The organism is Chryseobacterium arachidis, from assembly GCF_900129245.1.
Taxonomy (GTDB): Bacteria; Bacteroidota; Bacteroidia; order Flavobacteriales; family Weeksellaceae; genus Chryseobacterium; species Chryseobacterium arachidis.
Genome location: NZ_FQUT01000017.1, coordinates 1 through 98,851, shown reverse-complemented (window position 1 = coordinate 98,851; position 98,851 = coordinate 1). Strand labels below are relative to the sequence as shown.

Genomic DNA, 98,851 nt, shown 5'->3' with positions numbered 1-98,851 from the left:
CACAGAAGTTAAGCCCACCAGCGCCGATGGTACTGCTAACGCGGGAGAGTAGGTCGCCGCCAGTTTTTATTAAAAGTCTCATAGATTATTCTGTGGGACTTTTTTTTTGTTTGAAACTCAAAGAAATCCAGGCTTAAAACTCAAAGAGTTAGCTTTGCCTATTGCCTATTGCCTATTGCCTATTGCCTATTGCCTATTCAAAAGGAAGCTCCGTAGGGGCGGCCTGTGTAATAACTTTGCATATAGATAGCTATTTTTTTAAAGGATAGGACTTCACCTATCCTTTAAAAAATCGCCACTTCGTGGCTCTCAATTTATTTGGATATATCTTAGTTTGAGTTTGGAGAAGTCTTTTTAATGATTATTAAAAAACATAAATTAAGGATAATCTTTCTAAAGTCAAAAAAAATCCCGATTTTTGCCCTCTTCAATAATTCCGAAAATTCATGAAACTTTGTATTGCCGAAAAACCCAGTGTTGCCAGAGATATCGCCAAAGTATTAGGTGCTACTACGCCTAAACAAGGCTATATGGAAGGAAACGGCTATTGCGTTACCTGGACTTTCGGACATCTTTGTACCCTCAAAGAACCTCATGATTATGGTCCGCAGTACAAATCATGGAATTTATTTTTGCTGCCAATTATACCCAACAGTTTCGGAATCAAGTTAATCCCCAACAAAGGAGTTGAAAATCAATTTAAAGTGATTGAAAGATTAGTTGAAGAATGTGAAGAAGTCATCAACTGTGGGGATGCTGGTCAGGAGGGAGAACTGATTCAAAGATGGGTTCTACAAAAAGCAAAATGCAATAAACCGATTCAGCGTTTGTGGATTTCTTCTCTTACCGAAGAGGCAATCAAAGAAGGGTTTGCAAGTTTAAAACCTGCCGAAGATTACAGAAACCTTTATTTGGCTGGAAATGCGAGAGCGATTGGTGACTGGTTGCTGGGAATCAATGCAACCCGGTTATTTACCAAGAAATTTGGTGGAAATAAAGCCGTTCTTTCCATAGGAAGGGTTCAGACTCCGACGCTAGCAATGCTGGTTCAGCGTCAGAAAGAAATTGATGCTTTTACCACCGAAGAATATTGGGAACTGAAAACCAAATATCGTGACGTTATTTTCAACGCTGCGATTGACCGTTTAAAAACGTTGGAACGTGCCGAAAAAGGATTAGAATATTTAAAGGTAAATCCTTTTGAAATCGTTTCCTTTGAAATTAAAGAAGGGAAAGAAAAAAATCCAAGACTCTTCGATTTAACGGGACTTCAGGTGGAAGCCAATAAAAAGTACGGCTATTCTGCAGAAAATACGTTGAATTATGTACAAAGTCTGTACGAGAAAAAGCACGTAACCTATCCGCGTGTGGATACTACATATCTATCAGAAAGCTTATATCCGAAAATAGAAGGGATCCTCAGAAAAATGTATTTTTATCAGGAGTTGGTTTCCCCGTTATTAGAGGCACCAATTCCGAAATCAAAAGCGGTTTTTGATGATGCTAAAGTAACCGACCACCACGCGATTATTCCGACAGAGGTTCCACCTTCTCAAAATCTGACCAGGGAAGAGAAGCTGATTTATGACTTAGTTGCCAAACGCTTCATCGCTGTTTTTTACCCTGAATGTAAAATTTCGAATACTTTGGTGGAAGGAAAAGTAGGAACGATCCCTTTTAAAACCAGTGGACGGCAAATTCTTGAACCGGGTTGGAGAGCCGTGTACGCAAAAGAACCAAAAGAAGAAAATACAGATAAGGATAAGGAAAAAGAAAAAGAGGAAGAACAGACTATTCCAGAATTTATAGTTGGTGAAACGGGACCTCATGATCCAATGATCCACCAGGGGAAAACTTCGCCACCCAAACCTTATACGGAAGCAACGCTTCTCCGTGCGATGGAAACTGCCGGAAAACAGGTAGAAGACGAAGAACTTAGGGAAATGTTGAAAAATAATGGCATTGGAAGACCTTCAACCCGTGCGAATATTATCGAAACACTTTTCAAAAGAAAATACATTGAGAAGAAAAGAAAGAATCTGATTGCTACCCAAACAGGAATTCAATTGATTGACACAATCGAAGATGAATTGCTGAAAAGTCCCGAATTGACGGGAGAGTGGGAATCTAAACTCCGTAAAATTGAAAAAGGGGAATATGAAGCCAATCAGTTTAAGGAAGAATTGATCCAAATGGTGACGGAACTGACCAAAAAAGTTGTGGACGGCAAAGGGAAAGTAATCACTTTGATCGAGGAAAAAGAAGAAATCAAAGAAAAGAAAAAACGGGAACCTGCCGTAAAAAAAGAACTTCAGGCGTGGGAGGAAACCAAATGTCCTAAGTGTAAAGAACATCATTTGATGAAAGGAAAAGCCGCTGTTGGCTGTTCCGATTTTAAAAATTGTGGCTTTAAAATTTCTTTTGAAATCTTTGGAAAGAAATTATCAGATAAACAATTAATGGATTTAGTATTAAAAGCAAAAACTTCCAAGTTGAAAGGCTTTACCACACATCCCGAAAGTTTGACAGAAGGGGTTTTATCTTTTGATGATCATTTCAGTGTAATTATTGCTTGATTATAAATTTGTCACGATAAATAAAAACAGGATGAAAATTTAAACCAGTCCTGTTTTTATTTAATTATTCATGAGTCTGATTGAAAAAGTTGAGCATATTTTCAAGAGCATTTTCAGCATGCATCAGTTCACCATTGTCAAGAGATTCTTTTGCAACAATTGCAGCTCTTTTTCGCATCTGGATTTCATACCCGGAAATGGCTTCTTGCAAGGTGTTATATTGATCGGAGGCTAAACATTCACTCAACTCCAAAGCATCCAACATTGCCATATTAACGCCTTCTCCGGCAAACGGAGGCATTACGTGGGCAGCGTCTCCAATCATTGTTACATTAGATTGCGTTTCCCAGGTCTGATCAAAAGGAATACAATAGATAGGGCGTGGAATAAATGGTATTTCTGCATTTTCAAACAATTCAAGCCAGATGCTGTTCCATTTCGGATAAGTATTTTTATACCAATCTAATATTTGGAATTTGTCAGAATAATCTAAACCACTGTTTGCTGACCAATTTTCATCAGTTCTAAAACTTGCGTAAAAACCGATATCACCGTTACCCTTTTGCCCCATTAAAAGGTTTTTATTGTTTCCGAACGCCATTATTTTTCCGCCTTTCAACAAAGTGCTGACTTTTGGAGCAGTTTCTTCTGCCTGCAGAATATTTCCTTCAAGCATTGTGATACCAGTGTAAAAAGCCTTACTGTCCGTAATATAAGGACGGATTTTTGAATTGGCACCATCACAGGCAATCACAATATCTGCATAAACACTAGTTTTATTTTTAAAGTGCAAAAGCCATCCTTCATGCTGCTTTTCCATCGAAATAAAATGACTGTCCCAAATTACAGTTTCAGGCTGTAAAGATTCGAGTAAAATCTTTCGTAATGTGCCACGGTCTATTTCCGGACGGAAATGGTGATGTCCGAAATTTTCCTCAGATTTTGCTTCGTGATCGCTGAAAAATATTTCTGCATTTTCGTTCATGATAAGCTCTCTGTCTGCCCCGACAAGATAATTTTGTTTGAATTCTTCAAGCAAATCTGCCTTACGAATTGCCGCTAATCCGGAATCATCATGAAGGTCGAGAGGAGCTCCCTGAACACGGGCATTTTTATTAAGGTCTCTTTCAAATACCTTTACATCAGCACCATTTAATTGTAATAATCTTGCGAGGGTTAATCCACCCGGACCACCGCCTACGATGGCAATTGATTTATTGTTGATCAACATAATTTTAAATTTTATCCTGCAAAATTATAAGGTATGATAAACCAAAAATTGTAAAAATCGGTCGTTTTGATTCTTAAACAATTCTTTTGGGGAAACTCCGGAAAGTTTTTTGATTTCTTTAATGAAATGAGACTGATCGGTAAAATTAAGTTGTGGAAAAAGGTTTCCATCTTTTATATGATGGAGGGATGCCTGAAAACGTAATATTTTGCAATAATACTTTAATGAAATTCCCAATTGCCTATTGAAATAACAGTTAATCTGTCGTTCATTCCAAAAGATTTGTTCCGAAAGATCTTTAACACTAATCTCTCCATGAGCTGCAAAAATAAGTTCAAACAATTTTCTTTTTCTTTCATCAATTTCAGAGGGAAGTAAGGATTTAATTTTTTCTGAAGCTTTCTCACAGAATTGATCAAAATTGTCCAGGTCATTAATATTGAAATCCCAAAAGGTATTGGGCAATTCTTTTCCGCTGTTCACAAACTCGGCAATAGACTGATGAAGAGTATATTCCAGCGCAAGCGGATTAAAGCTAATGGCGAAAAAAGTGGAAAAACTTGTTTGGGGCATCGGTTTGGGCTGGGTTTCCAATCCCATCAAAACAATTTGAAACTGATTATTGATGGTTTTGCAGAAAAGCAAATCAATTTTTCCGTTGGGGATGATTACGCCTTCCTTAAATGTCTCCAGATTCTGTAACGAAGAATAACCATACACAAAATCGGTAAGTGATTTTTCCGGCCTGGTAAATTGGTATATCAAATCGTTGCTCATGATATGTTTTTAGCTTATTTCAGGTAAACGAATTACAGTTTACTATTTTTATCCATTAAAAGTAAGTGAAAATTTTCACGTTTTTTAGCGTTATATTACATTTGTTTCAAATTAAAAATAATGACTCCGGAAAAAAAACAATTGATAACGGACAGCTTCACTCGCTCCGAAACTTTAAAATTCTACAGAGCCGAACTTTTGGAAGTCGAAACAGATTTCATTTCCATAAAAATCCCAAAAATGGATTTAATGACCAGAAAAGCAGGAATGTTCAATGGTGCCATGATTGCTTCTTTGGTTGATGTTTCTTCGGGATACGCAGCGGTAAGTCATTATAAAGAAGACTGCTACGTAGTGACGGTTGAACTGAAAGTCAATTATTTAAGACCTGCGATTGGAGACGCATTGGTTTCAAAATCTTATGTTGTTAAAGGAGGGGCAAAAATCTCTGTCATCAGAACTGAAATTTATGCCGTTGACGAAAAAGGAACATCGGAGAGTCATGTGGCAACATCTTTGGTGACGATGATGAAAATCAAATAATAATTCCTATTAACAAATGGAACACCTTTTGCACACCAACACGCATAAACATTAAAAAAATTAATAGTATGAACTTAATTATCCGGCTTCTTATAACTGCAGTAGTTGCATATCTTTTGACATGGATTCTACCGGGAGTACATTTTACAGGATTTGGAGGGGCAATCATTTTTGCTATCGTTTTGGGAATCCTGAACTTAATTGTAAAACCTATTCTTAATCTTTTTGGATTGCCTTTAACAATCATTACCTTAGGATTATTTACCTTGGTCATCAATGCCATAATCATTCTTATGGCAGATTACTTTATAGACAGCATGGCGGTAGACGGCTTTTTATGGGCCTTTGTTTTCAGTATTTTGCTGTCGATTGTCACTTCTCTCGCCAATTCTATGTTTTCGGATAATGATTAATATTTGAAAGTTAGATTCATATATAAAAATCGCCGGTCATTAGTTTGATCGGCGATTTTGTTTTAAGAATGTAAGGTGAATTACTGTTAGAGATGAATAATATCAGCCTTAAATTTTCTTTAAGAAAATGCTTTTTCATTAACTGAATGTAAACACATTTACATAACTTTGGCATTCTTTGAATTAATGAAGACTTTTAGAATTTTATAGTTCTGAAGGTTGTAAAAATGAATATCACATATGAAACTTAAGTACAGTCTGCTGGCTTTGGCAGCTCCGCTTTTAATGAATGCACAACAAGTAATGACGCCTGAAATTCTATGGACTTTGAAAAAAGTGGGAGTGCAGGCAGTTTCTCCGGATCAGTCTTCACTTATCTATAAAGTAGGACAAACTGATCTTAAAACAGAAAAAACAAAAAGTGAGAACTATTTTTTTAACGTTCTTAATAACCAGTCTACCAAAATAGATTTTGGCAAAAAATCTCTTATTCAGTGGGATAAAAATGGGATTTATGCTCAGGAAGGAGACAAAATTTTCATTTCCAAAGATAGTGGAAAAACCTGGGCAGAATTTTATACGATTGGTGAAGCAGATAACGTTGTTATTTCTCCGGATGGTAAAAAAATAGCTTTCAGCAAGCAGGTTTTGGTGGAAAAAGTAATGGGAAAAGACAAATATTCCGATACGCCAAAAACTACGGCACAGGTTTATACAGATCTTAATCACAGGCATTGGGATTATTTTAACGAAGGTAAATACAACCATGTTTTTGTAGTCAATACTTCAGATAAGATAGATGCTGCAAAAGATTTATTGGAAGGGAAAATGTGGGATTCTCCGCAAAGACCTTTCGGTGGAGCAGAAGATTTTATTTTTAGCCCGGATTCTGCACAACTTTTATACGTTACAAAACCAAAAAGCGGTAAGGAATATTCTACGAGCACAAATACGGATATTTTTGCTTACGATTTAGCTTTAGGAACAACAAAAAATTTAACTGAAACTAACAAAGGATATGATGTCAATCCAAAATTTAGTCCTGATGGCAAGTCATTGGTTTGGCAAAGTATGGCGAGGGACGGTTATGAAGCTGATAAAAATGATGTGAAAATCATGGATTGGAAATCTGGAAAAACAACGAACTTAACTCAAGGTTGGGACGAAAGCGTTTCCGGAGACGTTTTCTGGAGCGGAGATTCAAAAACAATTTATTTCACGGCGGCTTTCAGAGGAACGAAGCAATTATTTTCTTTAGATCCTAAAAATGCTAAAGTTCAGCAAATTACTAAAGGTGATTTTGACGTCAATGAAATTTTTGCTGATCAGAAAACTTCACTTCTAGTTGGAAGAACGGACATCAATCATGCCACAGATATTTTCTCTGTCAATATTAAAAACGGAGAAATGAAGCAGGTTACAGAAGCCAATAAAGATACTTACGCAAATTTAGCTCAAGGAAAATCTGAGCTTAAAATGGTAAAAACTTCAGACGGAAAAGAAATGGGAGTGTGGTTCCACTATCCTCCAAATTTTGATCCGAATAAAAAATATCCAACGCTTGTTTATTGTCAGGGAGGTCCGCAATCTGCATTGACACAGTTTTTCAGCGTAAGATGGAACTTCGCTTTAATGACAGCAAACGGATATATCGTAGTGGCACCAAATCGTCGGGGGATGCCGGGTTGGGGAACAAAATGGAACGAAGAGATTTCTAGAGATTGGGGAGGACAGCCGATGAGAGATTATTTGGCGGCGACAGATTTTGCGAAAACTTTGCCTTATGTTGATGGAGATAGAGTAGCTGCAGTTGGAGCAAGTTACGGAGGTTACAGCGTATTTATGTTGGCGGGAATTCACGAAAACAGATTCAAAACGTTCATCGCTCACGACGGATTATTTGATATGAAATCCTGGTATCTAACAACGGAAGAGCTTTGGTTTGCCAACTGGGATTTGGGTTCTCCGTGGGAAAAACCATTGCCAAAAGCTTACACGGAATTCAATCCAAGCAATTTTGTTGATAAATGGAATAAACCGATCATGATCGTTCAAGGAGGAATCGACTTTAGAGTTCCTTATGAGCAGGGTCAGGAAGCTTTCCAGGCTGCAAAATTAAGAGGTTTAAAATCTAAACTGGTTTATTTCCCGAATGAAAACCACTGGGTTTTACATCCGCAAAACGGTTTGGTTTGGCAGAGAGAATTCTTTGATTGGCTGAAGGAAACTTTGTAATTAAGAATTAAAAATGAATAATTAATTTTATTATTCTTAAAAAATATTAATAATAACGGGCTTTTTAGTCCGTTTTTTGTTTTTCAAAAATATGCTCATTTGCTGAGTGAAACGCCGTCATAAACGAAAAATATTTAGTTTTATTTAAAAGAAAATCTTAGCGTTCATTACGTTAAAAAAATAAAAACTTATAAATTTGATTTATGCAAAACAGAATCTTTTCCTTTCCTCCAATCATTGATAACAATTCTAAAATCATAATCTTAGGCTCAATTCCTGGCGTAAAATCTTTGGAGAAACAGCAATATTACGGTCATCCGCAAAACAAATTCTGGAAAATTATTTTTGAATTATTTCATGAAGAATTCACGGAAGATTATGATAAAAGAATTCAGGTTTTAAAGAAAAACCATATTGCACTGTGGGACGTTATTGATTCTTGCGAAAGAAAAGGAAGCCTTGATTCTGAGATTAAAAATGAAGAAGCTAATCAGATAGAAGAACTTTTGGAAAAATATCCGAATATTCAGGCAATCTTTTGCAATGGTGGAAAATCGTATAAAAATTTGCAGAAAATTTTAGGAAAAAATTATAAAATTCCTGTATTTTTATTGCCTTCAACAAGTCCGCTTCACACGGTTTCCTTTGAAAAGAAATTGGAAGAGTGGAAAGTTATTAAAGCACATTTATGAAAAAACTAATACCGCTATTTTTAGTCTTTACTTTTATTAATATTTTTTCTCAGGAATATCATTTTGATTATTCTATAGAAAGTCAGACGAATCAAATTAAACCTAATAAAGAAAAGTCAGTTTCTACAACTTTTTATGATTCTAAAAATAATATCCATTTGCAAATAGATAAGTACAATGATAAATTAAGAGGAGTAATTTATGATAAGGATAAGAATTTAAGACATTCTTTTAAAGTTACCGAATCGAAAGGCTTTGTAACTTTTGAATATATTCATACCAATGATTTTAATAAGGAGAAACATAAAGATGTTGCGAACGGTGATATTTTAGAAGTAAATAAAATAGATTCTTTACAATATCAGATTATTGGTTATAAAAATGAAAAAAGGACTAAAAAGAGGTTTTCAGCATTAATAACTTTGGAAAAATCAAAATTTAATTATCTTGTGATAGGCATTGATCATGGAAAAAGCGACGAAATGCGAGAAAAAGTAAAAGAATTCTTAGATCCAAATTCTATCTATGCTGTAAAAAGAATTCACATAGATTATTATTCAACAGGTTATTCTTACGATAGTTCATTAAAAATAACAAATGTTGATTTTTCATTAAAGCTTCCAGAAAAATTAACCATCAAAGATTTTGATTTTCTCGGGGAATTTCAAGATTAATCCATCCCCCAAGAAAACATTTATCATTATTTCTCAATTCTATAAACTTCCTCATAAGGCTGAATCAACACCCAACCATTTCCTGAAAACTTCATCTGAAACTCTTCACCGCTTCCCCTTCCGATCAGGCTTTTAAAAGAAACATTGGTTTTCAATTCAGGAGAAAGATTTCCGGACCATGCTACTGTTGCATTTGGATCTGTGAAAACCGGTGCATCGGGAGTTACCATTAATGTCAATGGTTCACCGTGAGTTGTGATCGCAATATGTCCAGTTCCGGAAAGTTTCACTTGGAAAAGACCGCCGGACATTACACCTGCAATACTTTTTAACATGGTGATGTCGCTTTTTATACTTTGTTCATGAGCCAAAACATCGTTTCCGTTCACACAAACCGATTCGTTATTTAAGTAAAGGATACGAACTTTTTTCCCTTCATCCGCAACATACAATTTTCCGGTTCCTTCAGCTTTCATCAGTCTTGCGCCTTCGCCGCTAATGGCTTTTTTCAAAAGATTCCCGATTCCTCCGGAAAGCATTCCCTGTCTTTCAAATTTAATATTTCCAACATAGCCTACCATACTTCCTGTTTTTGTCCAAACGGATTGATTGTTGAGATTGATTTCCAAGAGTGCTGGTTTTTCCAATTCGAAATAATCTCTTTCCATTGGGTTCTCTTTTGTTTCGTTTACAAAAGCTTCAATTGAATATTTGCTCATAGTGTAAATTTTAATGTTCCCAAAAATAGTTTTTTTAACCTTTAAAAATTACCGTAATATCACTGTTTTTTATTTCATTTAAAATTAATTTAACACTAATGTAAATAATACTTGACAAAGGGGTGTCGGATGTCGTATATTTGCACCTCGAAAATTACACCTTGTAATTTCAATAATTTTTAAACCGTAATTTAAAAAATGAAAACATCAGATTTTAATTTTGATCTTCCTGCAGAATTATTGGCAGAACATCCATCAGAGCACAGAGACGAAGCCAGATTAATGGTACTTGATAGAAAAACTCAGACTATCGAGCACAAATTATTCAAGGATGTTGTGGATTATTTCGAGGAAGACGATTTATTCATCTTCAATAATACTAAAGTTTTTCCTGCACGTCTTTACGGAAACAAAGAAAAAACCGGAGCGAAAATTGAAGTTTTCTTGTTGAGAGAGCTTGATAAGGAAACTCGTGTTTGGGACGTTTTGGTAGATCCGGCAAGAAAAATCAGAATTGGTAATAAATTATTCTTCACAGAAGATGAGTCTTTGGTAGCGGAAGTTATCGACAACACGACTTCAAGAGGTAGAACATTGAGATTCTTATTCGATGGTTCTTACGAAGAATTCAGAGCTAAATTAAAAGAATTAGGAGAAACTCCACTTCCAAAATATATCAAAAGAGACGTTGAGCCGGAAGATGCTGAAAGATATCAGACAATCTACGCAAAAGTGGAAGGTGCGGTTGCTGCTCCTACTGCTGGTCTTCACTTCTCAAAACATTTGATGAAAAGATTGGAGATCAAAGGAATCAACTTCGCGGAAGTTACGCTTCATGTTGGTTTGGGAACTTTTAACCCAATTGAGGTTGAAGATCTTTCTAAACATAAAATGGAATCTGAGGAGATTTTTATTGATGAAAAAAATGCTCAGATCATCAATAACGCTGTTGATGCTCACAGAAGAGTTTGTGCTGTAGGAACAACGACGATGAGAACGCTTGAGACTTCTGTTTCTTCAAACAAAAAAATCTCTGCATTCCACGGTTGGACGAATAAATTCATTTATCCTCCACACGATTTCGGAGTAGCCAACTGTATGATTACGAATTTCCACACGCCAAAATCTACATTAATTATGATGATTGCAGCGTTTGCAGGAAGAGATTTCGTAATGCACGCTTATGAAGAAGCTGTAAAAGAGAAGTATAAATTCTACTCTTACGGAGATGCAATGTTAATTCTTTAATAAGATATAAGGTAAAAGGTTGCAGGTAATAGTTACCTGCGACCTGAAACCTAACATCTAAAACCTTACAATGAAAGACATCAGAACTTTATCACTAGACCAGCTTAAAGATTATTTTACATCTTTGGGAGAAAAACCGTTTCGCGCGAAACAGGTTTATGACTGGCTGTGGAGTAAAAATCTTCACTCGATTGATGAAATGACGAATCTTTCAAAGACTCTTCGTGAAAGAATTTCAGAAGAGTATACCATCAATCCTGTTTCTGTGGATTTGCTTCAGAAAAGCACGGACGGAACTATTAAAAACGGTGTGAAATTACACGACGGTTTATTGGTAGAATCTGTTTTAATTCCTACAGAAACGAGAACTACAGCTTGTGTTTCTTCACAGGTTGGATGTTCGTTAAACTGCGAATTCTGCGCAACAGCTCGTCTGAAAAGAATGAGAAATCTTGAAGTTGCTGAAATCGTAGATCAGGTTGCTTTAATCGACAGCCAAAGTAAAATGTATTTCGACAGACCGCTTTCCAATATTGTTTTTATGGGAATGGGAGAGCCGATGATGAATTACAAAAATGTGGTGGAAGCGATCAGAAAAATCACTCAGCCGGAAGGTTTGGGAATGTCTCCGAGAAGAATTACTGTTTCTACGTCTGGAATTCCAAAGATGATTAAAATGCTGGCTGATGAGGAACTGAAAGTGAAATTGGCTTTGTCACTTCACTCCGCAATCGAATCGAAGCGTAACGAGATCATGCCTTTCTCCGATAAATTTCCATTAACGGAAATCATGGAATCTCTTCAATACTGGTATAAAAAAACGGGTTCTGTCATTACTTTTGAATATTGTGTATGGAAGGGAATAAATGACGGGGATGAAGACATCAAAGCCTTGATCAAATACTGTAAGCAGGTTCCTTCTAAAGTTAATTTAATCCAGTACAACCCGATCGGTGACGGAAAATATGACCAATGCAACAAACAGGCGGAAGAAAATTATATTCGTCAGTTGGAAAATGCTGGAATTGTTTGCGTTGTCAGAAAAAGCCGTGGCGGAGATATTGATGCTGCCTGCGGACAGCTTGCCAATAAAACTGCTGATTAAAATTTCCTTAAAAAAATCAAAAATTTTTCTTAACGAATCCTTAAAATCATAACTTTGTACCACAAAATTAGTGATGATGGATTACTTTATGGATGAAAATGGGCTGGAAAGTGTTTATTCATGGGCAATTCCTATCCATGCTACCATTATTTTAGCAGAAATGATTTATAGCCACGTTTCGGAGGCTAAACTATATGATAAAAAAGATGTTGCAACAAGTGTCTATTTAGCATTAATGAACTTCGGGCTTGATCTTTTAATGAAAGGATTTGCCATGTTTGTGATGTTTTTCTTTTACAATCACAGGCTTTTTACTTGGGATTTTACCATTTGGTATTGGCTGATTTGCTTTGTGATAACGGATTTTGCATACTACGTTCTACATTATGTCGATCATCACTCGAGGGCATTTTGGGCGGTTCATATTACCCATCATAATTCTGAATATTTTAATTTAACGACAGGTTTCAGAAGTCCGGTTTTACAGCCTTTGTATAGATATTTGTACTTTTCTCCTTTGGCTTTTTTAGGATTTAATCCATGGCATATCATGGTGGTCTATGCGATTGGTCAAGTTTACGGGACTTGGGTTCACACACAAACTGTTAAAAGTATGGGCTTTCTTGAATATATTTTGGTAACACCTTCTCACCATCGTGTTCATCATGCTTGCAACATCAAATATCTGGATAGAAATATGGGAATGTGCCTGATTATTTGGGATAAAATTTTCGGAACTTTTGAGAAAGAAGATCCTAATACTCCTGTAAAATATGGAATTTATCCAAAAATGCCAGATAACAAGCCTGATACCGTTCTTTTGTATGAATGGCGAAAAATCTGGAAAGATATTAAGCAGCCGGGTTTAAAATTTTCAGACAGAATCAACTATATATTCAATTCTCCGGGATGGCGACATGACGGCGCCGGAAAAACAGTCCGACAATATCAAAAAGATTATTGGACTAAAAAGAATAGAAAAAACAAGCAGATTCAGAAGAAAACTGCTTGATTTTTTTGAAACGTAATCTAAATGAGTTCTATAAGACAATGCAATTTTTCTTTTGCTAATCATAAATAGAATTTTTAATAAAATCTATATAATCAATTGGGACGGGCTTGCTCGTCTTTTTTGTTTGTTTAAAATTGAATTCAATTTTTTCTTTGTGATCTTTGTTAAGTGAAACGCATTTGTGAACTTAAAAACACAAAATAGTTCAAAAAAACCTTTTGTGACCTTTGTGTTAAAAAATAGATTCTTCCTTCGTCAGAATGACAAATGAAACGTAATTTTTGCTTTAAAATTTTGAAATTTGTACAAAAATTAGTGCCATTTATGTTTAAATAAATATTTTTACCTAATGAAAAAATTATTTCTAGCATTAAGTATCACAATTTTTACGCTTTCATTTTCACAGCAATCTGACCTTCTGAAAATAAGAAAATATCGAATTGCTTATTTAAACGATAAAGTTCAGGAAACATCCGGTTTGAACTTAATGAACGGAAAACTATACACTTTCAATGACAGCGGAAATTCTCCCGAACTTTTTGAACTGGATAAGATGACGGGACAAATCATCAGCACCATAAAAATCAATGGAAAAAATAAAGATTGGGAAGCTTTAACAAACGACGGAACAAATTTCTATATCGGAGATTTCGGAAATAATGGTGGTACAAGAAAAGACCTTGAAATTTATAAAATCCCTTTTGAAAATAATACATTAAAAAATGATTCCATTAAATTAATTTCCTTTGAATATCCCGAACAACAGGAATTTGTTCCAAAATATACGGAAACGAATTTTGATGCAGAAGCAATGATTTATTTAAACGGAAAAATTCATCTTTTTACTAAAGAATGGGGAGCAAAATCCACAACGCATTATATTATTAATCCTGAAATTTCAGAAAAACAAAAAGCTGAAAAAGTTGAATCGTTTAAAACAAATTATGTAGTGACAGATTCATATTATTTCGATAAAAAGCTTTACTTAGTAGGGTATACAAAAAGAACTGAGGTTTTTTTAAGTGTTTTTAAAGAAACCGAATCAGGAATATTTTTCAAAGAACTCCCCGTTAAATATTATTTAGGAAGTGCTTTATCCATCGGGCAAATCGAAGGGATTGCCGTAGATGAAGCAGGAGTATATATTTCAGGAGAAAAGTTCCATTCTCCATTGGGAGGAGCAAAGCAGAGCCTTTATTTTATCTCAAAAGATAAACTCAAACATTAATTTATCTTAAAATTGCCCGAAAAAAATTATCTTTGTGGGAATTAATAATTTATCCATCATTCGAAGATTGTGGCCAATACTGTTGAAGAAATCAAGCGACCGATCAATGAGGAAATGAAACTTTTCGAGCAGAAGTTTTATGAATCCATGCAGAGCAAAGTACCTTTATTAGATAAAGTAACCCGTTTTATCGTTACTACAAAAGGGAAACAGATGCGTCCGATGTTTGTATTTCTATGTGCTAAACTAATCGGGGAGGTCAACGAAAAAACCTATCGTGGGGCTTCTATGATTGAGCTGATTCATACCGCAACTTTGGTTCATGATGATGTAGTAGATGAAAGTTTTAAACGTCGTAATTTTTTTTCAATCAATGCTTTATGGAAAAATAAAATTGCGGTTTTGGTAGGAGATTATCTTTTGTCGAAATCGGTTTTATTATCAACAGATCACAAAGATTATGATTTATTGGGCGTGATTTCAAGAACCATCCGTGAAATGTCCGAAGGTGAGCTTCTTCAATTGGAAAAAGCAAGAAAGCTAGATATTACTGAAGATGTTTATTACGAAATTATCCGTCAGAAAACCGCTACTTTAATTGCTGCCTGTTGTGAAATCGGAGTTTTATCGAATAATGCTGATGAAGAATTAGCTAAAAAAATGATGAACTTCGGCACGTACACCGGAATGGCTTTCCAGATTAAAGATGACCTTTTTGATTACTTAAGTTCAAACGTGATCGGTAAACCTGTCGGGATCGATATTAAGGAGCAAAAAATGACTTTACCTTTAATTCACACATTAAAAATAGCCAGCGAAAAGGATAAAAAATACTATTTTAATACGATTAAACGTTATAATAATGACCAAAAACGTGTAAAGGAGTTAATAAATTTTGTGAAAAATTCAGGGGGCTTAGAATATGCTATTACAGTAATGAAAGATTTTCAGCAAAAAGCCAAGGATATTCTGAATGAATTTCCTGATTCTGAAGCAAAAAAATCATTATACATTATGCTGGATTATGTAATTGAAAGAAAATTTTAAATTATATAAATTTCATTGTTACAATAATTACAGCTAAAACTATGCAAAATAAAGCGGTTAAAAATAAATAATCCGCAATAGTTTCAAATCTGTTGGAGCGTTTTTCATGCTTGGATCTTATCGCCAGAAAAGAGAAGAAACAGCTGAATGCAAAAAACAGACAAGCAATTCCTGCAAATTCGTCCAAATGAGTGTTCTGACTGATTTTAGAGATCTTTAAAGAGGTGATGATGATCAGTGAAAACCCTAGAAGATTGCTTGATGCATTAAGAATATGCGTTGACTTTTTTTCCATCATTTACAAATTTATTTCAATATAAACACAATTTTTTTTATTATCAAATTTTTAAAAAAGATTAATAAAAATTAAAATTAATTTAAAAAGTGTATATTAGCAAAATACTTCAAAATAAAAATATTTAATATTTGGCTATGCAGACAACCTATATTGAAACACAGCAAATTTCCTTTCAAGATTTTAAAAATCAAATACTTGAAGATTATAAGTTAGGAAGAATTTCTCGTGAAATGTCCTATTTGGGAAGAAGAGAAGTTCTTACAGGAAAAGCTAAGTTTGGTATTTTTGGGGATGGTAAAGAGCTTCCTCAGTTAGCAATGGCGAAGGTTTTCAAAAATGGAGACTTCCGTTCGGGATATTATAGAGATCAGACTTTTTCATTGGCTGTAGATGCATTAACGGTAGAAAGTTTCTTTGCGCAGTTATACGCAGATACAAGTGTTGAAAGAGAGCCTGCATCAGCCGGAAGACAGATGAACGGTCATTTTGCAACAAGAAGCTTAAATGAAGACGGAAGCTGGAAAGATCTGATGGCTCAAAAAAATATTTCTTCTGATATTTCTCCTACTGCAGGGCAAATGCCAAGATTATTAGGATTGGCTCAGGCTTCTAAAATTTATAAATCTGTACAATTTGAAGGTTCTGAAAAGTTTTCAAATAATGGAAATGAGATCGCTTTTGGAACAATCGGTGACGCTTCTACTGCGGAAGGTCATTTCTGGGAAACCTTGAATGCGGCTTGTGCGCTTCAGGTTCCGATGGTGGTTTCGATCTGGGATGACGGTTATGGAATTTCAGTTCCTACAATGAAGCAAAGGGCAAAAGCGGATATTGCTGAAATGTTGAGCGGTTTCCAGAGAAAAGAAGGGGAGAATCAAGGTTGTGAAATTATTCAGGTGAAAGCTTGGGATTATGCAGCTTTATTGGATGCTTACGCAAGAGCAGAGCAGTTTGCAAGAGTTGAAAGTGTGCCGGTTGTCGTTCACGTCATTGAAGTTACGCAGCCTCAGGGTCACTCGACTTCGGGCTCTCACGAAAGATATAAAAATGAGGACCGTTTAGCTTGGGAATCCCAGTTTGATGGATTGGTAAAATTCAAAGAATGGATTTTAAATTATTCCATTGAAATTGACGGTAAAGAAGAAGTTTTGGCGACTGCTGAAGAATTGGATGCCATCGACGAAGAAGCTAAAAAAACAGTAAAGGCCGGACAGAAAAAGGCTTGGGAAAGCTATCAGAAAACAATCACGGATTTAACGAATTCAGTTTTACCTTTAGTTGAAAATCTGAAAGGGCAAAATGCTGAAATTGAAAATTATATCAATCAATTTAATAAATTAGTTTCTAAAGCTAAGAAAGATGTTTTCCATTTGGTAAGAAAATCTTTATTGGCAACAAGAGGAACAAGTTCTGCGGAAAGAAACCAATTGATGCAGAAATACAGCGAAATTTTTGAGGTTGAAAAAGACAATTATTCTTCTCATTTATATTCTCAGTCTCAATGGAAAGCTGAAAATGTAAAAGAAATTAAACCTGTTTTCTCTGAAAATTCGGAAGAAGTGGACGGAAGAGTAGTGGTAAGAAACAATTTCGACAAAATTTTCGAAAAATATCCTGAAACTTTAGTGTTTGGTGAAGATGCCGGAAATATCGGTGACGTAAACCAGGGATTGGAAGGTATGCAGGAAAAATACGGTGAAGTTCGTGTTGCAGATACAGGAATCCGTGAAGCTACAATTCTTGGACAAGGTATTGGGATGGCGATGAGAGGTCTAAGACCCATCGCTGAGATCCAGTATTTAGATTATATTTTATACTGTTTACAGGGAATGAGCGACGATTTGGCGACCGTTCATTACAGAACGAAAGGTGGTCAGAAAGCTCCGGTAATCATCAGAACAAGAGGTCACAGACTGGAAGGAATCTGGCATTCGGGTTCTCCGATGGCGGGAATTTTAAACCTTTCAAAAGGTATTTTAGTATTGGTTCCAAGAAACTTAACGATTGCTGCAGGATTCTACAACACCATGCTTCAGGCAGACGAACCGGCTGTCATTGTTGAATGTTTAAACGGGTACAGATTAAAAGAAAAACAGCCTGACAACTTAGGAGAATTTACTGTCCCTGTTGGAAAAATCGAGGTTACAAAAGAAGGGAAAGATGTTACTTTGGTCACTTATGGTTCAACATGGAGAATTGTTATGGAAGCGGCTAATGAATTGGAAAAATTAGGAATTTCTGCAGAAGTGATTGACGTTCAGTCATTAATTCCTTTCGACTTAACGCACGAAATTGCTGAATCTGTGAAGAAAACAAACAGATTGGTGGTAATCGATGAAGATGTGGAAGGCGGAACTTCGGCATTTATTCTTCAACAGATTTTAGAGAAACAAAAGGCGTTCAGATTCTTAGATTCTGATCCTTTGACAATCGCTGCAAATGATCACAGACCGGCGTATGCAAGTGATGGAGATTATTTCAGTAAACCGTCTGCAGATGATATGGTGGAAAGAATTTATGCAATGTTTAATGAAACAAATCCTCAGAAATATCCTTCGATATTTTAATTGGGATTTTAGATAAATTTTAAAACCGCTTTCTTTTTGGAGGGCGGTTTTTTTGTTATATTGGTCAATCATTATTTATCATGAGATTACTATCAGTTTTAATGTTACTATCGGTTTTAATTTTTTCTAATATTAAATCGCAAAAATATTCCATGGCATATACGGAAAGTGAAATTTTGGAACAATTGGATCAGGCTTTTAAAGGTGAGTCAAGCAAGTATTATCCTAAGGTTCGACCACAAGATATTAAATATAATTTTTTTCTTGATTTAGAGCATGGATATTTTGAAACGGCAGGAAGCAGAATTCATTTGTACGCTGATGAAAATCAGTGGGCAATCGTATTTGAAAAGAGTGGCTATCAAAATAGAGCTACAAGAGCTGAAATTGAACTTAATTATATTGGGAATTGCATTGATTATAATGTAGATAGATATTCTGATAGAAATTATATTTCAAATACTAGTAATATTGTTTTGATTGATGAAGATGAATATGGAAGAATTGAAAATAAAAATTGGAATACTGATTTAGAAGGTTTTGAGCTCATTTCAAATAATATTAAAGAAATAAAAGTTCGGGGGAAACGGGTCCCATTTAATAATAATTATAAAGATTATGAAAAACTTGGAATAAAGCTGAGGGATTATGACAATCCTAAAAAATTGATTGACTTTGGTAGCTTAATAAGGTATTATCATGAAACAAATCCTATATTGATTTCAGCATCAGAAAAAGAAATTAAAAGATATATTCCTCACCATCTTAAGAAATTAATGGTTATTAATGATTTTCATTATACATCTAATACTTTGCCAAGTACACAAGAGTTGTATAAACTTATTTCTAAAATTTTAGTAACAAAAAATATTTCTTATTGGAAACCTATTTTAAAGCCTAACAATAGTTGGAAAAACTGGGAATCAGGTAATTTATGATTCTATAAAGATTAGATTCGAAGAGCATATTGATAAAAAATTGTGCTAATTATTTGAATTGATACTGTCCGAAAAAGAGTTAAAATAAAATAGTCTTTTATCAAGAAATGACTACCCAAAAAAGGCTGTCAAACGACAGCCTTTTTTATTTTCTTCTCTTCCAAAAGCGTCTTACAATCCTTCGCTTTTTCCGGATCATAAACATGATATTTCCTTTCCCATTCTTCTAATTGATACAAAATCGGCAACAGAGCCAATCCTTTTTCTGTTAAAGAATATTCTACTCTTGGAGGGATTTCCTTAAACTCTTCACGGATGATCAATCCATCAGCTTCCATTTCTCTTAGCTGATCTGTCAGTACTTTCCTGGAAATTACATTAATCCGCACAGCAAGCTCTCCAAAACGTAACTTTCGGTCCTTAATGACCAATACAATAATAGGTTTCCATTTGCTTCCTAAAGCAGACATAGCCTTACCCAAAGGACAGCTGTATGCCATTAATTCGTTCTTTTTCATATCAGGACAGAATCTCTGTGTTACTTTAATGTTACTAATGTAAGTTACTGCAAAGTTACTACTTTTTTTCTTTTTGAGATACAAATACAAACTATTATTAGTTACTTTGTGTAACAATTTGAAAATAGTAATTTTAAAATTATTAAAAATGAGTACAGAATCATTATTCAAACCATTTAAATACAAGAATTTAGAACTAAAGAATAGAATCGTAATGGCTCCAATGACCAGAGCACAATCTGACAACGGAGTTCCCACTCAGCAAATCGCCGATTATTACGCGAGAAGAGCAGAGGCTGAAGTAGGATTGATTATTTCTGAAGGAACAGTAATCAACAGGCCTGCATCAAAAAATATTCAGAATGTTCCCGATTTTTATGGAACGGAAGCATTAAACGGATGGAAAAACGTAATCGATGCTGTTCATGAAAATGGCGGAAAAATGGGTCCTCAGATATGGCATGTTGGCGATACAAGAAATTCACCGGAATATCCTTTAGTGGAAATGGAAAAGGCTTCTACGATGACATTGGAGGATATTCAGGATACCATAGCTCAGTTTGCCGCTTCTGCAAAATCTGCGAAAGATCTTGGTTTTGATGTGGTGGAGATTCATGGAGCACATGGCTATTTAATTGATCAGTTTTTCTGGGAAGTTACCAATACCAGAACGGATGAATACGGTGGGAAAACCTTAAAAGAGAGAAGTAAGTTTGCTATTGATGTTGTAAAAGCAATCAGAGCTGCGGTGGGAGAATATTTTACGATTATCATCCGTCTTTCTCAGTGGAAACAGCAGGATTATTCCACCAGATTAGCAAATACTCCGGAAGAAATGGAAGAATGGTTATTGCCGTTAAAAGAAGCGGGAGTAGATATTTTCCACTGTTCACAAAGACGTTTTTGGGAAGCTGAATTCGAAGGTTCTGACTTAAATTTTGCAGGTTGGGCGAAGAAAATTACCGGTCAGCCGACTATCACAGTAGGTTCTGTAGGCCTTGAAGGAGATTTTATGGCTGCTTTTGCAGGACAAGGAACAGAGAAAGCCGATTTATCGGAATTAACGAGAAGATTGGAAAGGGGAGACTTCGACTTAGTCGCAGTAGGAAGAGCGCTTTTACAGGATCCGGAATGGGTGAAAAAAGTAAAAGAAGGGAACACGGAAGAGCTTTTGGATTTCTCAGCAGAAAGCATGACAACACTTTATTAAAAAGACACATTGTGAATTGTAAATGATGCGTTTGTAAGGCAGTCAGTTTTTATTTTACAACTTTTCTAAGCTGGTTTCCGCTATTCACTAGCATACAAATTAAACATTGGCGGTTCACAATATTTATATTAAATTTACCTATCAATTATTTTAAACGGAACTGCGTCAGGATGATGTCTTGAGGCAGTTTTTTTATTATAATTGATTACCAATGCAAAAAACAAAACCACTTTCTAAAAATTCAGAAAGTGGCTTTTTTAACAGATTTAAATATCTAAATGCCTTTAGAGGCAAAAAGTGATTCTTATATACCAATACTTTTAGTTGGTTTCAGCTGCTTTTTTATTGCTTTCGGAAGAGCATCTTTATGAACAAGGATAGCAGTCGATTTATACTCAACATAAGGTCTTGTCACATAAATGTAACCTTCAAAATCATTCGTTACACCCCAAGAGTTCTTCACCATATAATATTCTTTACCAGACTGATCTTTCGCCAGACCTACAATATGCATTCCGTGGTCATCGGTAGTAGAAAGGTTGTTTAATCCTTTCTGACGCATATCTTCTGTAATGGTTTTGTCCTTTTTCGGCTCTGTGAATAAATTACCTTTATTTTCTTTGGTAATTTGATCCAAATCCATATCCGGAACATATGCAACCCCGTTTTTGTAAGAGAAATAAGGTTCAGAAACGTCTGTTGCCCAACCGATAGAATAGCCCTTATTTACAGCATTATCAATAATCGCGGTAAGATCTTTCATAGGAACATTCCAGTCCGTGTCATGGCTCCAGTTATCAGGAATCGGAACTACAAATTTTTGGTAATAAGGATAATCTTTGTAAGAAGAAAGCTCTACATAATCATCAGGATTAATACCTACAACTTCTTTGGCAAAAGTCTGCGGAGTATAATTTTTTCCTTCATACGTAAAGTTTGAAGGAACTTTTCCTAAATATTCATCCAGGATTGCATCTACGGAAGACATCCAGTTGTCACTCAGTTTTCCTTTTGAAGCAGCCTGCACCAAACTATCCAAAACCGGCTTTAGTTTTCCCTGCATTTCACTGAAATTGTTTAACGTTTGTCCGGATTTTAATCCCGTGTAAACATCTTGAGGAACTGCTCCGTATTTTTTATACATATTGATAACATCGTGCAGCTCTCCACCGTCGCCCCAGCTGATGGCTCCATTATTGAGGACATACAGTTTGGCTTTGTCGTGATAAGAATTTCTTGCAGTAAAAATTTCTGCCAGATCGACTGGTTTTTTACCCATTCTCTGCATTTCAGACTCCAGGAAAGAATTCCCGGAATAGCTCCAGCAAGTTCCTGAAGAACCCTGATTTTTTACCGATGTGGCTCCTACATCCTTCAGTGTGGTAAACTGGAAATTAGCATTTTGAGACTGATTGCTTTTTAACTTGTTGATTAAGTCATCCTGCGCAAACATCATACTTCCTGCAGACAAAACAAAAAGTAATGACGCAATTTTGGTATTTTTCATTACTGTAAAAGATTATTTATATGAATAGTCGTTCATATTACAGATATGTTACAAAGGAAAAGGTTAAATCTAATATTGAGTTTTTTATGAAAAGGAAATTATTTTAAGTTGAGAAAATTTTATTTGAAGCTTTTTCCCGCTTTCCGCACTCGCTATTTCTTTTGGTTTCGGCGCGGCAGCGAAGCTGCCGCGCCGAAACCAAAAGAAATGAGCTCAAACAGATGCTGCAATCGGGGCTAGGGTTGCAGGCATTTATTAAAATATGAGTCAATTTTATACAATTTGGCTTTCTTAATTAATGCATTTTCACTTTTCCAATCATTTGCTCCATTCGGCATTTTCAATTATTTTTAAAAAAAGTTTATCATGTTTCCAACCTATTTGAAACTTTCTGCATCTATACCAATATAAAGCCTGATTATGGAACGAGAGTTACTATTAGAATGTCAACGGAACGACCGCAATGCACAGCGGAAGGTCTACGAAAAGATGGCAGGAAAGCTGTATTCGGTGTGTAAGCGTTATCTGAAAAATGATGAAGATATTGAAGAAGTGTTGGCAGACAGTTTTTATAAGATTTTTACTAAAATCAGCCAGCTTCAGAATCCTGATGTTTTTGAAGGGTGGGCAAAAAAGATTGCCGTTAATGAATGTTTACAGAAACTGAGAGCTACTAAAGCGTTGCACATTTCTTTAGAGGAAAATCATGTAGTTTCTTCAGATTCTACACTGGAGAATGTGTCGTTTGAAAAAGATATTTTAAGCCTTCTCAATTTCCTGCCCGAAGGCTGCAGGGCAATTTTCAACCTTTTTGCCATTGAAGGATATCCTCACAAAGAGATTGCAACCATGCTTTCTATCAGTGAGGGAACATCAAAATCTCAGCTCAATTTTGCCAGAAAAAAGCTTCAGGAGCTCTTGGTAAATCAAAACATTTAAACTTTTACAACAATGGAAAACAATAATATAGATAAAACGTTCAACGAGGCTTCTAAGACTTTGGAAGAACCTGCGACTTTTCCTGGGTTTGATAAAGTTTGGGCTAAAGTGGAGGAAAGATTAGACAAAAAACAGGAAAAAAAGAAAATCATTCCGATGTGGTTTCCTTACGGAATTGCTGCAAGCTTACTGATAGGCTCCGGAATTTTCTACTTTACAAATAAAAATGATAGTGGGGCTGTAACAAAATCTGTCATTGCACAAAATGTGGTTTCTCAAAAACATATTGAAATTGCTGTTCCTGAGCATATCCAAAAAATTGACAGTACGGTAAAAGTAAATATTCAGAACGAAATATTACCGCCTTCTCCGGGGATTATAGCCTACGAACCGATAGCTCCGAAAATATATTCGGAAGCGTATATAGCGCCATCTCTGCCTTCTTATGATGTGGCAGCTCCTCAGGCTCATGAAGATGCGGCGCCTCCTGTTGCAGAAGGTAAAATAGATACTTTAAGAAGAAAAAATATTGAAGAAGTAATTGCGATGGGTATCAGAAAGGAAAAAGCTTCCATGGTGAATGCCTTAGCAGCATCCTCTTCATCAAAAAAAACTCTGTCTGAGTTGAATGCCGTTGCAGATACCGCAGAAGTAGCCTATCCTGCCGCCGGATTTGATTGGAAACAGTCGGCAAAAGAACCGGAAATTTTAGCATATAATAAAGGTTTCATGAGTACGGATAAACCAATTGTAGCGAATTCAGGATATGCAAAGAAAATTGGAAGTAAAGAAAATTTTAACAATATTCGCATTCGTGGAGCTGCTTCAGGAATAGATATTAATTCAATTTCAGGAGCTATGGGTTCAGGAAAAGTAGATATCTCGATCAGTTGTAGAGACTACCTAAAATCTGATATGAATCCTTTGATTATGATTGACGGAATAATTTCAAACATGGAACATTTAAGAAAAATTGATCCTAAAAAAATTGAATCGATGCGTATTTTCAAAGATGAAAAAGCAACTTCACTTTTCGGAGCTAAAGCGGCAAACGGAGCCATTGTTGTCGAAACAAAAGATATTTCCAAAAAGGAAAAGAGAAAACTGAAAAAGCTTCTGAAACAGGAATTACCTGAAAAATAATTACAATTTTCAAAACTAATACCATCAATATACAATCTGAAAAAAGAAACTTTCTTCGGAAGTTTCTTTTTCAGTCTTTTTTTAATCATCACAAGACATGAAGAAGATTTATTTGATAATTCCGCTGTTGGCGGCTAACTGCTTTTTTGCCCAGGATTCCCAGCTTTATTACTCCGGAAAATTCTTTGATCGTAAAGGAAAAACTCAGAATTTTTTGAAGATTTTCAATAAAAACAGCGGTGTTTATGAAATGACCGACGAGGAAGGACTTGCCATCATTGCAGCAAAGCCTTACGATACTCTGGTTTGGAATAGCGGCAAAGATCAGTTGGTGACACATTCGTATAATCTGAAGGAGCTGAAAGATATTCTCAGAAATCAGGTGAAAAACGAGCAGGTAAAAAATATTTACAGTAAAGCTTATGATAGCCTGGTCGTTAAGAAAGAAGTTGATCAGTACAGTATTAAAAAATCCAGAGCACTAGGTTATAAAAATACTGTGAATTATATTACCAAGATTAGAAAAATTAAACAAAAGAATGACACGGTTTATAAATTAACACAGCTTGATCAACGAAGCCTATTTATCAATGGTATTTTTACGAGTTCTTTTGATGTTAAATCCAGAAATTCGATTCCTCAGATGCAAAACAGATTTGTACAGGGAAGGTCTGAAAACGGTGCTTTGGTTTGGAAAGGTCCGGAAACGGATGAGATGTTCAGCTTTGGTTCCGAAATTTCTACATTGGGATTCGATCATCAGCCTTATGAGTTTGATCAGAACGGAAGACTTATCCATCTTTCAAACGGAGTTTCTCCGGCGAAAGCTTATGATAATGATCTTTTTAAAACGACAGTCGGGTTTAATAATCAACTGAAAATTAATGCATTTATTAAAAAAGAGTACTTGGAAATGTTCCGCTTGTCATTGGATCTGGGCCAGCAAAAAGATCAGATGTATTTTACCGATCAGTTTAATCTGATCAATTCTTTAAAAACAAAGCTGAATGCCAATTTTAGCGGCTTTGCTTTGGGTTTTGCGTTTAATTATGAAGAAAATAAGGCGACAAATGCCAATAGAATTGGGTTTTTCAACAGAGTATATCAGAATTCTTTATTAACTCCGGTTTCTTTTTCAAATTCACAGAAACTGCTTTTGTCAAATGGGTTACAGAGAAGTTACAGCCGTTTTGCAGATAATCCGCTGTTTCTTTTTGATCAGGAAAATAAATACAATTTTCTCAGCAACAGGAGACAATTCAGTATCAATGCGGCGAAGACTTTTGGCAATTTCAAATTAAATATAAATCAATCATACGAGAGCGACACCTTCCGGAACTTCGATCAGTATAAGCCTTCCACCTACGGGTTCGAGAATGGCTTATGGAACGAAAGAGTGCAGAATAACTCATTATATAATTCTAATATTTCGGGAAACTATGCATTCGGCAACTACGATTTCAGGAATACTTTCGGGCTTAATTTTATTTTAAATGATAAAAGGTCTGAGATTTTTAACAGCTTAAACCAAAGGAAATACATCTACCAGAGAACCTCTCAGGATTATCTTTTTAATTACAACGCAGAAATTCGTGGGAATGATCTGGATATAGGAATAAATCTCGGCAATTCATTCTATATTTCGAATACTTCGGATAAAAATAAATACTGGCTGCCCAAAGCGAATGCTTATATCACGTTTGAGAATGTTTTCAATTGGCGCCGTTTTAATCTGAAAGCGGTGGGAGCATTTACCAAATTAAGTTCGGAGCCCGAAATCACGAGATCTTATGCTTCGTATGCCACAACTTTATTAAAGGCAGAAAATGTACACCAGTATTTTCCGATCCATGAAGTGGAAACATTCAAAGGGCTTTCCAATACAGATATGAGAGAATTGAAATACGGATTTAAGCTGGATGTAGGATATAGGATCAGTCTGGAAGCAGAGTATTTTAACCGGAAGATCCTCAATGATATTTTTCCGATCTATGAAAACAGTCAACTTAAATTAAAGAATCTGGCCGATCATACATACCGTGGTTATGAGGTTAATTTTTCCTATAACAATTTCAGAATCGGGGACAATTTTTTCAGCACGCAAAAATTTTCATTTTTTAAATATAAAGACGTTGTGGATCGGGTTGCAAATGGATTTAATAATTTACCGCTTTCAGGGTTTAATGATATTTATAAAACAATAACACAGGGTGAGGTTTTAGGGGCTGTGATGGGAAGTTATTTTGAAAGAAATGGGAAAGGAGAACTGATTATTGATGAATTCGGCTATCCCAAAAAGGCTGGTGGATTGAAGATTATTGCAGATCCCACTCCTGATTTTGTGATGAAATTTAACCATAATTTCACTTTTAAAAGATTGACTTTAGATATTAATTGGGAATGGAAAAAAGGCGGGCAATTGTGGAACGGAACTGAGGCTGTGCTCGATTATTACGGACGTTCCAAAACTTCGGGAGATGAAAGAAATATTAAAAATTATGTATTTCAGGGAGTTAATTCTAATGGAAATACAAACCAGATTCCTGTTGATTTTTATAATCCCAATCAAAACGTTTCGGAAAACAGATGGACAAGGTACGGATATTTAGGTGTTGCGGAAAATTATGTTCAAAAAGCAGATTATGTAAGGATTAACAGCATTTCTTTATCAGCGAATATTCCGATTAATCAAACTAAGACATCTCTGGCTCTTACTTTTTATGTAAACAATATTCTTCTTTGGCAGGCCAATAAAGGAGCAGATTCTAATCAGAATTTCTATGATCTGGAGGACGGAAGAGGGCTTGATTTTTTTAATCTTCCTAACTACAAAACATATGGATGTATGGTTTCATTTAAATTTTAGCGTATGAATTTCAAAGTATATTTACTATTTATTTTTTTGTTTTCAGGCATATTTCTGAACGCACAGACTGAAGATTTTCAGAAAGAGAAAACCTATATCCAGACAAGTCATGTTTTTTACAAGCCCGGCGAAACAATGGATTTCAAGATTTATGTCATCAATGCCCAGAATAATCTTCCGGCGGAAGAGAGTAAAGTGGTGAATTTTGAACTGATTGATCCAAGCGGAAGTATTGTCAATAAGGCAAAATATGAAGTAAATAATGGTCATGCGGAAGGCTACTTTTATTTTTCCAATGAAATGAAAGGAGGAATTTACAAGATAAAAGCTTATACAAGCTGGATGCAGAATGAAGAAGGAAAAAATGCTTTTGAAAAAGAAATTACATTGCAAAAAATTGTATCACCAAGAATTTTGATGAAGCTGGATTTTCCAAAGAAAGGCTATGGAGCAGGAGATGAAGTGATAGCAGATTTTTCGATGAGAAGCCTCAGCAATTTGCCGATTCCTTTTTATGAAGCCGATTTTACCGTGATACATAATGGGGAAAAGGTTTCGGAAGGAAAGCTGATAACCGATAAAGAAGGAAAAAATCAACTGAAATTCAAGCTTCCGGATATTTTAAAAACTTCTGATGCTTTGCTGAATATTAAAGTGAATTTTGATGGTTTTACAGAATCTATTTCCAGAAATATTCCGATTGTATTGAACAATTTGGACATCAGATTTATGCCTGAAGGCGGAACTTTCATCAACGGAATTGAACAGAATATAGCTTTTAAAATTTTAGATGAATTTGAAAAACCTGTGGATGCCACATTAGAAATTTTCAACCAAAATCATGAGAAAATAAAAGAAGTTTCGGCGTACAATTTCGGAATGGGAAGTTTTCTGTTAATGCCTAAAAATGGGGAAATCTATTATGCTAGAGTGATAAAACCTGAAAATATTTCAAAGATGTATAATCTTCCGGTGGCTAAAAATGAAGGGATTGTTTTTAATGCAGATAAGCAAAATAACCAGATCCGACTCAAACTGATTGCTAAAGAAGAAAAAAGTATTGTCATTAAAGGAGATTTCAGAGGTAAGGAAATTTATAATCAGCAGGTTGTATTGAAAAATGGCGAGAATTTAATAGAGATTCCTGAAAATAAACTGCCGGTCGGAATTTGTAGATTTACCGTATTTGAAAATGAAATTCCGTTGGCTGAGCGTATTGTTTTTACGAATGAAGATCGACAGATGAAAGTGAAAATCAAACCTTCAAAACAGAATTATTTGCCAAGAGAGAAAGTTGCTGTAGAAATTGAAACAACCGATGAAAACGGAAAACCTGTTCCTGCCAATCTTGCTTTAAGCGTGGTTGACGATAAACTCTGGACGTATGCTGATGATAAACAGAACCATATTATTTCCTGGCTTTTAATGGATTCTGAATTGCGTGGAAAAATAGAAAAACCACAGTTTTATTTTGATAAAAAAGAAGCCAAAGCAAAGAAAAGCCTCGATCTGGTAATGCTGACAAACGGATACAGATATTTTGAACTGACACCTGATGTGATGAAAAACAATACCTACAAATACCTGCCGGAAAAAAGAAACCCCATCTACGGAATTGTGGAAGATGAAAATAAGAAGCCGGTAAAGGCTGAGGTTTTTCTCCTGGAAGAAAATTATAACGGGAAAAGCAAAATAATAAAGCTGCTTACAGGTGAAGACGGCCTGTTTTACTTTACAGATCTTGAGTACTATACCACTTATAAGGTTATTGCGAAATCTTTTCGGCCAAAACAGAAAATTGATGTACGGATTTTAGCCTATAAATTACATGTTAATCCTTTAAAACCAAAAGGAAACAATGCGGATGTTGAAGAAGTGATCGGTGAAGGAAAGGAAAAAGTTGATGTACAGAAGGTCACTCAAAAAATCCAGACAGCCAATAAACCGGTTGGCAGGATGTCTGATACGATAAAATCTAAGGATCTTCAGGAAGTCGTGATAACCGGAGCTTTAGGAATGAAAAAAAGAGACGCTCTTACCAGTTCTGTCACATTAGTGAAAACAGAAGAAATATTAAATCCAAATATCAGTGCTTTGGCGGGTAAGGTTGCAGGGATTCAAATCTCGCAGGCAAGTAATCAAATGAATGGGAATGTTATGATCCGTGGATCGCGTTCTATTTCCAATAAAAGTCCGTTATTTGTTGTAGATGGTGTTCCGGTGGAAAACTTCAGTACCCATATCAATCCTCAGGATATCAATTCTATTACCGTTCTGAAAGATGCGGCTGCAGCGGCATTGTATGGAAGCCAGGGAGCAAATGGAGTGATTTTGGTAACTTCTACAAAGCAGGGAAATGCTAATATTAAATTTGATATTACTCCCAAAACCTATTTTGCCGTAAAGGCGATTCCCAGAGACAGCCTTACCTATTATAATTCGGGAAGAGCGTTTTCTTATCCTGCTTATGAATCTACAAATACTTCGCACCGATTCGATTACAGGGAAACAATTTACTGGAATCCGGTGGTAGAAACCGACAAAAACGGAAGGGCAAAAGTGGAGTTTTATAATTCTGATGCGAATACAACGTTCAGGATTCTGACTGAAGGAATTTCAGGAACCGGGCTCTTGGGAAGGGATGAAACGACGTATGCCGCCCAAAGTCTCATTTCGATTGATGCTAAAATTCCGCAATATGTGACGAGAACAGACCAGATGACCATTCCTGTTGTCATTAAAAATAATTCTTCTGAAACCAAAACGATGACGATGAATGTAGTAGTTCCGAACCATGTGAATCTGATGCAGTCTGATAGTTTAATTACCCTGAAACCTTTGGAATCCGGAAGATTATGGGTGAGAATGCGCACGGACGAAATCATCAGTTCCAATATTCAGTTTATCGTGAGATCGGAGAATTTCAGAGAGACAATGATTTTGCCATTTAAAGTTGAAGAAAAAGGGTTTCCGTATAATTTTTCAATCATTAATAACAAAACAGAAAAAATTGAAGTCGATGTTCCTGAATTTATCGACAGAAGTTTGTCCGCTTCCTATTATGTTTTTGAAAATTCTGCATTGCAGCTTTTTGAAGATCTGGAACGTTTAAAACGTGAACCTTACGGCTGTTTTGAACAGTTGTCGTCCACAGTGTATCCTAATGTTTTTATTTTGGACTATTTAAGATCAGTGAAAAAAATCAACAATGAAACGGAAAGTTTAGTCATTAAAAACATGAAAAAAGGTTTCCAGAAAATGCTAAGCTATAAAAATAAAGATGGCGGTTTTGGTTATTTTAACGCTTCCGAATCTGATGCTTCTGTCTCTGCGTTTGCTTTGCTGGAATTCATGGATCTGAAAAAATATGTTGATATCGATCCGAAAATTATTACGGATTTAACGGCTTTTATTCTGTCCAAGAAGAAGTATAACGGGATTTTTGAAGTAAGGAAAAGTTACGAAATCAACAGTCCGTATTCAGAGTTTGCATGGTCGAGAAATATGTATGTGCTGTATGCATTGTCAAAATTAGGTTTTAAAAACGAGCTTGAAGATGCTTATGCCATCAGTTTAAAAAGAGCCTTGGCTACAAAAGACTCTTATCAGTTGGCTTTAATGGCGAATGTTTCAGACAATCTTAATAAAAATAAAGAATATGAAGATATCGTAAGTCTGCTGGACAAGCAGTTTGAAAGTCAAAATATAAATCCGGACATTACTTTCACAGGTTCTCGGGGAGTGTCTGCAAAAGCGGAAACATTATCGCTTTACATGATGGCTTTACAGAAATATACAAAACTTAATGAGGTTAAAATCAGGAATATTGCTGATGTTCTAATCGGTTATAACGGATATTACGGTTTTGGGTCGACACAGGCGACAAGTCTGGCATTGGAAGTATTATCAGAATTCTTTTCGAAAAATGAAAAAATGTACGGAACGGAAAAGCCCAAAATTAAAGTCAATAAAGCCGAGATTTTGCCGGGTTCAAATGTTGCATCAGCTTTTAAAGTTGGGAAAAACGAAATCATGATTGATTATCCTTCTCAGAAGGGGTTGCCTTATAAATTAGAATATCAGTATTACAGTTTAAAAGCACCAAAAAGCAAAGATATTCCTTTAATATTGGAGACAAAACTGAAATCTGAAGTTTCTAAAGTAGGAGAGACCAACCGAATGACGGTGACGGTTAAAAATAAAATAAACAATCCGCTGCCGATGGTGACGGCAAAGATCGGAATTCCTGCCGGACTGACTTTACAAAATGCTTTGCTGAAAGATATGCTGGATAAAAAACAGGTTTCTTATTTTGAGATTTTTAATAATTATCTGGTCTTATATTGGGAACATTTTGATGCCAATGAAACGAAAACCATTAATCTGGATTTGAAGGTGGAATTTGCAGGAGAATATACAGGAAAAGCAAGTAGCATCTATTTATATTATATGCCTGAAGCACAGTTTTGGAATGAAGGAATTAATGCAAAAATTCAACATTGATTTATTTCAGATCAAAAGCTTAAGAGAAATTCAGAATTTAATAAAAAAATAACGAAGATACAGTAGACAGGGTAGAATCTCTAAAAATGATTGGGATTACAAAAAAGACGGCGGGCAATCGTATGAATGCCTGCCGTTCCTGTATATAAAATCCCTTCTTATTGGGGAACTGTTTTCTCTCATCACATGTAAGATCATTTTAAAAGATTATATAAGAAGGGAAGATTTTAAGCAATTTTTGCACTTTTTTATTTTTTTTAGTTGAAAATCATTTAGTTGGCAATTTTATATCCGTATAAAGAACTTACAACTACTTGGTAAACATTACCGCTCGATACTGCAGCAACCCCTGCCATGCTAACGGTTTCTCCGGCATTTAGATAGGTAATGCATGAAACATTTACTCCTACAAGAGATCCTGGATTGGGCTGAAAGGACTGCACCAACACATTATTGGGAGTTGTGCTGAAATTCTTAATAAGATAAAGCACGGTAAAATTAAATGTTGGAGTCCCTGAAACCAAGCTGTTGTCAAATTGGGTGGAACCGTAAAACATATAATAGCCGTTTGTAGGTGCCGTAAAACGACCTGTAGATGTATTTAATGCATTTCCGGTATTGAGTACAGTTCCCTGCGGATAAGTGATTTCTGAACCGATATATGGACCTGTTGTGGCAGGAAGAGTCTGTCTCGTAGTTGTGCTTACCGTAGAAAATGCATAAGTGGATGCGGCAGCGGGAAGATTATCCGAACTTGAAAGTAAAATAAGTTCCCAGGTCGTTCCTGTGGTGGTTCCTTTGCTGATGAAAAATGCGTAGTAACCTGCCGGTACATCTACGGATGAAATACCAGCTCCGCTTTGATTATCGATGAGCTCTGCTCCGCTTGTGATTATTGAAAGTGTTGCTGTACCTGTATTTTTAAAATGATACGTTCTTCCAATAAAATTTCCAGATCCGTTTATAGCTGCGGGTAAGGTTAAAGTTCCATTTGTTCCGCCATTATAAGCTACATAATAATCATTAATTCCAACTGTTTCGCTTGTAGAAACCTGTCTGTATGTGGCCGCAAATGAGCCGTTCACGGTAAGTTTGCTGCCGGGAGATGGATTGTCGATGCCTATATTTCCGGTTTGTGAGTACAATGCGATTCCCGAAAATAATAGGAGTATAAAAATAAAATGTATTTTCATATTATTAATTCAAAAAAATTAGATTTGATTAATTTTGGAATTTTACAAAGTCTAAATAAAATACAGGATTTCCTCCGTTAAAGCCTGTTGGTACTATATAATTGGTTTTATGGGCAACTACAGGATAAGTACCGGGTGCAGGGAAATACAGTACTTTGTTTTGATCCCGGGGAATAAAGTTAACAGGATCCGGACTGGAAGTTCCGCAATAAGATTTCCACACATCTCCAATACCTGGTATATAAAACCAATAATCATTACAGGTTGAAGTAAGAGTAAGTCCTGAACGGAAAAAATACCATCCTTTGGCAGGAATTGTAACGGATATTCCGGTAGGAAGATTATCACCGCCTGAAGCTCCTGTAAATGGGTTCGTTAATGTTCCATTATAAGAAGTCCAGTTATCAGCAAATGCTGTGGTAACTGTAGAAGACCATGTCGCAAGACCATTGGCATCACTTGTAAGGACATAACCTAATTGCTGGGTTCCATCTTTAATTTGTAAAGCTCCGTTTGCAGTACCGTTATCGATCACAATTTTAGCGTTAGAAGCTCCCGTAGGAACTGTATTGGTGCCGAGCAAAACTTTTCCGGTTCCGTTGATGCTCAGGTTATTTCCTGCGTTGTCAATATTTGTTGCCTGTGAAAGAGTTCCACCTAGTCTTACATCAGAGCCCGACATACTGGTCCCGTTACTTGCTGTGATATTATTATTGATGATTGTTGTTCCGCCACTGCCGTTACCGCCTGAAAGCTCCGTAATAGACATAAAACCTATAGATCCATGCAATAATGCTGTTCCTCCACCTGTTTCTATTCTTACTTTTACTGATGTATCTGTGGCGGGTTTGTAAATGGCGTACGCTTCAGGCTGACCGCCTATTGAAGAGGCAGGATAATTATTAAGTGCATCTACAACTCCTAAGGTGGTAGTAGGAAGCGGAGAGTTATTTGAAGCATCTACCCATTGATAGGCAGCATAGCCGTTGGCAATAGAAAACTCCGTAGCATGAAGCTGGCAGCGAAGAATATAAGTTTTGCCCGCTTTCAAATTAAAAACTCCTGTATTGTAAGTGATATTATTTGAAGCAATTAAAGAACCGAATGTTACATCTGATCCCGTAGTGATGGACTGAGAAGCTGCCGGTTTTACAATAATGTAGTCACCGGTGGAGGAAGATCCGGACATAACCAGTTCCCAGGTCGGATTAGCTCCTGTAAGCCCTGTATTTATGAGCTGTACACTTTGATTTGCCGGTACTGAAACCGTTGCGTTTCCATTTATTGTTTCAGAACCTGCAGCGTTGATGGTAATAATGAAATTCGTGTTGTTTTTAATCGTGTACATTCGTCCTTTAAAATTTCCGTTTCCGCTGATTGCTGCCGGAAGATTGAATGTAGCATTTGATGTTCCCTTGTATGATAAATGGAAATCTGTAGCTGACAGATTGTAAACACTCGCAGTTACGGAATTGTATTTGGCTGCCAAAGATCCGTTGACATCCATCGTGGATCCTGGATTTTCAGTATTTATTCCAACATTTCCTGCTTGAGAAAAGGCAATGGAAGAACTGAGCAGAGCGATGGCCTGCCATACTTTTTTGAAATTTTTTGACATGTATTTTATTTTTTAGCTGATTAGGATTTTCAATTCAATTAATAATTAATTTAGAAATGTGAATTTATTTAATTATTAATTTGTATCGTTTTTTAATATTAATTTTTTGGTATATTAACTAATATTAATATTTAATTTTTAATCATAATCCAAAATTATAGATTTTTTTCTTCAAAAAATAAAAGCTTTTGTAGAAAAAAATAAAAGAACATGTAGAAAAATTTTTACAAGTTGTACTCAAACAAACAGATTTCAGGAAATATAGGTTTGATAAAGCCTGATAAGATCTGCTATGTTTTTGGTTTTTAGCTTAATGTGGATTCTTTTTTTATAGGTGCTTATCGTAGGCATTTGGATATTCATGGTATTGGATATTTCCAGATTACCGTTTCCTTTTGCCAGAAGTATGAAAATTTCATACTCCCTCTCCGACAAATTTTTAATTAAATCTAATGACGATTCATTCATGAGTTGATTAACAAGAGCTGAAGGATAATAATATCCGTCAGAAAATATTTTTTTCACAGCTTCCGAAATCTCGTCGGATTTACTTAGTTTACTTACGTATCCGTTCGCCCCTTCTCGGATATATTGAGCTGCAATTTCTTCTTCGTATGCAGAGAAGATCAGGATTTTGATATCAGGATCAATCGCTTTTATCTCTGAAATCATTTTTTTATTCCTGCTTTCCGGCATATTGATGTCCAGAATTACAAGATCATATTTTTTTTGCGAAATTTTTTCTAAAGTTTCCGGATAATCTTCCGCCTGATCTATTTCCGCATCCTGAATTCTTGCTTCCAGAATCATGGTGGTTCCTACCAATACAATATCGTGATCATCGGCTATAAGAATGTTTTTACTCATTTTTTTTATTTGATAAAATCAGTTTGAAAGAAGTTCCCTGAGGTTCGTTTTTTGTGAAGATAATTTTTCCTCCGATCATTTGCAGCAGTTGAAGAACGAGATGTAATCCCATACCATATTTTTGCAATAATAGCTTTTCATTTTCAATATTGTCCTGAAGTCTTGTATAATATTCAATTTTCTTTTCATCCATTCCGATTCCGGCGTCGGTAATTTTCAGAATAATATTTTCTTTTTCAATAGAGTTTTCAATGGTTATTGTTCCGTTTTTTGTGAATTTAACAGAATTATCGATCAAATTATGTACAATGGCCGATAAAATATTTTTACTGATCCACAATTGCAAAGATTCATCAACATTATTTTGAATCAGGGTATTATTTTTTTCTGCAATTTCATCAAAAAGAATTTTTTTCTCATCTATCAGTTGAAACAGTGAATAAAGTTCAGTTTTATCCAAAATATGATGGCTGTAGATATCTGCATATTCTTTTAAAGTCATCGTAAAATTATACAGCTGATCCGAAGATTTGTAAATGGAATTAAGAATTTTCCCGGCCCGTTTTTCATCAAAATTTTCCTGATCCAGAATTTCCTTGGCGGTAAGCGCAATAAACTTCACCGGAGTTGTGATATCATGCGTAATAGTTCCAATTAATTTCTTTTGCTGCTCAATTTCTTTGTGAAGTTTTCCTTTGGTGACCTCAAGCTTTTCTACGGTATCAGACAGAATTTTTGTTCTGGAATTTACAATCTCTTCCAGTTCATGATTTTTCTTTTGAAGAAAGCTTATTCTCCATTTTACCAGAAAGTAAATGAATAGACAGAATAATCCTGTTAGAAATATTTTAAACCAAAATGTTTGATAAAAGTAAGGTGGAATAATGATTTTAATCTTTTTATAGATAAATTTTCCGTCATCCGAGACAAGCATTCTAACCATAAAAGTGTGATGGCCATACCCTAGATTGGAAACAGAAAATTTTCTGTCTTTCCCTATATTTTCCCATTTTGCGTTCGGAAAATCACTCAGTTTGGCTTCTATCACCACATTATCAAGATTTGAATAGTAAGGAACATCAATAAACAAGTCCAAACGATTGGATTCCTGGCTGAGGTATATTTTTTCTTTAAAATTTTTCTCTTTATTGTCGACCAGCGCCCTTTCTATATAGAAATTTTCAGGATAGAAACTTTTGATTTTTAAAGGATCAAAGAAAATAAGACCATTAAGAGAAGGCAGTACAAATTCTCCGTTTTTCAGTTGGTTTCCTGCGATGTTGCTGCCGCCGTTAAATTCATTGGTATTAAAACCTGCATCTTTAGAAAACCTGTAGTAATAAATTCTGTGTTTTTTATTTTGTGCATATTTCAGAAGTTCTGTTTCCAAAACCTTATATAAGCCGTTATTGGTAGAAATCCAGAAAAATCCTTTAACATCTTCCAAAAGGGTGTGCGATGATGAAATATTACCATCCGAATCATAAGGCATCTTTATAATGTGGTCGTTTTTTAATAGATAAAATCCTTGTCCTAAGGTGGTTATCCATATATTTCCATCTTTGGTTTTAATTATATTTCTGACCGATAATTCCTTATTTCCAGTTAGTTTGTAAATTTTATTCGTCTTTAATGATATTTTATATAAACATTTTACAGTACCAACCAATATGTATTCCTGATCCAGTCTGATGAATTTGGTAGGTTCACTTTTAAAAAAAATCTTTTTCTCTACAGCGTTGAAAGTTTGATCTTTATAAATTGCTAAAACGCCATTGAACTCGGGGCCATCAGGGTTTTTTATATCTTTAAAAAGCGCAAAATATTGATGATTACTGATGAAAAAATCTTTTAATAAAAGGTTTTTTGTCTGTACAATTTTTTCAGTACCTGATGTTTTTGAATAAACCGTAATATGATCTTCATGAAGATATATGATGTTTCCATTCTTTTCACGATCTAAAAAATAGGGAGAACTATTTTTAAAATTTTTATTTTCTAAAAGACCATTATGACTATAAACCTCTCCAAATGTTGTGATGACGGAAGAATCGCTGTAAGGTAAAATAGAATAAAAGACAGATTCATGGTTGGGTGAGGGTCGTTTTACAGTAGTGAAATCCTGAAAACTCAGGATTCGTAACCCATCAATGCTGCTTCCCAAATATAGCTTTTTGTATTTCTTGTCAAAATAAATACTCATGAAATTTTCGTCCTTAACATCCTGTAGAGTAATAAGTTTTGATAATTTCAACTGATTATCCTGATATTGACAGATATAAATTGTTCCTCGATTCATCGCAAAAAGCTGATGATTGATCTGGCTCCAAAAAATCCTGGTTTTATGATCCGATAACAGAGAATTTTTAAAAAAACCGATGATTTTCCCGTCTTTTATAGTAATAATATTTTTCGTTATAGGATCTACATGAAACAATAAATCGTTGAGTGCAAAAATTGTGGAAGCATTTTTATAAAGCGGCTTTATATTTAATCTTTGCTCTCTTTTCGATCGAGAATCCGAATAAATCAATACATTATCCAGCAAAAAATATCTTCCGTTTGCAACATTCATGAAAAAACCGATTCCCGTTGAGGCGAAACTGTAATGCGAACAGGAAAGGAGATACTTTTTTTTATTTCTGTAAACAACAGTAGAATGGTTCTTTATAGGAGTGATTTTCGGAAATTTGTCATGCAGCAAAATATTTTTTTCATATTCTCCGGTTGTAAAAATACTGTCATTTTCAACATTTCCATAAAAATGGGTAAATCGCTGACTGTTCAACGGAAAATTTTTATAGATTAAAAAACTGCTGCCGTCATATCGCACAATCCCGTTTTCAGTGGTAAGCCAAATAAATCCATACTTATCTTTTATAATATCTTTTACACTGTTCTGTGGCAATCCGTTGTCTGTATTGTAAACCTGAAGATGTGTTCCCTGACCTTTCATAATAGAATGAAGGAACAAGAAAAGTATAAGAAGCAGACTTTTTCTCAAGGTTTATAATTTTAACAGTGCAAATGTATTTCTATTATGTGACAAATAACAAAAAATTGATTTTATTAAATTTTATTTTCAAAAATTATTGAAAGTTCAAAAATTATAATTACATTTGTATCAGAAATTAAAGTTAAGATAAAATGCAACTTTCAGAAGCTAAAGAAAAATACATCCAGACTTGGGGAACGTTCGCGACCAATTGGGGAATCAATCGTACAATGGCGCAGGTTCATGCTCTGCTTTTGGCAAGCAACAGAGCCCTTTCTACCGATGAGGTGATGGAGCAGCTGGAGATTTCGAGAGGAAATGCGAATATGAATCTTCGAGGATTGATGGATTGGGGAATTGTAAAAAAGGAACTGATAAAAGGTGACAGAAAAGAATATTTTGTAGCGGAAAAAGATGTATGGTATTTATTCAAGCAAATCACTAAGGAGCGCAGAAAAAGAGAAATTGAACCCGTTATTTCTTTCCTGGATGAGCTTAAAAATATTGAGGATAAAGATTCAGAAGAAGCCCAAGAATTTATTAAGCTGATGAACGATTTCAGTTCTGTAACAGGGAAAATCAACAATATTATGGATCTTGCGATTAAAAGTGATGATCATTGGTTAGTAGGTAAGATTACCAATTTATTGAAATAATTAATGAGAAAATATTTGTCCATAATATTTGCATTGATATTTTTGATTGGTTGTCAGAAAAATGTTATCGCAAATTTTGATATTCACATTGAAAATTTAGATAAATATAATACGTCTTACCATGATTTATCTAAGGTAGAAATTTATAAGGACAATAACATTTTTAAAATATTAAAATCTGATTTTCCAATTGGTGGTTTAGAAAGAAACATCAAAATTGACAGTATAAAAGAAGGGAAGTATTCATTTGTTTATGAAAGTATTTTCGGAAAACAAATTAAAACGAATATCACAGTTGATGATTCCAGAACATACAGGATAAGTTTAAATCCCGATCGGCTAAATGAAAAAATTAAAAATTTAGTCTTTGAAAATATTAAAAATGAAGAAGTTCAATTAAAATATAGATCCAGTGGGTGCTTTCATTTGAATGAAGATTCAATAACTATACTGAATAAGGGAAATGAATATTTTGTTAAAAAAGATGATCATTTACGGAAAATTGATAAAAAGACATGGGCATATTTTGTTAACTTAGAAAATAAAATTCGCCACATTCATAAAGATAGAGGATGTACATCTGTTGATAGCTTTATCTTTAAGTACAAAGGAAAATCTGATACGGTTTATGATGGGACTTGTAATTTTGATATCGTGTCAAATATAATTAATTATAGAAAAAAGAATAAAATCTAAAGGACTTCAAAATCCTTTTTTATTTCAAATAAACTTTCAATAAATACTGAAAATATAATAATATTAAAAACTTTGAAACATGAAACTGAATATTTTAAAAACAGAAGTGATATTTCAGACTCTATTAACCTTTGTAAGCCTTGTATGGGTTGTTTTAACTGAAGGGTCAGAATTTTTTATTGCACTTTTCTTTATTGGAGCTTCAAATTTGCTGGGCTTTCTACTGAGAATTTCCCTTGTTGCAAGCAAGTTTCACCGCTATTATTTCTTCGGAGTTATTCTGTTTTTTCTCATTTTATATGGCATAACTTCTTTAACAGTTGATTCCAACATGGAATTTGCAACATATTTTATGGGAATTGGAGGTATGCTTTTTAATATCTATTATTTGATTTATGGTTTTTATCTCATTGAAACGATGAAACAAAATAAGATAGCAGAATAAATTTTTTTGAATCTATGTTTCAAAAATTATTGAAAATATAATATTTATAAAATGTTCAATATTATTTCATACCTACTTTTTCTTTGCATCAGTTCGTATATCACGATCGATGTGGGAAGAAGGTGCTACAACGCCGGGAAGTATTATCTGAATTATCTTATTCACGATGCCAATCTTTGTCTGACAATCAACAGAATACTTTTAGGATGCTATTACCTGATAAATCTCGGCTACATCGCCATTAATCTGGCAAGTTGGGATAAGGTAAATTCTATGGAACAGCTGCTGTCGGTCACAGCCATCAGAATTGGATACATCACTTTGATTCTCTGTTTTTTACACTTCATGAATATTTTTACCCTTTACTTTTTAAGAAAAAAATTAACTATAAAATAATAACACTATGAATGCAACAGTTTTAACCACAGCCACCTACAACTTTTCTGCGTACATGATTTACTTACCGATTGTCATTATGCTCACGATTTTTGTTTCACAGTTTCTTTTTAAGAATTCTAAAACTTTTATGATCGATATTTTTCATCAGAAAGAAGATATCGCAATGGCAACCAATTCACTCTTTAAGATCGGTTTTTACCTTTTAAATATTGGTTTTGCCTTATGTATAATTGAATTTTTTCAGATTGAAACAGTAGAAAGATTAGTCGTTGCCTTAAGCAAAAAGATTGGCGGATTCTCTATTTATCTTGGAATAATGATGCTTCTGAATTTACTACTGTTCTTAAAAGGTCGCAAACACGCCATGAATAAAGACAAAATCATTAAAAATGAAAACACTGATATTTAAAATCTGGATGTATTTCACCTTTAAGATCCGGAACAAAAGAACGAGAGGAGGTTTTTTGAACCTTTAAAAATGAATAACCATGAAAACGCTTTTAAAATACCACGTAAACATTCAGAAAACTCTAATTCTACTTTTTGTAGTGACTTTATTCATCGTAATGGTTACGGGACTAGATTTTATATTGATGGCATTGATTATTGAGTTTTTTCTGATCGCCATTTTTCAGTATTCCCTAAATTTAATAAAATTTAATAGTAAAAAGTACATGAAGACCGATTCAAGGAAAGTGTATATTTTTCTTTCAACGTACGTGGTGATTGGTTTTTTAACGTGGCTTTGCCTAATATCATTGGATATCCGTGATAATAACGGTACGATTAAGGATATTTTTGAACTAATGATGATGTCATGGCTTTTTCTTTCTCCCATCCTGATGATACAGTCACTATTGATAAGCTTTTTTGATTTAAAAAACACTCATTCTAAACATCTTAATCATGAAAACACTTAAAAAGCATACCTTAATCTATGATAACGAATGCCCGATGTGTAACATCTATTCTAAAGGTTTCATTAAATCGGGAATGTTGGATGAAAATGGAAGAGAAGCCTTTACAGATATGAGTTTAAGGAATAAAAACCTGATTGATTTTCATCGTGCAAAAAACGAAATCGCATTAGTCGATCATGAAAAAAATAAAGTGATTTACGGTCTGGATAGTTTGTTGTTAATCATCGGAAACTCATTTCCGATATTAGAAAAGATAGCCAGAATACAGCCTTTGTACTGGTTTTTCAAAAAGCTGTATTCTTTCTTTTCTTACAACAGAAAACAGATTATCCCTTCAAAAAAAGATAATACGGAAGAAGCCTGCATTCCGGATTTTAATTTAAAATACAGATTAGCTTACCTTGCTTTTGTTGTGATTTTCTCAGGATCTACTTTAAGTATATTTTCAACAAAATTAGGATTAGGTTTAACTCAGAATTTCTGGAGAGAATTTGCAATTTGTATCGGACAAATCGTTTGGCAGATTGTATTTTTAAAATTTTATTTAAAAGATAAAACATGGAATTATCTCGGAAATATGATGACTGTTTCTCTCATCGGAACATTACTTTTAATTCCCGCTTTATTTTTAGATCTAAATCCGGTTTCTTCAATAATTTATTTTGGAATCGTTGTATTCATTATGTTTCTGGAACACATTCGAAGATGTAAAATATTAAAATTAAACTTCCTTCCTACATTTTCCTGGATAATTTTCAGAACCACAGTTTCAATTACATTAATCTTATTAAACAAATAAAAACAACAAAGAGTCCCGAAGGGACGACCTTCTAAAGGATAGGATGAAATCCTATCGCCGACAACACAACAACATCGACAACATCAACAACACATCAATAACAAATCACCAACAATAAATCAAGATCAACTAACAACCAAAAACCGTCAACTATAAAACCAACTGATGTCAAAAATAATTTTAAACACAACCATCAAAGCGGATATCCAGGTCGTTTTCGATTTATCAAGAGACATCGATTTGCATCAGAAATCAACTTCTAAAACGAACGAAAAGGCAATCGCAGGAAGAACTTCCGGACTCATTGAAGAAGGAAAATCCGTCACTTGGAGAGCAAAACATCTAGGCGTCTATCAAACATTAACCACGAAAATTATCATTATGAATAAACCTTATCATTTCACCGATGTTATGCAGAAAGGCGTTTTTAAATCGATGAAACATCAGCATATTTTCAGACAGGAAGGTAAAAACACAATCATAACAGATATTCTTGAATTCGAATCACCTTTCGGAATGATCGGAAAAATCTTCAACACAATCTATCTTAAAAATTATATGAAAAAATTCCTCTTAGAACGAAACAAATTAATTAAAGAAACCGCAGAATCAATCATGAGTCCCAAAGGGACGATTTAAACAAGGATAGGATGAAATCCTATTAAAAACAAAACCCATCAACTAACAACAAACAACCAAAACAATGAAATTCCTAAAAGCCGAATGGCGAAAATTAGCCATCATCAATTACGAAATCAATCCTAAAATCTTAGAAAAATACCTTCCAAAAGGTACAGAACTGGACTTCTATCAAGGAAAATGTTATGTAAGTTTAGTCGGATTTATGTTTTTAAATACCAAATTACTCGGACTTTCCATTCCTTTTCACAGAAACTTTGAAGAAGTTAATTTAAGATTTTATGTAAAGAAAAAAGAAGGAGATGAATGGAAAAGAGGGGTAGTTTTCATCAAAGAAATTGTTCCAAAACCGTCTTTAAGTTTTGTTGCCAATTCAGTTTACAAAGAACATTATAAAACCATGCCGATGAAAAATAAAATTCATCAAAAAGGCGAAGAATTGTTAATAAAATATTCTTGGAAAGATAAAACCTGGCATTCTATAGAAATCACTGCGGAAAATGTACCTTTAAAAATGGAAAGCAATTCAGAATTTGAATTCATTACCGAACATTATTACGGTTTCACAAAAAAAGAAAATAAAACTTCAGAATATGAAGTCTGTCATCCAAAATGGGAGTATTATGTAGTCAAAAATCATCAGCTTGAAATAGATTTTCAAACAGTCTACGGAAATGATTTTGAATATTTAAATCATCAAAAACCCATCTCTGTCATGCTCGCAGAAGGTTCTGAAATTGAAGTGAAAATGAAGAAGTATCTCAAGAACCAAATAAAAAGAACCAAGTAAAAAGTTATTCATAGACTTTTAAAACATTTAGCATTCGCAATGTCATGCTGAGCCTGTCGAAGCATCTCATATTTAAATCCATCAGCCATCAACTAAATACCATCAACCAAATGAAAATAATCATTGCAGCCGGAACAGGTTTTTTAGGCAAGAATTTAGAAAAATACTTTACAGAAAAAGGAAATCAGGTTTATATTTTAACCAGAAATCCAAAACGTGAAAATGAAATATACTGGAATGCAAAAACGTTGGGCGAATGGAAAAATGTGCTTGAAAATGCTGATGTTTTAATCAATCTAACAGGAAAATCTGTCGATTGCCGATATACGGAAAAGAACAAAAAAGAAATTTACAATTCAAGAATTGAAAGTACAAAAGTTCTTCAACAGGCAATCGATGAGTGTGTCAATAAGCCTAAAATTTGGTTGAATGCAAGTTCGGCGACTATTTATGTTCATTCAGAAACTCATTTAAACACAGAAGAAAACGGAATTATCGGCGACGATTTTTCTATGAACATCTGCAAAAGCTGGGAAAAAGAATTTTTTAAAGTAAAAACAGAAAATGTGCGGAAAGTTGCTTTAAGAACTTCCATCGTTTTAGGGAATAACGGTGGCGCTTTTCCAAAACTGAAAACCATCACAAGATTAGGGTTAGGCGGAAAACAGGGAAGAGGAAATCAGAATGTTAGCTGGATTCATATTGATGATTTTTGCAGAGCAGTCGAATTTATAATTGACAATGAAAATATTTCAGGAGAAATCAACGTAACGGCTCCAAATCCTTTGTCTAATGAAGATTTTATGCGAAAATTAAGAAAAGAAATGAAAATTCCGTTAGGATTGAATGCTCCTGTCTGGCAACTGGAAATTGCCTCTATATTTTTAAAAAGTGAAACAGAATTATTACTGAAAAGCCGAAATGTTTATCCTGAAAAATTAATGAAAAGTGGCTTTGAATTTACTTATTCAAATATTGAATCTGCATTTAATGATTTGATTTAAAAATAAAAAAATAAACGGAATTAGAAACCCACGCAACAGAAAATCTTTGATTTTCAAAACTAATGTGTTCTTCTATAAAGTGTGATAATAATCTTAAATTCTAATGTGTTTTAATCTTTTGTGTCTTTTTTGGTTAAAATTTTCCGGTGAAATATTAAATTAGCAAAAACTAAACGTTATGCTCATCAAGCCAAAAACGAAAACCTTATTTCTTTCATCATTACTCATATCATCTACTTTTTTTTCACAGGCTCATAATGTTTCGGAAGGCTATCAGAAACCAACAGATCCTTTGGTTGTTAAGAATCTGGAAAACTGGCAGGATTTAAAATTTGGGCTCTTCATGCATTGGGGAACGTACAGCCAGTGGGGAATTGTGGAAAGCTGGAGCCTCTGTCCGGAAGATGAATCGTGGACGCAGAGAAAACCGGAACACGGAAAATCGTACTACGAATATGTGAAAAACTATGAAAATCTTCAGACGACTTTCAATCCGACTCAATTTGATCCTAAGAAATGGGCAGATGCAGTGAAAAAAGCGGGAATGAAATATGTGGTATTCACAACAAAACATCACGATGGTTTTGCCATGTTTGATACCCAACAATCTGATTATAAAGTTACTTCCTCAAAAACACCTTTCTCTAAAAATCCAAAAGCCGATGTAACGAAAGAAATTTTCAATACCTTCCGAAAAGAAGGCTTCAAAATTGGAGCTTATTTCTCAAAACCCGATTGGCATTCCGAAGATTATTGGTGGTCCTATTTTCCTCCAAAAGACCGAAATGTAAACTACGACCCGAAGAAATACCCTGAAAGATGGAACAATTTCAAGAATTTCACCTTTAATCAGCTGAATGAAATTACTTCAAACTATGGTAAAATAGATATTCTTTGGTTAGATGGAGGTTGGGTTCGCCCATTTAACACGATCGATCAGAATGTTGAATGGCAAAGAACCATCAAGGTTGAGCAGGATATCGACATGGATAAAATAGGAACGATGGCTAGAAAAAATCAACCCGGAATTATTATTGTAGACCGAACGGTTCCCGGAAAATGGGAAAATTATGTGACGCCTGAACAGGCCGTTCCGGAAAAACCGCTTTCAATTCCATGGGAAAGCTGCATTACAATGGGTGATTCGTTTTCGTATGTTCCCAATGACAATTATAAATCGTCTCAGAAAATCATTGAAACTTTAGTCAAAATCATTTCAAGAGGAGGAAATTATCTGATGAATATTGCTCCAGGACCCAACGGAGATTATGATGCCATTGTTTATGAAAGACTAAATGAAATTTCAGGTTGGATGGATAAAAACCAGTCTGCGGTTTTTGCGACGAGAAGTGTTGCACCTTACCACGACGGAAATTTTTATTACACCCAAAGCATAGACGGAAAAACAGTGAATATTTTTCATTTAGATGATCAGTCAAATTATCAATCTCCATCAACATTAAGTTTTACAATTCCGGAAAATTTTAAGCCGAAATCATTAAAAGTTCTGGGATTATCCAATAAAATTCAATGGAAAAAGACAGGAAATTCAATTGAAATTAATTTACCAAAAGAAAGAAACCAATTAAAATATTCAACCGTAATTCAAATTACACAATAAATATAAACAGTCTTAAAAATGACCTAGGAAATCGGAGCGTTAAGAAAATTAAAACTTAATCCGTTAAGAAATTCCCATTGTTTGAAGCGCGAGACAAATATTGAAACGAAGAACAAATATTGAATTCGCACAAGTTTTGGGAATTTTAGGATTAAATTTTAATTTTTAGCGTAGAGTTCCAAGTCTTGAACTTTTGGTTCTTTTGTTTCAAGACAAAAGAACGTATAAAAATTAAATTATTTTGCGATGTCTTTAAAACTTCGATTTAAAATTGTAATAATTTCGTTATTGAGCACAACATGTATTACAGCTCAAAAACCATTATATAAAGACCCCAAACAGCCTATTGAAGCCAGAGTCCAGGATTTATTAAGGCGCATGACTCCAGAAGAAAAATTCTGGCAATGCTTCATGACTCCCGGAGATTTGGATAACGTTCCGAAAGGTCAATATTCCCACGGAATTTTCGGATTGCAGGTGAGTGCGGGAAACCAAGGCGGTGGAGTTGCCGGACAATTGTTGAAATATAATGCAAATGAAGACGCGGAAAGGCTGGCAAAAAAAATAAACGCCATTCAGAAATATTTCGTGGAAGAGTCTCGGTTGGGAATCCCGATTATCCCTTTTGATGAGGCTTTACACGGATTAATGCGTGAAGGAGCAACCGCTTTTCCACAAGCAATCGGTTTGTCAGCAACCTTCAATCCTCAATTGATGAAAGAAGTATCGACAGCAATTGCAAAAGAATCGAAGTTGAGAGGAATCCGTCAGATTTTGACTCCGGTTGTGAATTTGGCAAGTGATGTTCGATGGGGAAGAACGGAGGAAACGTATGGCGAAGATCCATTTTTAACTTCTGTGATGGGTGTGAATTTTGTCAGTTCTTTTGAAAATCAGGGAATTATTACGACTCCGAAACATTTTTTGGCAAATGTTGGTGAAGGTGGGAGAGATTCATATCCGATTCATTGGAGTAAAAGATATTTGGAGGAAACCCATTTAATTCCGTTTCAAAAAGCCTTTAATCAAGGGAAAAGTCGTTCGGTGATGACTTCTTATAATTTATTGGATGGAAGACCTTCAACGGCAAATCATTGGTTACTCACCGAAAAATTGAAAAAAGAATGGAATTTCAAAGGTTTTGTGATCAGCGATGCGAGTGCAGTTGGTGGAGCAAACGTTTTGCATTTTACGGCAAAAGATTATGATGATGCTTCTGCACAGGCCATAAATGCGGGACTTGAAGTGATTTTCCAGACCGAATATCAACATTATAAATTGTTTATTCCTCCGTTTTTGGATGGAAGAATTTCAAAAGAGAGAATTGATGATGCAGTAGCGAGAGTTTTAAGAGCAAAATTTGAATTAGGATTGTTTGAAAATCCTTACGTTTCTGATAAAGATATTAAAGAATTAAAGAAAATCAATCATAAGCCTTTAGCGGAAAAAACTGCTGTTGAATCTTTTGTTTTACTTCAGAATAATAATCAGACACTTCCGATTTCAGAAAATTATAAAAGGATTTTGGTGATTGGAACGGATGCAGTTGACGCAAGATTGGGTGGTTATTCAGGGCCGGGAAATAAGAAGGTGAATATTTTAGATGGAATTAAAAATTTCGTTAAAAATAAAAATATTGAAGTCAATTATTCAAAAGGAATTGATTGGAATTTGAAACAATTTGTAACGGTTCCGACCGAGTTTTTATCTTCAGAAAATCAAAAAGGACTGACAGGAAATTATTTTTCCAATACTGATTTAAAAGGAAATCCTGTTTTTGAAAAACAAGACGAACAATTGAATTTCAAATGGACATTATATTCTCCAAATCCCGAAAAACTTCAACCGGACCATTACAGCGTTCGCTGGACAGGAAAACTGGAAGCTCCAGATTCGGGAAAATATCAATTAGGACTCCGTGGAAATGACGGTTTCAGATTATATGTAAACGGTAAATTATTGATTGACAATTGGGAAAAGCTGAGCTATTCAACCAAAACAATCAATATTGATTTCGTTAAAGGTCAAAAATATGACATCATTGTAGAATTCCATGAAAACAGGGGAGAAGCCAACATCGAATTGATTTGGAATTATGGTTTGAATGACTATCAAAAAGATTTTAGTGATGCTTTGAAGCTTGCTCAAAATGCAGATTACATCGTCGTGATAGCAGGAATTCATGAAGGTGAATTTCAGGATCGTTCTTCGCTGAGTTTGCCCGGAAATCAGGAAAAATTTATTCACGAAGTTTCAAAACTAAGTAAGCCGACAACGGTTGTCTTGGTTGGAGGTTCCGCTATAAAAACTACGGATTGGAAAGATAAAATCGGTGCGATTTTAGATGTTTGGTATCCTGGAGAGGAAGGCGGAAATGCTGTGGCGAAAGTACTTTTCGGAGAAGAAAATCCTTCGGGAAAATTGCCGATTACATTCCCGATTGAGGAAGGACAGTTGCCTTTAGCGTACAATCATCATCCGACGGGAAGAGGAAACGATTACTATGATTTAAGCGGAGAACCTTTATATCCTTTCGGTTTTGGATTAAGCTATACAACTTTTGAAATTTCCGATTTACAGTTAAATCAAACGAAATATTCTGAAAATGATACAATCATCGCAAATGTCAATGTAAAAAATACAGGCCCAAAAGCAGGAAGTGAAGTTATTCAGTTATACGTAAAAGATTTGTTGGCTTCAGTTTCAAGGCCGATTATTGAATTGAAAGGTTTCCAAAAAGTAGAATTAAAGTCAGGAGAATCAAAACAAATTTCAATTGAAGTTCCAGTGAAAGAATTGCAGTTTTTAGATGAGAAAATGAACTGGATTGTTGAAAAAGGAGAGTATAGAATTTTTGTGGGAAATTCTTCTAAGAATCTGCCTTTAAAACAGAATATTGAAGTAGAATAAAAATTTCAATACAATTTTAAGAATATATAAAAACCGTTTTCTGTGTAAGGGAACGGTTTTTGTAATTTTTGACGGGAATTATTCTAACACCAAATCTTAAAAATTTATGAAAAATTATCTCTTACCTTCATTGGCAGTGCTGTTTTTTAGCTGCAAGGAAAATAAAAAAGAAAATGTTTCTTCAGGTACGCAGGTTGTTACCGAGACAGATACTTTAAAATTGCCTGCACCGGATGAAAAAAATTCGAAAAATAAGTTCAGCAACGTGATTGGATGGCCGAAAGATAAAGCTCCTATTGCTCCGCAAGGTTTTACGGTTACGCGTTTTGCTGAAAACATTAAGAGCCCGAGAAATATGATTCAGGCTGAAAACGGGGATATTTTCGTAGTACTTTCTAATTCCGAACGTTCGGCTACGGAAAAAATTAAAAATGATATCAGCGGAAAAAGTGATGCTGAAGTGGGTGGTAAATCTGCCAACAGGATTATTCTTTACCGCGATGCCAACAAAGACGGTGTTGCAGAGTCTTCGTCCGTATTTTTGGATCATCTGAACCAGCCTTACGGAATGCTCATCATTAAAGATAAATTTTACGTCGCCAATACCGACGGGCTTTGGGTTTATCCTTATAAATTGGGCGACACAAAAATAACCCAGCCCGGAAAAAAGATTGTCAGCCTTCCGGCAGGAGGTTACAATAATCACTGGACGAGAAATCTCATCGCGAGTAAAGATCAGTCAAAAATCTACATTACGGTAGGTTCGGGAAGCAATGTTGCAGAACATGGAATGGAAAATGAGATCCGAAGAGCCAATATTCTGGAAGTAAATCCTGATGGAAGCGTTGAAATTATCTATGCATCGGGTCTTAGAAACCCTGTTGGGATGAGCTGGAATCCTTCTACCGGAGCACTTTGGACAGTGGTGAATGAAAGAGACGAACTTGGAGACGAGCTTGTTCCCGATTACCTTACGAGTGTAAAAAAAGATGCTTTTTACGGCTGGCCTTATGCTTACTTCGGAAAGCATGAGGATCCCAGAAGAAAAGGTGAAAATCCTGAAATGGTTTCCAGAACAATTGTTCCGGATGTTCCGCTGGGAAGTCATACTGCATCTTTGGGACTTACTTTCTACACGGGAAAACAGTTTCCTGAAAAATATAAAAACGGAGCTTTCATCGGGCAGCATGGTTCCTGGAATCGTTCTTCGCTGGTTGGTTATCAGGTAGCTTTTGTGCCTTTTGCCAACGGAAAAGCTGCAGGACCGTCTCAGCCATTTCTTACTGGATTTATTGCTAATGAGGCTAAAGGAGATGTGTACGGAAGACCGGTCGGTGTTTTACAGATTGCAGATGGATCGCTGTTGGTGGCAGATGATGTAAGCGGTATTGTCTGGAGAGTTGCTTATAAAGGAAAGTAATTTATCTTAAAAAATCATAAGATGAAAATTATGGTATGATATCTGTAATATTGATGACGAACCTGAATGAAATTAATTGAAATTAAATAATCAGTTAAAATCATTCAAAAAAGATAAATGTTATGAAAAAGTTTTTTATATCAACGATTTTATTGATAGGTTTATCAACAAGTGCTTTTGCACAACAGCGGCCGCCAGTACCGCCGCATCCTTCAAAAAGCGAATTAATTGCTACAAAATCGCGTGAACTGGATAAAAGATATAATCAGGAGAAAAAAGCAATTCTGAACCATCCGCTGGCAACGAAGCAAATGAAGAGAGATCAGTTGAAGGCTTTAAATCAGAAATATCAGGATCAGAAAAGATTGCTTAGAAAGATGTAATAACAAAGATTTTTTTAAAATATTAAAATCAGTATAGCTTAATTCTATATTATTTGTTTTACGAAATTTTAAGAAGATATTAATTTTTATGAAAAGAGAATACGAAAAGTGTTCTCTTTTTTTATTTTTATTAAATGAAAATCTTGTTTTATGATGCATTCTCAGATGAATTATCATAAATGCGCTTCATCCAATATTTTTCCTTAAATTCGCATAAAAATTTTAAACTAATGAATTACGATATTATTGTCATCGGAAGTGGTCCTGGTGGATATGTTACTGCAATCAGAGCGGCACAGTTGGGTTTCAAAACTGCAATTATCGAGAAAGAAAATTTAGGAGGAATTTGCCTTAACTGGGGATGTATTCCAACTAAAGCTTTGTTGAAATCGGCTCAGGTTTTTCATTATATTAACCATGCTGAAGATTATGGTTTGAACAAAGTGGAAGGAAGTTTTGAATTTCCGAACGTAATTCAGAGAAGCCGTGGAGTTGCCAACAAAATGAGCAAAGGGATTGAATTCCTGATGAAAAAAAATAAAATCGATGTTATTTTAGGAACGGCTAAAGTACAGAAAGGTAAAAAAGTCTCTGTTACGGATAAAGACGGAAAAGTAACCGAATATACAGGTAATCACATCATTATCGCAACGGGAGCACGTTCCAGAGAATTACCGAACTTGCCACAAGACGGTAAAAAAGTAATCGGATATAGACAGGCATTATCTCTTCCTGAGCAGCCAAAATCTATGATCGTAGTAGGTTCCGGAGCTATCGGAGTAGAATTTGCTGATTTCTATAACACAATGGGCACAAAAGTAACTGTTGTTGAATTTATGCCAAATATCGTTCCTGTAGAGGATGAGGAAATTTCTAAGCACTTAGAGAAATCTCTGAAAAAATCAGGAATCGAAATTATGACGAATGCTTCTGTAGAAAGCGTTGATACAAGCGGAGGAGGTGTAAAAGCTACTGTAAAAACGGCAAAAGGAAACATCGTTCTTGAAGCTGATATTTTACTTTCTGCTGTCGGAATCGCTGCCAACATCGAGAACATCGGTCTTGAAGAAGTGGGAATCCAGACAGATAAAGGTAGAGTTTTGGTCAACGAATGGTATGAAACTTCAGTTCCTGGATATTACGCAATCGGAGATTTGATTCCTACTCAGGCTTTGGCGCACGTTGCTTCTGCTGAAGGGATTACTTGTGTTGAAAAAATCAAAGGAATGCATGTTGAGAAAATAGACTATGGCAATATCCCTGGATGTACGTACTGTCACCCGGAAGTGGCTTCTGTTGGTCTTACAGAAAAACAGGCTAAAGAAAAAGGATACGACATCAAAGTGGGTAAATTCCCTCTTTCCGCAAGTGGAAAAGCTACGGCGAACGGAAATACAGATGGTTTCATCAAAGTTATTTTCGATGCTAAATATGGTGAGTGGTTAGGTTGTCACATGATCGGAGAAGGGGTTACAGATATGGTTGCTGAGGCTGTTGTAGCTAGAAAACTAGAAACTACAGGTCACGAAATCATCAAGTCTATTCACCCGCACCCGACAGTTTCTGAAGCAATTATGGAAGCTGCTGCTGCTGCTTACGGAGAAGTGATTCACATTTAATTTGAGATAATCAATTTTAAATATATTAAAACCACAGATTTTGTCTGTGGTTTTTTCTTTTTGTAAGAGCTTATTTAAAATTTTTATGACGCTATTATTTTAAACGCAAAGTTTTAATTCAATTTTATACATTATTTTTAGGAAGCAAAGGCAAATAAAATTTGTCTCGCGAAGCTTGAAAACACAGCTTCATCAAATCAACTTGTTGATTCTTCTTTGCTCACTTAAATAATTAGTTTTTAAATAAAATCTTTGCGTCAAAAAATGAATGATGATTGTAATATTTATTAAATTTAGAAGGACTCTAAGGTAATTTGATTTTGTCTCACTTATTTTCTTAATTTTACTCACTTAATAAAATACAAATTAAAATAAACCATGTTTAAAAAATTAGCTGCAGAAGCGTTAGGATTAGGAGATATCGGTAAAATTATTCCTTCTCAGGATTATGATAAAGTAGATTCTGATGATTATATTTTATCGGAAGATAATGAAAAGATTTTCTTTTTAATTAAATCTAAAAGAGACGAGTATTGCTTTACCAACAGAGCATTGATTCATATCGACGGTGCAAGTGCTCTGGATAAAAAGAGAGTGTTGAAGAGATACGAATATTATCAGTTTCCCTTCTCGAATATTGCTTTGCAAACTGCGGGAACGATCGATCTGGATGTTGAAATTTCGTTCAATATCGGGAATGTTCCTCTAATGATCAGCGTGGCGAAAGGTCAGATCGATCAGTTGAAAGATTTATATAAAGCTCTTTTGGCCATTCAGCAGGAAGTTCATCACAATCACTCACTATTGAATTTCTCCAATGACAGCATTCAGAAAGCAATCACAAGTGTAGCTTCAGGAAAACAGGAAAATGTTTCGAAAAGCCAGGAATTAAGAGCAATCAATGAGTATATTTTTGCATGGAACACGAATAGTTTTGACAAGTATAATCAGAAAGATTTCTCAAGAATTTTTGAGAAGTATATTAATAACTAAAATATTATTATATTATATTTAAAGCCCGGAATTTTCCGGGTTTTTAATTATTGATTATGAAAAAAACAGCATTTTTATTGTTATTCTTTTGTTTCGGATTTTTATTTTCGCAGCAGAAAGATGATAAAAGATATTTTCCGGCAGAATATATTTTAAAAACGTCCAGCGATACTATCAGGACAAGAATCAGAAATGTAGGAAAATTCTCGAATACAAAGTATTATATTGCTACCATTATGTTTAAGATGAAGATGAGGGACGATAATGGGGTAGAAACCTGGGTAGAGCCAAAAGATGTTGAATATATCAAAATTACAGACGAAAACAACATTAGCCACGAATATTATGCGTCCGCGGGAAGAATGGAGATTGAAGGCGGCCTTATTGAGATTTTGTATGAGGGCAAAAACATGAATTGGTATCGGTTTTATCCTTATGGAACCGGGACTATTACCAAAGCAGATTTTCTTGTCGATGATAAAAACAAAAAGATTATCAATGAATCCGGATTTTTTAATCCTGGACTTAAAAACAGCCTGAAAACAAGATTCGCAGCATATCCCGATCTTATGGCTCTGGTTAATTCATGGAAGACTGATGATGATCTTTTGAAAATACTTCAGCTTTATGATAAAAAATGAATAGAAACGAAGTTTTTCTCTTTGAAATAGAAGAACAGCCAGAATATTCACTGTGATATATCTAAAGCCTGGGAATTACCGGGCTTTTTTGTATCTTACATTCATGAAAAAAATTGGTTTATTGCTTTCAGCGTTTTATTGCAGTTTATTGTTTGCTCAAAAAGAAGAATTGTACAACGAAGTTTATTTTCCCATAAAATATGTATTGAAAAATTCACCGGACACCATAAAGACTAAAGTTCTTAATACTGGGTTTTATACCAACGAAGAATTTTCTCCGGCAACCTATATCAAACGGATGACAATTTTAGATCCTTCGGGAAAAAAAATGAAAGTTTATGAAAATGATATTCAATATATGGAAATTACAGATCTTAAAAAGGTCAAACGAAAATTCATAGATGGAAAAACAGCTCTTTCCAAAGATGTCGGGCTGCTTCAGGTAATGTTTAGCGGAAAGAAAGTAAGCTGGTATAAGAAAAGCATATATTCTGGTCCTATCTATACTTATAAAACAAATGATACTGAATATCTGATGTTTCATAAAGAGAAAAATATTACCGAATTACATCTTAAAATGCCCGGAACTGTAGCTATTTTAAAAGAAAAATTTTACGGATATCCGGATATTCTGTCGCTTCTTGATACCTTGTTTGAAGAAAAAGATTTACTGAAAATACTGCAGCTGTACGATAGAAAATAAGCGATGAGCCACAGATTCTGTCTGTGGTTTTTGGTATCTTTCTAAACAGAGATATAGAGAGGACGGACTGAGGGGTTCCGAACCCCGAATTTGAGGTTCCGAACCCCATCGGATAGGTTCTTTAGGTATCCGGATACGTCCCGGAATGCTCCGGAGAGGTTGTTAACCGCTTCCGATAGGTTGTACAACCCTTCGTGACAGGTTATTTGGGTGTCCATCGGGGTTGTTTACCCTGCCGATGAGGTTATTTAATCATCTATATAGGTTATACGACCTGTTTCGAAGGGTTACTGATACCTCCGGATGTATAAAATACCTGTCCGGATGATGGATGAACATCTCCGAACCTTTGCAGAACGTATCGGAACTTGTAAACAATACATATGTATGACTAAAAGACCCGACGGGAGCAGTAAAATATCCCTCCCGTAAGGTTTTAAAAGGAATCGTTGCCCTTATCAATGTCAAGAATTGGGTCAATCATCTCAATGTACAGGAAATTTTAATCACTTCTCAATACGATGTTTTTCAAAAATATGCTTACAAGGAATCCAGTATGATTTTGTATTAGGCTTTATCCTGAGCTCAGGTTTAATAATAAATTTATTTGTGTTAAAATATTTCTAAAATCACAGAATTTCCAAAATTTAATCAGATTTTTTCGGCTTGTTTTCTTACATTTATTCAATGAACTTTGAAAAAATAGGACTTGTTTTATCTGGTGGCGGAACGAAAGGGATCGCTCATGCGGGGGTATTGAAATTCCTGCATGAAAAAGGGATTACAGTAGATGTTCTGTCATGTTGCAGCGCCGGTTCTATTGTGGGCTGTCTGCATGCGGTCGGGAAAAAGCCTGAAGAAATTTTAGAGTTCTTTAATTCGGTTTATTTTTTCAACTGGAAACATTTTGCTTTTAATCAGCCGGGTTTGGTTTCATCAGTAATTTTTAGAAATTACTTAAATCCTATTTTTGGAGACATGAAACTGGGAGATCTGGATAAAGAGGTAAAGATTGTAGCGACGGAATTAGTCAACGGAACAGAAAAGATTTTTGATAATAATTTTAAAGTTGTGGATGCTATTATCGCTTCATGTTCTATTCCGGGAATCACAACACCTTACATTATTGATGATGAAATGTATTGTGATGGGGGAGTACTGAACAATTTCCCTGCAGACATTATTAGGGACGATTGCGATAAACTAATTGGCGTTTTTGTTTCTCCGCCTCATGATATTCAAATTAATGATTTAAAATCCATTAAAGCGATTGTTTCGCGTTCTTACGATTTACTTTCTTACAGAGTTGAAAAGGTAAAGTTTGAATATTGTGACTGGTTTATCTCTTCACAGGAATTGTCTACTTACGGAACTTTTGAAAGAAGAAAAGACCGTTTGGAACAAATTTTCAATATCGGTTATCATGCAGCAAAAGATAGTTTTAATGAAAGCCAATTTTACGCAGAATTGAATAATGAAAAACGGATTGTTTAAAAACTTGGCCTCAATCTTTAAGTTAAGACTAAGTTTTCGATAGACGTTGGGCTGCTACTTCGATTAGATTTTTGAAAGAAAATCATATCGAGAAGTTCAATTTAATTAAAAGTTCTCCCTACATTTTCTTCATTTTGTTACGAAAAAATACTCGAACTGACGGAGGGTTTAAAGCATCAATCTTTAATTTAAGATTAAGATATGTTGGTCGTCACTTCGAGTAGATTTTTGAAAAAAATCGTATCGAGAAGTTATTGAATTTAGGACTTATTTTTTTATCATTCACTAGTTCTCGATACATTTTTTCTTCACTTTGTTACGGAAAAATACTCGAACTGACGGAGGGTTTAAAGCATCAATCTTTAATTTAAGATTAAGATATGTTGGTCGTCACTTCGAGTAGATTTTTGAAAAAAATCGTATCGAGAAGTTATTGAATTTAGGACTTATTTTTTTATCATTCACTAGTTCTTGATACATTTTTCTTCACTTTGTTACGAAAAAATACTCGAACTGACGAGAGATGTAAGGCATCATTTATTTAATAAAAACCTCTGTAAACTCAAAACTCTTCCCATTAAACAGACCTTTATCACTCAGTTTTAATTCAGGAATGACCAAAAGAGCCATGAAAGATAAACTCATATAAGGCGCTCTTAATTTACTCCCCAATTCTTTTGCACGTCTGTCTAATTTTATATAAGCTTCAGCTACTTCTTCCGCCGGAAGATTGGTCATAATTCCTGCAATGGGCAATTCTAAAATCATTTCTTCGGTTTCGGTTGCCAGAGAAATTCCTCCTTTAGTTTTAATAATAGCATTGACAGCTTTACACATATCTTCATCATTCGTTCCGACTACGACAATATTATGGCAATCATGAGCGACACATGAAGCAATAGCTCCTGTTTTCAAACCGATATTTTTAATAAAAGCGGTAACAACAGGTGCATCGTGATAACGATTGGCAACTGCTATTTTCAGAATGTCTTTTTCAGGATTTGATTCAGCAAAACCGTTTATAATTAGAGATTCTGCATGTATTTCTTTTGTGATTAACTGACCATCTAAAGTTTCTATGACACGAATTGTATCACCTTCATTTTTGATTTTAAAATCAGATGGTTGCTTTAAATTACAGTTGAAATTATTAACAATTGGGGATTCAGCTGATGGAATGAAAGATTGACCATTTTCTGCAACCAATTCTCCCTGAATGTAAGTTTTTAAAATAGTAAAATCTTCAACATTATTAATTTCAATAAAATCTGCATGATCGCCAGCCTGTAATAAACCAATCGGTAAATTGTAATGTTTTATGACATTGTGAGAAGCCGCCCGTAAAACATCATATAAATTATGACCGGCTTTCAGAGCACGTTTTACATGATCGTTGATGTGAGATTCAATGAGGTTATCAGGATGTTTGTCATCACAACAAAACATAATTTGTTCCGGATAATCTTTCAATAATGGAATTAAAGTATCAAAATTTTTGGCAGCACTTCCTTCTCTGATCATGATTTTTACACCATGTTTTAGCTTTTCAAGGGCTTCTGTATAAGCGAAACATTCATGATCAGTAGAGATTCCGGCATCAAAATACATTTTCATTTCTTCACCCTTTAATCCAGGAGCGTGACCGTCGATTGGTTTTCCGTGCTTTTTGGCATAATGAAGCTTCTTTAAAACTTCCTCATCCTTGTAAATCACACCCGGAAAATTCATCATTTCAGCCAGATAAACGATTTCCTTTCTGCTTAAAAGCTGATCAATATCGTCTGCATCAATTACGGCTCCTGCCGTTTCAAATTGTGTTGCAGGAACACAAGACGGAGCCCCGAAATAAAAATGAAAAGGAACTTCTTTTGCGTTATTAATCATATATTCTACACCGGAAATTCCCAAAACATTGGCGATCTCATGAGGATCTGAAATGGTTCCGACTGTACCGTGTTTTACTGCAATTTTGGCAAATTCTGAAGGAACCAACATACTGCTTTCAATATGTACATGAGCATCGATAAAACCGGGTAGAATGTAAGTATCCAAAGTTTCTTCGATTCTTGTTATGGAAGCAATTTTTTTGTCTGAAACTCTAATTTCGGCCGGAAAAGTTTCTCTTGAAATAATATCGATTAAATTTGCTTTAAGTGTAAATTCCATGATGTTTTGCGGTAAATAAAAAATTCCTAATCGTGAAATTAGGAATTATTATTTGATTTTTGTTTAAAATTAATTTTTTACAACGTAGGCATCTTGTCTCACGATGGTATCCCCCTGATTATTGATGACAACTAAAGTGTAAGGTGCTTTTTTCGCAGAATCGGTGAGATAGTTTCTCCAAACCTGATAAAGAGTCCCATTATTATTGAATTCGAAATAATAATTTCCTCCTGTTCCGTCCGGTACCAATTCTCCATTACTGATAATCATCGCTGGTTTTGCTGTAATCTTTGTATTGGCTCCCCAAGATTGATACAGATAATTTCCATTAGGCTGTTTATCTATTCTTACTTTGAATTTTTTTGTTTTAATAATAACCGTTTTAGGTACCTGCTGGACAAATTCTGTTTTATCGCCGGATCTTAAATTAGGACTTTTAGAATTAGCTGCCTGTAAGGAAAATTGTGCTAAACAAAAGATTCCGAATAATAGTCTTTTAATCATATTTTTATTATTTGTGATGTTTTATTTTTATCAAATTTAAAGCCAATTAATGAGCAAAAATGGAGTTTGATTATAATTTCTATTTAGCTCCACTAATAATGCTTTCAATTTCTTCTTTACTGATATTATTTTCTAATAATAGACCACCGTTGTTTATTACTTCTTTTTCAACTTTCCAATTTTTCCAATCAAAAATATAAAGTTTAGTCAATGAGTTGATTATTTTCTTTTTATGATCTTCATACTCAGATGTTAATGTAGCATTTTTCTCTTTTAAAACCTGAATAGGAATACCGTTCTTGAAATAAACAATTATTTTTACGTAATTATCAGGATAAAAACGCCAATGGTAGGTTAGAGCTACTGTTTCAGTTCTTTTATTGTTATTTTCTGCAATATCAGTTGCCAAATATTCACGCTCAATGGTTGAATGTCCTAATTGAAAGAGCTCCGATTCGTGATGCCTCTTGCTATCAATAGAATTTGCTGCCTGAATAATTTCTTGTTTACTTATTTGGGCTCTAAAAATATTTGTTGAAGAAAAGAAGTACAATAATAAAATTAAAGAATATGATTTTAAATTCATATTATAATGATTTTAAAAAATTAATTCTCAGCCTTAATCTTAACCTCAATATTCTGTGTATAATGTGCAAAAGCCTCTTCCAGACTGTCAAATTTCCCTTTAAATTCCTCAATATTACAATCCTGAAGAATATTTCCTTTATGGATAAGAATTACTCTTGTACAAAGTGCTTCCACTTCCTGCATAATGTGTGTGGAAAGTAAAACTGTTTTTTCTTTGCCAATCTCTTTCACCACATTTCTGATTTCAAGAATCTGGTTTGGATCTAGACCGTTTGTTGGTTCATCTAAAATCAATAAATCCGGCTGATGAATAATCGCCTGCGCGAGACCAATTCTTTGCTTATATCCTTTGGAAAGTTGTCCGATTTTCTTAGATTTTTCAGGAGTAATCCCCACCAATTCGATCACTTCATCCACTCTTGAGTCGGAGATTTTGTGGATGTTGGCGACAAACTGCAGATATTCTTTTACAAACATCTCCAGATAAAGCGGATTGTTTTCAGGAAGAAAACCTATTTTCTTTTTGCTTTCGATTTCGTGATCAATAATATTTTTGCCGTTAAAAATAATTTCTCCTTCATCAATTTTTAAGGTTCCGACAATGGATTTCATGAGAGTAGATTTCCCCGCTCCGTTGGGTCCTAAAAGCCCGATAATTTCATTTTTTTCGATAGAAATAGTAATGTTGTTCAGCGCCGTTTGTTCACCAAATTTCTTGGTTAGGTTATTTATTTGAAGAGACATGATTGAATGATCTTTTTGCAAAAATAAAATAAAAAAACTCATCCGGATGAATGAGTTCAGTTTATATTGTAAATAAATTATTTTTTAGGTTTTTTATCCTTGTTATTGTTATGGTTTGTAGCCGCCGGAGCCGCTGTTGATGCGGTGCTCTGGGATTGAGGAGAAGGGTGAATATTGTTCATCGTAGCAGGTTTTTCATACAGAGCTGCTTTCCCGTTTGATTTTCCGAATATTTTATCCACCTGTTTTTTATTAAGAAACTGGGATTTTCCTACATATTTTCTGTTTTTGTTGATGTATTGAATAAACTGTACAGTAGGTTGCCCAAAGTTTTTTTCAAAATGAAGCTCAATAATATCATTAGGAAGTTCCAGCACGATATTGCTTTCCGGAGCATCAATAAATCCGTTGGTAATCAGTTCATAAAGACCTGAAACGTCCTTGTTGAGGTTCTGAAATGCAAAAGACCTGAACGTATTAAGGTTTGCCGTATTCAGATCCTGATAATTAATCGTAAACTTATCGTCTTTTTTATATAAACCTACAGAATTATCTTTACCAATTTCCACTAAAGTCTCGTTTTTCAGCACCTTAATCTGTGCAAAAACCGAAATACCGAACAAACATGTAAATAGTAGAATTATTTTTCTCATGAGGTGATTTTTAATGTTTTATAATTTGGTTATCTAAATTAATAAATAAAAACTTATCAAAACAAATTAAATTATTTAAACAAATGTAACAAAAAAAATTAATTTGGATTTGTTAATGTTTCACTTGTTTATAAAGCCTTTTGCTAAACTTTAAACTTATTACAATACACTTTTGGGTGAATTATATGTATTGAACAATAATCTTTTTTTGTGGTTAAAAAAGATTTTCAAGGCATTACAGAAGAAGAATTTCCAAAAAGCTTTTTCTGGAAATGATTGCTGCTACGTTTGTTAACGGCTTTATAAGATATTGTTAATTATGTTAGTTGTATTTAATTATCTGAAAATCAATAGAATATTGTTGCTTGTAGATGATTGAATTTTAATAAAAATTTAATGTAAAAGCATATATAGCGGCTGTTATTGCAATTTGAGAAATATTTATCATAATTTTAGAAACCCACAACGTTTATATTGATAGTCAGGATAATTTATCGGAGATTTTACTGGCGACGGGGCAGATGATATTCTGATTTGTTTTTATGGATTGGGCTTCATTCCATATAGGCGGAAGTGAAGAAAATCAAGTAATGAAACAGTCAATTAATTGAATATTGCAGATTTCTTTTATGACGAGAAACAGTTGAATGTTTAAAAAATTTTCGGTTAAAGAGTTTTATAATTCCACAAACCAAATCTCAAACCGGCTTCCCTGTTCCAACGGTTTATAATTCAAGTAGCCTTTATGGGCTTCGATAATACTTTTACTGAGCGTTAAACCAATTCCGGAACCATTGCTTCTTGTCGTGAAAAACGGAAGGAAAATCTTATCCTGAATTTCCTTTGAGATTCCGGTTCCATTATCTTCCACGCTTAGAATGATACGTTTGTTGTGAGTTTTGATTTCGGTTTTAATTGTTCTTTCAACATTATCGGAAACAGCGTAAATAGCGTTGAGATAAAGATTAATTAAACATCTTTCAATCATCTTTTCATCAGCAGAAATCAGATGATTTTCCAATGAATTGATAATGGTGATATGTTTTTTTTCAAATTCAGGCTTAAGAAAATTGAGTGAAGATTCTACAATATTAGATATAGAAATTGTTTTAAAAACAGGTTTCGGAAGTTCGGCAACCTGTCGGTAATCATCCACAAAATTCAGTAATTGTTTTGATTTTGAATTGATAATCATCAGACTTTCCTTCATATCCTGCTGGTCTTCCTTTTCGATAATTTCCTGATTGGCAATGTATTCAAGATTCTGAATCAGACTGTTAACAGGCGTTAAAGTATTCAGAAGTTCGTGGGAAATTACTTTCATTAGGTTATTCCAGGCTAATTTTTCTTTTTGTTCAATAATTTTCTGAACCGATTCTAAACTGATGATGCAAAAGCGGTTTTTTACATTCTGAACTTTTTTCGTCCTTAATGAAAAAGATTGTTTTGTATTTTCATTAATCGAAATATCAAAAAATTCCTGAGAGTTTTCGTAATTCGTTTGTTTGATGATTTGGTAGAAATCGGGCGCTTTATTTTCGTAAAGATTCCACGAATTATACTTTGGGATTTCTAAAATTTCAAGAAAAATAGGATTCACATAAAAAACTTCCCAATCATCATTTTTCATTGACAAAATCATCAAACCTATTTCGAGTTGATTCAAAATTTCCTCATACAATAGTTGGTAAGATGATAACGAAAGATGCTCTTCTTTACTTTGATAATACAATTTCACAGCATTATCAACCAGACCGTTTTCCTCAGTTTTTGGAAACAATGAAAAATCCTTTTTCTGAATCGCCAAAAGCAGTTTTTCTGTTTTCTGGATGTAAGACAAAGCCGGGGTCTGCGCCAAAATAATGCAGACCAAACCGACCAATGAAAACAAAACGCAATTGATCCATTTATTTTGAGAATAAAAATCAAAAGCAAAAATCCCGCTGACAATCGAAAGCAGAATAAATATCAGCCAAAAAAACTGTTGTTTTTTCATAGTTTTTTATAAATATACTTTCCTTAAAGTTCTTAATTTCAATAAGCTTGTTTATTCTTATTTAAACATTAAGAAATGAAGAAGTCATTGATTCTAAATTTAAGAATTGATAAATCAATTTGATTAAGAATTTTAAGTTGAAATATTTTACTTAACTTCTAAATATTTTAAAATTAAAGCTCAAATTTTTCCATTCTTCTGTATAACGCTGCTCTCGACAATCCCAAATCTTCCGCCGCCAGAGAAATATTTCCCCGATGCTTTTTCAATGCTTTTTTAATCAGGATTTCTTCCATTTCTTCGATGTTCAGATTCACAATTGTATTTTCTGATTCTTCATCTTGGGGCATCAGCAATTTAAGATTTTTTTCATTGGAAAGAATTACGCTTCGTTCGATGCAATGGTCGAGCTCACGGATGTTTCCAGGCCAGGAGTAATGGATTAATTCAGAAATTAAATTCTCATTTAAAGCCAAATCAGGTTTATGATATTTCTGTTTGTATTTTTCTAAAAAATAATCAGCTAAAGTTGAAATATCTTCAATCCGTTCTCTCAAACTCGGAATATTCAATTCAACCGTATTGATTCTGTAATACAAGTCCTTTCTGAAACGGTTTTCAGCAACGGCTTTTTTGAGGTTTTCATTGGTTGCAAAAATGAATCTCACATCCAACATTCGTTCTTTGCTTTCTCCAATTCTCGACAGTTTTCTGTTTTGAATCAAACTCAACAATTTAGTTTGGAGATGAAGCGGAAGATTTCCGATCTCATCAAGGAAAACGGTTCCGTTTTCGGCATTTTCGATTTTTCCGGCATAATCCTGATGCGCATCCGTAAACGCTCCTTTTTTATAACCGAATAATTCCGATTCGAAAAGATTTTCCGAAAGACTTCCCAAATCGATATGAACAAAAGGCTGATTCTTCCTTTCCGACAATTCGTGAATGTGCTCTGCCAAAACATATTTTCCGGTTCCGTTTTCTCCCAAAAGCAAAACATTGGCATCGGTTGCAGAAACCCGGGCAATCTGATCCATCACTTCCTGCATTGCCGGAGATTGGGTTTCCAATTGATATTGATTGGTTTTGATGCTGATATTTTCCCATTGATTCAGCTTCTTATTTTTTCGGGAAATATCGACAGCCAAATTTACGGAAGCGTACAGTTTTTCGTTATTCCAGGGTTTTAGAATAAAATCGGAAGCACCATTTTTTAAGGCTTCAACGGCTAATTCGACTTCGCCGTAAGCAGTCATCAAAATAATAGGAAGCTGAGGTTCCAGCGTTTTGATTTCCTGCATCCAATACAATCCGTCTTGTCCGTTTTCAAAACCTTTCCGGAAATTCATATCCAGAAGAACCGCATCCACTTGTTGTTCGGATAAAAATTTCAGAATATTCTTGGGCTGACTGAGACAGCTCACTTCCGTAAAAAACTTTTTGAGCCAGACTCTCGCCGAAAACAAAATATCTTCGTCATCATCCACAATTAAAATATGAGCTTCTTTTTTTCGCATTTTTTGATTTAATATTTTTTTACAGCAATTTTTTACGTTCAAAACGTTCTTTTGCTTCGATTAAGGCTAAATGTAATTTCCGCTCAAGTTCTTTCTTAGGTGGTAATTCTGTCCAGTATTCGGCAACCATAATTCCGTCTTTATGCATTTCTAAAAGTTCAACCTGTTCTTTACTGCTTTCAGCACAAAGTATTAGTCCAATCGGGGTTTCTTCGCCTTCTTGCTTTTCGTTTTTGTTGAGCCATTTCAGATATAATTCCATCTGTCCTTTATATTTAGCTTGAAATTTCCCAAGTTTCAGTTCGATGGCAACCAGTCTTTTAAGTGAACGGTGGAAAAATAACAGGTCAAGATAAAAGTCTTCTCCGTCTATAATCATTCTTTTTTGACGCTCCACAAAAGCAAATCCCTTCCCTAATTCTAAAATAAAATTTTCCAATTCGTGGAGAATAGCAGTCTCAATATCTTTTTCTAAATAGTCGTTTTGCAATCCAAGAAAATCCAATAAATAGGGGTCTTTAAAAGTATTGGTAGGGAAGCTTTCGTTTTGAGACGATTGTAAATTGGCAATTTCGGTTCGTTCAAAAGCTTTGTTGGCGATTTGTTTGCGAAGTTCTCTTACGCCAAGGGTTTCATTAATGGCTAATTCTGCATAGAATTTTTTTGCATTATTTGATTTTAATGAGAAGAGTTCTATAAAATGTGACCAACTCAGTTGTCGTGACAGTGGAACGACAATTTCAATATCTGGAAATTGTTCAGAAAACCTGACCATTCTTCGTATATTTTTTTCTGTAAAATTTCTGCCATATAGATTTTCCAATTTTGCCGACACTGTCGGCAAAATTTGTTTTCCGTACTCTGCGCGTTGGTTTTGCAGAACATCATCATTGATACGTTTACCAACCTGCCAAAACAAAATAGTAAGCGTACTGTTAGCTTGCATCGCCACTTGTTGGCGACTTTGCTCTATTAAGTGGGATAAATCCGTTAACAATTTTTCGTTCGAAAATTCTATTTGATTATCGGAAGTTTCTGTGTTTTTTATTTTTTTAGCCATAGTTTGTATTCATCATTTGTAAATTTTGTCGTATGAAATTATCATTTACAATTAATAATTCATCATTTATAATTAATATGTCCGTTTCCGTACAAAAAGTGTCCGATAATGAACAGTTTTAAAATTAATAAAATTATATTTAATCACATTTACAGAGTGTTACAAGATTATAAATTTGTGGCATCTGCATTGTGTAATTATCTGTAAGTAAAATAGTTATCTAAATATGGATACGAAAATAGTAAAAAAGAAATCTAAACTAAAATTTGTCTCAATCATCATCATATCTGCATTAGCGGTTTCGGTTTTCGGATGGTATTTTTTGAATCAGAAAAAAACGTATAATGTAAAATTAGAAGATATCACGATTGATGAAGTGACGAATGGAAAATTCGAAGATATGTTGATGGTAACTGCACAGACGCAATCTCTTAATTCTTCTCTTGTGAATGTTTTGGAAGGTGGCGCAGTAAAAGAAATTTTTGCGGAAGACGGACAAATGCTGACAAAAGGACAACCTATCGCAAGAGTTTACAATCCGAATACGGAATTTAATTACCTGAATCAGGAAACGGGGATTATGCAGCAGATCAGCCAGATGAGAAGTTCGCTTTTGGAGTTAAAGAATCAGGAATTCAGTCAGGATAAAGAATTATTACAGTCTCAGAATGATTATAATACGGCGTTGCAGACTTTTAATCTTCAGAAAAGATTGTACGATGCGGAAATCGGAAAGAAAACCGATTATGATATTGCTTTACAAAATCTGAATTATCAGAAAGACAGAAAACAAATTGTTGAAAAAGGAGCTTCCAATGAGAAGCTTTCGAGAAATGCCCAGTTTGCAGCCATCAATAATTCCATTAATCAGATGGAAAAAAGTTTGAATATTCTTCGTTCCAACAAAAATAATTTCCTGATAATGTCGCCGGCTTCGGGAAGGTTATCGTCATTCAATATTTCTCTCGGACAAAATCTGACAAGTGGTGAAAGCATCGGGAAAATCGATTTGATGGGCGGTTACAAGTTGGTCGCAAAAGTGGATGAATACTATATTAATAAATTAACGAACGGAATCAAAGGAACGCTTGACAACAATGGAAAAGAATATGAAGTGATTATCACGAAGATTCTTCCGGAAGTGAAAGACGGACAGTTTTCTGTGGAACTGAATTTCATCGATGCAAAAATTTCAACCCTGAAAATCGGGATGACTTTCGGCGTGAAACTGAAATTGTCTGCCGATACGCAAAGTATGATGATTCCGAAAGGGAATTTCTACAAAGACACGAATGGAAAATGGATTTTTGTAGTGAAAAATAACAAAGCTGAAAAGCGAAACATCAGTCTGGGAAGAGAAAATCCTCTGTATTATGAAGTGGTTTCCGGACTGAAGCAAGGCGAGTCTGTCATTATTTCGGATTATTCTGAATTGAAAAAATATGAATTATTAGATATTCAAAAATAAATAAATATGATAATGATTAAAAAACTTTTGGGCTTAAGTATGCTGGTGATTTCAATACTGAGTTTCTCACAGGAAAAATTAATGCCCAAAGTAGATGAGAGGATAGAAATTGTAAGTCTTGTTTTCCGGTTGGCGGGCGCGGATGAATACACTCAAGATGATAATAAAAAATATGTAGCGGATATTAATACGTATTTTGATCGTCATAAAAATTCAGAAATTGTCGAGTTTATCCAGAAAAACAGAAACAAGGGTTTGGGTTATGATGCGGTAATATCCATGGCTCTTCATCTGTCATTTGAAAACGGAAAATTCAGTTTAATTAAAGAAAAAGAAAATTCGTTGGATAAAAGATGGGAACAGGTTGATATCAGGCAGTTTGTTTCTTTACTGAATCGGTTTTATAAACAGTCTGGCTTCCAAAAGTTCTTCAAAGATCATTCAGAAGATTATAAAAAGGCAGAAAAAGAATATGAAAACTCTATCCTGTCTGATTTCAATCAGGGTTGGTTTTCTAAATTTTATGGAAAAGATGCAGATGAAGAATACAAGATTATTTTAGGATACGGAAATGGAGATACCAATTATGGAATTAAAACTCATCCTGAAAAACAGAACACAACTGTAAATGCAGTTATAGGGGTATCAAATTTCGATAAAGAAGGAAATGCAAGGTTTGAAAAAAGCAAATATCAACCTTTGCTGATTCATGAGTTCAACCATTCTTTTGTAAATTATATATTGGAACTGAATGGTAATAGATCTAAACTGGAAAATTCGGCTCAAAAACTTTACAGATTAATAGAAAATGAACTGAAAGATCAGGCTTACGGCGACTGGGAAACTATGATTAACGAAAGCATTGTGAGAGCCGTGGTGATTCGTTATATGATTGATAATCATTATTCTCAAAAAGATATTGAGACAGAAGTTTCTGCGCAGGAAAAAAGAAAATTTTTGTGGATTAAAGAATTGGTAAATTTGCTGGCAACCTACGAAAGCAACAGAAAACAATATCCTACATTGGAAAGTTTCTATCCCGAAATCATTGCTTTCTATAATGAGATTGCTCCTAAAATGCAGATGTTTATCCCAAAAGTTTTGTCAGTTTTCCCTGAAATTAGAGATAAAAACGACGTTGATTCTTCAATAAAAGAAATCACCATTAATTTTGATCAGGAAATGACAGGAAATGGTTCTTCTTTCTCAATGGGAAGCCTGGGTAAAGAACATTTTCCATTGAAAAAATTTGATGGGTATATCAATGAAAATAAAGGCATCAAACTTCAGGTGGAAATGAAACCCAACACAGAATATGAATTTGTGATAAATGGGGATAAATTTATTTCAAAAGATGGCTATCCGCTACAGAAAACCATTATAAAATTCAAAACAAAATAGAAAACAAGCTTTTAATCTAAAAACAATACTCAGATATGAAAACTCTAACATTATTATCTTTAGTAACTTTTATAGTGTTTCCACTGACATGTTTTTCGGCACAAAAACAGACTGCCAATATTTCTCAAACAGAAACAAAAACGATTTATTTAGAACATTTTGATTCGATAGATTCTGAAATGGTATTTGATATAGAAGTGGTAAAATCTAACGAAGAAAAGGCGGTTATTAAAAGTAACTATATTGATTTTGTGGAAATAAGCGTGAAAAATAAAGTCCTGAAGATTGATTACAAGAGAGGACAATCCATGGAGAATGTGGATACCAAAATTGTAGTTTATGCGAAAAATCTAACATCGGTAACTGCAAAAACAGCTTCTGTAGTAAGAATTAAAGACAACTTTACGATTGAAAAGTTTGATGTAGAAAGCGCGGGAAAAATTTTCGGAGATTCTAATGCAAAAAAAATCCTTATTACAACACAATCTGCGGGTGCTGTTAAGGGAACAATGAATACTGAAAGTCTTATTCTAAATACCAGATCCGGAAGTACGGTAGATATCCAGGGAAAAATCGCTAAAGCAATCATCAGTTCCGAACAGGCATCTAAAATTACGGCTACAAAAGCTGATATTCATGAAGCAATTGTAACGGCTGGGTCGGCTTCCTCTGTTCATCTAAGTATATCCAAAGAACTAACCGCTTCTGCAAGTTCATTAGCTAAAATCAGGTATAAAACATTGTCAGGAATTAAATTTTCTGTGAGCAGAAGTTCTGGAGGAACAATCGATTCAATTTAAAATAATAAACGATAAACTTAGAAAACTCAGATTAAATGAAGACCTTAAAGATGATTAATAAAAGCATTTTGACTTTGATGATGTTTTTATTGACGGTGAATCTGAAATCTCAATCAAAAGTGGATGTGGAATTCAATCCCAATATCGCCACGTATTCCATTGTCGAATATCTTGTAGCGAAGCATCAGGGAAGGCTTTTCTACATCGATGGAAAAGCAGATATTGGTCATTTGCCTTTGGCTGATTTGGCGAACAGGGAAATGGAAAAATATGATAATTCGAAAATTATCAAAGCGATGCAGGATTATCTGCAGGTTGCCGGCCAGCAACAGGATTTGACTTATCAGGTTTTACTGAAGCACAATATTTTTCCTGCAAAAGGCTACGCTTTTCCGATTGAAGAGAATGATAATGTAAAGAAAGAAGCAGTGGAAAAATTCGCCGAACAGTTGAGAGAATTTTACATCGAAAGAAATCTGGGAAAATTCTTCAAAAACCAAAGTCATTTTATAGAAGGCGCAAAAAATGAAGTGAGAAAAAATATTCCGGCTGGCTATATGGCTAAAATGGAGCAATATTATGGTGAGAAGTTTCTGGCTTACAGATTCTGGATTAATCCGTTGGATATTATGCCTAATATTCCGGTCTTCTGGCACGGCAACGGCCCAATGATTAAATCTGACAAAGGGCAGATTGCTAATATGATCAGCAGTCCTTATCTTCCGCTGGAAAAGAAAAATAATATCAGGGATTATAAAGAATTTGGTTTCAATCATCCGGAAACGCTCAACTTTTTAATCACGCACGAGTTCGGTCATTCGTTTGTCAATCAGCATTTGGGCCCATATGAAGGCAGGATTAACAAGAGCAGTAATCTGATGTCTGAGGCTCTTGTTGATAAGATGGCGATGCACGGTTATTCTTACTGGCCGTCTTGTGTTGCCGAGCATATCGTGAGAACAGGAGAAATCCGAATTGCGTTGGCTGATGGCAATCAGAAATTGGCTGAAAGCTTACGAAAACAACATATGAATGACTATTCCTTTGTTCTGATTCCTGAATTTGAAAAGAAAATGGAAGTGTATGAAAACAACCGTAAAAAATATCAGTCGTTTAAAGAATTTGTTCCTGAATTGCTAAATGTTTTGGATGAAACCAGTGTCGAAAAAGTGAGAACAAAATTGGGTTTATCTAATGTAAAATACGAAGTGAATTTAACGGTAAATGTTCCCGAAAACAGCGGTGATGTTTATATTACAGGTAATCAGTCAAGCATCGGAAATTGGAATCCTAACATAATTAAACTTAATAAAACCGGTGAAACAACCAGACAAATTACATTCAAAACTTATCCTGATTTGAAATTCAAATTAACCAAAGGAAACTGGGAAACAGAAGGGAAAATCGACGGGATCGAAGAAGGGAAAGACGTTTCTTTGTCACTGGATAAAAATACAAGTCTGAATTACACGGTGAAAAACTGGAAACAATAATTAAACAATCAATAAACTAAAATGCAAAATCGATTATTGTTTTTAATTACAGTCATTATAGGTCTTTTTGTTAAAGGGCAAAGTATTGATTTTAAATGGGAAAAAGATTCTATTAACGGGAAATTGGTTGATAAAATCGCAATGAGCGTGCCTTTCACTATCGAAAACAAAACGTATCGGTTTCAATTTGATTTAGGCGCCAATACGACTTTAATCTATGATAAATGTTTTGAAAAAACAGAGTTCATTAAAAATAAGAAAGTAGAAGAAGCAATGGAAGCAGCCGGACACAAAGTTTTCACTGTCGATCATCAGAATTTCAGTGTTGGAAAATTAAAAATTGAGAATTATAAACTTAACGGGCTTTTGAACTTCGAACAGGAGGAAGCTTGCGGTGTTGTAGGAGCAGATTTGTTTCAAAATAAATATCTGATTATTGATTTTCCTAACCAAAAAATAACTGTAAGTGAACAATTAAAAACCACTAAAAAAATTGATCTTGTTGACATCAAGATTATCAATAATAAACCGATTCTTCCGGTAGAGATTGATGGCAAAGTGTATCATTTTCAGTATGATACGGGCGCAAGTATTTTTCCAATAGTTTCTTATAAAAAGAATTTTCAAGACTTAATTGATTCATCCAAAATTATTGAAAACTTTAATATCAGAAATTTTAATAATCCTCTGGTTGTAAAAGCAATAGAAACCAATAAAAATGTGATCATCGGAAAATCGTCATTCAGTACCAAAGAGTTTTGGTTTACAGACGAAGATTACTTTTCCTTTGAACAACAGGGGCTCGACGGAGTAATGGGAAATGTTTTTTTCCTCGACAAAACAATAGTCATTGACTTTAAAAATAAAAAATTCGGAATCATAATTTAAAAAAATATACTACAATGATAAACATTCAAAACCTTTCAAAAGTCTATAAAACTGAAGATGTCCAAACCAATGCGCTTAACAATGTAAGCCTGCAAATCAAAGAAGGCGAATTCGTTGCGATAATGGGACCTTCCGGTTGTGGAAAATCCACTTTTCTTAATATTCTTGGACTTTTGGACAGCGCTTCTTCAGGTTCTTACCAATTTGAATCGGTTGAAACTATTGGAACATCTGAAAAGAAAAAATCAGAGATCAGAAAGAAAAATATCGGTTTCATTTTCCAGAATTTTAATCTGATTGATGAATTGACAGTTTACGAAAACATTGAATTGCCATTAATTTACAACGGTGTTTCTTCCTCGGAAAGAAAAAGAAGAGTGGAAGAGATTATGGAGAAAATCAATATCGCTCACAGGGCAAAACATTATCCACAGCAGCTTTCCGGAGGTCAACAACAGAGAGCAGCGGTTGCAAGAGCTTTGGTAACAAGACCAAAATTAATTTTGGCCGATGAGCCAACCGGAAACCTCGACAGCTCCAATGGAAATGAAGTAATGAATCTCCTTGCAGAACTCCATAGAGAAGGTTCTACGATTGCAATGGTAACGCACTCGTCTTACGATGCAGGTTACGCTTCCAGAATCGTGAATATGAAAGACGGCGAAATTTTCTCCGAAGAGCATTCTTCCCAGAGAAAGGACGTTTTCGAAAAAGCAGACGCGAAGAATTTTGGATAGTTTTATAAATTAAAGGTGGGAAAGAACCCGATAGGGTTCAATTTCAATAGCCGTAGGTGAAACCTATGGTAAAAATAAGAATAAACATTCATTATCCATTTAAAACCAACGGCAGAGAAACAGAGAATCTGCTTTCTCTGCTGTTTTACATTAATAATCATTAATTATTTATCGATTATGCTAAACAACTGGCTCAAAATTGCCTTCATCAATTATAAAAAGAACTGGCTTTCTACAATAATCAATCTGTTTGGATTAACCATCGGTTTGACAGGATTTATGCTCATCCTAATGCACTGGAATGACGAAGAATCCTACGAAAAGTGGAATCCGAAGAAAGATCAGATTTACTTTTTTCAATCTTATTTCAAAAAAGATAATTTTTATGGAAGTAGCATTACAGTGCCTTTGGCAGAGAATGCCGCAAAACGAATTTCAGAAGTTCAGGATTATGTGTTGATGACCAATACAGGAATTGCTTATAAAATGACAACCAAGAGCAAATCTGTTTATATAGAAAAAGGATTTACAACGACGGACAGTTTCTTTAATTTTTTCCCGTTTAAGTTAATTTCTGGGGATTATAAAAATGTTTTAGAAGGTGGAAACGATGTAGCTATATCTGTTAAGACTGCAAGGCAACTATTTGGCAAAACTAATGTTGCAGGAGAAAGCCTTAAATTTAATGATAAGAACTATATTATAAAGGCTGTATATGAGCTTCCTGCTGAAAATAGTCAGATCAAGCCAGAGTTTGTGATCAAACCCGTCAAGCAATTGGAAAACGACAAAGAACAATGGGGTAATTTTAACTACGCTTGTTTTTTTATGTTAAAAAAAGGAGCAGATCCGAAAGATTTTCAGAAAAAATTCAAAGATATTATAATGATGGGCGCGAAGATCAATGCAAAGCGCGCAGGAATTTCGCCTCAGCAATTTAACGGTCTGTATGGACCAAACGGATCATTGTTAACACCTATTGATAGACTAAAACTGCACGCAGAATCTTCATGGTTTTCCAATCCGGATTTCAAATCATTATTGATTTTATTTTCGCTTTCAGTGTTGATTGTCATTTTATCAGCCATTAATTTCATCAATTTAAAAACGGCTCAAGCTTCTCAAAGAGCTAAAGAAATTGGAGTAAGAAAAGCAATTGGGAGTACAAAATCTAATTTGGTTGTTCAGTTTTTAATGGAAACATTTGTGATTTGTTTTGCATCGTATCTATTATCTTTGGCTTTAACAGAGCTCCTTTTACCAAGCTTTAACAAGTTTTATGAAAAAGAAATCGTGATGGATGATTGGCATATTTACCTTTATTCATTTTTAATGGTTATCGTTGTAACACTTGTTTCCGGATTGATTCCTGCTTTATATTTATCCAACTTCAAAGCTATTGAAACCTTGAAAGGAAACTTTGCAAGAAGCAAACATGGGGTTTGGCTCAGAAACGGGATTTTAACGCTTCAACTCATTATTTCTTCATGCTTTATCATCGGCGGACTTATCATCAATCAACAGGTAAAGCATATGATGAAAAAAGATTTAGGATTTAATGGAAAACAGATTCTTCAAATTAACTTTAATGATGTTAATAACGGAAAACCTTGGCTGAAATACGAAAGACTGAAAATTGAAATGGCAAAAATCCAAGGCGTACAAAGTGTGAATTATGGTGAAGCTGTTCCCGGAACCGGTAACTTCAACAGTTCCAATATGGATTATAAACACCAAAGTTTTAATGCGCAGCATGGTAGTATGGATTATGATTATCTGCAATTTATTGGTGTGAAATTGCTTAAAGGAAGATGGCTGAATCCCAAATTATCTTCTGATACTATTAATAATACTTTGGTAAACGAAGCTTTTGTCAAGAAATTTGGTTGGACAAATAATGAAGCGGTGGGAAGAGAAATAAAACCAGGTTTTGATAACAAACCATATAAGATTGTCGGAATCGTGAAAGATTTCAACATTCGAAGTTTGAAATCCGAAGTAGAACCTATTATATTTTTTCATTATAGGGAAACCGAATGGAAAAGGTATAATATGAGTAACATCCAAATCAAAATAAAACCAGATGATATAGCAGAAACCGTAAAAAGAATCAAGAAATATTGGCAAACCAATGTTGAACCGGGCTATCCGTTTGATTCTTACTTTATTGATAAACAATTTGCCAAGACCTTTGAAACCTACCAGAAACAACTGACACTTTTCACCATCCTGAACGCAATGGTTTTAATGGTTGCTTTGCTGGGATTATTCGCTTTGTCTTCATTGATGATCGAGCAGAAACTGAAAGATGTTGCCATCAGAAAGACTTTAGGTGCATCAGATAGAACCTTAGTGATGGGCTTAACGAAACAATTCCTTTGGATCACCCTGATTGCCGTTTTAATCAGCATGCCGATCAGTTATTATTTAATGAACGAATGGCTGAAGGATTTCGCTTACCGTATCGACATGCCGGTGTTTCCATTCATCTTAAGCTTGATTTTATTATTGGTTTTGACATTCGCAGTTGTAAGCATCAAAGCCTATCAGGCAACTAAGGTGAATTTGGTAAAATACCTGAAGTATGAATAAGGAAGAACCCGAAGGGTTCAATATGAATAGCCGTAGGTATAACCTATGGAATCGTAAAATGTTTGAATTAAAAATAACGAACCCGAAGGGTTCAATATCAATAACCGTAGGTGAGACCTATGTAATATCGTAAACATTTGAAATAGAAATCATCAATGATTAGCTAAACCATTTACAAGTAATAATTAACCATTATGATAAAAAACTGGCTCAAAATAGCATTTATCAATTACAGAAAAAACTGGCTTTCCACCATCATCAATATTTTGGGATTGAGTGTCGGGCTGTGTGTGTTCTTATTGATATTTATCCATTGGCAGGATGAGAAGTCCTATGAACAATGGAATCCTGACAGAGAAAATATTTATCTGGTAGAAAATTTCAATGCCTCTTTTGGTACGATGCCTGTTTCAAGCTATCCGGAGATTTTTGAATCGAAAGAAATGTTCTCAGAGATTGAAGATGCAACGATATTTAATGATTGGGGGAAAAAGAAAATAAGCTTTGGAAATAATTCGGCTTATGTTTCAGCGGGCGCGACTGTCAGTAGTTTCTTCAATTTTTTTCCTTTTGAAAAAGTGGCAGGAAGTTTTAAAAATGCTTTGTCTGATGTAAACAAAGTTGCTTTATCAGAAGAAACGGCAAAACTTCTTTTTGCAGATGATTACCTGAATTCCATCGGGAAAACAGTTAAACTTGAGGTAGATGATAAAAGTTATATTGTCACAGCTGTTTATAAAAAACCGCTAGGGAAAACCGTTATTAAGCCTGATTTTGTTTTTATGAATCCTTTTATGGAGAACAGCAAAACACAGTGGACAAGCTACAGTTATTATGGTTTTTTTAAAATAAAACCAGGCTCTGATATTAAAGTGCTTGAAGAGAAAATTTCAAAAAAAATGCAGTCAGAAGATGAGATTTCTGCAAAAAAATGGGGCTACGAAGTTGATAAAAAAAATCCCTTAAAAGTTTATTTGTCATCACTTTCAGCGATAAAACTTGATGCGAAAAGTGAAGGCATAGAAAAAGGGGATAAAAAATCAATGATGATTTTGCTTGGAATTTCAGCATTAATATTGATTTTATCAGGGATAAATTTAATCAATCTAAAAACTGCTCAGGCAGCACAAAGAGCTAAAGAAGTCGGTGTAAGAAAAGTAATTGGGAGCACCCAGTCAAAATTAATTTTCCAGTTTTTATTAGAAACTTTTATTATTTGTTTTGCAGCTTATATTTTAGCTTTTGCAATGGTCGAGCTTCTGCTTCCTTCTTTCAATGAGTTTCTCGATAAAGATATTAAGCTGAACAATATTGATATTTTCGTTTATACAGGTTTACTCTTAATTGCTTTTTCACTGGTTTCAGGTTTAATTCCCGCGTTATATCTGTCAAATTTTAAACCTATCAATACTTTAAAAGGAAATTTTGTCAGAAGCAGACACGGTGTTTGGTTGAGAAATTCAATTCTGACTTTGCAGTTAATCATTTCTTCGTTTTTTATTATTTGCTCTTTAGTGATCAATACTCAGGTTAAATATATGATGAATAAGGACTTAGGCTTCAAAGGTGACCAGGTTGTTCAGATTGATTTTAAAAAAACAAATTGGGAAAAGAACTATAATTCCAAAAAATATCAGCTTCTGAAAAATGAGATTGCTAAAATACAGGGTGTTGAAGATATTACAGGCTCAATATCGTCGATAGGAAGAGGATCAGCCAACCGTTCTGTAGCAAAAGATGCGCGTGACAGCACCAAAATTGTAGAAAGTACAGGTCTGGGAGCAATTGATGAAAATTATCTTCGCTTTTACAAAATACAGTTTCTGTCCGGAAGAGATTTAAACTGGAAGATTGCTTCAGATACAATTAATGGTGCTGTTGTTAATGAAACATTTGCTAAAAAATTAGGCTATAATTCTCAAAGTGTATTGGGAAAAGAAATCTTAACGGGTTGGGACGACAGAAAGAAATATAGAGTTCTCGGGGTTGTAAGAGACTTCTATTACAGTGGTGTCGATCAGCCGATTATCCCCATTGTTTTTTTCAACTATGACAGAAATTGGGTGAAAAACAATATGTCGAACATACAGATAAAACTCTCAGGAAAAGACATTGAGGGAACGATGGAGCGTATAAAAGAATTCTGGCTCACAAAAGCAGAACCGGGTTATCCGTTTGATTATCAGTTTGTAGATAAACAGTTTGCCAGAACTTTCGAAAAATTCCAGAAACAGCAGACACTTTTTACAACTTTAAATATCGTTGTTCTCATCATTGCATTGCTAGGCTTATTTGCTTTATCATCATTGTTAATTGAACAAAAATTAAAGGATGTAGCCATCAAAAAAACGCTTGGAGCCGATGAAAAAACAATTGTATGGGACTTAACCAAAAGATTTTTACTGATTTGCTTCATTGCTGTACTCATCAGTATTCCGTTCGGATATTATGCCATGAATGAATGGCTGAAAGATTTTTCGTACAGAATTAACATGCCGGTTTGGCCTTACATTTTAAGCATGATTTTATTGTTGATCTTAACCTTTGCTGTTGTAAGCTTCAAAGCATATCGAGCCACAAAAATCAATCTTGTTGAACATCTGAAATACGAATAGCGAACCCGAAGGGTTCAATACGAGTAACCGTAGGTGAAAACCTATGGAAACAAAAACGAATTTATTAAAAAGAACCCAAACGGTTCAATATTCAAATAATAAAAATGAAAAACCTTCTTTTTACATTATTAATCAATCTTTTCCCAGCTCAGCAAAGCTGGACACTTAAAGATTGCCTGGATTATGCTCTCACAAATCATCCATTGATAAAACAGGCTACGGTGAATATTCAGAAAAATGACCGTCAGATTTCGGCTTCAAAGGGAGTTTTGCTTCCTTCGGTAGAGGCTGCTGTCAATCACAGTTACAGTTTCGGATCTTCCATTAATCAGTCGAATAACCAGAGAGAAGCGTTGAATACGCAGTACGATCAGTTGGTTGCACAGGCTAATATTCAGTTATTCAACTGGAAAAATTATCTGAATATCTCATTGTCAAAACTTAATAAAAATACCAATACCTATAAGCTTAAACAAACTCAGAATGAAGTACAATTAAATGTGATCCAGACATTTTTTGTGTATCAGAACAGTAAGAGCTGGCTGGATGTTTTGGAAACACAGATTTCCGGAATCGAAGAGCAGATAAAGCGGACTGAAAAAGAAGTTGAAATTGGAAATCGTTCAAAAAGTGATATTTATGATATTAAAGCCAATTTAGGAACGCTTCAGGAGCAGTGGGTATCGGCAAAAAATCAGCGTGACCTGGCAAAAATTAATTTGCTCAATGCGGTAAGCATTACAGAAGATTCTATAGATTTTATCATGAATAAGGAAGAAGTTTTATCAGAAGAAGATTTCTCCGGTTCCGATTTTACAAATAAATTAGTAGAAAACAATCCCGCTTATAAAACAGTTGTTGCAGAAATGAGTGCACAGCAAAAAAGAGTTGCCATCGAAAAATCGGCTTATTTGCCGACTTTGAACGGAAATTATAGCTGGTCAACTTTTTACAATAAATCTTTAGGAAGAAGTAATATAACCACTGTTAATTTTTCGGATCAGTTTGCCCAAAATAAAAATCAGTCTGTATTTTTCGGACTTTCTATTCCGATTTTTAATCAGTTTCAAATTAAAAATAATGTAGAGATCGCAAAACTGAATGTCATCAATTCAAATTACGATAAAGAATTGATTATTAATGATCTTACCAAAACAATTAATTCCATTAAGGCACAATTTACAAATGCGCAGGAAAAATATCATCTTTTAGATTTGAATTTTGAAAATCAGAAACTGTCATTTCAGAAATCCGAAGAGAAATACAAAGAAGGTTTAATGGATGCATATACTTTTTTTATTGTAAGAAACAATTGGCTTCAGGCAAATTACAATCTCATCAATAGTAAAAATGATGTCATTCAGCAGATGGAATTGTTAAAAATTCTGAAAGATGGACTATAGTTTTTAATGTCTGTTAAAAGATAAATATCCTTTCATAAAATGAGATATTAAATAAATTATTATCAGTTAAAAGTTTACAGGAAAGTGAGTAATTGCTTTCCTTTTTTTATACACGGCTAATTCGGTTTTACACTTTCTATTCAGGGAAAAGTATATGAAATTCCTGTCTTTGTGATAGTCTGGCGTTAATTTGATTTTTAAATTTGGATGGTAGCAACTTTACCAAAATTAAAAGGCACTCTGTATTCTATTATTCTTAAAATTAATAACCATAAAAACGAATTATTAAAGTAAACAATAATACATGAGAAAAATTAAAATTGTAATACTGATAGCAGTGTCTGTATCATATTATGGGCAAATAGGCATCAATACACCGAATCCCAAAGCAACTGTTGACATTCTTGCAAAAAGCGGAACAGCTGATGTGGATGGCATCATTGCTCCCAGGCTTACCAGGCAACAGCTGACTTTGAAAGGAAATACACTGTACGGAAATGAACAGAATGGGGCAATTATTTATATTACAGATGTTTCTGCAGGGGACAATTTATCCCAGAGAACCCATATTTCATCGGTAGGATATTACTATTTTGATAGTTCTGCAAATCTTTGGCAGAAGATGATTACCATGACAGATGCCGTTTCTATGGAGCCTTGGCAAATAGCAGGTAGCGGAACTAAAGCGACTTCAAATGACCATAGTATCTATCAGAATTCAAACGTATCTATAGGGGATTACAGTACGATTCTGCCAACAGAGAGACTGGATATTGATGGAAATGCCAGAATCAGAAGTCTGCCTAATGCTGATCCTACCGAATATTATTTTAAAGTAATGGCCAAAAGTGATGGGACATTAGCAAAAGCCTATGAAAAAAACGGTTATAGATACGGAACTGGAGCATTTGATAATTTAGATTTAGCAGATGTTCAGCGAGGATCAATAAAAGATATCTATTTTTTCAGCCACGGAGGAAATGTTACGCTTCCTAAAGCCAGTAATGCTATGGTGGGTGTTGAAATCTCATTATATATCGGAGGAGGGAGCTCAGATTCTTATACGGTAGGCCTTGCTCAGGACTTTATTGTAAATATATCTCCATTGGATACATCCAATGTTTTATTTGTATTTAATGACACTGCAACAGCTCCTTATTCTTCTTTAATAAAATCCTGGGGATACACTCAGATGAGTTTTGTGAACAATTTCAATCGTACCTTCAGAATGCTGAATTTTAAGTTGGTCGGAGACGGCACGGGAATTTACAGATGGATATTTTGGGCTGGCGGAATTTAATTTTTTAATAAAAAATAATATGAACCTTATCCTATGGAATATTTTAAAAACCTTACTTTTATATAAGCAACCTGAATTTAGTGTCGAACTGAAAAAATATATCTTCAAAATATTAAGAATAACAATCCTTCATGAAAGTATTTAGTGATTTAACAAACTATAATAAATATTTAAACCAATCCTCACCTTTGCATCCGCTAATGGACAGCAGGGTTTGTAAGCAGGCGATTCCTAATTTTCCCCAGACCAGCGGCGAGATTCAGGTCAATTTGTTTAAAATTTCACTGAAAAAAAATTTTACAGGGGATATCAATTATGGAAGCAATAAATATAGTACCGAAAACGGCTTGATGCTCTTTAGCGAGCCAGGGCAGGTAGTTTCCTGGGATAGCCTTACTTTCTGGGATGGCTATGCTTTTGTTTTTCATCCAGACCTCATTAAGCAAAATCCGATTGCAACCAAAATCAATCAATATAAATATTTCAGCTACGAGATCAACGATGCATTATTTATGACTCCCGAAGAAGAAGAAATCATTACATGGCTTTTTACAAAAATTCATATAGAGTTGATTGAAAATAAAGCGCATGCAAACATTAATATTATTCTTTCTTTACTAAATGTTGTCCTTTCTTATGCAGATGTTTTTTATGAAAGACAGTTTAAAGACAAATCAACAAAAACTGCTTCGGTTTCTTCGAAACTGAAAAGCCTGCTGCAAGATCATTATAAAGATTTATCGACACCTGTTTCCGGTTTTCCTACGGTTTCATCTATTGCCAAAGAATTGAATATGTCTTCCAATTATCTTACCGACCTTATCCGTTTGGAAACAGGGAAAAGTACTATCAGTATTATTCATGAATTTATCATAGAGCAGGCAGAAATTTTATTGCTTCAGACAGATATGAACATCGGTGATGTTGCTTATCAGTTAGGTTTTGCAAATGTTCCTTATTTCTCAAGATTTTTTAAAAAAGTTAAAGGAGTTTCCCCGAGCGGGATCAGGAATCAGAGAATGGTATAAGATTTTACCCGATTTGTATTGAAGGGCAGTCGTTTGTTCATCTAATTTTGAATAAACGATTTAAAACCTTTGCCCCTGAATTCTTTTCTTCAGATGCTAAAAACACAATTTTGCAGTGGAATAATTTTAATGGTATAATTGTACAAATCGCTTCCTGATTTATCCATGTTTTAGCTCGATTCACTACTATACCTTTGTCTCAGTAATAATATTTAAAATATAATCAAAATGAAAACAGTTGAATTTACTATACCCGGAAATTATGAAGTTCTAAAAATAGTTGACCGCCCGATTCCCGATCTTTTAGAAGGTCAATTATTAGTCAGAATAACATTGGCAGCAGTGAATGCTGTTGATAATACGGTTAGAAGCGGAAAATTTACAGGAAGACATACTCCGGTAATTTTAGGAAATGAAGGTGTCGGCATTGTGATAAAAGGAAACTCTGATTTTACAGAGGGAACTAGAGTAATGATTTCTTGCTTTACAGAAGGCGGACAAATCAGAGGAATATATACCAACGGTCTTTGGGCTGAATATATTGCCGTTTATCCTGATGAGCTCATTATTCTTAATGACAGTATTTCTGATGAAGAAGCTGCAGCATTCCCGGTAAGTTTTTTTTCGGCTCAAGCTTGCCTGAATAAAGCCGAATTTCAACCTGGAAAAAGTGTGTTGTCGCTGGCTGTGGGGGGTGGCGTAGGTAATGCTGCTGTACAGCTGGCTACTGTTTTAGGTGCTTCACAAGTAATTACTACCGCCGGATCTACACAAAAATATGAGAAAGCTCTTCTTTATGGCTTTCAAAATGTTATTGATCTTTCAAAAGAGAGTATCAGCGATGGAGTAATGCGTATCACAGAAGGAAAAGGCGTAGATATTGTGATTGACAGTATTGGAGGAAATTTAACGGGGGAGGCTATTAAATCATTAAGCCGAAATGGGATTCTTGTTACCATCGGATATTCTGCAGGTACAACATTTAGCGCAAATATTACAGATTTTGTATGGAAAGGTTTGCAGATGCGTGGGCAAAGTCTTAACGGCTGGTTTGATAGAGATGCTGAAAAAGAAATTTGGAACCAGCTGATGCCGCTGCTTGAAGATGCAAAATTAAAGCCTTTGATCGCAAAAGTGTATGATGCAGAAGAAGTAGCAGAAGCACAACGTTTTTTAATAGAAGAAAGGCCTTTTGGGAAAGTACTGATAAAGTTTTAAAGCTATAGTTAATCAATATTCAATTCAACAAAATTTTAATAAGATTGTCACAACAGACAAAATAAGCGAAAACTATTAGAAAGTAATTATCAATTCTTCTGCAATGTATTTGAGCCTGAATTTTCGGTTCCGTTGAGGATCATATTGTAAGAACTTGAAGCCAGTGAAAATCTGAAGTTGTTGTTTTCGAAAGCGGCAATCCCGGTTTTTATGTAGCAGAATTGATGAATATTTTTTGAATTTCCGAAAGGAACAGGACAAATGGAACTTTCTATTTCATATCCCTGTTAAAAGCAGGGATGTGTTTTTTGTTATTCAGTAAAATTTGATAATATAAACAATAAAAATACCTGTATAAAAAACAGAAATGTGATAATATTTTAGATTCTTCATTTGAAAATTGATTACATTTGTTATTATATACTTTCATTGAATGTTCGAAACTTTCCAAAAATATCTTACTGATAAAATCCAACTTTCTGAAGCCGAAATAGAGTTAATACAGTCTGTCTGTATTGTAAAAAAACTTCGAAAAAAACAGTTCCTTATGCAGGATGGCGAGGTGTGGCAGTACAATGCTTTTATATGCCGTGGGCTGGTAAAAACATTTTCGATTGCTGAAAACGGTACAGAACACATCATCAGTTTTGCCCCTGAAAATTATTGGACAGGAGATCGGGAAAGCTTAATCAATGAAACCCCCACAAGTCTTAACATCGATGCCATAGAACCAACCGAATTGATTTTAATTCATAAGAAAGATTTCGAAAAGATATGTGCAGAGATTCCTCAGCTTAATCAATTGGTGAACCAGATCATTCAGAAAAGTTTTATTGTTTCCCAAAGCAGGATTTTGGCGAATATCAGTTTTTCGGCAGAAGAAAAATACCAGAATTTTATCGAAAAATATCCTCATATTGTCAACAGGATTCCCCAGCATATGATTGCCTCTTATATAGGGATCACTCCGGAAACCCTTACCAGACTTCGCAGGAATAGGGTGACTAAATAAAAACTTCTTATTTCATTGACGTTTGTTTGTTTTTTTTTCAAGCATTTGTCAATGGAAAGAGCCTCCGGAATGTTGGAGATTTGCTACATCAAATAACAATAAAATTTACAGCGATGAGCAAATCACTCAAACAAATTAAAAACAATGCAACTGCGGTAGCAGGCGCTTTATTACTTTCAGCTTCTGTCTCTCAGATGAATGCACAGCAAAACGCAGGAATTCTCGGAATAGATCATGTAGGTATCAATGTTCCGAATATGAATCAGGCTTTAGGCTTTTTTAAAGAAGTGTTAGGTTTTTCACCTGTTACTACACTAGGTCCAATTCCGTTGGATGGTACATGGAAGAAAACCAATAATATGAACCCTGCTACCGGACCTGTTACCATAAAAATGATAAAAGCAGGAACAGGAGCCAGCATAGAATTATTTGAATATAAAGACAGCAAAGGCAGCACACAACATCCGGGAGGAGATGATATCGGAGCAAGCCATATTGCTTTTTATACCAATGACATTAAGAAAAGTGTAGAATATCTTAAAAGCAAAGGCGTGCAGTTTCTGGGTGAGCCGTTCCTGATGCCATCCGGAGATACAGAAGGGGAAACTTGGGTTTATTTTGTAACACCCTGGGGCTCCAAAATGGAGTTGGTTTCTTATCCCAACGGAAAAGGCTACGAAAAAAACAAGCCTGCGACATTTCTATGGTCACCTAAAGACGCAGTCGGAACACAGAGATCCTCTGAAAAAAGTACTGTATTATCCGAAGCAGAAATTAAAAAATTGGTTGAAGGTCATTTGGCCATCTGGAACGAAAGAAATCCTAAGAAACGCGAAGCTTTAATGAAAGAGGTGTATGCGGATGATATTGAAATGGTAGACAGTCATTTTATTGCAAAAGGTCATCAGGATATCAACGGGTTTGTAGACGGTTTGCAGCAAAAAAGTGCTACCTCAAAATTTTCCCACGTTAAAGCCATCGATGTGAATCATAATATTGCGCGACTATTCTGGCAAAACGGTCCTTCTGAAAAGCCGGATGCCGTTACAGGGATGGATCTTTTTGTTTTTGAAAACGGAAAAGTAACCAAACTCTACGTTTTTGTAAACAACAAAAAATAATTTCTAAAACTTTATCAAATCTTTTGCGGTCAATCAATAATCATGAATATAATCATGTTCATTGCATTCGGCCTGCATTAATAATCAGAATTTTTATTTACAATCATATTTAACATTAAAAAAAATCAATTATGAAAGCTTCAGTCATTAATACCAACTCAGAAAACGAAAAATTAATCCGTGAATTGTACAGAGTGGCGGAAATCCAGGATTCTAGAGCATTTATCGATCTTTTTACAGAAGACGGCTACTTCTGGGATGTGTCAGGAGGAACCAAATATTACGGTGAAGATATAGGAAAGACAGTGGATGTATACGCCACCGCATTTCCAGACATGCACAGAGAATTGTATGAATTGTATGTGTTGGAAGATGAAAATACTGTGGTTGTGGAGCTATCACTGAACGGAACCCATAAAGGTCCGCTTCAGTTAGCCTCAGGAACTTTAGAAGCAACAGGTAAAACCATAGAAGTGCCTTGTTGTGATGTCTTTAAGATTGAAAATGGTAAAGTAAAATCATTCCATTGCTACAGTGCAGGAACAATACTTTTAGGACAGTTGGGTGTTTTTAGTTAAGTAAAAAAGGTAAATCAGGGTGGATCTCCGTTCACCTTGATTTTAAAAATAACAGACATGAAAAATATAATAGACGTTTTGAACTGGCGATATGCCACAAAAAAAATGACCGGCAAAAAAGTTCCTGAAGATAAAATACATCTGATTCTGGAAGCTGCCCGTTTAGCTCCGTCAGGAATAGGGCTGCAGCCTTACGAAATAATTGTTATCAGCGATCCTGAAATAAAAAAACAGATTCTTCCTATTGCTATGAATCAGGCTCCGGTTGCCGGGTCATCGCATTTGCTTGTCTTTGCAGTCTGGGACGAATATTCTAAGGAAAGAATCGATCATGTATTCGATTATCTGGCTGAAAAACGACATGCTGATGCTTCTGTATATGATAAGCAAAGAAATTTTTCCAAACAGTTTTTCGGAAGCATGAGCATTGAAGAAAACTTTCATCATGCGGCAAAACAGGCAAATATCGCATTGGGATTGGCCATTGTAGCGGCAGCTTCCGAAGGAATTGATACTACGCCGATGGAAGGTTTTGATCCGGCAGGGCTTGATGAATTTCTTAATTTATCAGCGAAAGGGCTCCGAAGTTCTATGCTGTTGGCAATCGGATATCGAGACGAAGAAAACGACTGGAATCTTAAAAATGAAAAAATACGTAAGCCGAAAGAAGAGTTTTTGACTTTCCTTTAAATTTTGTTCGCTTAGCTTGGGTTAAAACATAGAAAATCAACCGGTAACCGATGTAGTTTCCGGTGATTTTTTATTTAATAAACTTGTTAAGAATTTCTCGGAAAAGTTCATGATCCGCTCTGTTCAGCCATTCGAAAGCAAGCATTTCTCTGGTGATGATTTCTGCGCCGTTTTGTCTCATTCGCTCGATTGCGCTTTCCTTATCCTCATCTTTTCTGGAACCGATGCCTGAATCTAAAACAAAAACACTGAACTTCTTTTCAAGTAAATCCAGAACAGTCTGCAAAACACAAACATGGGCTTCCGTACCCGTTACAATGATCTGATTTTTTTCAGGCTCAAATTGCTCAGTCAGATTCCCTTCCGCAACTCCTGAAAAATGTACTTTTGAAATGATATTTTTTTCGTCAATTTTCGATCGGAGAACCTCCGGCATGAATCCGATTTTTTCCGGACAATGCTCTGTTGCCCAAACAGGAATGCCCATTGTTGAAGCTAAATCTACCGCCCAAAGGATAGATGCCAAAACATCTTCATGATCTTTAATGGCAGGCTGCAGCTTTTCCTGAATATCGATAATAAGCAGTAAAGAATTCTGTAGTTTTATTTTCATCTTGAATCATTTAAAAAGTTTGTTTAAACTAATTTTCAATTTAACCACAAAAGGCACAAAAGATATTCTTCCTGCTATTTTTAGATATAAAGCTCTCAAAAGGATAAAAATCAAAGATTTTTTTAAACTTATGTGCTCTTTTTTCTTTAAGTATTAAACTTAAAAATAACTAAAGTGTTAAAATCTTTTGCATCTTTTGTGGTTAAAAAATAATTTTATACTCAAAATCTCGCTTCAAATTTTATTTATCCGAATATATCCGATTTGGTAATTCCTAATTTTTTCATCTTTGAATGCAGGGTAGTGTGGGGAATACCGAGAATGACAGCTGCACCCGAAGGACCGAAAACTTTGCCGTTGCACTGTTTCAGAACATCAATGATGTAGCTTTTCTCAAATCCTGCGATGGTACGGTCTCCCGTTTCTTTTTTGTGATCACTGAACGTTTCCCGGTAGGGAAGAAAAGCATCTTTAATTAAACTTCCTTCTGTCATCAGAATGCTTCTTTCAATCACATGCTCAAGTTCTCTTACATTACCCGGCCAGTCATATTGCAGAAGTTCAGTCATTGCTTTTTTAGAAATTCCTTTTACCTCTTTGCCTATTGTTTTAGAAAATTTTGCCATAAAATAGTTCACAAGCTCAGGAATGTCGTCTTTTCTGTTTTTGAGCGGAGGCAAATGAACAGGAAAAACGTTAAGCCTGTAATACAAATCGCTGCGGAAACGGCCTTCTTTTACTTCATTAATCAGGTTTCTGTTGGTTGCGGCAATAATTCTGACATCCGTTTTTAAAATTCCTTTTCCGCCTATCCGCTCAATTTCTTTTTCCTGGATTGCCCGTAGCAGCTTCACCTGCAGTTCGAGGGGCATTTCTCCTATTTCATCTAAAAATAGAGTACCTTTATGAGCCAATTCGAATTTCCCGATTCTTCTTTCAAAAGCTCCGGTAAAACTGCCTTTTTCATGACCGAAAAGTTCGCTTTCAATTAAATTAGCAGGTAAAGCCGCACAGTTGACTTTCACCATTAAATTATTTTTTCTGGGAGAAGAATTATGAATGGCTCTTGCGATAAGCTCTTTTCCGGTACCGGTTTCTCCTAAGATGAGGACGGTACTGTTGGTGCAGGCTACCTGAGACAGCAGGTGAAAAATACTTTTCATTTCAATACTTCCTCCGATGATGTCAGCATATCGGTTTCCGGAAGTTATTTCCTCCTGAAGATAGGCTTTCTCATTTTCCAGTTGTTCTTTGTAGTTCAGAATTTCCTTTAATTGGCTTTGATTTTTTTCATTCGAAATGATATTGGATAATGCGATGGCTATTTGTGAACTTACTCCTTTCAGCAGGTCATAGGAAGAATTTATATCAAAATCATCTTCCACACGCAGGAAAAGGCAGCCGATATCATCATCAGCAACACTGAGTGCGGTACCGATAACTTTTTGAATGTTATTTTTCTTCCAGAACTGGGCATACAGGGGTAGAGGCTCTTCCAGTTTTTCAGTTTCCAGAACTATTGGAGTTCCTGTATTCAGAATACTGGTGAAAATAAGATCATTAGAATTGATGTACTGATGATTGATAACCGTTTGAAATTCAGAATCTATTTTGGTGCTGTCATCAACTTCAAACATAAAAAAGCGGTGAGTCTGAGTATCTCTGTCTTTTACAATGATTCCGAAGCTTAGGATGGAAAACAGGTCTTTCAGCTTTTCGCTGATGACGAGAAATAATTCTTCTTTTGTCTTTACTTTTGCTGTTTCGTTGCTTAGAGAAAGCAAAATACTTTTTTCTTTATCCCTCTTCTGGATTTCTTCATTTGCAATGATATTGGCCACTGCGGAAGATATATAGTTGGAAATTTTTTCGATTAGCCTTCTCTGTAAAACCGTAAATGCTCCTTCTTCTTCCGATAAAAGTACCATCCCTCCGAATACTTCACCATTCTGCAAAAGCCGGATTCCCACGATTTCTTTAATACCGGCGTTCTGCAGAAAAACCAGATGTTTCATGCCACTTGCTATCAGGCTGTCTACAGATAAAACTACCGTGTTTTCCGATTCCATAATTTTGTCGTGCAGACCGTCTTTCAGAGGATATTCTTCGTAAGCAATAGCATTAAAATCGGGATGCTGATTGGTCTTATCGCAATGTTCAAGAAAAACTTTAAAAGTACCTTTAGGAATATTGTATCTTGAAATGGCAAGATCCGAAAACTGGAAAATATTTTTCAGTTTATATTGGATGAAGCTTACCAGATCATTTTTATTTCTGATGGAAACCGTAGCCTCGCTTACGGAAACAAACAAATCAATCACTTCACTACGATGTAAATTCTCTGTAACATTCATAAAAATACGTGCTTAAAAGACTTATAATCAGTACGTATAAATTTACATAATAATTACGGCATATCGGAAATTTATTTCGAAAATTTACTGTATATCGTAAATCCAAGATAGGTGAAAATCTATAAATGCTTATGGATAAAGAGATTTTTGGTTGGCATATTATTAGAACAGATTCCGGTACACCAACTCAAAATATCGGCTTTCATCTGCAAGAATTGGCTTCTGCAGATTTATGTATTTACTAATAACCTAAGCCTTACATTATGAGTATATATAATCTTCAAAAAACAGCAATTGTTCTTATCGATCCTTTTAATGATTTTCTTTCCGAAGGCGGAAAACTGTATCCTCTCACAAAAGACACAGTGGAAGGAAACAACGTAGTCGAAAATATTCAAAAACTTCTGACCGCTTCGAGAGAGAAAAAGATCCAGATCATTTACGCACCTCATCGTCATACACAGCAGGGAGATTATCTGAACTGGAAATTTATGGCACCTTCTCATTTGGGAAGCAAAAGCGTAACCTTATTTGAAAAAGGTTCCTGGGGAGCTGAGTTTCACCCCAATCTTGCAATGCAGGAAGGGGATCTTATTGCTCAAAATCATTGGACGGCAAGTGGATTTGCCAATACGGATCTTGATTTTCTTTTGCGTCAACATAATATCGACCAAATTGTTATTGCCGGGATGCGGGCTAATACATGTGTTGATTCTACTGCAAGATACGGCGTAGAGCTGGGATATCATGTTACTCTGATTAAAGATGGTATCGGTGCTTTCAACTGGGAAGAAATAAAAGCGACCGTAGAGACGAATTTTCCTAATTATGGTCATATCATCTCTACTACTGAAGAATTTATTTCTAACCTCAATCTATAAATTATGGAAGCTTTTACAGAAAGTACAATGACAGCGGTAATCAATGCTCCTCTTGAAAGTATAAATCTTACCGAATGGCTATTTACATTAACAGATCAGGAATATAAGCAATGTTCTTCTGCCCATATAGCATGCGGCAATTCTCTAAGTACTGAAGGAAAAAGAATGTCAATTAATGTGGAACAGATTGCGGATAATTTATTAATTCAGCATTATGTGGAAGATGTTGCTGAAAAGGATCATTGCAGCGTTAATTCTATTTCTGATTCTCTTTCGCCCTCAGGTCGTACTACATTGGGAATTAAGTGGGAACTGAAGCTTGCTAAAATCTCGGAATCTTCCTGTGAGCTGTCTAACCATGTAGTTGTTTATCTAACGGAAGATTTTCAGGAATCAATGAAGAAACTCAATATTTCTGATTTGGATCCTATTAAAAATGATATGAGTGCACACCTTCGGGAGCATAATCAGGAAGAAACGCCATTGTTTGCAAAAGATATCGAAAGTAAAGCTTTAGCCGGTGTTTGGAGTTAAAAATAGTATTTAGCCACGATAATAAAAAATATTCATTATCGACAATCCATCAGGAGCAAAAACTCGGAACAGGGAAAGCGATGTTAGTACAATGCAGGACGACTGGCTGAAAAGTAACTGTTACAGACGATGCTCTTGGGCAGCCTTATACGTAGAAGGGGGATTTTAATTCCAATTGGAAGCCTTTTGTAGATTTTGTTATTTTAAAATAAAAATTTACCCCTTGGAACTGACTATACTGGTCAACAGTTATTAAAACAGACATGATTTATCATCTTTATTAATAAGCAAATATCTTATCTTATGACCCAATCAAAATCCATTATTCTTATACACGGAAACTTTGTCAACGATTTAAGTTGGATAAAGTGGAAAGACCGTTATGAAAAAAGAGGGTACACTGTTTATACACCCGTTAATCCCGGCCACGAAGGAATTCCTTCTGAGCTTAGAAAGCAGGTACATCCGGATCTTACTAAAACAGGTTTTATAGACGTGGTAAATAATATCGCGAGGCTTGCAGACAACCTGCCGGAAAAGCCATTGATCATCGGGCATTCCATGGCGGGAATGGCCACAATGAAATTACTTGAAATGAATAAAGCCATAGCAGCCGTAAGCATAGACGGAGCCCCTCCGAAGAATGTGTTTCCTCCGTTTACAACACTGAAAGCCGTATTGCCGGCATTTGGCTTCTTCTCGTCTAAAAAATATTTCATGGGGAGCCGCGACTGGTACGACAGATGCTTTTTCAATACCCTTCACGAGAGAGACAGAGAACAAGCTTTCGACAGTTTTGCGGTGCCCGAAAGTTTTAAGGTAAGCCGTGAACTGGTGCTGAACTCTTTTTCAAATATTGATTTTAATAAGCCTCATCAGCCGATTTTATTCATTGGAGGTGGCAGTGACACTATTTTTCCGGCTTCCCTCACGACAACGCTGGCTCAAAAATACAGGGATAAAAACAGCAGGGTAGATCTAAAAATTTTTGATAACAAAAGCCATTTTATCTGTGGAGAACCCGGATGGGAATTGGTAGCGGATTATATTTTAGACTGGTATGAAAAACTGTAAATCCATTATTAATAATAATTATCTGAATTTACGAATCGAAATAACCAATGAACAATCTGCAGTTTACTACAACAACTTATAACCAATTATTTTTTATTTATGGAAAAAAAACTAACAACCGCAACAGGTACACCCGTACCGGATAATCAGAATATAATGACTGCAGGAAAACACGGCCCCGCATTGCTGCAGGACTTTTGGTTTCTGGAGAAAATGGCTCACTTCGACAGAGAGGTGATTCCTGAGAGAAGAATGCATGCCAAAGGTTCCGGCGCTTACGGAGAGTTTACCGTTACCCACGATATTACCCAATATACCAAAGCAGATATCTTTTCTGAAATCGGAAAAACCACACCACTTTTCGTAAGGTTCTCTACAGTAGCAGGAGAAAGGGGAGCGGCTGACGCAGAAAGGGATATCAGAGGTTTTGCCCTGAAATTTTATACCTAGGAAGGAAACTGGGATTTGGTAGGGAACAATACACCTGTATTTTTCCTCCGCGATCCTAAGAAATTTCCGGATCTGAACCATGCCGTAAAACGCGATCCACGCACCAACATGCGGAGCGCAGACAACAACTGGGATTTTTGGACCCTTCTTCCGGAAGCTCTGCATCAGGTGACCATTGTGATGTCAGACAGGGGAATCCCTAAGTCTTACAGGCACATGCATGGTTTTGGGAGTCATACGTTCAGTTTTATCAATGCGCAGCATGAACGTTTTTGGGTAAAGTTTCATTTCAGGACACAACAGGGAATCGAAAATATATCTGATGAGGAAGCTGGCAACTTAATAGGAAACGACAGGGAAAGTCATCAAAGAGATTTGTATGACAGTATTGAGAATGGTAATTTCCCGGAATGGCAGTTTTTTGTGCAGATTATGACGGAAGCTGAAGCAAATAATTATCCGATCAATCCTTTTGATCTTACAAAGGTCTGGCCGCATAAAGATTATCCCCTGATTCCTGTAGGGAAATTTGTATTGAACAGAAATCCCGAAAATTATTTTGCAGAAGTAGAACAGGCCGCTTTCAATCCCGCTAATGTAGTTCCCGGAATTGGTTTTTCACCGGATAAGATGCTTCAGGGCAGGCTTTTTTCTTATGGTGATGCCCAGCGGTACCGTCTCGGCGTAAATCATTATCAGATTCCGGTAAATGCTTCAAAATGTCCTTATCACGCATTCCACAGAGACGGGGCCATGCGGGTGGACGGAAATTATGGCGGCGCAATTTCCTATGAACCCAACAGTTTCGGAGAATGGCAAGACCAACCCCAACAAAAGGAGCCGCCGTTATCATTATCCGGCGATGCATCTTACTGGGATCATCGCGAAGACAATGACTATTTTTCACAGCCGGGAAATCTTTTCAGGCTGCTGACTCCAGAAAAGAAAGGATTATTATTTGCCAATACAGCCCGGGCAATTTCCGGAGCTCAGAGATTTATACAGTTGCGCCACATCCATAACTGTTATCAGGCAGATCCTGCTTATGGCCTGGGAGTTGCGGATGCACTTGGGCTGAGTCTGCAGGAAGCAATAGGAAATTCTTATTCCTGATTAATGATTATAAAATTTCGATACATGCTGTCGGAATTTTTTTTGTCTTACTGTCAGATATATTTACCCTTTTTGATTCGGACAGCATAATTCAATTATATTTAGATTGTTTAATAAGTTTCCCACATTTTTGAAAAAAAATATCCATATACCACATTTATTATCAATGTGGTTTGCCTTTTGATGTATTGAGGTAATTTTTTACGAGATGATCATCTTAAACAATAAAAATTGATATTATGATAATCAGTGAAGATTTGCTGCTGAATCATGGAGCATTCTATGAAGATTACAACATACATCAGGAAATATTTTCGGAAGGTAGCTTTCCCAAATATTATTACCAGATTGTAAAGGGAGTTGTAGAGTTGAATAATTACCATGAAGATGGAAAAGAGTTTACCCAGCATATTTTTTTTGATGGGCAAAGTGTCGGAGAATCGTTTCTTTTTGGGGATTTGCCGTATAATATTACTGCAATTGCCAAAAGTAAATGTAAAATTCTGAAAATTCCAAAAGCTGAATTTTTACAGATTCTTAATGAAAATCCGGATGTCTCGCTTCGGCTGTTCGGTCATATTGCCAACAGACTTTCCGACAGATATTATATGCTGTTTACTTTAATTTCCCAGGATCCCGCTGCGAGAATAGAAAGTGTGCTCAATTATTTAAAAAGAGACTTTATGGAAATGAAACCTTTTTCTTTTGAGGTTCCTTTAACAAGGCAGCAGTTGGCAAACCTTACCGGACTGCGTGTAGAAACAGTGATTCGTACTGTGAAAAAGATGGAGAACGAGAACAGGATTAAAATAAAAAATAGGAGGATTTACTGCTAGGTAATGTTAGCATAATCTGTAATTTATCAGACTTAAAATACGTAAGATAATGTACTTATTAAAAGTCCATATTGTATATTTGTAGACAAATTCTGCATAATGAATTATAAACTTTTGAAAGATATATTGGATTTAGTCGGTGATTTCGAAGCAGTAAATATTAATAAAAGATATTCAGATGATATCAGCGGATTTAAGCGGTGGATCACAGATAAGGAACATCGTGAAAATCATACGATTACTCAGGAACCTTATTGGGAAGGGAAAGAGAATGGAAGATCAGCTGAAAGTGCGATAAGCACTTTATTGGTTCATCTGAACAGGTATGCGAAAACCTACTCAAAATCAGCCATTGCAGGTTCAGATTTTGCCACTCAGGAAGATTTTATTTACCTCATCAATCTGAAAGCGTTTGGTGCGATGAATAAAGCGGAGCTTATTAAGAAAAATGTTCATGATAAGTCCGCCGGAATGCTTATTATTTCCAGACTCTACAAATTAGGCTGGATCGAGCAGGTAATTTCTGAAACCGACCGGCGGGCAAAGGTGATCAGGATTACCGATAAAGGAAATACGGCATTAGAAGAACAGATGGGAAAAATCCGAAAGGCTACTACAATTGTTGCAGGAGATTTAACGCATGCGGAGAGATTGGAGCTTATCACAATACTTACCAAATTAGATCAGTTTCATCAGTCCGTTTTTGCTAAAAACTCTAAATGTAAAAACCTTCTTGATATCGTAATGAATGAGTATTTGCCTAAAAATGATCAGTAGGCGGAAAGGTTTTGAATAAAATTTGCTTTGGTAAGAAAAATTAAACGGAAGCTACTTGATGATCTTTTCAATATTGGCTTTCGCACAATTCAGAGCCTCTTCAGCTTCATCATAAAACAGATTCATAGATATTTCAAAGCCGTTAGCCATAAAATACGTCACTTTACCCTCAGAATCAAAACTCAGAAAGCCAATATGGTTTGCATTAATGATGAGTGGTTTCCCCAGTATTTTAGCTCCTTCAATAGAATTGGGCTTAACAACTTTTATAACACTTGATGCCTTTATATAGATCAGTCCCTGAGATGTTGTTTTTAATATATACGACACGACCTTTTTTCTGCTAAGTTAATAAAACTTTATAAGAATAAATTTTTGACACGGTTAACATCTGAGACAATAAATATATTTTCCTATACTGTAATTGCAGTTATTCGCTGCTATCATTGAATTTTTGATTGTTAAAAGGTGAATTTTCGCTCCGTTAATTGTTTTATTTTGTGGTATGTATGAGGTATCATTATTATTTTGTATACCACATCAGTGCAGTTGCAATTAAAATGGTACACTTTTAGATTGGATGACTGTAACACACCAAAAATATTATAGTATGAAATCATCTACAGAATCAGAAAACATCAATTCGCACTTCAGCAGGGAGTTGGAACGTCAAAAAGCCCTAAAAGCTCTTGAAAAAGCAAAAAGCATCAAGAGAAAAGTAGTTTTTCTGCCTCAGGGTGCAACAGGAAATTTAAATTATGGGGTATAATATTTATCTTATAAAAAAACAATCGTAAGCTGCATTATGCAGCTTTTTTTTGTCTCTGTTATATTTTAACCTGCTAAAAAATAAGCAATGAAAGTTTTATCAGAATATTTTACTTTATTTCTTATAATTCTATGGAATTTTATTGACAGATAAATTTAGTTTTCAAATTTTTTAATAGTAATTATATTCCCGTTGTCCGTCTGTTTAAAGTAATTTTTATTTAATATAGTTTAAATATTTCACTTTATTTTAGTAGATTTTTAAATAAATTTTAATTATTAATATAGTTTTTATGATTTGGGATTGAAATTTTTATTATTTTTATATATCCACAATAAGTGAATATTTAAAAACAAATTAACCAAATCAAAACTCTATGGAAAAGCAACACACGCACACGCATGGTTGTACACATTGCGCCTGCAACAACCCTGTTTTGGGAATTCTTAAAGAAGAACTTTTCAGCCCCGAAAATCTTGGAAAAACAAAGTCTGGTAACGGGCAGCCTGTTAGTCAGCAATCGGAAACCTTGTTAATCAGTGGCGGTACCATTCGTCCCATGATCGGAGGATCAACAGATACTGTGGAAGCCATTGGAATAGCAAATGGAAACGTAGTGGTGACAGGAAGTCATATTAAGGTAGAAGCATATATGATTAAAAATCATCCTGAATATCATGCTAAAAAGCTGAGCGGTAAACAAACCCTGCTTCCCGGATTGATCGAGCCTCACGTGCATATTGTCCCGACGGCAATGATGACGGAATGGATAGATCTAAGTCCATTTGAAGGTCAGGATTTAAAGCAGGAATACAATTTACCGAATATCGGAAAAATAATCAATACAAATCTTCCTACAAATCCTGATTATGTGTTTTTAGGAAGAGGATTGGATCCTTCATTGATGCCTTTTGTTCCAAAGAATAATGCTGCTGAGGTGGTTGGCGACACTGAAAAAGAACTGCAAACTATTACCAACGAAGTTCTTGATGGTATTAATACGGATGTTCCATTGATATTGCTGAGTGCTTCTATGCATACTTTATATTTAAATACAAAAGCATTGCATCATGTGTTTGACAGAAGTATTGAGCTTAGGCTGGAATATAAAACGGTTGACAACTATATCACATCTACCAAGGGACAGCTGCAGGAAAGCAAAGAAATGACTCCGGCACTGGAAGTTGTTAAAAAACAAGTTGCTGCCATGGCTGCTAATATTGATGATTATCTTACAGAACTGTTTCAGCTGGCCAATTCAAGAGGGGTTACTTTTATGTATGATGCAGGGCTAAACAATAATTTTACAAAAGTATTGACTAGCTATTTAGCGACTAATCCTGAATTGGTAAGAACCGGTGGTGCACTTTTGTGCTCTGATCAAAAAGATGTCGATGGTTTAGGAACCTATACACCGCCTACCAATTATAATCCGGTTTATTACGGACATGTAAAAGTAGTTTCTGATGGTTCCAACCAGGGGCTTACCGGTTATCAGAGTACTCCGTACTTATGTGAGCCGGCCAATAATATCGGGATATTTAATTTTCCGCAGGCAGGTCTCCCTCCAACGACGATTCCTCCGAATTACGATACATTAATTAAAACTGTTGTAGCAGGCAAAGGGTGGCCTTTGATGGTTCACGCTAATGGTGATCAGGCAGTGATCTTTGCAATAGATGCTTATCAAAGCGCTTTGGCCGGGTACAGAGGTCCGGAACTTCGTAACCGTATCGAACATTGCTCTCTTCTTACAGCTGATCAGATCACGGAAATGTTGCAAATGGGAGTTTCCCCGAGTTTTCTTATAGGTCACGTAGGATATTGGGGATATGCTTTTAAAGAAGTAATATTCGGAGATAAGGTTAAGATGCTTGATCTTTGTGGTTCGGCTTTGGCTGCAGGAATGAGGATTACCCTCCACAGTGACAATGAAGTAAGTCCATTGGGGCCTTTAAGAATGATGGAGCAATCTATTACCAGAATCATGGAAGAGAATACAGAAAATATCGAAGTTCTCAATGAGAAAGAATGCCTGACTCCTGAGCAGGCTTTGGTTGCTGTTACTTATGATGCAGCCTGGCAGTGTTATGCAGATCAGTGGGCGGGTTCATTAGACACAGGTTATCTGGCTGATTTTGTCATTTTGGAGGAGGATCCGTTGTCACTTACAACCCAATCTTCGCAGTATATGAAAATGCGAAATATTCCTGTGCTGGAAACCTGGCTGGGTGGAGTGCAGGTATACGCTTTACATCCTAAAAAAGTTCTTGAACAGGGATAAAAAAGTAATTAAGCAAATATGTAAATCAGAGTAGAATATTTCTATTCTGATTTTTTTTTGTTTAAAAACCATAATTGAGAGAGGCTTTATCATTAATCAAAAGAAATAAATACCTGTAATTTTAAAGAAACCGAAAAGTTGAAATCAGATTTGTTATGATCTGAAAAAACTAATTAGAAATTTATTTTCAAGCCGGAACAGATCTTTTTTAAATCTCCATGACTTGTCATAGTAAGACTAATTTACAAAGATTTCTGCATTGGTAGTCTATTGTTAATAAAAATTAACATAAGAATTTCGATTTTTTATTCACCACTTGGAGGCTTTTTTGACTACACTTTTTTGTGAATTAATTATTGTAAAATATTGATTTTTAGATATGTTAAGGATTTTAATTCGTGTTAATTCTCTTTTTTGTGATTATTTTATATATTTCGCTATTTTTTTATTTAAATTTTAATTATATTTTAATTTTTTTTATATAATAATGTTTGTTTTTTGATCTTTGAAATAAATACATTTGCCGAATAATTAACTTGTTTTATTGGTTAATTATTAAAATAATTGAACTATTTTGTGTATATGATTAATATTTTTATTTGTTTAATTTTTGATTAAATTTTATTAAAAATGAATTATTATTATGAATAATTTAATTTATAAATAAATATCCAAATATATTTGAAAAAGTAATATTTAAATATTAATAAAGTACTTCTTTCTTATTCAAATGCAGATCACAAAATATAGTACAGCGGCTGATATTCAGTAAAAAAGATATAATGACAAACTTCCTCAAA

81 protein-coding genes and 1 pseudogene are annotated in these 98,851 nt (G+C 34.9%); 61 read left to right on the top strand and 21 right to left on the bottom strand.

Annotation, left to right across the window (positions count from 1 at the left end):
- Nucleotides 1-446: 446 nt before the first annotated feature.
- Nucleotides 447-2,576, top strand: coding sequence for a type IA DNA topoisomerase (locus BUA89_RS20610; protein WP_072963338.1), 2,130 nt, complete (start codon nucleotides 447-449; stop codon nucleotides 2,574-2,576).
- Nucleotides 2,577-2,640: 64 nt separating this feature from the next.
- Here BUA89_RS20610 and BUA89_RS20605 read toward each other — a convergent pair whose 3' ends face one another.
- Both BUA89_RS20605 and BUA89_RS20600 read right to left on the bottom strand, forming a co-directional pair.
- On the bottom strand, nucleotides 2,641-3,807 hold the full coding sequence (locus BUA89_RS20605) for an FAD-dependent oxidoreductase (RefSeq protein ID WP_072963335.1): 1,167 nt from the start codon (nucleotides 3,805-3,807) through the stop codon (nucleotides 2,641-2,643).
- A gap of 24 nt (nucleotides 3,808-3,831) precedes the next feature.
- Entirely contained in the window at nucleotides 3,832-4,584 is a 753-nt protein-coding gene (locus BUA89_RS20600; protein ID WP_072963333.1) for a helix-turn-helix domain-containing protein, read from the bottom strand.
- A gap of 120 nt (nucleotides 4,585-4,704) precedes the next feature.
- On the opposite strand from BUA89_RS20600, the gene BUA89_RS20595 reads away from it, so the two are divergent.
- From BUA89_RS20595 to BUA89_RS20575, 5 genes are all read left to right on the top strand, one after another.
- A complete protein-coding gene (locus BUA89_RS20595; RefSeq protein ID WP_072963330.1) occupies nucleotides 4,705-5,127 on the top strand; it encodes a PaaI family thioesterase in 423 nt (140 codons plus the stop codon).
- A gap of 68 nt (nucleotides 5,128-5,195) precedes the next feature.
- On the top strand, nucleotides 5,196-5,540 hold the full coding sequence (locus BUA89_RS20590; protein WP_072963326.1) for a phage holin family protein: 345 nt from the start codon (nucleotides 5,196-5,198) through the stop codon (nucleotides 5,538-5,540).
- A gap of 240 nt (nucleotides 5,541-5,780) precedes the next feature.
- A complete protein-coding gene (locus tag BUA89_RS20585; protein WP_072963323.1) occupies nucleotides 5,781-7,775 on the top strand; it encodes a S9 family peptidase in 1,995 nt (664 codons plus the stop codon).
- A gap of 203 nt (nucleotides 7,776-7,978) precedes the next feature.
- The gene (locus tag BUA89_RS20580; RefSeq protein ID WP_072963320.1) at nucleotides 7,979-8,467 is read left to right on the top strand and encodes a DNA-deoxyinosine glycosylase; all 489 of its coding nucleotides are present in this window, start codon (nucleotides 7,979-7,981) and stop codon (nucleotides 8,465-8,467) included.
- Nucleotides 8,464-9,141 (top strand): hypothetical protein, encoded by a 678-nt coding sequence (locus BUA89_RS20575; RefSeq protein ID WP_072963316.1) that lies wholly within the window; start codon nucleotides 8,464-8,466, stop codon nucleotides 9,139-9,141. The genes BUA89_RS20580 and BUA89_RS20575 overlap by 4 nt, the downstream gene beginning before the upstream one ends.
- A gap of 26 nt (nucleotides 9,142-9,167) precedes the next feature.
- Here the strand turns inward: BUA89_RS20575 and BUA89_RS20570 are convergent, their stop codons facing one another.
- On the bottom strand, nucleotides 9,168-9,860 hold the full coding sequence (locus tag BUA89_RS20570) for an AIM24 family protein (RefSeq protein ID WP_072963313.1): 693 nt from the start codon (nucleotides 9,858-9,860) through the stop codon (nucleotides 9,168-9,170).
- Nucleotides 9,861-10,058: 198 nt separating this feature from the next.
- Between BUA89_RS20570 and queA the strand changes: the two genes are divergently transcribed.
- From queA to BUA89_RS20545, 5 genes are all read left to right on the top strand, one after another.
- The gene (gene queA / locus BUA89_RS20565; protein WP_072963310.1) at nucleotides 10,059-11,108 is read left to right on the top strand and encodes a tRNA preQ1(34) S-adenosylmethionine ribosyltransferase-isomerase QueA; all 1,050 of its coding nucleotides are present in this window, start codon (nucleotides 10,059-10,061) and stop codon (nucleotides 11,106-11,108) included.
- 70 nt (nucleotides 11,109-11,178) lie between these two features.
- Entirely contained in the window at nucleotides 11,179-12,213 is a 1,035-nt protein-coding gene (rlmN, locus tag BUA89_RS20560) for a dual-specificity RNA methyltransferase RlmN (RefSeq protein ID WP_072963308.1), read from the top strand.
- A 73-nt stretch (nucleotides 12,214-12,286) separates the two neighbouring features.
- On the top strand, nucleotides 12,287-13,225 hold the full coding sequence (locus BUA89_RS20555; protein WP_072963305.1) for a sterol desaturase family protein: 939 nt from the start codon (nucleotides 12,287-12,289) through the stop codon (nucleotides 13,223-13,225).
- A gap of 349 nt (nucleotides 13,226-13,574) precedes the next feature.
- Nucleotides 13,575-14,453 carry a hypothetical protein gene (locus BUA89_RS20550; RefSeq protein ID WP_072963302.1) on the top strand — a complete coding sequence of 293 codons (879 nt, stop codon included), beginning with the start codon at nucleotides 13,575-13,577 and terminating at the stop codon, nucleotides 14,451-14,453.
- A gap of 69 nt (nucleotides 14,454-14,522) precedes the next feature.
- Nucleotides 14,523-15,500, top strand: a complete 978-nt coding sequence (locus BUA89_RS20545) for a polyprenyl synthetase family protein (RefSeq protein WP_072963299.1) — start codon at nucleotides 14,523-14,525, stop codon at nucleotides 15,498-15,500.
- A 1-nt stretch (nucleotide 15,501) separates the two neighbouring features.
- Here BUA89_RS20545 and BUA89_RS23210 read toward each other — a convergent pair whose 3' ends face one another.
- Entirely contained in the window at nucleotides 15,502-15,798 is a 297-nt protein-coding gene (locus BUA89_RS23210) for a hypothetical protein (protein ID WP_228420650.1), read from the bottom strand.
- A 134-nt stretch (nucleotides 15,799-15,932) separates the two neighbouring features.
- Between BUA89_RS23210 and BUA89_RS20535 the strand changes: the two genes are divergently transcribed.
- A complete protein-coding gene (locus BUA89_RS20535) occupies nucleotides 15,933-18,365 on the top strand; it encodes an alpha-ketoacid dehydrogenase subunit alpha/beta (RefSeq protein WP_072963296.1) in 2,433 nt (810 codons plus the stop codon).
- A gap of 152 nt (nucleotides 18,366-18,517) precedes the next feature.
- The gene (locus BUA89_RS20530; RefSeq protein WP_072963293.1) at nucleotides 18,518-19,303 is read left to right on the top strand and encodes a DUF7003 family protein; all 786 of its coding nucleotides are present in this window, start codon (nucleotides 18,518-18,520) and stop codon (nucleotides 19,301-19,303) included.
- 128 nt (nucleotides 19,304-19,431) lie between these two features.
- On the opposite strand, the gene BUA89_RS20525 is transcribed toward BUA89_RS20530, so the two are convergent.
- Nucleotides 19,432-19,821 carry a winged helix-turn-helix transcriptional regulator gene (locus BUA89_RS20525; RefSeq protein WP_072963357.1) on the bottom strand — a complete coding sequence of 130 codons (390 nt, stop codon included), beginning with the start codon at nucleotides 19,819-19,821 and terminating at the stop codon, nucleotides 19,432-19,434.
- A gap of 148 nt (nucleotides 19,822-19,969) precedes the next feature.
- Here BUA89_RS20525 and BUA89_RS20520 point away from each other — a divergent pair, with 148 nt between their 5' ends.
- Entirely contained in the window at nucleotides 19,970-21,031 is a 1,062-nt protein-coding gene (locus tag BUA89_RS20520) for an NADH:flavin oxidoreductase (RefSeq protein WP_072963290.1), read from the top strand.
- 304 nt (nucleotides 21,032-21,335) lie between these two features.
- Here BUA89_RS20520 and BUA89_RS20515 read toward each other — a convergent pair whose 3' ends face one another.
- Nucleotides 21,336-22,538, bottom strand: coding sequence for a C1 family peptidase (locus BUA89_RS20515; protein ID WP_072963286.1), 1,203 nt, complete (start codon nucleotides 22,536-22,538; stop codon nucleotides 21,336-21,338).
- A gap of 420 nt (nucleotides 22,539-22,958) precedes the next feature.
- Between BUA89_RS20515 and BUA89_RS20510 the strand changes: the two genes are divergently transcribed.
- The 4 genes from BUA89_RS20510 (at nucleotide 22,959) to BUA89_RS20495 (ending at nucleotide 31,989) form a co-directional block, all read left to right on the top strand.
- Complete coding sequence (locus BUA89_RS20510; RefSeq protein WP_072963283.1) at nucleotides 22,959-23,477, top strand: RNA polymerase sigma factor; 519 nt, start codon at nucleotides 22,959-22,961, stop codon at nucleotides 23,475-23,477.
- 12 nt (nucleotides 23,478-23,489) lie between these two features.
- Nucleotides 23,490-24,620, top strand: a complete 1,131-nt coding sequence (locus BUA89_RS20505; protein WP_072963280.1) for a TonB-dependent receptor plug domain-containing protein — start codon at nucleotides 23,490-23,492, stop codon at nucleotides 24,618-24,620.
- Between the two features lie 97 nt (nucleotides 24,621-24,717).
- On the top strand, nucleotides 24,718-27,486 hold the full coding sequence (locus tag BUA89_RS20500) for a TonB-dependent receptor (RefSeq protein WP_072963277.1): 2,769 nt from the start codon (nucleotides 24,718-24,720) through the stop codon (nucleotides 27,484-27,486).
- Between the two features lie 3 nt (nucleotides 27,487-27,489).
- Nucleotides 27,490-31,989, top strand: coding sequence for a TonB-dependent receptor plug domain-containing protein (locus BUA89_RS20495; RefSeq protein ID WP_072963274.1), 4,500 nt, complete (start codon nucleotides 27,490-27,492; stop codon nucleotides 31,987-31,989).
- A 272-nt stretch (nucleotides 31,990-32,261) separates the two neighbouring features.
- Here BUA89_RS20495 and BUA89_RS20490 read toward each other — a convergent pair whose 3' ends face one another.
- The 4 genes from BUA89_RS20490 to BUA89_RS20475 form a co-directional block, all read right to left on the bottom strand.
- Nucleotides 32,262-33,182 carry a hypothetical protein gene (locus BUA89_RS20490; RefSeq protein ID WP_072963271.1) on the bottom strand — a complete coding sequence of 307 codons (921 nt, stop codon included), beginning with the start codon at nucleotides 33,180-33,182 and terminating at the stop codon, nucleotides 32,262-32,264.
- 28 nt (nucleotides 33,183-33,210) lie between these two features.
- The gene (locus BUA89_RS20485) at nucleotides 33,211-34,800 is read right to left on the bottom strand and encodes an autotransporter outer membrane beta-barrel domain-containing protein (RefSeq protein WP_072963268.1); all 1,590 of its coding nucleotides are present in this window, start codon (nucleotides 34,798-34,800) and stop codon (nucleotides 33,211-33,213) included.
- Between the two features lie 252 nt (nucleotides 34,801-35,052).
- Nucleotides 35,053-35,667, bottom strand: a complete 615-nt coding sequence (locus BUA89_RS20480; protein ID WP_072963265.1) for a response regulator transcription factor — start codon at nucleotides 35,665-35,667, stop codon at nucleotides 35,053-35,055.
- Entirely contained in the window at nucleotides 35,660-38,671 is a 3,012-nt protein-coding gene (locus BUA89_RS20475; RefSeq protein WP_228420648.1) for a sensor histidine kinase, read from the bottom strand. Before BUA89_RS20475 ends, BUA89_RS20480 begins: the two co-directional genes overlap by 8 nt.
- A 143-nt stretch (nucleotides 38,672-38,814) precedes the next feature.
- Here BUA89_RS20475 and BUA89_RS20470 point away from each other — a divergent pair, with 143 nt between their 5' ends.
- The 19 genes from BUA89_RS20470 (at nucleotide 38,815) to BUA89_RS20380 (ending at nucleotide 56,794) form a co-directional block, all read left to right on the top strand.
- A complete protein-coding gene (locus tag BUA89_RS20470; protein WP_072963259.1) occupies nucleotides 38,815-39,318 on the top strand; it encodes a GbsR/MarR family transcriptional regulator in 504 nt (167 codons plus the stop codon).
- Nucleotides 39,319-39,321: 3 nt separating this feature from the next.
- Entirely contained in the window at nucleotides 39,322-40,014 is a 693-nt protein-coding gene (locus BUA89_RS20465) for a hypothetical protein (protein ID WP_143152411.1), read from the top strand.
- A gap of 79 nt (nucleotides 40,015-40,093) precedes the next feature.
- On the top strand, nucleotides 40,094-40,459 hold the full coding sequence (locus BUA89_RS20460; RefSeq protein ID WP_072963254.1) for a hypothetical protein: 366 nt from the start codon (nucleotides 40,094-40,096) through the stop codon (nucleotides 40,457-40,459).
- A gap of 51 nt (nucleotides 40,460-40,510) precedes the next feature.
- A complete protein-coding gene (locus tag BUA89_RS20455) occupies nucleotides 40,511-40,855 on the top strand; it encodes a hypothetical protein (RefSeq protein ID WP_072963251.1) in 345 nt (114 codons plus the stop codon).
- 7 nt (nucleotides 40,856-40,862) lie between these two features.
- Nucleotides 40,863-41,267 (top strand): hypothetical protein, encoded by a 405-nt coding sequence (locus BUA89_RS20450; protein WP_072963247.1) that lies wholly within the window; start codon nucleotides 40,863-40,865, stop codon nucleotides 41,265-41,267.
- Between the two features lie 79 nt (nucleotides 41,268-41,346).
- Nucleotides 41,347-41,778 (top strand): hypothetical protein, encoded by a 432-nt coding sequence (locus BUA89_RS20445; protein ID WP_072963243.1) that lies wholly within the window; start codon nucleotides 41,347-41,349, stop codon nucleotides 41,776-41,778.
- Complete coding sequence (locus BUA89_RS20440; protein WP_072963239.1) at nucleotides 41,765-42,577, top strand: DCC1-like thiol-disulfide oxidoreductase family protein; 813 nt, start codon at nucleotides 41,765-41,767, stop codon at nucleotides 42,575-42,577. The genes BUA89_RS20445 and BUA89_RS20440 overlap by 14 nt, the downstream gene beginning before the upstream one ends.
- 165 nt (nucleotides 42,578-42,742) lie before the next feature.
- Entirely contained in the window at nucleotides 42,743-43,216 is a 474-nt protein-coding gene (locus BUA89_RS20435) for an SRPBCC family protein (RefSeq protein ID WP_072963236.1), read from the top strand.
- Nucleotides 43,217-43,280: 64 nt separating this feature from the next.
- On the top strand, nucleotides 43,281-44,006 hold the full coding sequence (locus BUA89_RS20430) for a YqjF family protein (protein ID WP_072963232.1): 726 nt from the start codon (nucleotides 43,281-43,283) through the stop codon (nucleotides 44,004-44,006).
- A 110-nt stretch (nucleotides 44,007-44,116) separates the two neighbouring features.
- Nucleotides 44,117-45,010, top strand: coding sequence for a TIGR01777 family oxidoreductase (locus BUA89_RS20425; RefSeq protein WP_072963229.1), 894 nt, complete (start codon nucleotides 44,117-44,119; stop codon nucleotides 45,008-45,010).
- Nucleotides 45,011-45,188: 178 nt separating this feature from the next.
- Nucleotides 45,189-46,631, top strand: a complete 1,443-nt coding sequence (locus BUA89_RS20420; RefSeq protein ID WP_072963226.1) for an alpha-L-fucosidase — start codon at nucleotides 45,189-45,191, stop codon at nucleotides 46,629-46,631.
- A 246-nt stretch (nucleotides 46,632-46,877) separates the two neighbouring features.
- Entirely contained in the window at nucleotides 46,878-49,541 is a 2,664-nt protein-coding gene (locus tag BUA89_RS20415; RefSeq protein ID WP_072963222.1) for a beta-glucosidase, read from the top strand.
- A 106-nt stretch (nucleotides 49,542-49,647) separates the two neighbouring features.
- On the top strand, nucleotides 49,648-50,961 hold the full coding sequence (locus BUA89_RS20410; protein WP_072963219.1) for a PQQ-dependent sugar dehydrogenase: 1,314 nt from the start codon (nucleotides 49,648-49,650) through the stop codon (nucleotides 50,959-50,961).
- 122 nt (nucleotides 50,962-51,083) lie between these two features.
- Nucleotides 51,084-51,344: a hypothetical protein gene (locus tag BUA89_RS20405; protein WP_072963216.1), complete on the top strand. Its 261-nt coding sequence runs from the start codon at nucleotides 51,084-51,086 to the stop codon at nucleotides 51,342-51,344.
- A gap of 230 nt (nucleotides 51,345-51,574) precedes the next feature.
- Entirely contained in the window at nucleotides 51,575-52,963 is a 1,389-nt protein-coding gene (gene lpdA, locus BUA89_RS20400) for a dihydrolipoyl dehydrogenase (RefSeq protein WP_072963213.1), read from the top strand.
- 378 nt (nucleotides 52,964-53,341) lie between these two features.
- Entirely contained in the window at nucleotides 53,342-53,956 is a 615-nt protein-coding gene (locus BUA89_RS20395; protein ID WP_047400304.1) for a PH domain-containing protein, read from the top strand.
- A 56-nt stretch (nucleotides 53,957-54,012) separates the two neighbouring features.
- Complete coding sequence (locus BUA89_RS20390) at nucleotides 54,013-54,597, top strand: hypothetical protein (protein WP_072963210.1); 585 nt, start codon at nucleotides 54,013-54,015, stop codon at nucleotides 54,595-54,597.
- Between the two features lie 103 nt (nucleotides 54,598-54,700).
- Nucleotides 54,701-55,300 (top strand): hypothetical protein, encoded by a 600-nt coding sequence (locus BUA89_RS20385; RefSeq protein ID WP_072963206.1) that lies wholly within the window; start codon nucleotides 54,701-54,703, stop codon nucleotides 55,298-55,300.
- 687 nt (nucleotides 55,301-55,987) lie between these two features.
- Complete coding sequence (locus BUA89_RS20380) at nucleotides 55,988-56,794, top strand: patatin-like phospholipase family protein (protein WP_072963203.1); 807 nt, start codon at nucleotides 55,988-55,990, stop codon at nucleotides 56,792-56,794.
- Between the two features lie 537 nt (nucleotides 56,795-57,331).
- On the opposite strand, the gene ade is transcribed toward BUA89_RS20380, so the two are convergent.
- The 8 genes from ade to BUA89_RS20340 form a co-directional block, all read right to left on the bottom strand.
- Complete coding sequence (gene ade / locus BUA89_RS20375; protein ID WP_072963200.1) at nucleotides 57,332-58,960, bottom strand: adenine deaminase; 1,629 nt, start codon at nucleotides 58,958-58,960, stop codon at nucleotides 57,332-57,334.
- Between the two features lie 69 nt (nucleotides 58,961-59,029).
- A complete protein-coding gene (locus tag BUA89_RS20370) occupies nucleotides 59,030-59,464 on the bottom strand; it encodes a hypothetical protein (RefSeq protein WP_072963196.1) in 435 nt (144 codons plus the stop codon).
- Between the two features lie 79 nt (nucleotides 59,465-59,543).
- Entirely contained in the window at nucleotides 59,544-60,050 is a 507-nt protein-coding gene (locus BUA89_RS20365) for a hypothetical protein (RefSeq protein ID WP_072963193.1), read from the bottom strand.
- 20 nt (nucleotides 60,051-60,070) lie between these two features.
- Complete coding sequence (locus BUA89_RS20360; protein ID WP_072963354.1) at nucleotides 60,071-60,796, bottom strand: ABC transporter ATP-binding protein; 726 nt, start codon at nucleotides 60,794-60,796, stop codon at nucleotides 60,071-60,073.
- 77 nt (nucleotides 60,797-60,873) lie between these two features.
- Complete coding sequence (locus tag BUA89_RS20355) at nucleotides 60,874-61,449, bottom strand: hypothetical protein (protein WP_072963189.1); 576 nt, start codon at nucleotides 61,447-61,449, stop codon at nucleotides 60,874-60,876.
- 676 nt (nucleotides 61,450-62,125) lie between these two features.
- Nucleotides 62,126-63,445: a sensor histidine kinase gene (locus BUA89_RS20350; RefSeq protein WP_072963185.1), complete on the bottom strand. Its 1,320-nt coding sequence runs from the start codon at nucleotides 63,443-63,445 to the stop codon at nucleotides 62,126-62,128.
- Between the two features lie 173 nt (nucleotides 63,446-63,618).
- Nucleotides 63,619-64,962: a sigma-54-dependent transcriptional regulator gene (locus BUA89_RS20345; RefSeq protein WP_072963183.1), complete on the bottom strand. Its 1,344-nt coding sequence runs from the start codon at nucleotides 64,960-64,962 to the stop codon at nucleotides 63,619-63,621.
- Nucleotides 64,963-64,981: 19 nt separating this feature from the next.
- Nucleotides 64,982-66,022, bottom strand: a complete 1,041-nt coding sequence (locus BUA89_RS20340; protein ID WP_072963180.1) for a PDDEXK nuclease domain-containing protein — start codon at nucleotides 66,020-66,022, stop codon at nucleotides 64,982-64,984.
- 226 nt (nucleotides 66,023-66,248) lie between these two features.
- On the opposite strand from BUA89_RS20340, the gene BUA89_RS20335 reads away from it, so the two are divergent.
- From BUA89_RS20335 to BUA89_RS20260, 16 genes are all read left to right on the top strand, one after another.
- On the top strand, nucleotides 66,249-67,490 hold the full coding sequence (locus BUA89_RS20335) for an efflux RND transporter periplasmic adaptor subunit (RefSeq protein ID WP_072963177.1): 1,242 nt from the start codon (nucleotides 66,249-66,251) through the stop codon (nucleotides 67,488-67,490).
- 12 nt (nucleotides 67,491-67,502) lie between these two features.
- Nucleotides 67,503-68,891 (top strand): DUF4932 domain-containing protein, encoded by a 1,389-nt coding sequence (locus BUA89_RS20330; RefSeq protein WP_178362481.1) that lies wholly within the window; start codon nucleotides 67,503-67,505, stop codon nucleotides 68,889-68,891.
- A 35-nt stretch (nucleotides 68,892-68,926) separates the two neighbouring features.
- Nucleotides 68,927-69,691, top strand: coding sequence for a GIN domain-containing protein (locus tag BUA89_RS20325; protein ID WP_072963174.1), 765 nt, complete (start codon nucleotides 68,927-68,929; stop codon nucleotides 69,689-69,691).
- Between the two features lie 35 nt (nucleotides 69,692-69,726).
- Nucleotides 69,727-71,184 (top strand): DUF4932 domain-containing protein, encoded by a 1,458-nt coding sequence (locus tag BUA89_RS20320; protein ID WP_072963171.1) that lies wholly within the window; start codon nucleotides 69,727-69,729, stop codon nucleotides 71,182-71,184.
- Between the two features lie 21 nt (nucleotides 71,185-71,205).
- Nucleotides 71,206-72,072 (top strand): aspartyl protease family protein, encoded by an 867-nt coding sequence (locus BUA89_RS20315; protein WP_072963168.1) that lies wholly within the window; start codon nucleotides 71,206-71,208, stop codon nucleotides 72,070-72,072.
- A 14-nt stretch (nucleotides 72,073-72,086) separates the two neighbouring features.
- Nucleotides 72,087-72,809, top strand: a complete 723-nt coding sequence (locus tag BUA89_RS20310; RefSeq protein WP_072963166.1) for an ABC transporter ATP-binding protein — start codon at nucleotides 72,087-72,089, stop codon at nucleotides 72,807-72,809.
- A gap of 177 nt (nucleotides 72,810-72,986) precedes the next feature.
- A complete protein-coding gene (locus tag BUA89_RS20305) occupies nucleotides 72,987-75,401 on the top strand; it encodes an ABC transporter permease (RefSeq protein WP_072963163.1) in 2,415 nt (804 codons plus the stop codon).
- 194 nt (nucleotides 75,402-75,595) lie between these two features.
- Nucleotides 75,596-78,016 carry an ABC transporter permease gene (locus tag BUA89_RS20300; protein ID WP_072963159.1) on the top strand — a complete coding sequence of 807 codons (2,421 nt, stop codon included), beginning with the start codon at nucleotides 75,596-75,598 and terminating at the stop codon, nucleotides 78,014-78,016.
- A gap of 104 nt (nucleotides 78,017-78,120) precedes the next feature.
- Nucleotides 78,121-79,419, top strand: coding sequence for a TolC family protein (locus BUA89_RS20295; protein WP_072963156.1), 1,299 nt, complete (start codon nucleotides 78,121-78,123; stop codon nucleotides 79,417-79,419).
- A 304-nt stretch (nucleotides 79,420-79,723) separates the two neighbouring features.
- On the top strand, nucleotides 79,724-80,719 hold the full coding sequence (locus BUA89_RS20290) for a hypothetical protein (protein ID WP_072963154.1): 996 nt from the start codon (nucleotides 79,724-79,726) through the stop codon (nucleotides 80,717-80,719).
- A 131-nt stretch (nucleotides 80,720-80,850) separates the two neighbouring features.
- Nucleotides 80,851-81,747 (top strand): helix-turn-helix domain-containing protein, encoded by an 897-nt coding sequence (locus BUA89_RS20285; RefSeq protein ID WP_072963151.1) that lies wholly within the window; start codon nucleotides 80,851-80,853, stop codon nucleotides 81,745-81,747.
- 228 nt (nucleotides 81,748-81,975) lie between these two features.
- The gene (locus tag BUA89_RS20280) at nucleotides 81,976-82,965 is read left to right on the top strand and encodes a quinone oxidoreductase family protein (protein WP_072963149.1); all 990 of its coding nucleotides are present in this window, start codon (nucleotides 81,976-81,978) and stop codon (nucleotides 82,963-82,965) included.
- 433 nt (nucleotides 82,966-83,398) lie between these two features.
- Entirely contained in the window at nucleotides 83,399-83,977 is a 579-nt protein-coding gene (locus BUA89_RS20275) for a Crp/Fnr family transcriptional regulator (protein ID WP_072963146.1), read from the top strand.
- A 113-nt stretch (nucleotides 83,978-84,090) separates the two neighbouring features.
- The gene (locus BUA89_RS20270; RefSeq protein WP_072963143.1) at nucleotides 84,091-85,098 is read left to right on the top strand and encodes a VOC family protein; all 1,008 of its coding nucleotides are present in this window, start codon (nucleotides 84,091-84,093) and stop codon (nucleotides 85,096-85,098) included.
- 131 nt (nucleotides 85,099-85,229) lie between these two features.
- Nucleotides 85,230-85,676 carry a nuclear transport factor 2 family protein gene (locus BUA89_RS20265; protein WP_072963133.1) on the top strand — a complete coding sequence of 149 codons (447 nt, stop codon included), beginning with the start codon at nucleotides 85,230-85,232 and terminating at the stop codon, nucleotides 85,674-85,676.
- A 57-nt stretch (nucleotides 85,677-85,733) separates the two neighbouring features.
- A complete protein-coding gene (locus BUA89_RS20260) occupies nucleotides 85,734-86,366 on the top strand; it encodes a nitroreductase family protein (RefSeq protein WP_072963128.1) in 633 nt (210 codons plus the stop codon).
- Between the two features lie 70 nt (nucleotides 86,367-86,436).
- Here the strand turns inward: BUA89_RS20260 and BUA89_RS20255 are convergent, their stop codons facing one another.
- The gene (locus BUA89_RS20255) at nucleotides 86,437-86,979 is read right to left on the bottom strand and encodes an isochorismatase family protein (RefSeq protein WP_072963125.1); all 543 of its coding nucleotides are present in this window, start codon (nucleotides 86,977-86,979) and stop codon (nucleotides 86,437-86,439) included.
- Between the two features lie 245 nt (nucleotides 86,980-87,224).
- Nucleotides 87,225-89,333, bottom strand: a complete 2,109-nt coding sequence (locus tag BUA89_RS20250) for a sigma-54-dependent Fis family transcriptional regulator (RefSeq protein ID WP_228420646.1) — start codon at nucleotides 89,331-89,333, stop codon at nucleotides 87,225-87,227.
- A gap of 263 nt (nucleotides 89,334-89,596) precedes the next feature.
- On the opposite strand from BUA89_RS20250, the gene BUA89_RS20245 reads away from it, so the two are divergent.
- From BUA89_RS20245 to BUA89_RS20220, 6 genes and pseudogenes are all read left to right on the top strand, one after another.
- A complete protein-coding gene (locus BUA89_RS20245; RefSeq protein WP_072963121.1) occupies nucleotides 89,597-90,214 on the top strand; it encodes a cysteine hydrolase family protein in 618 nt (205 codons plus the stop codon).
- Between the two features lie 3 nt (nucleotides 90,215-90,217).
- A complete protein-coding gene (locus tag BUA89_RS20240) occupies nucleotides 90,218-90,748 on the top strand; it encodes a hypothetical protein (protein ID WP_072963118.1) in 531 nt (176 codons plus the stop codon).
- Between the two features lie 303 nt (nucleotides 90,749-91,051).
- Entirely contained in the window at nucleotides 91,052-91,822 is a 771-nt protein-coding gene (locus BUA89_RS20235; RefSeq protein ID WP_072963115.1) for an alpha/beta hydrolase, read from the top strand.
- A gap of 99 nt (nucleotides 91,823-91,921) precedes the next feature.
- A pseudogene (locus tag BUA89_RS20230) lies at nucleotides 91,922-93,385 on the top strand (catalase).
- A gap of 239 nt (nucleotides 93,386-93,624) precedes the next feature.
- A complete protein-coding gene (locus BUA89_RS20225) occupies nucleotides 93,625-94,221 on the top strand; it encodes a Crp/Fnr family transcriptional regulator (protein WP_083531748.1) in 597 nt (198 codons plus the stop codon).
- Between the two features lie 99 nt (nucleotides 94,222-94,320).
- Nucleotides 94,321-94,998 carry a MarR family winged helix-turn-helix transcriptional regulator gene (locus BUA89_RS20220; RefSeq protein ID WP_072963111.1) on the top strand — a complete coding sequence of 226 codons (678 nt, stop codon included), beginning with the start codon at nucleotides 94,321-94,323 and terminating at the stop codon, nucleotides 94,996-94,998.
- Between the two features lie 51 nt (nucleotides 94,999-95,049).
- Here BUA89_RS20220 and BUA89_RS20215 read toward each other — a convergent pair whose 3' ends face one another.
- Entirely contained in the window at nucleotides 95,050-95,328 is a 279-nt protein-coding gene (locus BUA89_RS20215; protein ID WP_072963108.1) for a hypothetical protein, read from the bottom strand.
- Between the two features lie 280 nt (nucleotides 95,329-95,608).
- On the opposite strand from BUA89_RS20215, the gene BUA89_RS23205 reads away from it, so the two are divergent.
- A complete protein-coding gene (locus BUA89_RS23205; protein ID WP_178362480.1) occupies nucleotides 95,609-95,767 on the top strand; it encodes a hypothetical protein in 159 nt (52 codons plus the stop codon).
- Nucleotides 95,768-96,143: 376 nt separating this feature from the next.
- Nucleotides 96,144-98,051 carry an amidohydrolase gene (locus tag BUA89_RS20210; RefSeq protein WP_072963105.1) on the top strand — a complete coding sequence of 636 codons (1,908 nt, stop codon included), beginning with the start codon at nucleotides 96,144-96,146 and terminating at the stop codon, nucleotides 98,049-98,051.
- Nucleotides 98,052-98,851 lie beyond the last annotated feature (800 nt).

Bases quoted from the DNA above. Each gene is read 5' to 3' on its own strand.
- BUA89_RS20315 (WP_072963168.1), top strand. From the start codon at position 71,206: ATGCAAAATCGATTATTGTTTTTAATTACAGTCATTATAGGTCTTTTT.
- BUA89_RS20225 (WP_083531748.1), top strand. From the start codon at position 93,625: ATGATAATCAGTGAAGATTTGCTGCTGAATCATGGAGCATTCTATGAA.
- BUA89_RS20575 (WP_072963316.1), top strand. From the start codon at position 8,464: ATGAAAAAACTAATACCGCTATTTTTAGTCTTTACTTTTATTAATATT.
- BUA89_RS20395 (WP_047400304.1), top strand. From the start codon at position 53,342: ATGTTTAAAAAATTAGCTGCAGAAGCGTTAGGATTAGGAGATATCGGT.
- BUA89_RS20335 (WP_072963177.1), top strand. From the start codon at position 66,249: ATGGATACGAAAATAGTAAAAAAGAAATCTAAACTAAAATTTGTCTCA.
- BUA89_RS20255 (WP_072963125.1), bottom strand. From the start codon at position 86,979: ATGAAAATAAAACTACAGAATTCTTTACTGCTTATTATCGATATTCAG.
- BUA89_RS20480 (WP_072963265.1), bottom strand. From the start codon at position 35,667: ATGAGTAAAAACATTCTTATAGCCGATGATCACGATATTGTATTGGTA.
- BUA89_RS20445 (WP_072963243.1), top strand. From the start codon at position 41,347: ATGAAAACGCTTTTAAAATACCACGTAAACATTCAGAAAACTCTAATT.
- BUA89_RS20270 (WP_072963143.1), top strand. From the start codon at position 84,091: ATGAGCAAATCACTCAAACAAATTAAAAACAATGCAACTGCGGTAGCA.
- BUA89_RS20535 (WP_072963296.1), top strand. From the start codon at position 15,933: ATGCAGACAACCTATATTGAAACACAGCAAATTTCCTTTCAAGATTTT.
- BUA89_RS20250 (WP_228420646.1), bottom strand. From the start codon at position 89,333: ATGAATGTTACAGAGAATTTACATCGTAGTGAAGTGATTGATTTGTTT.
- BUA89_RS20515 (WP_072963286.1), bottom strand. From the start codon at position 22,538: ATGAAAAATACCAAAATTGCGTCATTACTTTTTGTTTTGTCTGCAGGA.
- BUA89_RS20550 (WP_072963302.1), top strand. From the start codon at position 13,575: ATGAAAAAATTATTTCTAGCATTAAGTATCACAATTTTTACGCTTTCA.
- BUA89_RS20510 (WP_072963283.1), top strand. From the start codon at position 22,959: ATGGAACGAGAGTTACTATTAGAATGTCAACGGAACGACCGCAATGCA.
- BUA89_RS20265 (WP_072963133.1), top strand. From the start codon at position 85,230: ATGAAAGCTTCAGTCATTAATACCAACTCAGAAAACGAAAAATTAATC.
- BUA89_RS20430 (WP_072963232.1), top strand. From the start codon at position 43,281: ATGAAATTCCTAAAAGCCGAATGGCGAAAATTAGCCATCATCAATTAC.
- lpdA (WP_072963213.1), top strand. From the start codon at position 51,575: ATGAATTACGATATTATTGTCATCGGAAGTGGTCCTGGTGGATATGTT.
- BUA89_RS20585 (WP_072963323.1), top strand. From the start codon at position 5,781: ATGAAACTTAAGTACAGTCTGCTGGCTTTGGCAGCTCCGCTTTTAATG.
- BUA89_RS20495 (WP_072963274.1), top strand. From the start codon at position 27,490: ATGAATTTCAAAGTATATTTACTATTTATTTTTTTGTTTTCAGGCATA.
- BUA89_RS20370 (WP_072963196.1), bottom strand. From the start codon at position 59,464: ATGATTAAAAGACTATTATTCGGAATCTTTTGTTTAGCACAATTTTCC.
- BUA89_RS20290 (WP_072963154.1), top strand. From the start codon at position 79,724: ATGAGAAAAATTAAAATTGTAATACTGATAGCAGTGTCTGTATCATAT.
- BUA89_RS20405 (WP_072963216.1), top strand. From the start codon at position 51,084: ATGAAAAAGTTTTTTATATCAACGATTTTATTGATAGGTTTATCAACA.
- BUA89_RS20390 (WP_072963210.1), top strand. From the start codon at position 54,013: ATGAAAAAAACAGCATTTTTATTGTTATTCTTTTGTTTCGGATTTTTA.
- ade (WP_072963200.1), bottom strand. From the start codon at position 58,960: ATGGAATTTACACTTAAAGCAAATTTAATCGATATTATTTCAAGAGAA.
- BUA89_RS20605 (WP_072963335.1), bottom strand. From the start codon at position 3,807: ATGTTGATCAACAATAAATCAATTGCCATCGTAGGCGGTGGTCCGGGT.
- BUA89_RS20325 (WP_072963174.1), top strand. From the start codon at position 68,927: ATGAAAACTCTAACATTATTATCTTTAGTAACTTTTATAGTGTTTCCA.
- BUA89_RS20600 (WP_072963333.1), bottom strand. From the start codon at position 4,584: ATGAGCAACGATTTGATATACCAATTTACCAGGCCGGAAAAATCACTT.
- BUA89_RS20380 (WP_072963203.1), top strand. From the start codon at position 55,988: ATGAACTTTGAAAAAATAGGACTTGTTTTATCTGGTGGCGGAACGAAA.
- BUA89_RS20435 (WP_072963236.1), top strand. From the start codon at position 42,743: ATGTCAAAAATAATTTTAAACACAACCATCAAAGCGGATATCCAGGTC.
- BUA89_RS20425 (WP_072963229.1), top strand. From the start codon at position 44,117: ATGAAAATAATCATTGCAGCCGGAACAGGTTTTTTAGGCAAGAATTTA.
- BUA89_RS20470 (WP_072963259.1), top strand. From the start codon at position 38,815: ATGCAACTTTCAGAAGCTAAAGAAAAATACATCCAGACTTGGGGAACG.
- BUA89_RS20385 (WP_072963206.1), top strand. From the start codon at position 54,701: ATGAAAAAAATTGGTTTATTGCTTTCAGCGTTTTATTGCAGTTTATTG.
- BUA89_RS20285 (WP_072963151.1), top strand. From the start codon at position 80,851: ATGAAAGTATTTAGTGATTTAACAAACTATAATAAATATTTAAACCAA.
- BUA89_RS20520 (WP_072963290.1), top strand. From the start codon at position 19,970: ATGAGTACAGAATCATTATTCAAACCATTTAAATACAAGAATTTAGAA.
- BUA89_RS20295 (WP_072963156.1), top strand. From the start codon at position 78,121: ATGAAAAACCTTCTTTTTACATTATTAATCAATCTTTTCCCAGCTCAG.
- queA (WP_072963310.1), top strand. From the start codon at position 10,059: ATGAAAACATCAGATTTTAATTTTGATCTTCCTGCAGAATTATTGGCA.
- BUA89_RS20610 (WP_072963338.1), top strand. From the start codon at position 447: ATGAAACTTTGTATTGCCGAAAAACCCAGTGTTGCCAGAGATATCGCC.
- BUA89_RS20455 (WP_072963251.1), top strand. From the start codon at position 40,511: ATGTTCAATATTATTTCATACCTACTTTTTCTTTGCATCAGTTCGTAT.
- BUA89_RS20465 (WP_143152411.1), top strand. From the start codon at position 39,322: ATGAGAAAATATTTGTCCATAATATTTGCATTGATATTTTTGATTGGT.
- BUA89_RS20485 (WP_072963268.1), bottom strand. From the start codon at position 34,800: ATGTCAAAAAATTTCAAAAAAGTATGGCAGGCCATCGCTCTGCTCAGT.
- BUA89_RS20320 (WP_072963171.1), top strand. From the start codon at position 69,727: ATGAAGACCTTAAAGATGATTAATAAAAGCATTTTGACTTTGATGATG.
- BUA89_RS20525 (WP_072963357.1), bottom strand. From the start codon at position 19,821: ATGAAAAAGAACGAATTAATGGCATACAGCTGTCCTTTGGGTAAGGCT.
- BUA89_RS20210 (WP_072963105.1), top strand. From the start codon at position 96,144: ATGGAAAAGCAACACACGCACACGCATGGTTGTACACATTGCGCCTGC.
- BUA89_RS20240 (WP_072963118.1), top strand. From the start codon at position 90,218: ATGGAAGCTTTTACAGAAAGTACAATGACAGCGGTAATCAATGCTCCT.
- BUA89_RS20300 (WP_072963159.1), top strand. From the start codon at position 75,596: ATGATAAAAAACTGGCTCAAAATAGCATTTATCAATTACAGAAAAAAC.
- BUA89_RS20330 (WP_178362481.1), top strand. From the start codon at position 67,503: ATGATTAAAAAACTTTTGGGCTTAAGTATGCTGGTGATTTCAATACTG.
- BUA89_RS20260 (WP_072963128.1), top strand. From the start codon at position 85,734: ATGAAAAATATAATAGACGTTTTGAACTGGCGATATGCCACAAAAAAA.
- BUA89_RS20340 (WP_072963180.1), bottom strand. From the start codon at position 66,022: ATGGCTAAAAAAATAAAAAACACAGAAACTTCCGATAATCAAATAGAA.
- BUA89_RS20460 (WP_072963254.1), top strand. From the start codon at position 40,094: ATGAAACTGAATATTTTAAAAACAGAAGTGATATTTCAGACTCTATTA.
- BUA89_RS20595 (WP_072963330.1), top strand. From the start codon at position 4,705: ATGACTCCGGAAAAAAAACAATTGATAACGGACAGCTTCACTCGCTCC.
- BUA89_RS20500 (WP_072963277.1), top strand. From the start codon at position 24,718: ATGAAGAAGATTTATTTGATAATTCCGCTGTTGGCGGCTAACTGCTTT.
- BUA89_RS20355 (WP_072963189.1), bottom strand. From the start codon at position 61,449: ATGAGAAAAATAATTCTACTATTTACATGTTTGTTCGGTATTTCGGTT.
- BUA89_RS20415 (WP_072963222.1), top strand. From the start codon at position 46,878: ATGTCTTTAAAACTTCGATTTAAAATTGTAATAATTTCGTTATTGAGC.
- rlmN (WP_072963308.1), top strand. From the start codon at position 11,179: ATGAAAGACATCAGAACTTTATCACTAGACCAGCTTAAAGATTATTTT.
- BUA89_RS20440 (WP_072963239.1), top strand. From the start codon at position 41,765: ATGAAAACACTTAAAAAGCATACCTTAATCTATGATAACGAATGCCCG.
- BUA89_RS20365 (WP_072963193.1), bottom strand. From the start codon at position 60,050: ATGAATTTAAAATCATATTCTTTAATTTTATTATTGTACTTCTTTTCT.
- BUA89_RS20305 (WP_072963163.1), top strand. From the start codon at position 72,987: ATGCTAAACAACTGGCTCAAAATTGCCTTCATCAATTATAAAAAGAAC.
- BUA89_RS20490 (WP_072963271.1), bottom strand. From the start codon at position 33,182: ATGAAAATACATTTTATTTTTATACTCCTATTATTTTCGGGAATCGCA.
- BUA89_RS20220 (WP_072963111.1), top strand. From the start codon at position 94,321: ATGAATTATAAACTTTTGAAAGATATATTGGATTTAGTCGGTGATTTC.
- BUA89_RS20450 (WP_072963247.1), top strand. From the start codon at position 40,863: ATGAATGCAACAGTTTTAACCACAGCCACCTACAACTTTTCTGCGTAC.
- BUA89_RS20245 (WP_072963121.1), top strand. From the start codon at position 89,597: ATGAGTATATATAATCTTCAAAAAACAGCAATTGTTCTTATCGATCCT.
- BUA89_RS20410 (WP_072963219.1), top strand. From the start codon at position 49,648: ATGAAAAATTATCTCTTACCTTCATTGGCAGTGCTGTTTTTTAGCTGC.
- BUA89_RS20505 (WP_072963280.1), top strand. From the start codon at position 23,490: ATGGAAAACAATAATATAGATAAAACGTTCAACGAGGCTTCTAAGACT.
- BUA89_RS20360 (WP_072963354.1), bottom strand. From the start codon at position 60,796: ATGTCTCTTCAAATAAATAACCTAACCAAGAAATTTGGTGAACAAACG.
- BUA89_RS20530 (WP_072963293.1), top strand. From the start codon at position 18,518: ATGGCATATACGGAAAGTGAAATTTTGGAACAATTGGATCAGGCTTTT.
- BUA89_RS20275 (WP_072963146.1), top strand. From the start codon at position 83,399: ATGTTCGAAACTTTCCAAAAATATCTTACTGATAAAATCCAACTTTCT.
- BUA89_RS20235 (WP_072963115.1), top strand. From the start codon at position 91,052: ATGACCCAATCAAAATCCATTATTCTTATACACGGAAACTTTGTCAAC.
- BUA89_RS20310 (WP_072963166.1), top strand. From the start codon at position 72,087: ATGATAAACATTCAAAACCTTTCAAAAGTCTATAAAACTGAAGATGTC.
- BUA89_RS20280 (WP_072963149.1), top strand. From the start codon at position 81,976: ATGAAAACAGTTGAATTTACTATACCCGGAAATTATGAAGTTCTAAAA.
- BUA89_RS23205 (WP_178362480.1), top strand. From the start codon at position 95,609: ATGAAATCATCTACAGAATCAGAAAACATCAATTCGCACTTCAGCAGG.
- BUA89_RS20345 (WP_072963183.1), bottom strand. From the start codon at position 64,962: ATGCGAAAAAAAGAAGCTCATATTTTAATTGTGGATGATGACGAAGAT.
- BUA89_RS20555 (WP_072963305.1), top strand. From the start codon at position 12,287: ATGATGGATTACTTTATGGATGAAAATGGGCTGGAAAGTGTTTATTCA.
- BUA89_RS20590 (WP_072963326.1), top strand. From the start codon at position 5,196: ATGAACTTAATTATCCGGCTTCTTATAACTGCAGTAGTTGCATATCTT.
- BUA89_RS23210 (WP_228420650.1), bottom strand. From the start codon at position 15,798: ATGATGGAAAAAAAGTCAACGCATATTCTTAATGCATCAAGCAATCTT.
- BUA89_RS20570 (WP_072963313.1), bottom strand. From the start codon at position 9,860: ATGAGCAAATATTCAATTGAAGCTTTTGTAAACGAAACAAAAGAGAAC.
- BUA89_RS20580 (WP_072963320.1), top strand. From the start codon at position 7,979: ATGCAAAACAGAATCTTTTCCTTTCCTCCAATCATTGATAACAATTCT.
- BUA89_RS20420 (WP_072963226.1), top strand. From the start codon at position 45,189: ATGCTCATCAAGCCAAAAACGAAAACCTTATTTCTTTCATCATTACTC.
- BUA89_RS20350 (WP_072963185.1), bottom strand. From the start codon at position 63,445: ATGAAAAAACAACAGTTTTTTTGGCTGATATTTATTCTGCTTTCGATT.